The 115,343-nt window shown below is 65.0% G+C and carries 90 protein-coding genes, 2 rRNA genes and 2 pseudogenes (1 of these 94 running past the window's edge); 58 read left to right on the top strand and 36 right to left on the bottom strand.

Annotation, left to right across the window (positions count from 1 at the left end; translation table 11 throughout):
* The 4 genes and pseudogenes from NH14_RS00470 to NH14_RS00455 form a co-directional block, all read left to right on the top strand.
* Positions 1-916: the 3' portion of a phosphotransferase gene (locus NH14_RS00470; RefSeq protein WP_035530290.1), read on the top strand. Its footprint begins 167 nt before the window's first position; only the last 916 of its 1,083 coding nucleotides appear in the window; its start codon lies off the left edge, out of view; its stop codon occupies positions 914-916.
* Positions 909-1,679 (top strand): annotated as a pseudogene (locus tag NH14_RS00465) (aminotransferase class III-fold pyridoxal phosphate-dependent enzyme); the annotation flags it as partial. The gene NH14_RS00470 and the pseudogene NH14_RS00465, both read left to right, overlap by 8 nt.
* A gap of 223 nt (positions 1,680-1,902) precedes the next feature.
* Positions 1,903-2,949 carry an ABC transporter substrate-binding protein gene (locus NH14_RS00460; protein WP_035530133.1) on the top strand — a complete coding sequence of 349 codons (1,047 nt, stop codon included), beginning with the start codon at positions 1,903-1,905 and terminating at the stop codon, positions 2,947-2,949.
* Between the two features lie 223 nt (positions 2,950-3,172).
* Positions 3,173-3,382: a hypothetical protein gene (locus NH14_RS00455; RefSeq protein ID WP_152617209.1), complete on the top strand. Its 210-nt coding sequence runs from the start codon at positions 3,173-3,175 to the stop codon at positions 3,380-3,382.
* 65 nt (positions 3,383-3,447) lie between these two features.
* Here NH14_RS00455 and NH14_RS00450 read toward each other — a convergent pair whose 3' ends face one another.
* Entirely contained in the window at positions 3,448-3,666 is a 219-nt protein-coding gene (locus tag NH14_RS00450) for a hypothetical protein (RefSeq protein WP_407947110.1), read from the bottom strand.
* A gap of 288 nt (positions 3,667-3,954) precedes the next feature.
* Between NH14_RS00450 and NH14_RS00445 the strand changes: the two genes are divergently transcribed.
* Together NH14_RS00445 and NH14_RS00440 are read left to right on the top strand one after the other, a co-directional pair.
* On the top strand, positions 3,955-4,791 hold the full coding sequence (locus tag NH14_RS00445) for a fused MFS/spermidine synthase (RefSeq protein WP_035530294.1): 837 nt from the start codon (positions 3,955-3,957) through the stop codon (positions 4,789-4,791).
* Positions 4,792-4,820: 29 nt separating this feature from the next.
* Positions 4,821-5,582, top strand: a complete 762-nt coding sequence (locus tag NH14_RS00440) for a YoaK family protein (protein ID WP_035530135.1) — start codon at positions 4,821-4,823, stop codon at positions 5,580-5,582.
* Between the two features lie 13 nt (positions 5,583-5,595).
* Here the strand turns inward: NH14_RS00440 and NH14_RS00435 are convergent, their stop codons facing one another.
* On the bottom strand, positions 5,596-6,996 hold the full coding sequence (locus NH14_RS00435; RefSeq protein ID WP_035530137.1) for a GntP family permease: 1,401 nt from the start codon (positions 6,994-6,996) through the stop codon (positions 5,596-5,598).
* Between the two features lie 190 nt (positions 6,997-7,186).
* Between NH14_RS00435 and NH14_RS00430 the strand changes: the two genes are divergently transcribed.
* Positions 7,187-7,807: a BON domain-containing protein gene (locus NH14_RS00430; RefSeq protein ID WP_237179489.1), complete on the top strand. Its 621-nt coding sequence runs from the start codon at positions 7,187-7,189 to the stop codon at positions 7,805-7,807.
* 88 nt (positions 7,808-7,895) lie between these two features.
* Positions 7,896-8,174 carry a hypothetical protein gene (locus NH14_RS00425; RefSeq protein WP_035530139.1) on the top strand — a complete coding sequence of 93 codons (279 nt, stop codon included), beginning with the start codon at positions 7,896-7,898 and terminating at the stop codon, positions 8,172-8,174.
* 35 nt (positions 8,175-8,209) lie between these two features.
* Here NH14_RS00425 and NH14_RS33975 read toward each other — a convergent pair whose 3' ends face one another.
* Positions 8,210-9,442: a helix-turn-helix transcriptional regulator gene (locus NH14_RS33975; RefSeq protein ID WP_035530141.1), complete on the bottom strand. Its 1,233-nt coding sequence runs from the start codon at positions 9,440-9,442 to the stop codon at positions 8,210-8,212.
* Between the two features lie 429 nt (positions 9,443-9,871).
* On the opposite strand from NH14_RS33975, the gene NH14_RS00415 reads away from it, so the two are divergent.
* From NH14_RS00415 to NH14_RS00405, 3 genes are all read left to right on the top strand, one after another.
* Positions 9,872-10,099 carry a hypothetical protein gene (locus tag NH14_RS00415; RefSeq protein ID WP_035530143.1) on the top strand — a complete coding sequence of 76 codons (228 nt, stop codon included), beginning with the start codon at positions 9,872-9,874 and terminating at the stop codon, positions 10,097-10,099.
* Positions 10,100-10,243: 144 nt separating this feature from the next.
* Entirely contained in the window at positions 10,244-10,540 is a 297-nt protein-coding gene (locus NH14_RS00410) for an H-NS histone family protein (RefSeq protein WP_035530145.1), read from the top strand.
* 354 nt (positions 10,541-10,894) lie between these two features.
* Positions 10,895-12,496: a peptide chain release factor 3 gene (locus NH14_RS00405; RefSeq protein ID WP_035530147.1), complete on the top strand. Its 1,602-nt coding sequence runs from the start codon at positions 10,895-10,897 to the stop codon at positions 12,494-12,496.
* An 81-nt stretch (positions 12,497-12,577) separates the two neighbouring features.
* Here the strand turns inward: NH14_RS00405 and NH14_RS00400 are convergent, their stop codons facing one another.
* Positions 12,578-13,801, bottom strand: a complete 1,224-nt coding sequence (locus tag NH14_RS00400; protein WP_035530149.1) for a GGDEF domain-containing protein — start codon at positions 13,799-13,801, stop codon at positions 12,578-12,580.
* Between the two features lie 214 nt (positions 13,802-14,015).
* Between NH14_RS00400 and NH14_RS00395 the strand changes: the two genes are divergently transcribed.
* Complete coding sequence (locus tag NH14_RS00395) at positions 14,016-16,394, top strand: GNAT family N-acetyltransferase (RefSeq protein WP_035530151.1); 2,379 nt, start codon at positions 14,016-14,018, stop codon at positions 16,392-16,394.
* A 116-nt stretch (positions 16,395-16,510) separates the two neighbouring features.
* On the opposite strand, the gene NH14_RS00390 is transcribed toward NH14_RS00395, so the two are convergent.
* Positions 16,511-17,056, bottom strand: coding sequence for a hypothetical protein (locus NH14_RS00390; RefSeq protein ID WP_035530153.1), 546 nt, complete (start codon positions 17,054-17,056; stop codon positions 16,511-16,513).
* Between the two features lie 160 nt (positions 17,057-17,216).
* Here NH14_RS00390 and NH14_RS00385 point away from each other — a divergent pair, with 160 nt between their 5' ends.
* Positions 17,217-19,274 (top strand): O-linked N-acetylglucosamine transferase, SPINDLY family protein, encoded by a 2,058-nt coding sequence (locus NH14_RS00385; RefSeq protein WP_084225732.1) that lies wholly within the window; start codon positions 17,217-17,219, stop codon positions 19,272-19,274.
* An 18-nt stretch (positions 19,275-19,292) separates the two neighbouring features.
* Here NH14_RS00385 and NH14_RS00380 read toward each other — a convergent pair whose 3' ends face one another.
* On the bottom strand, positions 19,293-20,129 hold the full coding sequence (locus tag NH14_RS00380; protein WP_052148266.1) for an IclR family transcriptional regulator: 837 nt from the start codon (positions 20,127-20,129) through the stop codon (positions 19,293-19,295).
* Positions 20,130-20,315: 186 nt separating this feature from the next.
* On the opposite strand from NH14_RS00380, the gene NH14_RS00375 reads away from it, so the two are divergent.
* The 9 genes from NH14_RS00375 to NH14_RS00335 all read left to right on the top strand — a co-directional run bounded on the left by NH14_RS00375 (position 20,316) and on the right by NH14_RS00335 (position 29,412).
* A complete protein-coding gene (locus tag NH14_RS00375; RefSeq protein ID WP_084225734.1) occupies positions 20,316-21,395 on the top strand; it encodes a sugar ABC transporter substrate-binding protein in 1,080 nt (359 codons plus the stop codon).
* 44 nt (positions 21,396-21,439) lie between these two features.
* Positions 21,440-22,963 (top strand): sugar ABC transporter ATP-binding protein, encoded by a 1,524-nt coding sequence (locus NH14_RS00370; RefSeq protein ID WP_035530302.1) that lies wholly within the window; start codon positions 21,440-21,442, stop codon positions 22,961-22,963.
* Positions 22,953-24,017, top strand: coding sequence for an ABC transporter permease (locus tag NH14_RS00365; protein ID WP_035530154.1), 1,065 nt, complete (start codon positions 22,953-22,955; stop codon positions 24,015-24,017). Before NH14_RS00370 ends, NH14_RS00365 begins: the two co-directional genes overlap by 11 nt.
* A gap of 16 nt (positions 24,018-24,033) precedes the next feature.
* Positions 24,034-24,372: a UxaA family hydrolase gene (locus tag NH14_RS00360; protein ID WP_084225737.1), complete on the top strand. Its 339-nt coding sequence runs from the start codon at positions 24,034-24,036 to the stop codon at positions 24,370-24,372.
* A 14-nt stretch (positions 24,373-24,386) separates the two neighbouring features.
* Positions 24,387-25,700 (top strand): UxaA family hydrolase, encoded by a 1,314-nt coding sequence (locus NH14_RS00355; protein WP_052148283.1) that lies wholly within the window; start codon positions 24,387-24,389, stop codon positions 25,698-25,700.
* A 36-nt stretch (positions 25,701-25,736) separates the two neighbouring features.
* On the top strand, positions 25,737-26,798 hold the full coding sequence (locus NH14_RS00350; RefSeq protein WP_052148267.1) for an aldo/keto reductase: 1,062 nt from the start codon (positions 25,737-25,739) through the stop codon (positions 26,796-26,798).
* Between the two features lie 13 nt (positions 26,799-26,811).
* Positions 26,812-27,672, top strand: a complete 861-nt coding sequence (locus tag NH14_RS00345) for an amidohydrolase family protein (protein WP_035530309.1) — start codon at positions 26,812-26,814, stop codon at positions 27,670-27,672.
* 49 nt (positions 27,673-27,721) lie between these two features.
* Entirely contained in the window at positions 27,722-28,465 is a 744-nt protein-coding gene (locus tag NH14_RS00340) for an SDR family oxidoreductase (protein WP_035530156.1), read from the top strand.
* A 98-nt stretch (positions 28,466-28,563) separates the two neighbouring features.
* Complete coding sequence (locus tag NH14_RS00335) at positions 28,564-29,412, top strand: ureidoglycolate lyase (RefSeq protein WP_035530158.1); 849 nt, start codon at positions 28,564-28,566, stop codon at positions 29,410-29,412.
* An 86-nt stretch (positions 29,413-29,498) separates the two neighbouring features.
* Here NH14_RS00335 and NH14_RS00330 read toward each other — a convergent pair whose 3' ends face one another.
* Together NH14_RS00330 and NH14_RS00325 are read right to left on the bottom strand one after the other, a co-directional pair.
* Positions 29,499-29,936, bottom strand: coding sequence for a PaaI family thioesterase (locus NH14_RS00330; protein ID WP_035530160.1), 438 nt, complete (start codon positions 29,934-29,936; stop codon positions 29,499-29,501).
* Positions 29,937-30,098: 162 nt separating this feature from the next.
* A complete protein-coding gene (locus tag NH14_RS00325; RefSeq protein WP_035530162.1) occupies positions 30,099-31,184 on the bottom strand; it encodes an AGE family epimerase/isomerase in 1,086 nt (361 codons plus the stop codon).
* Between the two features lie 322 nt (positions 31,185-31,506).
* Between NH14_RS00325 and NH14_RS00320 the strand changes: the two genes are divergently transcribed.
* The 3 genes from NH14_RS00320 to NH14_RS00310 all read left to right on the top strand — a co-directional run bounded on the left by NH14_RS00320 (position 31,507) and on the right by NH14_RS00310 (position 33,395).
* Positions 31,507-31,668, top strand: coding sequence for a hypothetical protein (locus tag NH14_RS00320; protein WP_407947109.1), 162 nt, complete (start codon positions 31,507-31,509; stop codon positions 31,666-31,668).
* A gap of 218 nt (positions 31,669-31,886) precedes the next feature.
* Positions 31,887-33,002, top strand: a complete 1,116-nt coding sequence (locus NH14_RS00315; protein ID WP_035530165.1) for a hypothetical protein — start codon at positions 31,887-31,889, stop codon at positions 33,000-33,002.
* A gap of 237 nt (positions 33,003-33,239) precedes the next feature.
* Entirely contained in the window at positions 33,240-33,395 is a 156-nt protein-coding gene (locus NH14_RS00310; RefSeq protein ID WP_167556505.1) for a hypothetical protein, read from the top strand.
* Between the two features lie 697 nt (positions 33,396-34,092).
* On the opposite strand, the gene NH14_RS00305 is transcribed toward NH14_RS00310, so the two are convergent.
* The gene (locus NH14_RS00305; RefSeq protein WP_035530167.1) at positions 34,093-34,530 is read right to left on the bottom strand and encodes a hypothetical protein; all 438 of its coding nucleotides are present in this window, start codon (positions 34,528-34,530) and stop codon (positions 34,093-34,095) included.
* Between the two features lie 252 nt (positions 34,531-34,782).
* Between NH14_RS00305 and NH14_RS00300 the strand changes: the two genes are divergently transcribed.
* The 3 genes from NH14_RS00300 (at position 34,783) to NH14_RS00290 (ending at position 37,242) form a co-directional block, all read left to right on the top strand.
* Positions 34,783-35,700, top strand: coding sequence for a DUF72 domain-containing protein (locus NH14_RS00300; protein WP_035530170.1), 918 nt, complete (start codon positions 34,783-34,785; stop codon positions 35,698-35,700).
* Between the two features lie 468 nt (positions 35,701-36,168).
* Positions 36,169-36,783, top strand: a complete 615-nt coding sequence (locus NH14_RS00295; RefSeq protein ID WP_035530172.1) for a flavin reductase family protein — start codon at positions 36,169-36,171, stop codon at positions 36,781-36,783.
* A 159-nt stretch (positions 36,784-36,942) separates the two neighbouring features.
* The gene (locus tag NH14_RS00290; protein ID WP_035530174.1) at positions 36,943-37,242 is read left to right on the top strand and encodes a hypothetical protein; all 300 of its coding nucleotides are present in this window, start codon (positions 36,943-36,945) and stop codon (positions 37,240-37,242) included.
* A 12-nt stretch (positions 37,243-37,254) separates the two neighbouring features.
* Here the strand turns inward: NH14_RS00290 and NH14_RS00285 are convergent, their stop codons facing one another.
* The gene (locus NH14_RS00285) at positions 37,255-38,415 is read right to left on the bottom strand and encodes a porin (protein ID WP_052148284.1); all 1,161 of its coding nucleotides are present in this window, start codon (positions 38,413-38,415) and stop codon (positions 37,255-37,257) included.
* Positions 38,416-38,796: 381 nt separating this feature from the next.
* On the opposite strand from NH14_RS00285, the gene NH14_RS00280 reads away from it, so the two are divergent.
* On the top strand, positions 38,797-41,346 hold the full coding sequence (locus tag NH14_RS00280; RefSeq protein ID WP_052148285.1) for a penicillin-binding protein 1A: 2,550 nt from the start codon (positions 38,797-38,799) through the stop codon (positions 41,344-41,346).
* A gap of 15 nt (positions 41,347-41,361) precedes the next feature.
* On the opposite strand, the gene NH14_RS00275 is transcribed toward NH14_RS00280, so the two are convergent.
* Positions 41,362-41,691: a HypC/HybG/HupF family hydrogenase formation chaperone gene (locus tag NH14_RS00275; RefSeq protein WP_052148268.1), complete on the bottom strand. Its 330-nt coding sequence runs from the start codon at positions 41,689-41,691 to the stop codon at positions 41,362-41,364.
* A 494-nt stretch (positions 41,692-42,185) separates the two neighbouring features.
* On the opposite strand from NH14_RS00275, the gene NH14_RS00270 reads away from it, so the two are divergent.
* The 5 genes from NH14_RS00270 (at position 42,186) to NH14_RS00250 (ending at position 47,858) form a co-directional block, all read left to right on the top strand.
* Entirely contained in the window at positions 42,186-43,133 is a 948-nt protein-coding gene (locus NH14_RS00270) for a peptidylprolyl isomerase (RefSeq protein WP_052148269.1), read from the top strand.
* A gap of 214 nt (positions 43,134-43,347) precedes the next feature.
* The gene (locus tag NH14_RS00265; protein ID WP_035530176.1) at positions 43,348-44,028 is read left to right on the top strand and encodes a VIT1/CCC1 transporter family protein; all 681 of its coding nucleotides are present in this window, start codon (positions 43,348-43,350) and stop codon (positions 44,026-44,028) included.
* 60 nt (positions 44,029-44,088) lie between these two features.
* A complete protein-coding gene (locus tag NH14_RS00260; protein WP_035530178.1) occupies positions 44,089-45,753 on the top strand; it encodes a Na+/H+ antiporter in 1,665 nt (554 codons plus the stop codon).
* A gap of 97 nt (positions 45,754-45,850) precedes the next feature.
* The gene (locus NH14_RS00255; RefSeq protein ID WP_035530180.1) at positions 45,851-47,164 is read left to right on the top strand and encodes a DUF2254 domain-containing protein; all 1,314 of its coding nucleotides are present in this window, start codon (positions 45,851-45,853) and stop codon (positions 47,162-47,164) included.
* 16 nt (positions 47,165-47,180) lie between these two features.
* The gene (locus tag NH14_RS00250) at positions 47,181-47,858 is read left to right on the top strand and encodes a carbonic anhydrase (protein WP_035530182.1); all 678 of its coding nucleotides are present in this window, start codon (positions 47,181-47,183) and stop codon (positions 47,856-47,858) included.
* A 47-nt stretch (positions 47,859-47,905) separates the two neighbouring features.
* Here the strand turns inward: NH14_RS00250 and NH14_RS00245 are convergent, their stop codons facing one another.
* Entirely contained in the window at positions 47,906-48,817 is a 912-nt protein-coding gene (locus NH14_RS00245; protein ID WP_035530184.1) for a LysR family transcriptional regulator, read from the bottom strand.
* A gap of 136 nt (positions 48,818-48,953) precedes the next feature.
* Between NH14_RS00245 and metE the strand changes: the two genes are divergently transcribed.
* Positions 48,954-51,260: a 5-methyltetrahydropteroyltriglutamate--homocysteine S-methyltransferase gene (gene metE, locus NH14_RS00240; protein WP_035530186.1), complete on the top strand. Its 2,307-nt coding sequence runs from the start codon at positions 48,954-48,956 to the stop codon at positions 51,258-51,260.
* 50 nt (positions 51,261-51,310) lie between these two features.
* Here the strand turns inward: metE and NH14_RS00235 are convergent, their stop codons facing one another.
* Complete coding sequence (locus NH14_RS00235) at positions 51,311-53,704, bottom strand: heavy metal translocating P-type ATPase (RefSeq protein ID WP_035530320.1); 2,394 nt, start codon at positions 53,702-53,704, stop codon at positions 51,311-51,313.
* Positions 53,705-53,966: 262 nt separating this feature from the next.
* Between NH14_RS00235 and NH14_RS00230 the strand changes: the two genes are divergently transcribed.
* Positions 53,967-55,400: a DUF1254 domain-containing protein gene (locus NH14_RS00230; protein ID WP_035530188.1), complete on the top strand. Its 1,434-nt coding sequence runs from the start codon at positions 53,967-53,969 to the stop codon at positions 55,398-55,400.
* Positions 55,401-55,651: 251 nt separating this feature from the next.
* Positions 55,652-59,500: a DUF748 domain-containing protein gene (locus NH14_RS00225; protein WP_035530190.1), complete on the top strand. Its 3,849-nt coding sequence runs from the start codon at positions 55,652-55,654 to the stop codon at positions 59,498-59,500.
* Positions 59,501-59,544: 44 nt separating this feature from the next.
* Here NH14_RS00225 and pdxR read toward each other — a convergent pair whose 3' ends face one another.
* Entirely contained in the window at positions 59,545-61,065 is a 1,521-nt protein-coding gene (pdxR, locus tag NH14_RS00220) for a MocR-like pyridoxine biosynthesis transcription factor PdxR (protein WP_052148270.1), read from the bottom strand.
* A 168-nt stretch (positions 61,066-61,233) separates the two neighbouring features.
* Between pdxR and NH14_RS00215 the strand changes: the two genes are divergently transcribed.
* The 4 genes from NH14_RS00215 (at position 61,234) to NH14_RS00200 (ending at position 65,733) form a co-directional block, all read left to right on the top strand.
* On the top strand, positions 61,234-62,325 hold the full coding sequence (locus NH14_RS00215) for an ABC transporter ATP-binding protein (RefSeq protein WP_035530193.1): 1,092 nt from the start codon (positions 61,234-61,236) through the stop codon (positions 62,323-62,325).
* A gap of 76 nt (positions 62,326-62,401) precedes the next feature.
* The gene (locus NH14_RS00210; protein ID WP_035530196.1) at positions 62,402-63,445 is read left to right on the top strand and encodes an ABC transporter substrate-binding protein; all 1,044 of its coding nucleotides are present in this window, start codon (positions 62,402-62,404) and stop codon (positions 63,443-63,445) included.
* A 123-nt stretch (positions 63,446-63,568) separates the two neighbouring features.
* Positions 63,569-64,879 carry an ABC transporter permease gene (locus NH14_RS00205; protein WP_052148271.1) on the top strand — a complete coding sequence of 437 codons (1,311 nt, stop codon included), beginning with the start codon at positions 63,569-63,571 and terminating at the stop codon, positions 64,877-64,879.
* A 14-nt stretch (positions 64,880-64,893) separates the two neighbouring features.
* On the top strand, positions 64,894-65,733 hold the full coding sequence (locus NH14_RS00200; protein WP_035530199.1) for an ABC transporter permease: 840 nt from the start codon (positions 64,894-64,896) through the stop codon (positions 65,731-65,733).
* 14 nt (positions 65,734-65,747) lie between these two features.
* On the opposite strand, the gene NH14_RS00195 is transcribed toward NH14_RS00200, so the two are convergent.
* The 5 genes from NH14_RS00195 to NH14_RS00175 are packed head-to-tail and all read right to left on the bottom strand — an operon-like array spanning position 65,748 to position 71,163.
* Positions 65,748-67,244 carry an efflux transporter outer membrane subunit gene (locus NH14_RS00195; protein WP_176329266.1) on the bottom strand — a complete coding sequence of 499 codons (1,497 nt, stop codon included), beginning with the start codon at positions 67,242-67,244 and terminating at the stop codon, positions 65,748-65,750.
* 10 nt (positions 67,245-67,254) lie between these two features.
* Positions 67,255-68,400, bottom strand: coding sequence for an ABC transporter permease (locus NH14_RS00190; RefSeq protein WP_176329259.1), 1,146 nt, complete (start codon positions 68,398-68,400; stop codon positions 67,255-67,257).
* Positions 68,400-69,371 (bottom strand): ABC transporter ATP-binding protein, encoded by a 972-nt coding sequence (locus NH14_RS00185; protein WP_035530201.1) that lies wholly within the window; start codon positions 69,369-69,371, stop codon positions 68,400-68,402. Before NH14_RS00185 ends, NH14_RS00190 begins: the two co-directional genes overlap by 1 nt.
* Positions 69,368-70,369, bottom strand: coding sequence for an HlyD family secretion protein (locus NH14_RS00180; protein ID WP_084225745.1), 1,002 nt, complete (start codon positions 70,367-70,369; stop codon positions 69,368-69,370). Before NH14_RS00180 ends, NH14_RS00185 begins: the two co-directional genes overlap by 4 nt.
* Positions 70,366-71,163 (bottom strand): TetR/AcrR family transcriptional regulator, encoded by a 798-nt coding sequence (locus NH14_RS00175; protein WP_084225747.1) that lies wholly within the window; start codon positions 71,161-71,163, stop codon positions 70,366-70,368. Before NH14_RS00175 ends, NH14_RS00180 begins: the two co-directional genes overlap by 4 nt.
* Before the next feature lie 178 nt (positions 71,164-71,341).
* Here NH14_RS00175 and NH14_RS00170 point away from each other — a divergent pair, with 178 nt between their 5' ends.
* Positions 71,342-71,944: a response regulator transcription factor gene (locus tag NH14_RS00170; protein WP_035530203.1), complete on the top strand. Its 603-nt coding sequence runs from the start codon at positions 71,342-71,344 to the stop codon at positions 71,942-71,944.
* Between the two features lie 239 nt (positions 71,945-72,183).
* On the opposite strand, the gene NH14_RS00165 is transcribed toward NH14_RS00170, so the two are convergent.
* Both NH14_RS00165 and NH14_RS00160 read right to left on the bottom strand, forming a co-directional pair.
* A complete protein-coding gene (locus NH14_RS00165; RefSeq protein ID WP_035530206.1) occupies positions 72,184-72,495 on the bottom strand; it encodes a hypothetical protein in 312 nt (103 codons plus the stop codon).
* A 280-nt stretch (positions 72,496-72,775) separates the two neighbouring features.
* Entirely contained in the window at positions 72,776-74,419 is a 1,644-nt protein-coding gene (locus NH14_RS00160) for an acyl-CoA synthetase (protein WP_035530208.1), read from the bottom strand.
* Between the two features lie 245 nt (positions 74,420-74,664).
* Here NH14_RS00160 and NH14_RS00155 point away from each other — a divergent pair, with 245 nt between their 5' ends.
* A complete protein-coding gene (locus NH14_RS00155) occupies positions 74,665-75,387 on the top strand; it encodes a Crp/Fnr family transcriptional regulator (RefSeq protein WP_052148273.1) in 723 nt (240 codons plus the stop codon).
* Between the two features lie 33 nt (positions 75,388-75,420).
* On the opposite strand, the gene NH14_RS00150 is transcribed toward NH14_RS00155, so the two are convergent.
* Both NH14_RS00150 and NH14_RS00145 read right to left on the bottom strand, forming a co-directional pair.
* Positions 75,421-77,133, bottom strand: a complete 1,713-nt coding sequence (locus NH14_RS00150) for a peptidoglycan D,D-transpeptidase FtsI family protein (protein WP_035530210.1) — start codon at positions 77,131-77,133, stop codon at positions 75,421-75,423.
* Positions 77,134-77,264: 131 nt separating this feature from the next.
* On the bottom strand, positions 77,265-78,812 hold the full coding sequence (locus NH14_RS00145) for a methyl-accepting chemotaxis protein (protein ID WP_035530212.1): 1,548 nt from the start codon (positions 78,810-78,812) through the stop codon (positions 77,265-77,267).
* A gap of 392 nt (positions 78,813-79,204) precedes the next feature.
* Between NH14_RS00145 and aepX the strand changes: the two genes are divergently transcribed.
* From aepX to NH14_RS00130, 3 genes are read left to right on the top strand one after another with little or no spacing between them, the layout of a single operon-like run.
* A complete protein-coding gene (aepX, locus tag NH14_RS00140; RefSeq protein ID WP_052148274.1) occupies positions 79,205-80,938 on the top strand; it encodes a phosphoenolpyruvate mutase in 1,734 nt (577 codons plus the stop codon).
* Complete coding sequence (gene aepY / locus NH14_RS00135) at positions 80,935-82,143, top strand: phosphonopyruvate decarboxylase (protein WP_035530213.1); 1,209 nt, start codon at positions 80,935-80,937, stop codon at positions 82,141-82,143. The genes aepX and aepY overlap by 4 nt, the downstream gene beginning before the upstream one ends.
* 10 nt (positions 82,144-82,153) lie before the next feature.
* Positions 82,154-83,221 carry a 2-aminoethylphosphonate aminotransferase gene (locus NH14_RS00130; RefSeq protein ID WP_035530216.1) on the top strand — a complete coding sequence of 356 codons (1,068 nt, stop codon included), beginning with the start codon at positions 82,154-82,156 and terminating at the stop codon, positions 83,219-83,221.
* A gap of 10 nt (positions 83,222-83,231) precedes the next feature.
* On the opposite strand, the gene NH14_RS00125 is transcribed toward NH14_RS00130, so the two are convergent.
* From NH14_RS00125 to NH14_RS00090, 8 genes are all read right to left on the bottom strand, one after another.
* Positions 83,232-84,473, bottom strand: coding sequence for a PepSY-associated TM helix domain-containing protein (locus NH14_RS00125; RefSeq protein ID WP_035530217.1), 1,242 nt, complete (start codon positions 84,471-84,473; stop codon positions 83,232-83,234).
* 251 nt (positions 84,474-84,724) lie between these two features.
* A complete protein-coding gene (locus NH14_RS00120) occupies positions 84,725-84,874 on the bottom strand; it encodes a hypothetical protein (RefSeq protein WP_165976784.1) in 150 nt (49 codons plus the stop codon).
* A 133-nt stretch (positions 84,875-85,007) separates the two neighbouring features.
* Positions 85,008-85,595, bottom strand: a complete 588-nt coding sequence (locus tag NH14_RS00115) for a nucleotidyltransferase family protein (RefSeq protein ID WP_035530220.1) — start codon at positions 85,593-85,595, stop codon at positions 85,008-85,010.
* Between the two features lie 129 nt (positions 85,596-85,724).
* Positions 85,725-87,956 carry a xanthine dehydrogenase family protein molybdopterin-binding subunit gene (locus tag NH14_RS00110; protein WP_035530223.1) on the bottom strand — a complete coding sequence of 744 codons (2,232 nt, stop codon included), beginning with the start codon at positions 87,954-87,956 and terminating at the stop codon, positions 85,725-85,727.
* Positions 87,953-88,993: an FAD binding domain-containing protein gene (locus NH14_RS00105; protein WP_052148275.1), complete on the bottom strand. Its 1,041-nt coding sequence runs from the start codon at positions 88,991-88,993 to the stop codon at positions 87,953-87,955. The genes NH14_RS00110 and NH14_RS00105 overlap by 4 nt, the downstream gene beginning before the upstream one ends.
* A 17-nt stretch (positions 88,994-89,010) precedes the next feature.
* Entirely contained in the window at positions 89,011-89,715 is a 705-nt protein-coding gene (locus NH14_RS00100) for a (2Fe-2S)-binding protein (RefSeq protein WP_035530225.1), read from the bottom strand.
* Positions 89,716-90,105: 390 nt separating this feature from the next.
* A complete protein-coding gene (locus tag NH14_RS00095; RefSeq protein ID WP_035530228.1) occupies positions 90,106-91,758 on the bottom strand; it encodes an FAD-dependent oxidoreductase in 1,653 nt (550 codons plus the stop codon).
* A 249-nt stretch (positions 91,759-92,007) separates the two neighbouring features.
* Positions 92,008-93,300 (bottom strand): aspartate carbamoyltransferase, encoded by a 1,293-nt coding sequence (locus NH14_RS00090; protein ID WP_035530231.1) that lies wholly within the window; start codon positions 93,298-93,300, stop codon positions 92,008-92,010.
* 381 nt (positions 93,301-93,681) lie between these two features.
* On the opposite strand from NH14_RS00090, the gene NH14_RS00085 reads away from it, so the two are divergent.
* The 4 genes from NH14_RS00085 (at position 93,682) to dapA (ending at position 96,789) form a co-directional block, all read left to right on the top strand.
* A complete protein-coding gene (locus NH14_RS00085) occupies positions 93,682-94,716 on the top strand; it encodes a M23 family metallopeptidase (protein WP_084225759.1) in 1,035 nt (344 codons plus the stop codon).
* Positions 94,709-95,080 carry a hypothetical protein gene (locus NH14_RS00080; RefSeq protein ID WP_035530234.1) on the top strand — a complete coding sequence of 124 codons (372 nt, stop codon included), beginning with the start codon at positions 94,709-94,711 and terminating at the stop codon, positions 95,078-95,080. Before NH14_RS00085 ends, NH14_RS00080 begins: the two co-directional genes overlap by 8 nt.
* A 97-nt stretch (positions 95,081-95,177) precedes the next feature.
* Positions 95,178-95,633 (top strand): bactofilin family protein, encoded by a 456-nt coding sequence (locus NH14_RS00075; protein ID WP_035530237.1) that lies wholly within the window; start codon positions 95,178-95,180, stop codon positions 95,631-95,633.
* Between the two features lie 301 nt (positions 95,634-95,934).
* Positions 95,935-96,789: a 4-hydroxy-tetrahydrodipicolinate synthase gene (dapA, locus tag NH14_RS00070; protein WP_035530239.1), complete on the top strand. Its 855-nt coding sequence runs from the start codon at positions 95,935-95,937 to the stop codon at positions 96,787-96,789.
* A gap of 195 nt (positions 96,790-96,984) precedes the next feature.
* Here the strand turns inward: dapA and NH14_RS00065 are convergent.
* From NH14_RS00065 to NH14_RS33280, 5 genes and pseudogenes are all read right to left on the bottom strand, one after another.
* Positions 96,985-97,218: pseudogene (locus tag NH14_RS00065) on the bottom strand (DUF2866 domain-containing protein); the annotation flags it as partial.
* A 168-nt stretch (positions 97,219-97,386) separates the two neighbouring features.
* Positions 97,387-97,584, bottom strand: a complete 198-nt coding sequence (locus NH14_RS00060; RefSeq protein WP_035530241.1) for a DUF3562 domain-containing protein — start codon at positions 97,582-97,584, stop codon at positions 97,387-97,389.
* Between the two features lie 180 nt (positions 97,585-97,764).
* The gene (locus NH14_RS00055; RefSeq protein ID WP_035530243.1) at positions 97,765-98,826 is read right to left on the bottom strand and encodes an alkene reductase; all 1,062 of its coding nucleotides are present in this window, start codon (positions 98,824-98,826) and stop codon (positions 97,765-97,767) included.
* 69 nt (positions 98,827-98,895) lie between these two features.
* Entirely contained in the window at positions 98,896-99,219 is a 324-nt protein-coding gene (locus NH14_RS00050; protein ID WP_035530244.1) for an ArsR/SmtB family transcription factor, read from the bottom strand.
* Between the two features lie 170 nt (positions 99,220-99,389).
* A complete protein-coding gene (locus tag NH14_RS33280; RefSeq protein WP_237179488.1) occupies positions 99,390-99,914 on the bottom strand; it encodes a hypothetical protein in 525 nt (174 codons plus the stop codon).
* Positions 99,915-100,582: 668 nt separating this feature from the next.
* Between NH14_RS33280 and NH14_RS00040 the strand changes: the two genes are divergently transcribed.
* The 8 genes from NH14_RS00040 to NH14_RS00005 all read left to right on the top strand — a co-directional run bounded on the left by NH14_RS00040 (position 100,583) and on the right by NH14_RS00005 (position 115,320).
* Positions 100,583-102,922: a PgaA family protein gene (locus tag NH14_RS00040; protein ID WP_052148276.1), complete on the top strand. Its 2,340-nt coding sequence runs from the start codon at positions 100,583-100,585 to the stop codon at positions 102,920-102,922.
* Between the two features lie 26 nt (positions 102,923-102,948).
* Complete coding sequence (gene pgaB / locus NH14_RS00035) at positions 102,949-105,036, top strand: poly-beta-1,6-N-acetyl-D-glucosamine N-deacetylase PgaB (RefSeq protein WP_035530248.1); 2,088 nt, start codon at positions 102,949-102,951, stop codon at positions 105,034-105,036.
* Entirely contained in the window at positions 105,033-106,301 is a 1,269-nt protein-coding gene (gene pgaC / locus NH14_RS00030; protein WP_035530249.1) for a poly-beta-1,6-N-acetyl-D-glucosamine synthase, read from the top strand. Before pgaB ends, pgaC begins: the two co-directional genes overlap by 4 nt.
* On the top strand, positions 106,279-106,863 hold the full coding sequence (locus NH14_RS00025; protein ID WP_052148277.1) for a hypothetical protein: 585 nt from the start codon (positions 106,279-106,281) through the stop codon (positions 106,861-106,863). Before pgaC ends, NH14_RS00025 begins: the two co-directional genes overlap by 23 nt.
* A gap of 41 nt (positions 106,864-106,904) precedes the next feature.
* Positions 106,905-108,245 (top strand): hypothetical protein, encoded by a 1,341-nt coding sequence (locus tag NH14_RS00020; protein WP_152617213.1) that lies wholly within the window; start codon positions 106,905-106,907, stop codon positions 108,243-108,245.
* A gap of 11 nt (positions 108,246-108,256) precedes the next feature.
* Complete coding sequence (glmS, locus tag NH14_RS00015) at positions 108,257-110,074, top strand: glutamine--fructose-6-phosphate transaminase (isomerizing) (RefSeq protein ID WP_035530250.1); 1,818 nt, start codon at positions 108,257-108,259, stop codon at positions 110,072-110,074.
* 538 nt (positions 110,075-110,612) lie between these two features.
* Positions 110,613-112,145: ribosomal RNA gene (locus tag NH14_RS00010) — 16S ribosomal RNA — on the top strand.
* A 295-nt stretch (positions 112,146-112,440) separates the two neighbouring features.
* A 23S ribosomal RNA gene (locus NH14_RS00005) occupies positions 112,441-115,320 on the top strand.
* Together the 16S and 23S rRNA genes form the textbook arrangement of a ribosomal RNA operon.
* Positions 115,321-115,343: the final 23 nt, after the last annotated feature.

Genomic DNA, 115,343 nt, shown 5'->3' with positions numbered 1-115,343 from the left:
CGACGGCGCATCGTGGGTGCTCAAGATTTCGCACCCGGCCGAAGACCCTGACGTCACCGATTTCCAGACCCAGGTGCAACTGCGCCTCATGAACGCGCCCGGCGGGCTGCCCGTTCCGCATGTGCTGCCTGACCGCGCCGGGAATTACATCCACTGGCATCGCGCGCCAGGCGCGGAGCAACGCCAGGCCGTGCGCCTCAACACGTTCCTGCCCGGCGTGCCGCTCCACACGGTCGAGCGCTCGCGTGCGCAACGCCGCGCGCTCGGCAGCACGCTCGGCCAATTCGATCGGGCGCTGGTGGGCTTCACGCACGATCAGGCGAACCATCATCTGCTGTGGGACATGCAGCGTCTTGCACAACTGCGCCCGCTCATGCGCCATATCGACGGCGAGGCGCGCCGCGCGTTCGCCGGGCGCGCACTCGAGCGCTTCGAGTCGTGGACGGTGCCGCGCGTCGCGGGCCTGCGCCGCCAGGTGATACACAACGATCTCAATGCGCACAACGTGCTCGTCGATGCAGCGAATCCCGATGACGTGACCGGCATTCTCGATTTCGGCGATATGGTCGAAGCTCCGCTCGTCAACGATGTGGCGGTGGCCGCGGCCTATCAGCTTGCCGATGCGCCGAATCCGCTGACGCCGGCGCTCGATTTCATCGCCGCCTATCACGCCATCAATTCGCTGACCGATGCGGAGCAGCTGGTGCTGCCGGAACTGATCGTCGCGCGGCTGCTCGTGACCGTGCTGATCACGGGCTGGCGCGCGAAGCAGCATCCCGAGAACAGCGTTTATATCCTGCGCAATAACGCGCTCTCGTGGCAGGGGCTCGAACGTTTCGACGCGCTGGCCGAAGGCCAGGCCCAGGAGATTGTTTTCAACGCGCTCAAGCGGTCGAACGGGAGCATTCATGAGTAAAGACCAGGCCATGCTCAACGCCTTCAATCCCGATACGTCGCACGCGTTGAGCGATCACGGACGCGCGCTCGTCGAAAAGCGCACGCGCCTGCTCGGTCCCGCGTACCGCCTCTTCTATGAGGAGCCGCTGCATATCGTGCGCGGCGAGGGCGTGTGGCTCTACGACGAAGCGGGGCGCGCCTATCTGGACGCCTATAACAACGTTGCGTCGGTTGGTCATTGCCGTCCCGAGGTCGTTGCAGCGATCGCGCATCAGGCAGGCGTGCTCAATACGCATACGCGCTATCTCAACGAAGGAATCCTGAACTATGCGGAGCGGCTGCTCGCGACGTTTCCGCGCGAACTCTCGCAGGTGATGTTCGCGTGCACGGGCAGCGAAGCCAATGACCTCGCGCTGCGCGTCGCAAGGCGATATACGGGCGGCACCGGCATCATCGTGACCGAGCTGGCCTATCACGGCGTGACGGCCACGGTCGCGGAGATGTCGCCGTCGCTGGGCAGCGCCGTGCCGCTCGGGTCTCACGTGCGCACGGTGTTGCCACCCGACGGCTATCGCCGCGGGTGCGACGGTGAGGCCGACATCGGCGCGGCGTTCGCGCGCGACGTGCAGCGCGCGATCGACGACATGCTTCGGCACGGCGACAAACCCGCTGCGCTGATCGTCGATACGGTGTTCTCCAGCGATGGCGTGTTCACCGATCCGCCGGGCTTCCTGCGCGAAGCCGTCGAGATCGCGCGCCGCGCAGGCGCGCTCCCCGTCGCCGCGGTTCAGCTTCTGGGTGAGCATGTCGGTGAGGAGGACGGCGGGCATGAAGTGGTCTCATCGATCAGCGGCGGATGGCTATACAGCCTATAGCCATCCATTGCTATAGTCAAAGCAAAGTGGCGGTCGAAGCAGGTTGCGATGTTTGAGATCGTTGTGTTCACCACCACACGAAAAGAATGACCAGAAGAACGACCCGACAACTACACATAAAGGACCTGTCATGAATCGAGCATGCTTCACGCCGCGCCGGAGCGCGCTGGCGCTGATCCAGGCCGTTTGCGGCGCATCCGCGTCGGCAGGCGAACTGACTGTGGTGAACTTTGGCGGCGCAAACGGGGATGCGCAGAAGGCCGCCTTCAACCAGCCCTTTGAAAAAGACACCGGCACCAAGGTGACGGCGGTCGAGTACAACGGCGAGCAGGCCAAGATCAAGGCGATGGTCGACGCGAAGCATGTGGACTGGGACGTCGTCGATGTTGAATCGGGCGACGTCGGCCGCGGCTGCGACGACGGCCTGTATGAAAAGCTCGACTGGTCGAAGATCGCGAAGAAAGGCGATTTGATTCCCGAGGCGTATCAGCCGTGCGGCGCCGGCATCTTCGTGTGGTCCACCGCGCTCGCCTACAACGCGGACAAACTCAAGACCGCGCCCGCGGGCTGGGTGGACTTCTGGGACGTGAAGAAATTCCCGGGCAAGCGCGCCATGCGCAAAGGCGCGCGCTACAACCTCGAATTCGCGCTGATGGCCGACGGCGTGGCGCCCAAGGACGTCTACAAGGTGCTGGCCACGAAGGCGGGCCAGGATCGCGCGTTCAAGAAGCTCGACCAACTGAAGCCCAATATCCAGTGGTGGGAAGCGGGCGCGCAGCCGCCGCAATTCCTCGTGGCGGGCGATGTCGTGATGTCGACGGCGTTTAGCGGGCGCATCGATGCCGCGCAGCGCGAGGGCAAGAATCTCAAGGTCGTGTGGAACGGCAGCATTTACGACCTCGATTACTGGGCGATTCCGAAAGGCGTGAAGGACAAGGCGCTGGCGGAGCAGTTCATTGCTTACTCGCTCACGGCGAAACCCCAGACCGTGTACGCCCACCATATCGCCTACGGCCCGGTGAATCGCGCCGCGACGAGGGAACTGGAGCCGAAGATCCTCGCGAATCTGCCTAACTCGCCCAAGAACGGCAAGAACGCCGTGCTTCAGGACATCGCGTTCTGGACCGATCACGGCGACGAGCTCGAGCAGCGCTTCGCTGCGTGGGCTTCGAAGTAAGCTTAACCTGGCATTACCGCTGCGGCGCAGTTTCCGTCCACGCATGGACGGTTACCGCGCAGCGGCGGCGTAGCAACATGGCGGCGCGCGATGGCGGCGCGGTTCCGGGGCGAACCGTTTGCCAACTTTCCGCCAATGATCTTCTTCGTATCGATGGCCTCACGGCTCGCGCGCACGGTACGGCACCCGACGTGGTGACGGCGCCGCCGCACATGGGGAGATCATGAATCACACTTTCGTTGAAGCCGAATTACGGCACCTGGAGACGGTTTTCCGCTTGCAGCAGGTAACGCGGGTATTGCCGCTTGAATGGTGGCTCGCGCGAATTCAGCAAGTGAGCGCGTCCGCCATCATTGAGGATCACGTGCGCCGCGTGAAGCGGCTCGAGGAAGCGCTGCGCGTGATCGAGCGGGAAGAGGCGCTCACGCGTTGATTCAGGCCCTTCAAGCCCAGACCTTTCCGCTATCCCCCGCCACGCCCTGAAAGCGGCATCGGGAATTATTTCTGGCTTTTCAGGTAAGCCCGGCCGGCTGCCGTAATCGAAACACCTGAACGCCCGCCCGACGGGAAGGTAATGAAGCCGGCGCTGATCAATTCCCGCGAGACCGACCAGCCGAGCGCTGGCGCGTCTCTCCCATAGCGAACTTCAGAGAGGCGTTCCAGTGCCCATGCCGCGGACGCCGATACGGACGCGGAAGCGGGCTGGGGATCGGTCATATCGCAGTCGCTCATTGTTTTTCCCAAGGTCGGAGAGTGCCGTGGCGGCGCCGGGGCGATGTCGCCTTCGAAGCGCCGCCGCGCCACGTCGAGTCGCGGATCGTGCCGGATCCTTCCGCTCGTGGGGCCGATGAAAGGCGGCAGCCATGCGATTATAATCTATGGATAATGAAATGTGCATTGCATTATAATGTTACGGACGCCATCAGGCACCATCAGGCACCATCAGGCACCCGGGCGGATGCCGGCAGTTTCATGCGCGTATTTGACTACCAGGGTATATCGAGAATGGACGGCGACCAGACATCGAGTGATGCATGCCTCGAATTCCTTTCAACGCCGTTGAGCGACAGGCGGCCGTTTGTGCTGGAAACGCAGCACGCGATTTCGTTGCACTTCGATCACCTGGCCACCCAGAGCTGCATGTCGCTGCGGGCGCCGGACCGGCTCACGCTCGGCTACACGCGCACCATGATGGGCTTCCTGCTGCTGAAGCCCGACTCCCAGCGCATCTGCATGATCGGGCTGGGTGGGGGATCGTTGGCGAAGTACTGCTATCGGCACTTGTCTGCCGCCGATATCACCGTGGTCGAGATCAATCCCGAAGTCATATCGCTGCGCGACGTCTTCAGGATTCCGGCAGACGATGCGCGCTTCAGGGTGGTGTGCGCCGATGGCGCGGACTACGTCAGGAACGGGGGCGTTGCGAAGGACGTCATTCTGGTGGACGCATACATGGCTGGGGGAATTTCGAGCCAGTGCGCGGATATCGCGTTCTTCTCCGCGTGTCGCGAACGTCTGGCGGATAGCGGTGTTCTTGTCATCAACTTTACCGACGATGAACCGGCGCTGGCCATTTACGTCGATCTGATGAAGGCCGTGTTCGGTACCTCGTATGCGGTGGTTCGATGCGCGGACGACAGCAATTTTGTCGTTTTTGCATGGAAAAGCCGCTATCGCTTACCGTCCGTGCGCGTCCTGCTGGATCGCGCCATTTCATACGCGTGGGCGGATGACCTGAAGCTGTCCTCCATTGCCCGGCGCCTGAAACGCGGAGAGGACCTGGATTCCGGGCGATTGATCTGGCAGACACATGGCCACGCGCACTGGGAACTCGACGTTTGAGCCGCTCGCAATGATTGAGTGAAGATTCGATGCCTGCGCAGTACTTTCGAAGCCTGACGGGAAAACACCGCAGTGCGGCCGCGAACCGCCAACTCGGGTTTTCGCTCGCGTTCGTTGCTGGCGCAACCAATGCCGGCGGGTACCTTGCGGTCAAGCAGTACACCTCGCACATGAGCGGCATCGTGTCGGCGATCGCGGACCAGGCGGCGCTTGGCGACATCCGGCTCGTGCTCGCCGGTATTGGTGCACTGGCTTCGTTTCTTCTTGGGGCGGCGTGTTCGGCGGTGCTCGTCAACTGGGGGCGGCGGCGCGGTCTGCAAAGCCAGTACGTCCTTCCGCTACTGGTCGAAGCCGCGCTGCTGCTCCTGTTCGGCCTGCTCGGCAGTCATCTCGCGCTATGGGAAGCGTTTTTTGTTCCCGTAACGGTCATTCTGCTGTGCTTCATCATGGGCTTGCAGAACGCGATGATCACCAAGCTGTCGGGCGCGGAGATTCGCACGACGCACATGACGGGCATCGTTACCGACCTCGGTATCGAACTGGGCAAGCTGTTTTACTGGAACCGGTCGACGGCCGCCGCGGATGCCCATGCGGTCATCGCCAATCGCATGAAGCTGCGCATTCACGGCGCGATGCTCGCGTCGTTCTTCGTGGGCGGCCTGACCGGCGCCATCGGCTTCAAGCATGTGGGCTACGTATCGACCGTGCCGCTCGCCGGCGCGCTTGTCGCACTCACGGTTGTGCCGCTTGTCGACGACGCGCTGGCCTGGTTTTATCGGCTCGATCAATAGCCCGGCATCGCTATCAAACAAGCCCCGTTGCGTAATAAACCGCGATCACGAAAAACACAGCCATCGTCTTGATGACCGTGACCGCGAAAATGTCGCGATACGATTCGCGGTGCGTGAGCCCTGTCACTGCGAGCAGCGTGATCACCGCGCCATTGTGCGGCAGTGTGTCCATGCCGCCGCTGGCCATCGCCACCACGCGATGCAGCACGTCGAGTGGAATATTCGCGGCCTGCGCGCCCTTGATGAAGAGATCGGACATGGCTGCGAGCGCGATGCTCATGCCGCCCGAAGCCGAGCCGGTAATGCCGGCCAGCGAGCTCACCGAGACGGCAGCGTTCACGAGCGGATTAGGAATGCTCTTGAGCGCGTCGCTCACCACGATGAAGCCGGGCAGCGCCGCGATCACGCCGCCGAAGCCATACTCCGAAGCCGTATTGAGCGAAGCGAGCAGCGCGCCCGCGACCGCGGCCTTCGTCCCGTTGGCGAAACGCTCCTTCACGCGCGGGAACGCTGTGATGACAACGAACGCGATGCCGAGCAGCAGCGCGCCCTCGACCGACCAGATGCCCACCAGTTGCTTGACCGTCGTGGTTACGGGGGCGTGAATGCCGGGCAGCATGTCGGACGTGATCGTGTAGGTGTCGCCGTACCAGCCCGGAATCCAGCGCGTCAGAAAGAAGTTCGACACGCCCACGAGCACGAGCGGCGTGATCGCGAGCAGCGGGTTGGGCAGATGATCGGTCTGCACGCGGTCGGGCTCGTTCACGAGCGAGGTGCCGTAGCCTTCGCCCTTCGCCATCGCGCTGCGGCGGCGCCATTCCAGGTACGCGAGACCCACCACGATGATGAACAGCGAGCCGATGATGCCGAGCCAGGGCGCGGCCCACGCCGTGGTCTTGAAGAACGTGGTGGGGATGATGTTCTGGATCTGCGGCGTGCCGGGCAGCGAGTCCATCGTGAACGAGAACGCGCCCAGCGCGATGGCGCCTGGCATGAGGCGCTTGGGAATGTCGCTCTGGCGATAGAGCTCGGCGGCGAACGGGTACACCGCGAACACCACCACGAACAGCGATACGCCGCCGTAGGTGAGCAGCGCGCACACGGCCACGATCACGGCGTTCGCGCGCGAGCGGCCGATATAGCGAATCGCTGCGTGTACGATTGCCTCGGAGTAGCCTGATAGCTCGATCACCTTGCCGAACACCGCGCCCAGCAGGAACACGGGGAAGTAAAGCTTCACGAAGCCCACCATCTTCTCCATGAAGATGCCTGAGAACACGGGGGCGACGGCGGAGGAATCGGTGAACAGGACCGCGCCGAGGGCCGCCACCGGTGCGAAGAGGATCACGCTGTAGCCGCGGTAGGCGGCGAGCATGAGAAAGGCGAGGGCGGCTAGAACGATAACAAACGACATGACGTCTCCTGTGATCCATGCTTCGCGGTCGATCGCAGCCCATGTTTTACTGCGTTTTTATTGCATGGGCGGGTGCATGGTGCGTCGCAGCGATTGTACCGAAACACCCCGGTACGGCCTGGCAGACTGCGCGGTCCTGGTTTGACGCGAGCAGGGGTTCATCGCACGCGAGACCCGGAAGGAGATGAAGATGCGGGAAATCGAGGCAAGGCGGAAAGGGCGGCCACGCGATCGCGCGCAACGCAACGCATGGCCGGCCGCGTTCGCCGTGGTTATCGCGCAGATCGTTGCGCCGGCAATTGCGGCATCCGGCGAGGCATCCGGAGCGGCACACAGCGCGGTCACCGCAAGCGGAGCGAGCGCGCTGACCATCGATCCCGGCGAAATCCGGAACTGGTACAACGATCCGTTCTTCGCGCTTTCGAGTGCGCCTGGCGCGTGCCCGCAGCCGCTCGGCCCGCGCATGACGAAGGCCGAAGCCGACGACGACGCCCACTACCGCGTGGAGCGCGGCACCACCTGCTGGCTCGCGCACAAGTGCACGAAGCCGAATTCCTATCTCTACGATGCGGATATCGCCGCGGCGATTCGCGAGAAGTTCAAGGGCGCCGCGTCGCTCGATGGCACGAGCGTGTGGATCACGGTGCAGCGGCGTTTCGTCTACGCCGAAGGCTGCGCTCCGGCGGCCTTCGACCGGGCGGCGCTGGAGCGCGGCCTCGCGGCGATTCCCGACGTCGAGCAGGTGTTCGTGCGCCTGCGCGCCGATCCGCACGCGCGGCCTCCCTACAAGACCTTGCCACCGGCGCGGTGACACTTCGACCAGTCCGCGCGCCGCTCACGCGCCGTCCGGCATGGCACAATCGCAACGTCGAAAAACTAGAAGGCCTTCGGGGTATCCCATGATTCGTTCCGGTTCGTTGTTGTCCCGCGTTTGCAGGCTGTCGTCCACGGCGGGTGTCTGCGCATTGCTCGCTGCGCTGTCGGCGTGCAGCAGCGGTCCGCCGCTGTTCCTCTCGGATGGCCGTCCGACGATTCCGGTGCAGTGCGCCGCCGCGGGCGACCACGATTCGTGCAACCAGCAGGCTCGCCAGCGCTGCGGGGGCGCCAGCTACGACACCGTCGATACGTCCAGAAGCGGCGACATGTACACCCTCGTATTCGCTTGCATGGCGAAGTAACGGGCACTCGCGTTGCGCGCCGCCTCCGGGCGGTTTCAAGGATCTTCAGTCGCCCCAAGTGCCGCCCTCGAGCGGCCGTCCGCGTCGCCGCCGCGGCAGCGCGCGGGCAGGTTCATCAGCAGGCGCAGCAGGTCGGGCTGGCGCCGCGTGGCGGTCTTCAGGAAGATCGACTGTAGTTGCTTGCGCACCGTGTCGTACTGAACGTTCACCTGCGCGGCGATTTCCTTCGGCGTGAGCCCGTCCACCAGCAGATGCACGATCCGGCACTCGGCGGGCGAGAGCTCGAAGGCCGAGGCCAGCACCTGTTCGTCCACCTCCGGCGCCGAGCGCGGATGGTAGAACATGAGCGCCGCCATCGCGCGCATTCCAGTCATCTCGCCGGCCGTCACCACGTTGTAGAACGCATAGAGCACGTCCGGGCCGCCCCGCAGCGGTGCGGCGCGGCTGCGCTCGCCGTCCGCCGCACCGGCCGCGTCCACGATGCGCAACGCGCGAAAGCGCGCCGCCGCGGCCCGCGCGCCGCTCGCGCGGCTTTTCAGCCGCGCCTCGCTGATCGCGACGTCCTCCAGAAAGCGCGCCTGATAAGGCGCAGCGAACGCCAGCCGCTTGCCGCGCACGCGCACGAGCGAGGTGGCGCGCAGCAGCCGTTGCGCGGCTTCGTTGCTGTGCAGGACTTCGCCGCTCACGCTCACGAGCATTGCGGGCGGGCGTGCGTTACTGGTGAGCGCGTCGGCGTCGGGCAGCAGCCGGCGCACGCTCAGGTGCAGCGCGCGCACCAGATGCGGCGCCAGCCGCTCGAGCAGCGCGCGCTCGGCTGCCGGCAGCGCGACGTCCTGCGCGCTGCCCCGGCAGGCGATCATGGCCGTGAGCGCGCCGCTGTCGATCAGCTTGCAAAGGGAAACGAAGCCCCCGCCGGCCGCGAACAGGTCAGGCTCGAAAACCGGGAGGCCATCGCCAGTGTTGGGAGCCGAACCGCGGTGGGACCCGCAGTGCAGCCACTTTCCAGGCGGGAACGCGCGCAGCCATTCGAGGCGGGCATCGTCGCGATAAAGCGGGCGGATGAGTTCGAGCGGCTCCGTTTCCCGCACGCTAAAACCTTCGGCGCATGAAAAGAGTTCGTGCTGACGATCGAATACGCAAAGGTGAACCGAGGCCACGCCAATCGATTTTCTGAATTGCGCGCAAAAATCCTTCCATTCAGAAGGGTGCTCGATTGTTGCGTAAATCGCATGCAGCAGACGGTCGTGCTGAAAATCGCTCGAATTCACACCGTTCTCGTTATCGAAATCCTGGACGGCTCGCTGCCGCGAAAAATGCGGTGCGCATACTCCCTGCACAAATGAGGAATATACAGGCGCGATTGCCGCCGTTAATCTTCGAATCTTTCGATGGCTTACAGCCTTTAATGTGGATGAGGCGTCCGTTGTCTTCCGTGCGGTAGCCAACCGATGGGGCGCCCTGCCGATCTTATTCTCCGATGGTAAGACGCGTTGAAATCGCTGCGCCGTGAAAAGGCAGCGTCTGAAATGCGGCGCTAAAAAGAATAATTGAGGCAGAAAAATGAACGTGACGGCTTGCGATTAGAACGGCGGCATTGATGTAATGCAGCGGACCAGGCGCGTTTCGTTATTGGATATTGCGTACGCGGACGCCATGGCAGCGGCGTCTTTCAGAAGATGAGGTATTCCGGGGGGATCATGAATCATCATCAACTTGAAAACGACATCGAGCATCTCGAACAGGTCATCACGCGGCTTTCAGGCAACGATCGTATTCCGCTTTCCTACTGGCGCAACCGCATCGAATCGGTGTCGAACGAGAATCTGGTGCCGTCGCAGGCGCTGCGCGTGAAGCGCCTGGCGCAGGCATTGTTCGAGTTGGAGATGCGCGTAAAAGAGAGTTCGTCGCACGAAACGGTTCGCTAGGCCGATTTGTCGCCATTATGTGGCGCGGGTGTAAAGAATCGCAATAAATTGGCTCATGCCGACGAAAAAAGCCGGTAATTCGGCACTCTTTGACGCCGGAACGGTCACAATACGCTTGTGTGACTGAACTGGAGATCATTGTTCATGGCGAGCTACAAGCAACTGACTGCCCAACTCGAAAAGCTGCACAAGGAAGTCGCGGCCGCGCGCGAAAAGGAAGTTGAGCAGGCGATTGCCGATATCAAGGCAAAGATCGCGGAATACGACATCACAGCGGAAGAACTCGGTTTCTCGAGCCAGCGTCCTGCGAGCGCGCGCAAGAAGCCGCTGCCCGCGCGCTACAAGAACCCGAAGACCGGCGAGACCTGGAGCGGCCGTGGCCGCGCGCCCGGCTGGCTGGCTGGCGTAAAGAACCGCGACCGTTTTCTGATCAGCGAGTAAAACGGGGTTCAAGCAATGGGGTTCGAGCAGCGTCCAGGGCCGCCCCCGTAAAGCCTCACCTTTGCGCGGCGCACCGCCAGTCTGCTGTGCGCTCGCGCGGCGCCATCCCTCAAGGCGCTCCCGGCCACTCCCGTAAAATCTCACCTCAGGCGCGCCGCTGGCCGTGCTCCAGCGGGCGTGTCCGGTTCGCGTGCGTGGCGATCTCGCCGCTTGCCGCCGTTAACTTTAGTCGTGCGCGGTAATGCCGTGTATCATTCGTCCCCGGCGCCTTCCGCCGCGCACACCGGTTGGCCACACACGCAACTCCCGCCGCGCGGCTGGTTGCCCGATTTCATCAGCGATACCCCTCCATCCATGTCAGTAGCCGAACTCAGACGCCGCCGCACGTTCGCGGTCATTTCTCACCCGGACGCGGGCAAGACCACGCTCACCGAAAAGCTTCTGCTGTTCTCGGGCGCGATCCAGATCGCCGGTACCGTGAAGGGCAAGAAGAGCGGCCGTTTCGCGACGTCCGACTGGATGGAGATCGAAAAGCAGCGCGGCATTTCGGTCGCGAGCTCGGTCATGCAGTTCGAGTACGGCGACGCGGTCATCAATCTGCTCGACACGCCGGGCCACGAGGACTTCTCGGAAGACACCTACCGCGTGCTCACGGCGGTGGACGCGGCCGTGATGGTGATCGACGGCGCGAACGGCGTGGAAGCGCAAACGCTCAAGCTGCTCGAAGTCTGCCGCAGCCGCAAGACGCCGATTCTCACGTTCATCAACAAGCTCGACCGCGAAGTGCGCGAGCCGCTCGACCTGCTCGACGAAATCGAGCAGCACCTCGGCGTGTCCGCAGTGCCGTTCACCTGGCCCATCGGCATGGGCAAGGAATTTCAGGGCGTGTACGACATCCAGCGCGACCAGGTGCGGGTGTTCCGCGCGGGCGAGCAATCGCTGGGCGGCGCAGTGGAGACGCTGCAGAACATCGGCGACGAAGAAGGCGAGGCGCGCTTCGGTTACCACTGGAAGCGCACCAAGGAAGAAGTCGAGCTGATCACGGGCGCGACGCCCACCTTCGATCGCGACGCCTTCCTCGCGGGCGAGCAGTCGCCAGTGCTGTTCGGCTCGGCGATCAACAACTTCGGCGTGAAGGAGATTCTCGACGCGCTCGTCGATCTCGCGCCGCCGCCCTCGCCGCGCATGGCGGTGCAGCGCCCGGTGTCGCCCGAGGAACCCAAGTTCACGGGCGTGGTGTTCAAGGTGCAGGCCAACATGGACCTCGCGCACCGCGACCGCGTGGCGTTCATCCGCGTGTGCTCGGGGCGTTTCGAGCGCGGCATGCAGCTCAAGGTCACGCGCAACAACAAGACCTTCCGCGCGAACAACGTGGTGAGCTTTCTCTCGCAGCGCCGCGAGACCGTGGCCGAGGCCTACCCTGGCGACATCATCGGCATTCCTAATCACGGCACGCTGAGCCTCGGCGACACGCTCACCGAAGGCGAAGACCTGCAGTTCACGGGCCTGCCGTTCTTCGCGCCGGAAATTTTCCAGACCATCGAAGTGGTCGACCCGATGCGCGCGAAGCAACTGGGCGAAGCGCTCAAGCAGCTCGGCGAAGAGGGCGCGATCCAGGTGTTCCGTCCGCTGCACGGCGGCGCAACGATCCTGGGCGCCGTGGGCCAGCTGCAGTTCGAAGTGGTCTCGCATCGCCTTTCGGCGGAATACAAGGTGGACGTGCGCATCATGCCCGCGCGCTACCGCCTCTCGCGCTGGGTCACCTGCGACGACGCCAACGAGCTGCGCCGCTTCACCGATTCGTACGAGGCGCGCATGGCCTATGACGCATCGAACGCGCCCACCTATCTGGCTTCGCACGTCTCCGAAATCGAAGTCGCGCAAAAGGCGTGGCCGAAGATCGTGTTCAACGAGTTGCGCGAGCATTCGGGCGCGCCGTTCCGCAAGAACCTGTAAGTCTTGCCGTGGCCTCTCGCGGCCATGGATGCATCCCGGGCGGGCCGCTTCGTGCGGCCCGAATTTTTTGCGGCCCGACGGTCATGCGTTCTGGGAACGCTCGGCGCGCTGCGCCAACTCCAGCCGGTTGCCGCCGAGCGCCTTGGCGTCGTAGAGCGCCGCGTCGGCGACCGAAAGCAGGCCGGCAAGCGCGGCCGGCGCGTTGTGAGCATGCAAGCCCGCTTGCAAGCCTGGCTGCATGCGCGATTGCGGATCGCTCAGCGTGAGCCCGATGCTGACCGTCGCGCGTACGCCACTACCGTCGACGGTGTGTGCAGCCGTTTGCGCGAAACGCTGCACGATGCGCTCGCCGATCATCTGCGCCCGGTCGCTGTCGCGGCCCGCGAGCAAGGCCGCAAACTCCTCGCCGCCGATGCGCGCGAGCACCGCGTCCGGCCCCAACTCGCCGCGCGCGACGTTGGCGAAAGTCTTCAGCACGGCGTCGCCGGCCTGGTGGCCGTAGCGGTCGTTGATCGTCTTGAAGCGGTCGAGGTCGAACGCCAGCAGCGCCACGCGTTCGCGCGTTCCCGCGCGGCTCAACACGCGCGCGCCTTCCTCGAAGAACCAGCGGCGGTTGCCGAGCCGGGTCAGATAGTCCGTTTGGGATTCCTGCAGAAGCCGGCTGTGCGTTTCATCGCGCACGAGGCGCAGCAGCGTCATCGGCAGCACGACCGAATACAGCACGCCCTCGTACATCGTGATCTTGCTGACGAGCGGCAGCACGGCTTGCCCGTAGCGCGTCGCGAGCCACGGCAGCACGCATGCGCGAAACGCGTAGAGCACCGCGTGAATGCCCGTCACGATCACGGCGATACTGCGCGCCTGCGCCCATTCGAGGCCGTCGTTGCGCAGCAGTTCGCGCGTCGCCATGGCGGAGGCCAGTGAAATCGGAATCGCGCTGAAGTAGAGCCACATGGCGACCTGGCCGCGCGCGCCCGCAATGACCCACGCGAGCGCGAGCAGGGCGAGGATGACTGCGGAGGCCATGCGGTATTGCCGCCCGTTCATGACGGCGAGTCCATGCGCGACCCGCAGATAGCCGGTCACGATGACCAGATTGCTGATGGCGCCGCCCCACGCGCCGGGCAAGGCATGCCGCCAGATGGCGAGCGCGACGCCGACGCCGAGCGTGGCATAGCCGCCGGCAAGGATTTTCAGTTCCTTGCTGCGCGCCGGATGCGCGCGGTGCTCCCACAGCGTCATGCCGGCGCTGGCGAAAAGCGTTCCGATCGCGAGGAAATAAAGGGTAAAAAGATCGACTTGCATCGCGGGCGTTAGAGCTTGTCGTTGGCGTGCACACGCCCTGGGGTGCTGCGCCGGCAAATTGCGGCGGCGTCGGGCATTCTACGCCGAAAGCGCGCCTCGCGATGGCGGGTGTCGGCCGGATGTTCAGGTGGCGAAATCAGGTGGCTAAATGCGGGCAGCGCGGGAGCAGTTCGCCTATCCTGAGCGGATAGTGAACGCACAGCGAGGGGGACCAGTGACCGTACGCAATCTCGATGCGATATTCCAGCCGAAATCGGTAGCGGTGATCGGCGCTTCGCAGCGACCGGGCAGCATCGGCCAGATGGTGTGGCAGCGTCTCATCGAAGGCGGCTTCGCCGGCCCGCTCTGGGCCGTCAATCCGCGCCACGCGGGCGATGCGGACCGCTTCGACGGCAAGCCCGTGCTGGCCGACGCCGGCGACTTGCCCGCAGCGCCCACCATCGCGCTCATCTGCACGCGGCCCGCCACGTGGCCCGCGCTCGTGCATCGCCTCGGCGGCATGGGTACGCGCGCGGCCATCATCATCGGCGAAGTGCGCACCGAGGAAGACCGCGCCGACCTGCGCCACGCGCTCGCGGCGGCGCGCCCGCATCTGCTGCGCATTCTCGGCCCCGGCACGCTCGGCGCGCTCACGCCCGCGCTCAACGCGCAGCTCGGCGCGGCCGCCACGGTCGCGCGCACCGGCGGCGTGGCGTGGGTCTCGCAGTCCAACGCGCTCACCAATGCGGTGCTGCGCTGGGCCGGCCCGCGCGGGCTCGGTTTCTCGCACGTGGTGGCGCTCGGCGACGAAGCCGATGTCGATGTCGGCGACGTGCTCGACTATCTCGCGAGCGATCCGTCCACGCGCGCGATCCTGCTCGAAGTGGACAGCATCGGCGCGGCGCGCAAGTTCATGTCGGCGGCCCGGGCGGCGGCGCGCAACAAGCCGGTGCTCGCGCTGCGCAGCGGCCGCGACGATCCGGGCGACGCGCTCTACACGGCGGCGTTCCGGCGCGCGGGCATCGTGCGCGTGGATACGCTCGACGACCTGCTCGATGAAATCGAAACGCTGGGCGTGGGCCGCGTGGCCGCGAGCGACACGGCCACGCTCATCACGAGCGACCGCGGCGTGGCCACGCTCGCGCGCGACGCGTTCATGAAGGCCGGCGACACGCTCGCGCGCTGGAACGACGAAGCGCGCGCGGCGCTGGAATCCGCGCTGGAAGCGGCGCTGCCGCGCACCCAGGCCGGCAATCCGCTCGTGCTCGGCGACACCGCCAAACCGGAGCACTTCGGCCTCGCTCTGCAGGCGCTCGCTTCGCAGCGCTCGACCGGCACCGCGTTCGTCGTGCATGCGCCCACGCACAGCGCGCCGGTGGCCGAGGTCGCGCGCACGCTCATCGAAAACCAGCGCTTTGCGTATCGCGGCATGCTCGCGTGCTTCTTCGGCGGCGTGGACGACACCACGCGCGACGCGCTGCATGCGCACGGCATTCCCGTGCACACCACGCCGCGCCGGCTTGCGCGCGCGTTCGCGCGTCTCGTCGATTACCGGCTCGGGCGCGAGCTCCTGATGCAGACGCCCGAGAGCATGCCCGCGCAAGGCACGGCGGCCATCGAGGCCGCGCAGGGCGTGGCGCGCGCCGCGCTGGCGGCGGGGCGTGCCACGCTCGAAGGCGCTGAGGCGGCGCGGCTGCTGGGCGCGTTCGGGTTGCAGACGCTGGAAAGCGCGGAGCAGTCGTCGGCGGAGGCCGTCGTCGACGTAAGCGTGGAGTTTCGCGACGACGAAAACTTCGGCCCGGTGTTTCATTTCGTGGCGCCGTCGCCGGACGGCTTCTCGCCGCCGCTGCGCGTCTACAGCCTGCCGCCGCTGAATCCGGTACTTTCGCGCGACATCGTCGAGCAGTCGCCCTATGTGCGGCGTGCCGCGCCCGAGCCTGTGCTGGAGGTGCTGACCGGGATTTCGCAGGTGGTGTGCGAGGTGCGCGAGATCGTTGCGATGCAGTTGACGCTTCGCGTGCTGCCGCATGCGGCCGTGCTGGCCGCGCCGCGGCTCACGCTTGCGGAAAAGCGCAGCCGTTTCGCGATCATGCCGTATCCGCGCCGGCTCGAAGAGACGCTCGACTGGCACGGCCAGCGCCTGACAATCCGGCCGATCCGGCCCGAGGACGAGGAAATGCATCGCGCCTTCATCGACACGATGACGCCCGACGACTTGCGCCTGCGCTTTTTCTCGGCGGTGCGCAGCTTCGATCACACGCAACTCGCGCGCATGACGCAGATCGACTACGACCGCGAGATGGCGCTGATCGCGACCGTCGAAGGCGAGGACGGCAAGCCGCGCACGCTGGGCGTGGCGCGGGCCGTGGCCGACCCCGACAACGAGACCGCCGAGTTTGCCGTGGCTATCCAGTCCAATCTGAAGCGTGGCGGGCTTGGCCGCCTGCTGCTCACGCGCATGATCGAGTACGTGCGCTCGCGCGGCACGCATTGGCTGCTGGGCGAGGCGCTGCGCGAGAATGCGCCGATGATCGGGCTCGCGCGCGCGTGCGGCTTCACGGTGACGCCCACGGAGGACCCGGGCGTGGTGGGGTTCAGGATGCCGCTGGAGTGACGCGGTGTATTGCCGTGGCGTGCGCGGCGGCGAGGGATTGCGCGGCGTGAACAGGCCGCGCAGCAGCCGGGCAGCCGGGCGGTCGGGCCCCGGCCGCTGTCAGGTTGCGGCCGGAATCAGGCCGCGATTTTCGCGAGCGCGTCGTCCACTTGCGCGCGCGTGACCGAGAGCTCTTCGAGCCAGCCCGCCGCGTATTGCGCGCCGGTTTCCTTTTCCAGGCGCGCGATGGTCGCGGCGCAGCGCGCGGCGTCCTTCGGCGTGGCGATGAACGCCTTGACCGACTGGCCGCCCTGGAACGCCTCGAACAGCGGCGTGCGGATTTCCTCGGGCAGCGCGCGCGTGGTCCACTGATGCGTCTTGCCGTTGAAGGTCAGCGACGGCGGCAGCACGCGCTCCTTGCGCGTGGCCGGGATCAGACCGAAGTTGCGTGCGGCTTCGGCGATCTGCTCGGCCGTGAACAGTTCGTCGGGTGTGATCTCGAACTGCGCGATCGCGGTTTCGACAGTCTTCATCGCGTTCGCGCGGTCGTCGCGCTTTTGCTGCGCGCGCGCGACGATATCGCGCAGTTCGTCGGCTTCGTCGCTCGAAATCGTGAAGCTGGCCTGTTTCTGCTGAAGCTCGGAAAAACGCTGGAATTCTTGATCGGTCAGAAGTTTCGCCATGAGGTATGCATGCACGCCCGACGCGCGTGGCGCACGCCGGACGGTATTTTGAGAGGGCCGCCATTCTAACCGTTTTGGCCGCCGGGCTTCCACTTGCGATGCCGGATCCAGCGCGCGCGCAAGACGCCGCCACGCGCCACGGCAAACCAGGAACGCTCTGATGTTCCCACCCCATCACGCTTCCTACGATGGCGTGATGAAAATCTCCACACCGACTCCATCCTCTCGTTCGGACGCCTTGCTCAAGCGCGGCCTCGACCGTCTGAACGCCGAACAGCACTCGCTCGCCGAGACCCTTTTTCGCGAAATCCTGGCGCAGGATCCGCAGCACGCCGACGCATGGCATCAGCTTGGCGTGGCGCTCGCGCGCCAGGCGCGCTACGCCGAGGGCGAGCAGGCGATCCGAAAGGCGCTGGCGCTGCGCGAGAGCGGCGCGCTGCATCGCGACCTCGCGTGGACGCTGCTCTGGCAGGGGCGCGACACCGAGGCCATCAACGCATACTTCGCGGCCATCAATCTGGGCGTGCGCGAGGCGCGCCTGTTCAACAACGTGGGCAACCTGCTCAAGAAGCACAACGACATCGAGCATGCCGAAGCCGCGTATCGCGCGGCCATCGAGATCGATCCCGGTTATGCGTTCGCGCACGGCAACCTCGCGGTTCTGCAACAGGACGCGGGCCAATACGAGGCTGCCGAAGCGAGCTTCAGGCGCGCGCTCGAACTCGACCCGCAGTCGATGCACTTCTGGCAATCCTATGGCGGCTTGCTGGAGCGCCTCGACCGCCTGGAAGAGGCCGATGAAGCCTATTGCCGGGGCGGGCGCTGGGAGTCGGCGCAGTACGTGCGGCGGCGCGTGGCGCACTGGCGCGATCTGGACAAGATCGACCGGGCGACCCTGGAGATGATTGCCGCGGGCGCGGTGGAGCATCTCACGCCGTGGGGACTGCTGGGCATCCCGGCGCTCACGCCGGCGCTGCACCGCGAGGCCGGGCGGTCCTTCGCGCAGTCGCGCTGGCGCGGCGAGCTGGCCGCGCCGCCGCTCGTCGAGCGTGGCGCGGGGCTGGCCGACGCGCTGGCGGCCTTCGAGGCGGGCGCGCGCCTGCGCATCGGCTATCTTTCCGCCGACTTCCACGATCACGCCACGCTGCGTCTGCTCGCGGGCGTGCTCGAACTGCACGACGCCACGCGCTTCGACATTCATCTTTATTCTTATGGCGACGCCGCGCCCGATGCCGCGTGGCGCGAGCGGCTCGCGGCGCTGCCCGCCACGCTGCACGACATCGGCGCGCTGACCGACGCGCGGGCGGCCGCGAAGATCGCCACCGACGGCATTCATGTGCTCGTCGACCTGAAGGGCTATACGACCGGCACGCGGCTCGGCATCACGGCGCTGCGGCCCGCGCCCACCATCGCGAGCTGGCTCGGCTATCCGGGCTCGCTCGGCGCGCCGCGCCTCGCCGATTACGTGGTCGGCGACCCGGTGGTGACGCCGCCCGCCGCCGCGTCGTTCTATAGCGAGACGCTCGCGCTGATGCCGCATTGCTATCAGCCCAACGATCACCGTCGCCAATGCGGGCCGCGGCCCACGCGCGCCGCGGCGGGGCTGCCCGAGCGCGGCTTCGTGTTCTGCAGCTTCAATCAGACCTTCAAGCTCAATGCGTGGATGGCGTCGGTCTGGTGCCGCCTGCTCGCGGCGACGCCCGGCAGCGTGCTATGGCTGCTCGATCCCGGCAGCGAACGGGCGCGCACGAACTTGCACGCGTTTTTCGAAGAGAAAGGCGTGGAGCGCGCGCGCGTGATTTTTGCGCAGCGCCTGCCGCAGGAGGCGCATCTCGCGCGGCTGCAACTCGCGGACCTCGCGCTCGACACGCTGCCAACCGGCTCGCACACGACGGGCAGCGATGCGTTGTGGGCGGGCGTGCCGATGGTGTCGGCGCTGGGCACGCTGTTCGCGGGGCGCGTGGGCGCGAGCTTGCTGCATGCGGTCGGGCTCGAAGAGCTGGTTGCGCGCGACCTCGACGGTTATTTCCAGATCGCGCTCGCGCTCGCAAGCGATCCGGCCTGGCATGCGCAGATCCGCAAACGTCTAGCGGCGGCGAAAACCGATGCGCCGCTCTTCGATACGGCGCGCTTCACGCGCGATCTGGAGCGGCTCTTCGCGGCGATCGTGGCGCGCGAGGCGAAGGGCGGGGAAGGGGCGGTGGTGGTGGAGGGGTGAGCCCGGGGTGAGGCGCGATTAGCCCTCACCCTCCCGAAACATCGACAACGTCTGCACCGTCTCGCCCAGCATCCGCGTGGCCTCGTCGAGCGAGGGCGCGACGTATTCGTCGATGCGCTTGAGAAACGGGCAGGTGAGCGCCGCGATGGCCTGCCCCGACGGCCCGAGCACCGGAAACGTCACGTCCGTCACGCCGAATATCTGCTGGCTGTCCTTGCGCGAGAAACCCGCGCCGCGAATCTGCTCGCAGACCGCTTCGAGCGCGGCATGGTCGATGGCGACTTCGCCCTTCACCTTCGTATGTTCCGCGAGCATGTGCGCGCGCTGCTCCGCGCTCTGGTACGCGAGGATCGTGCGCCCCGAGCTCGTATCGACGAGACCCACGCGCGAGCCCAGCCGCACCGCAATGCCCCACGTGCCCGGGCCGTCCACCTGCGCGATCACGAGCAGGTTGCCGCGGTCGTATACGGCGAGGTGGCACGACTGCTCCGCGTCGTTGGCGAAGCGCTGCATGAGCGGCAGCGCCTCGGCAATCAGCCGCTCCATCGGCGGATGCCGGTGCGCGAGCGCAAACAGCTTGAGGCTCAGCGCGTAACGGTCGCCAGCCTCCGAGCGCATCACATATTGGCGCGCCACCAGCCGCTCCAGCATCCGGTAGATTTCGCTCGCGTTGCGCCCCAGCGCCTTGGTGATCTCCGCGCGCGTCAAGCCGCCGCGCTGCTCGGCGAGCAGTTCGAGAATGTCGAGCCCCTTATCCAGCGCGGGCGCGCGATAGCGGTCGCCGTCGTCTTTCTCGTCCGGCTCCGGCTCGCCAGGCAGCGCATCGGTTCGCGGTTTGCGTGGGTTCGTATTCATTTTTTACCCTTGTTTGTTATGCCGTCCCAGATCGTGAGCAGCCCAGGGAAATTCCGGACCTTTGCTGCATTGCACATTCCTTGACCTTGCATCGTGCGTATATGAATAATAGGTTCACTGGTGAACATATGCCAGCGGCGTGCTCTTGGATAGGTCAACAACGACAGAATGGACAAGGAGACAGACATGGCGTTCGCATCCGGGCTGATCGAGGCCCGCCGCTTCACTGAAACTCGCAAGGCGCGCGCGCTCGTGCGCACGACCGCGCGGACGTTGTACGCCGTGGCGGCCTGCGCCGCCGCGTTGGGCGCGCCCGCCTCGGCGCAGGCCGCCGAAGCCGGCACGGTGGGTCTCGGCCTGCCGCTGCTGACCTCGCCGTTCTGGCAGTCGTACAACAATTATCTGGGCACGTACGCGAAGCAGATGGGCGTCGATGTTCTCGCGCCCGTCAACTCGAACAACGACCCCGCGCAGCAGATTACCGACATGAACAACATGATCAATCTGGGCGCGAAGGGCATCGTGGTGGGGCCGATCGATTCGGCGGCCATCAGCCGCGCGCTCGCGAGCGCCGCGCAGAAGAACGTGAAGGTGGTGGCAGTGGACGTCGCGCCCACGCAAGGCGCCGTCGCCATGGTCGTGCGCGCCGACAATCGCGCTTACGGCGAGAAGGCGTGCAAGTACATCGGCGAACACGTGAAGTCAGGCAAGGTCGTGCAGATCATGGGCGACCTCGCTTCCGTGAACGGGCGCGACCGCTCGGAGGCGTTCCGCGCGTGCCTGAAGAACTACCCGAATCTGTCGCTGCTGGAGATTCCGGCGGGCTGGAAGGGAGATGTCGCAGCCAGTGCGCTCGACAGTCTGCTCACCGCGAATCCCGACCTGAAGGGCATCTACATGCAGGCGGGCGGCGTCTATCTCTCGCCCACGCTGCAAACGCTGCGCCGCAAGCAATTGCTGTTTCCCGCAGGCGATCCGAAGCATATCGTGATCGTCTCCAATGACGGCATTCCGCAGGAATACGAAGCAATCCGCAAGGGGGAAATCGACGCCACCGTTTCGCAACCCGCCGATCTCTATGCGAAGTACGGCCTTTACTACATCAAGGCCGCGCTGGATGGCAAGACCTTCAAGCCGGGCAAGACCGATCACGACAGCACGATCATCCAGTTGCAGTCTGGCATTCTCGAAGACCAGTTGCCGGCGCCGCTCGTGACGAAGCAGAACGTCGACGACAAGAACCTGTGGGGCAACACGATCAAATGAGCGATCCGATGAGCGATCGAACGAGCGGTCAGACGAGCGCCTCGATGAGCGGCGGTTCGAGCGTGCGGCCGCCAGTGGTGGAGGCGAGCGGCGTGACCAAGCGCTTCGGTTCGACGGCGGCGCTCGCGAACGTGAGCCTGCGCGTGATGGCGGGCGAGTCGCACGCGCTCGTGGGCCGCAACGGCGCGGGCAAGTCGACGCTCGTTTCGATCCTCACGGGCCTGCGCAAGCCCGACGAGGGCGCGGTGCGCTTCAACGGCGAACCCGCGCCGCCCATCGCCGACCGCGATGCATGGCGCGAGCGAGTTGCCTGCGTGTATCAGCACTCGACGATCATCCGCGATCTCACCGTGGCGGAGAACCTGTTCATCAATCGCCAGCCGCTCCGGCGCGGCGTGATCGACTGGACGACCATGCGCCGCGACGCGCGCGCGCTGCTCGATCATTGGCGCATCGACGTGCGCGAGGACGCGCGCGCGGGCGATCTCACGGTGGAAGCGCGCCAGCTTGTCGAGATTGCGCGCGCGCTGTCGTATGGCGCGCGCTTCATCATTCTCGACGAACCCACCGCGCAACTCGACGGCGAAGAGATCAAGCGGCTCTTTCGCCGTATCGACGAATTGCAGCGCGAGGGCGTGACGTTTCTCTTCATCTCGCACCATCTGCAGGAGGTGTACGAGATTTGCCAGGCGGTGACGGTGCTGCGCGACGCGCGTCACATTATCAGCGCGCCGGTGGCCGAGTTGCCGCGCGAGCGCCTGATCGAGGCGATGACGGGCGAGCACGGCGGTCTGAACGTGGCCGATGCGGCCGCGCGCCCGGCCTTGCCCGCCGACGCGAAGATCGCGCTCGACGTGCGCGCTATTTCGGGCGCCGATTACCGCGACGTGTCGTTCCAGGTGAAGCGCGGCGAAGTCGTGGGCATCACGGGCGCGACCAGCAGCGGACGCACGAGCGTGGGCGAAGCCGTTGCGGGGCTCGCCGGACAGCAGGCGGGCGAGATTCGCGTGAACGGCGCGCTTCTGAAGCCCGGCGACGTGCCGGCCGCGCTCGCGCAGGGCGTGGGCTGCGTGCCGAAGGACCGCCATCACGAAGGGCTCGTGCTCACGCAGTCGGTGGCCGAGAACGCGTCGATGACGATTGCCGGTCTGCTCGGGCGTCTCGGCTTCGCGTCGCCTGCGAAGAAGAACCAGGTCGGTCAGCGCATGATCGAGGCGCTCGGCATTGTTGCGCAGGGGCCGGAGCACGTGGTCTCGGGGCTCTCGGGCGGCAATCAGCAGAAGGTGGTGATGGCTCGCGCGCTCGCGAGCACGCCGCAAGTGCTGGTGCTGATCGACCCCACGGCCGGCGTGGACGTGAAATCGAAGGAGGCGCTGCTCTCGGTCGTGGACCGCGTGCGCGACGAAGGCAAGGCCGTGCTCGTGGTGTCGAGCGAACTCGACGATCTGCGCACCTGCGACCGCGTGCTCGTGATGTTTCGCGGCAGCGTGGTGGCGGAATTCGCGGCGGGCTGGCAGGACCACGAACTGATTGCATCGATTGAAGGGGTCGAACTTCATGAAGCATAGCGCTAATGGCGGGGCCACTGCGGGTGGTGTATTCGCGGCGGTGCAGTCCGATGCGGCTCAAGGCGCCGCGGCAGGGCGCGGCGCGCGCAGGCGCATCGAGTTCGCGCGCCTGCGCGAACTCGCGCTGGTGCCCGCGCTGTTGCTGCTCATCGTGATCGGCGGCTTCGTGAGCCCGAGCTTTCTCACGAAGGCGAATCTCATCAGCGTGCTGGGGGCTTCGGCGGCGCTCGCGCTCGTCGTGCTCGCCGAATCGCTGATCGTGCTCACGGGCAAGTTCGATCTCTCGCTCGAATCGACGGTGGGCATCGCGCCCGCCGTGGGGGCGATGCTCGTGATGCCGGCGGCATCGGCGGGCTTCGGAACGCAATGGCCTGCCTTGGCGGGACTCCTTGCGATCGTGGTGGTGGGCGCGCTGATCGGCTTCGTCAATGGCTTTCTGGTCGTGCGGCTGCGCCTGAATGCGTTCATCGTCACGCTGGCCATGCTCATCGTGCTGCGCGGCATGCTGGTGGGCGCAACCAAGGGCGGCACGCTGTTCGACATGCCCAACTCGTTCTTCGCGCTCGCCACCACCATCGTGCTCGGCTTGCCGCTTTCGGTCTGGCTCGCGGCCGCTGCCTTCGCTTTCGCCGCGTTCATGCTGCGCTATCACCGCGTGGGCCGCGCGCTCTATGCGATTGGCGGCAATCCCGACGCCGCGCGCGCCGCGGGCATCCGCGTGGAGCGCATCACGTGGGGCGTGTTCGTGCTCGGCAGCATCCTGGCCTCGGTGGGCGGGCTGATCGTGACCGGCTACGTGGGCGCGATCAACGCGAACCAGGGCAACGGCATGATCTTCACGGTATTCGCGGCGGCCGTGATTGGCGGCATTTCGCTCGACGGCGGCAAGGGCACCATGTTCGGCGCGCTTTCGGGCGTACTGTTGCTCGGTGTGGTGCAGAACCTGCTCACGCTCGCCCAGGTGCCGTCGTTCTGGATTCAGGCGATTTACGGCGCGATCATCCTCGGCTCGCTGATGGTGGCGCGGCTGGCGGGCGGCGAAGCACAAAACTGAACGGCGGAGGCGAGACTTGAGTTCTATCGTGAAGAGCGGTGTACCGCATACCGACGCGCGCTTGATCCTGCTCGCACCGGAGGACAACTGCCTGATCGCGGCGGCGCGTTTGCCCGCTGGCGAGACGCTGGAGATCGAGGGCGAGCGCGTGACGCTCGCGACGATGATCGATCTCGGGCACAAGCTGGCGCGCCGCGCGCTGGCGAAGAACGAGAAGGTGCTGCGCTATGGCGCGCCGATCGGCCATGTGACGGCGAACGTGGCGCGCGGCGAGCATCTGCACACGCACAACCTCGAAAGCGACTATCTGCCGACTTACACGCACGACACGGGCCACGAGTTCGTATCGCACTGATGCCGATGAATGCCATGACCGAAACCCAACTCAACGCCAAAGCAGGAAATACGGCCGAACCCGTGCTCGAAGGCTGGCTGCGCAGCGACGGACGCAAGGGTATCCGCAATGTGGTTGCGGTGGCGTATCTGGTCGAGTGCGCGCATCACGTGGCGCGCGAGATCGTCGCGCAGTTTCGCGAGCCGCTCGATGGATTCGACGATCCGGGCGCGCACGCCGAACCGCCCGTGCATCTGATCGGCTTTCCGGGCTGCTTCCCGAACCGCTACGCGGAAAAGATGATGACGCGGCTCACCACGCATCCGAACGTGGGCGCGGTGCTATTCGTCTCGCTCGGCTGCGAGAGCATGAACAAGCACTATCTCGTGGATCAGGTGCGCGCGAGCGGACGTCCCGTGGAGGTGCTCACGATTCAGGAAAAGGGCGGCACGCGCAGCACGATTCAATCCGGCGTGGACTGGGTGCGTGGAGCGCGCGCCCAACTCGCGCAGCAGCAGAAGGTGCCGATGCGGCTCGACGAACTCGTGGTGGGCACGATCTGCGGCGGCTCGGACAGCACGAGCGGCATTACCGCGAATCCGGCCGTGGGGCGCGCGTTCGATCATCTGGTAGCGGCGGGCGCGGCGTGCGTGTTCGAGGAAACCGGCGAGCTGGTGGGCTGCGAGTATCACATGAAGAACCGCGCCGCGCGCCCCGAACTGGGCGACGAGATCGTCGCTTCCGTGGCGAAGGCCGCGCGCTATTACTCGATTCTCGGGCACGGCTCGTTCGCCGTTGGCAACGCGGATGGCGGGCTCACCACCCAGGAGGAAAAGTCGCTGGGCGCGTATGCGAAGAGCGGCGCGTCGCCCATCGTGGGCATTGTTAAGCCGGGCGATGTGCCGCCCACGGGCGGGCTTTATCTGCTCGACGTGGTGCCCGACGGCGAGCCACGCTTCGGATTCCCGAATATCAGCGACAACGCGGAGATCGCGGAGCTGATCGCGTGCGGCGCGCATATCATCCTGTTCACGACGGGGCGCGGCTCCGTGGTGGGGTCGGCGCTTTCGCCCGTCGTCAAGATCTGCGCGAATCCGCAGACTTATCGCAATCTCTCGGGCGACATGGATGTCGACGCGGGCCGGATACTCGAAGGCCGCGGCACGCTCGACGAAGTGGGCCGCGAAGTGTTCGACGTTACGCTCGCGGTGTCGCGCGGGGCGCGCTCGAAGTCGGAGATGCTCGGCCATCAGGAGTTTATTCTCACGTACAAGACTTTCGAGCCGCTTGGCCCCGCGTGTCTGCCCGCGAGTGCGCGCGTGGCGGTGCCGGTGGTCGCTTCGCACTGACGCCGTTCCATTCACCCGATTGAGGAGGCACTTCGCATGGCGCAGGAGCCGCACCGGCATCATCAACGCGATCAGCACCACCGGCAGGTCGCGCAGTGCCGCCGCATCGGGCGCACCGCGCTCGAGGTGAGCGCATTGAGTCTTGGGACCGCGCCGCTTGGCGGCCTGTACCGCGATCTCACCGACGCAGAGGCGCAGGCCACCGTCGATGCCGCCTGGGATGCCGGCGTGCGCTTCTTCGACACCGCGCCGCACTATGGCCACACGAAGGCCGAGCATCGGCTCGGCGATGCGTTGCGGCGCTATCCGCGCGGCGAGTACGTGCTGTCGACCAAGGTGGGCCGCCGCTTCGTGCCGCGCACGCACCGCTACGACGGCAGCGAAGGCTGGCAGAATCCGCTTCCGTTCGAGGCCATTTACGACTACACGCGCGCAGGCATCCTGCGCTCGTTCGAGGACAGCCAGCAGCGGCTCGGCATCGTCGACATCGACATCCTGCTTGTGCACGACATCGGCCGCCTCACGCACGGCGAGCGCAACGCGCATTACTGGCGGCAACTGACTGAGGGCGGCGGGTTTCGCGCGCTCGACGAATTGCGCGCCTCGGGCGCGGTGAAGGCCGTCGGCCTCGGCGTGAACGAGCGCGAAGCGGTGCTCGACGCGATGCGCGAGTTCGACATCGATTGCGCGCTGCTGGCGGGCCGCTACACGCTGCTCGAACAGGGGCCGCTCGACGATCTGCTGCCCGCCTGCACCGAGCGCGGCGTGAGCATCTTGCTGGGCGGCGCGTTCAATTCGGGCATTCTCGCGCGCGGCCTCGCGGGCGAGCGCAAGTTCAATTACGGCGATGCGCCGCCCGAGGTGATCGAGCGCGTCGCGCGTATCGAAGCGGTTTGCCGCGCGCATGACGCGCCGCTCGCGGCGGCGGCGCTGCAGTTTCCCTACGCGCATCCGGCCGTGGCGACGGTGCTCACCGGCGCGCGCAGCGCGGCGGAATTGCGCGAGAACGTGGCGTCGTTCGAAACGAAGCTGCCGGCCGGGCTCTGGCGCGCGTTGCGCGACGAGGGCCTCGTCGATGCGCGCGCGCCGCTGCCTTGAAGGCGCCGATCTCATGACAAAGCCAACCGCAATCGCGCGCATCGACGCGCATCAGCACTACTGGGACCCCACGCGTGGCGACTACGGCTGGCTCACGCCCGCGCTGACCGCGCTCTATCGTCCCTTCGGCCCCGCCGATCTCGCGCCGCTGCGCGCGCGCTGCAGTGTTGCGCGCACGGTGCTCGTGCAGGCCGCGCCCACCGTCGACGAAACCTGGTATCTGCTCGATCTCGCGCGCCACGACGATTCGATCGCTGCCGTGGTGGGCTGGGTGCCGCTCGACGACCCGCTCGCGCCCGAGCTGATTGCCGAACTCGCACGCGAACCGAAGCTGCGCGCCGTGCGCCCGATGCTCCAGGACCTGCCCGACGACGACTGGATCGCGACCGCCGATACCGCGCGCGCCGTCGACGCCCTGATCGCGCACGACCTCGCATTCGATGCGCTGATCTTCACGCGCCACGCGCGCGCGCTCGAAACGTTTCTTGAGCGCCATCGCGCGCTGCGAGTGGTGATCGATCATGGCGCGAAGCCGCCCATCCGCGAGGGTGCGGAGGGCGCCCCGGGGTTCGATGCGTGGTCGCACGCCATCGCGCGCCTCGCGCGCTTTCCGCAGGTTTATTGCAAGGTGTCGGGTCTCGCGACCGAGGCCGCGCCCGGCTGGAGCGACGCCACGCTGGGCCCATGGGTCGAGCATCTGCTTGCGAGTTTCGGCGTGCATCGGCTCATGTGGGGCAGCGACTGGCCCGTGCTCAATCTCAACGGCGACTACGAACGTTGGCACGCGAGCGCCCAGCGCCTGTTCGCGCACCTTGACGAACGCGAGCGCGCCGCCGTATTCGGCGGCAATGCAGCTGCGTTTTATCGGCTCTAAATGCGGTTCTAAATAAGGCAAGCAAATTCGAATCAACAGGAGTGGGAAGATGGCACAAAGACTGGCCGGCAAGACGGCCTTGATCACCGCGGCGGGCCAGGGCATCGGCTACACCGCCGCCGAATGGTTCGCGCGCGAAGGCGCACGCGTGATCGCGACCGATATCCGCATCGACGCGCTCGCCGCCCTGCCGGTCGAGGCGCGCAAGCTCGACGTGCGCGACGGCGCGGCCATCGCGGCGCTCGCGCGGGAACTCGGTGCAATCGACGTACTGTTCAATTGCGCGGGCTTCGTGCACGCGGGCTCGATTCTCGAAGCGAGCGAGGAAGACTGGGACTTCGCGTTCGACCTCAACGTCAAGGCGATGTACCGGACCATCCGCGCCTTTTTGCCCGCGATGCTGGAAGCGGGCGGGGGCTCGATCATCAACATGTCATCGGCGGCATCTAGCGTGAAGGGCGTGCCCAACCGTTTCGTGTACGGCGCGTCCAAGGCGGCTGTGATAGGGTTGACCAAGGCCGTGGCCGCCGACTTCGTGACGCGCGGCATCCGCTGCAACGCGATTTGCCCCGGCACCGTGGCCTCGCCCTCGCTCGAAGAGCGCATTGCCGCGCAGGCGGTGGCGCAGCACACGAGCGTGGACGCCGCGCGCGCGGCTTTCGTCGCGCGGCAGCCGATGGGGCGCGTGGGCACGACCGACGAGATCGCGGCGCTCGCGCTCTATCTCGCATCGGACGAGTCGGCGTTCACGACCGGACAAACGCATGTGATCGACGGCGGGTGGTCTAACTAGTGAGCGTCTGGACCCATCCATGCGATGATTGCCGCCGGACGCACCGCACGTACCGCACGGTCGTGCGTATCGCATAAGACAGACAAGGAACAGAGACAATGAAATTGCTTCGCTATGGCCCCAAGGGTCACGAAAAGCCGGGCCTCCTCGATGCCGAGGGCCGTATCCGCGCGCTCTCGGGCGCCGTTGCCGACATCGCGGGGGATGTGCTTTCCGACGCGGGCCTCGCGCAACTGCGCACCATCGACCCGGAAACGCTGCCGCTCGTGGAGGGCAACCCGCGCCTCGGGGCCTGCGTGGGCCATATCGGCAAGATGGTGGCCATCGGCCTGAATTACGCCGATCACGCCGCCGAATCGGGCCTGCCAGTGCCGAGCGAGCCGGTGGTGTTCAACAAGTGGACGAGCTGCATCGTCGGACCGAACGACGACATCGAAATCCCGCGCGGCTCGAAGAAAACCGATTGGGAAGTCGAGCTGGGCGTGGTGATCGGCAAGCACGCGAAGAACGTGAGCGAGGCCGATGCGCTGAACTACGTGGCGGGCTACTGCGTGGTCAATGACGTGTCCGAGCGCGAGTGGCAGATCGAGCGCGGCGGCCAGTGGGACAAGGGCAAGGGTTTCGATACTTTCGGTCCGATCGGCCCATGGCTCGTCACGCGCGACGAGGTGGCCGATCCGCAGAATCTCTCGATGTGGCTCGAAGTGGACGGCCACCGCTACCAGAATGGCAGCACGCGCACGATGGTCTTCACGGTCGCGAAGCTGGTGTCGTATCTGTCGCAGTGCATGAGCCTGCAACCGGGCGACGTGATTACCACAGGCACGCCGCCGGGTGTGGGCATGGGCGTGAAGCCCGAACCGGTGTACCTGAAGCCGGGACAGACCGTGCGCCTCGGTGTGGAAGGGCTGGGCGTGCAGACGCAGAAGACGCGCGCGGCGGACTGAGCGCGTTTTTCTCCTGCCGCCGCAATGAACAAACGGCCCCGCAATGAATGCGCGGCCGTTTGGCTTTGTGCTTTTATCCCACCGCGTTATGCGGGCGCGTCGGGGGTGCCGCCGGTTTCTCCCATCCGGCTGACCGTGCCCTGCGCCAGCGCCACGAGCCGCTCGTCGCCGTTTTCCATCACGAACACGCTGCACTGGCAGGTGGCCTGCAGGCGTCCCGCGTGGACCACGCGCGCCCGCGCGACCAGCGTGCCGGACATCGCGGGCCGCAGGTAATTGATTTTGTACTCGCTCGTCACCACGCGCGGGCCGAGCGCCAGCGCGCCCGCGAACGTGAGGGCGTTGTCGGCGAGATAGCTGATTACCCCGCCGTGCACGAAACCGTGCTGCTGCTTGAGTTCGTCGCGCACGGGCAGCCGCAGCGTCAACTCGTTGGCCCCGACGCTCATTAGCTCGGTGCCGAGCAGCATGCTGAACGGTTGCGCATGAAGCGCGCCGCGCGCGCGATCCACCAGATCGGTCATCTTCGGATTCCTCAGGGGCCACGCCCGCGTAGTTTCCTAACCACTCTAGGAAGTGCCGTGCGGCGGCGCAAGGTGAATCGTCGGGCTGCGGTGCCTGAATTATTGTGAAAAATGACGGGAATCCCGCGCAGCCCGAGGAGGGCTGGCGGATTCCCCAGCGCGTCAGGGCAGCGCGCGGTACGCCGTTAACAGGTGATACGGCGTGGTCGAGGGCATGTCGGCGCGGGCGATTTCCCCGGCCGCGCCGCGGCACTCCACCCAGCCTTGCGGCGTGAGAAAGCGCTGCGCGAAATTGCCGATCTGCGCCTCTAACGTTGCGCGCACAACGGTATCGCCGTGCGTGGCGAGCGCGCGCAGATACTCGGTCTGCGCCCAGATGCGCTGCGTGGCGTCGATCACGCGGCCCTGCTCGTCGAGGGATGCCGCCACGGCGCCGGTGGCCGGGTCCACGCCGTGCTTCACGGCGAACGCGAACGCACGCGCGAGCGCGTCCTGAAGCCCCGACGCGCCGAGCCGTTGCGCGCCCGCCTGCTGCACGAGCCAGAACCACTCGAATTGATGCCCGGGTTCGAGCCGATTGTGCGGCGCGCCGAGCGGCAATTCGGCGATGCAGCCCGTGGGCGTGTGGAGGAAATTGCGCGCCACAGCTTCGGCGAGCGTGGTGATGGCCGCGTCGAAAGCGGCATCGCCGGTTGCCTCGCGCGCCACGAGCCACGCTTCGGTCAGATGCATCAGCGGATTTTGCAGCGGCCCGCTCGTGACGCTCGCAAACGACGCGTCGAGTGCGGCGTTGAGCAAGCCGTCGCGCGCCTTGAAACGGTCGACGATCAGCGCCGATGTTTCGCGCGCGGTGTCGAGCGCTTCCGGCACGCCAAGGCGCTGGCCGTATGCCGCGCACGCGAACACCACGAACGCGTGCGTGTAGAGATCTTTCGTCGTGTCGAGCGGCGCGCCCTGGGCATCGACGCTGTAGAGCCATCCGCCGTGCGTGCGATCGGCGAAGGTGTCGCACAGCGATGTGTAGAGCGTGTGCGCATGCGCGGCTTCGCCGGCCTGCGAGAACACGAAAAGCTGGCGGGCGCAGGCCATCGCCCGATAGCGCACGTCGGGCAGCGGCGTCGTGCCCGACGCGTCGAGCGCCTCGTGCGCGAGGCGCAGCGCCGCGTTGAAGCCAGGGCCGCGCCACAACGCGAGGATCGTGCGGTCGAAATGATCGCGCAGGCTTGCTGCGCCGGTGAGAGCGTTCATGAGTGACATGGGCGCATGGGCGCCGGCACGAGGAAAACGGGTGCATGCGATTGTACGCTGGGGTCAATCCATCTCTGTTATGCGGCCAGGATGCAAGCATGCGGCGGGGCGTTGCGATTGACGCAGCGCATGCCGGGCGGCGTCGGGGCGCCTGGGCGCGGCAATTCCGGCAACTGGATGGCCTGCGCAAGCGGCGCACATCCACGAAGGCAAGGAGAGCGAGAATGATGCTCGGTAACCGGGAACTCATTTCGCGGTTGGTGCTGGCCGCCGCGCTTGGCAGCGTGATCGGCTTCGAGCGCTGGGCACGTCCAGCCCACGTGTGAAGCAGTTCGTGGTGCAGCAGAGCGACGATTCGTCCGAACTCGACGAAGTGATGATCGTGCTGAGCCGCGTCTCGTCGATGGAGTACGAGGCGATCTGCACGGCATTGCGGCGTCTATCTGTCGTCAAGGAATTTCGCGAGGATGACGGACAAGGTTGATGCGTCATGCGTGGTTCGCATTCGGGGGGCTCTCAGGTCAAACGTTTGCCGCTAATATGCCTGACCAGCGGCGCGCGACTTTGGGGTTTCAAGGGCGCGCGCCCAAGGAGCGGAGCGCGGCGGTCACGCTGCGGCCAGGCGTGACCGACGTGCGACGCGAGTTCACCAGAAGCGAGTCTCATCGTCGATCCATGGCCGAACACGTAGAACACGCACCCTTGAATACCGGACGCGCCGCACGCAGCGCGTCGTCCCGGCGTCGCTCGCCGGCGCCTTCCGCCGATACCGACGCCGCACAGCCGGCGGATGCCCAGGCGGGCGCGCCGATGCTCGATCTTTTTGATAAGGAGACTGAGCCGGCGCTCGAACACGAAGCGGCTGGCGCGGCGTACGACAGTCAAGCTGCGCCGGCGCACGAGAAAGCGGCCGAGCCGACGGCGGACGCCGTAAGCGCCGACGGCAAGCCGAACGATTCGGGCGATCCGGTAACGGCCCGCGCGCAGGACGAGGCGCCGGAGCCCGCTGTCGCAGCCGGGACGGATGCGCCGGAGCCGCATGAGCCAGCAGGCACGCAAGCCTCGGCCGTTCCGGCATCCGATCTGACGGACACGCAGAGGCAGGGCGAGGCGATGGCGACCATCGTCGCTTTGGCGGCCACCCAGGCTGACGCTTCGCCGCAACCCGCAACGCCGGCTGCGCCGAAGCAGCCCGAACCATCGCCCGAACCATCGCCCGAACCCCTGGCCGGCGCGCTCGCGAGCGGCCATTCCTACGCGCCTACCAGCGCCACCGGCAACACGGCGCGCATGATTTCGGCGGTGCATGCCGCAGACGTTGGCCCGGTGGTTCACAGCCAGGCGCCCGAGCGCGCCACGGCGGCGCTCCCGGCCGAAATCGTCGCGGCGATTTCGGCGCAAACGGCGGCCCAGACGCGCAGAACAAAATGGATGTTGAGCGCCGCCGTTGCCGCGCTCGTGGTGACGGCGGGCGTGGCGATCGCCCAGACTCTGCTGCTCGCGAGCCTTTCGGCCGACGCGACCGCGCAGCAGCAACGTCTGGACGTGCTGATGCAGAACCAGCAGACCGCGCTCGACAACTTGGCGTCGCGCCTTGCCGCGTTGACCGCCGTCGCGCCCGCTGCGGCGGCAACGGCGCCGGCAACCGCACCGACGGGCGCAGCCCGGGAGCCGGAGAGCCCGACGCCGCCGCGCCGTCCCGAACGCACCGCCAAAACGCAGAAATCGACGGAAAAGACCGCCGCGCATACGGCAGGCAGCAAGTCGTCCAGGACGCACACGCAGTCGGCCACTCGCCAGGCAGCGGCAAAAAACTGACGCCGCTCTCACTCTGGCTTCCTCCCCCCTCTCCCCCGGGCCCCTCTCCCCAAGGGAGAGGGGAGATCTTGGGTTATCCATGCGTTGTGTTGATACAACGCAGGGCCGCCCGCCGCCACGCCGCGACACGACGCCGCAGATTTCTTGCTGCACCGCACTGGCGTTCAGCTAGGGAAAACCCTATAATCGACTCATTCCTAGGGAAAACCCTAGATTCATGTCTAACCGGGAGTCGCCATGAGCTTTATCCTTGCAATTCTTCAAAAGGTGAACGATCTCTTCGCGTCGCCGTACCTGCCGATGGATGCCGAATACTCGTATGCAGCGCGTCATCGCGAAGCAGAACGCATCCGCCGCTCGCACTACAAGCCGTTCCACCTGCCGCGCGACTAATTTCGCCGCAGTGCTGCCGGCGGGGTAGCGGCGCAGCCCATGCGCCGCTCGGGTATCGCCCCAGCAGTCGTGAGATCGAACAAAGCCGGTTCTCGCAAGAGAACCGGCTTTGTTGCGTCTGGACCTGCTATTGGCTTTATTTCTCAAGCAATGGGTTGTTCAACCGTTGCCCGTTCGGAATGGTTCGCGCAGGGAAGGCAGATCGTCCGTCTTTGTCCACCACCTCCATCCTCGCTTTCGGCTGAGGCGATCATCTCAGGGGTCTTCAGGAGCAGGTTTACATTTGGACCGGCGCTTGGCCGTACGCGGGAGACACGCTTGATCTGCGATGCCGCTTCATAAGCGACGCAAATGTGTTGGCATAGTGGAACGCGTGAGTGGTATTCCTGTATTGGGTTCATATGCCGGGCACATGCGGCAGGCACGCATGCATGGGGCGCTTTCCCTTTGGCGACAGGCACTTGCGTGAATCGCCCAGAGCTTGTCCACAGGGCTATGCACGAAATCTGTGGACAAACCCTGCCCGCAGCGCACAAGGCCCACAAACATACACTCTGTTTGAATTCAACAAGTTAGATGTCGGCGCAAGGTTTTCGTCCGGTTGTAGCATTCCGACGAAACGTGTGCTGTGTGGGCGCAGCTCGCGGCCCGACAGCAGACCGAAGTGGCGGATCACGTCAACGGACTCGTCCAGCCCTCACATGATGGAGCCGATCATCAGTTTGTCGGGGTTTTTCACCTGCTGTACGACTTGGGCCTTGCCAGCGGGCGACAGCTCCGCGATCGGTGTCGGCTCCACCACGAACGGTGCATCGGCGCTGTTCAGCAGCAGGTCCCGTATCCACGCGACGAGGACATCGGTCTTGTGCTTTGTGATGGACACGCCCAGATCGATGCCCGAGTCTGCCACGAGCTGAGCATCGCGCGGGTCGAGGATCGAGTGATATTGCCGGTACGAGTTCTGGAGCGTCTGTTCGACCGTGTGCCTGCCGATGCGGTCGGTGACACGCCACAGGCGCGCACACCGGTAACGGTCGAGAACGAGGTCGGCACGGGTACCCGTGCCGACTGGTCCATCGGGATCAATCTTCTCGCAGGTGCCACTAGCATCGTGTTGGCGATGTGGCTTCGCCACGAACGCAGCACTCGCTGGTGACGCGAAGCGGATTTATTGTCAAGTAGTCCATATTGTGCTATCTCCCGTGCCATTGTGTGCGGGAGAATCCCATGCGAATCCTGGTACTGCTATGGGGCATATGGGCGGGTGGCTGCAGCCTCGTGACGATCCGTAGAGTCTGTCGCAACACATTCCGGTCGCGTCACGATGCACCTGTCGCAAAATACCGGTGTCGCAGAGCTACGTGAGTTCTCCAATTGGGGGTGAATCATGCGGATCAAGGTCGGCACGGCATCGTGGACGGACAAGACGTTGATTGGGTCGAAGCGGTTCTATCCGCCAGGCTGTACGAGCGCCGAGGCGCGGCTGCGTTACTACGCCAGCCAGTTTCCGCTGGTCGAGGTCGATTCGAGCTACTACGCCATGCCGAGCAGGTCCAATTCGGCGCTATGGGCCGAACGCACGCCACCCGGTTTCACATTCAACATCAAAGCGTTCAGGCTCTTTACGGGTCATCAGACAGGGCGGGAGAGCTTTCCGAAAGATATGCAGTTCGCGCTGCCCGAGACCGGCAAAAAGAATCTGTACTATCGCGACGTGCCCCCGGACGTCCTTGATGAACTCTGGCGACGGTACTTTGAGGCCATCGAACCCCTGCGCGCGGCGGGCAAGCTGGGCGCCATCCTGTTCCAGTTCGCCCCGTGGCTGACTACGGCGCCCGCCGACGCGGCGCATGTCCAGCACTGTGCAGACCGTGCCCGCGATTACCTGACGGCCTTCGAATTCCGCAACAAGACCTGGTTTGACGAAAAAAACCGCGATTCAACGCTTGCGATGGAACGCGAGCGCGGCGTCGTGCATGTCGTCATGGACGCGCCCGAAGGTGTTTCCAACCGCGCGCACACGGTATGGGAAACCACGTCGCCGAAACTCGCGATTGTGCGACTCCACGGCCGCAACGCGGAAACATGGAACGTCAAGGGGGCGACAGCGGCCAGCGACCGGTTCAACTACGACTACCCGGACGACGAGCTGGGCGAACTCGCCACCCGCATTATCGAAATCGCCAGGCTCGTCGCCATCGTGCATGTGGTGTTCAACAACAACTATGAGGACCAGGGCCAGCGGAATGCGCGCAAGCTGATTGCCATTTTCGCGGGCATGGGTATCACGAGCGAGGCGGAGTAGGGGCAAGCGAACTGATGCACATTGGTGGTGCGAGCAACCGCCAGTTCGCCTATAACATGCTCGACCGTCTACGTTTCACCGACGCCAATCTGTCCTCCGCGACGCGGCGCAGCTGATGACGAACACTAAGGTGTCAGTCCGTTACACAATTTGCGGTCTGGATAGCCGTCATCGAACTCCAGGATGCCAGCAAGTCTGTTTTCGATCTGTTCCTGCTGGGTGTGGGGGAGCGCCAGTTTCCCCTCAGCGCAACGTGTGGTGAAACGCGGGGGAAATGGCTGTTTGGGGCCGCGCGGGGAACGGACCTTCCCCCGCGCATCGCCCGGAAAACCTTGTGCGCCAAGGGCTTAGGTCGGTTGGGCACGAGTTGTCCACGGACTTGCCAACAAAATCTGTGGATAAGCACCCATGCCACGTCAGCGCTTTCCCGTGCCATAGTGTGAGCCGCAATAACCTCCATCGCTCACCATGCCCGACACATACTTCTACGATCCCGCCAACGGCCACGGCCTGCCGCACGACCCGTTCAAGGCGATCGTCGCGCCGCGCCTGATCGGCTGGATCTCGAGCCGTTCCGCGCAAGGCGTGCTGAACCTCGCGCCGTACAGCTTCTTTGGCGCGTTCGCTACGTCGCCGGCAGTGATCGGTTTTTGCAGCGAAGGCCGAAAGGACAGCATCGCCAATATCGAGGCAACCGGCGAGTTCGTCTGGAATCTCGCGTCGCGTCCGCTGGCCGCGCAGATGAACCGGAGTTCCGCGCCCGTCGCCGCCGATGTCGACGAGTTCGCACTGGCGGGTCTCACGCCCGCATCGGGCCGCAACGTGGCGGTGCCGCACGTGGCCGAGGCGCCGGCCGCGCTCGAATGCAAGCTGTTGCAGATCGTGCGGCTCAATGCGCTCGATGGCTCGCCCATGAACAATTGGCTCGCGCTCGGCCAGGTCGTGGGCGTGCATATCCAGCAGCAGTATCTGAAGGATGGGTTGTTCGACACCCATGCCGCGCAGCCCATCATGCGCGCGGGCTATCGCGCGGACTACGCGCAGATCGGCGAGATGTTCCAGATGGTGCGGCCCAGCGCCTGATTGCATGCCGCTTCCGGCCGCGTGGCCGCTGCCGGCTTGCGCGCCGATAATGGCCCGCAAATCGGCTGCGAATGACTTGTACAGTGACCCGCGCAGCGACCCACGCAGCGACCCACCCAGCGACCCACCCAGCGCGCGGCGCGCGAGAGGAGGCAGTCCATGCAATCTCCAACCGGATCGGTCGTGGCGCTCAGCTCGGCCGCATCGACGATGTTTTCCATCGGCATGATCTTTCTTGGCTACTGGGGTCTGCATGAGCCAGTGCCATGGCGCTTAGGCGACCGCGTGATCATCGTGCTCGCGCTGGCGGGCTTCGCGTGTCTCGGCGGCGTGCCCTGGCTCGCCACCTCACCCGCGAAGCCCGGCGACGAGTCGCGTTTCCTGCTCGCGCGCCGCTGCTTCCTTATGGGCGCGTGCGCCGTCTGGATCGCGATCGCGCTGTCGCTCGTCCTCGGTTAGCGCCGCGCGTCGTCAGAAGCGCGCGCGCAGCCCCACGGTGCCCACCACCTGGTTCGCCGTCGACGAAGCGCCGCCCGCCGTGTTGATGAACGCCACGTAGTTGTGGCCGGTGGCGTGCTGGTACATCGCTTCGCCGTAGAGGTCGGTGCGCTTCGAGAGGCGATACACCACCTGCGCATTCACCTGTTGCCACTTCGGGTCGGTGCCCCAGGCCGTGCGGTCCACGTGGCCGTCGGTATAGGTATAGGCGAGGCCGAGGCTCCAGGCCGGGTTCAATTGATACTTGCCGTTCACTTCGTAGTTGTTGAAGCTCATGTCGCCGCCGTGCGAGCCGAATGCATTCGTGCCCGCATACTCGCTGCGCGTGAACACGAAGCCCGCCGTGGCCGGGCCGAAGCTGTAGTTCAGGCCGCCGCCGAAGGAGCGCAGCCGCTGTGCGCCGAGCGAGAAACCGCCCTTGCCGTTGGCCGCCGATTCGGCAAGATCCACCGCGCCCGGGCTGCTCGCGTTCGCGCCTTGCGTGCCGTTCATCTGCAGATAGCCGGCGGCCACGGAGAGCGGGCCGTTGTTGTAGCTCGCGCCGAAGCTGTAGGCGCGGTTGGCCGCGAAGTCGGGCTGGTTCGAGAACGCGTACAGTGCGCCGAACTTGAAGCCGCCATAGCTGTTGCTCGTGTACTTGACGGCGTTGCTGATGCGCAGCGAGTGGTTGAGGTTGTCGTTGTCGAACGGATGCGCGAAGCCAGTGTCGCCGAAGGTGCCCGCCGTGGCCGAGAGCGGCGCGACGAAGTCCACGAGCGAGTCGTACTGGCGGCCCAGCGTGAGCGTGCCGAACTGGTCGCTCGCGAGGCCCACGTAAGCCTGGCGGCCGAACATGCGGCCGTCCTGGCCGAGCTTGCCGTTCTGCACATTGAAACCGTTTTCGAGCACGAACACGGCGCGCATGCCGCCGCCGAGGTCCTCGCCGCCGCGCAGGCCGAAGCGGCTGCCGTTGATGTTGCCGCTGGTCGCCTGCCAGAGCGCGCCGCCCGCCTTGCCGCCCGAACCGGCCACGTTGTTGGTGTACATGATGCCGGCGTCGATCAGGCCGTAGAGCGTGACCGAGCTTTGCGCGTGCGCGACGCCGGGGGCGAGCGCGCCGGTGAGCAAGACGGCGCTGGTAACGGTGGTGGTCAATGCGGTGGCGAGCGGGGGGACGTTCTTTTTCACGTGTGAAGCTCCTGATACGGTGTTCTCGTAGCGTTTGGAAAAGGCCTGCCGCTGGCGAAGGCCGGCAAGCAGCGTCAGGAGTGTAGGGATCGGCGGCCGCCGGAAAATCGGTTGTGACTGGAGAAGATTCTTCCGCGCGCCGGAAGGAATTTTTCATCGTGGTGTCATGAAGCGCGGCAGTGGGGCTGCAGTGGAGCGGCGGTGGAGAGATTCGCGCGGCCACCGGCTCGATAAAAGCCACGCCCGGCACTTTTGGTACGATGCACGCTTTGCCAGCCGATCCTGAAGCCCCGCGTGAAGCGTTCCGTGTCGTTCATCCGCGCTCAAGCCGCGAAATGGTCCTCCCGCCTGCAGCCCCTCGCGTCGCGCCTTTGCGCGCTCGTGCGTCCGTGGCTCGGCAAGGGGCTACATCATCTGCGCCATCCCACCCGGCGCGGCATTCTCATCGCTATCGGCGCGCTGCCCGCGGCGCTCGTGCTCTACGTGATCGTGCTGATTCCGTTCACGCCCGGCATCGGCGACATCCGCAAGGCACGCGTGGATCAGCCCGCGCAGATTCTTTCCGCCGACGGCAAGCTGCTCGCCGAATTCAAGCCCTCGAACCGCGAGTGGGTGCCGCTTTCGCAGATCTCGCCGCACATGGTCGATGCGCTTGTTTCGACCGAGGACCATCGCTTTTACGAGCACCACGGCATCGACTTCAAGCGCACGGCGGGCGCGGCGCTGCATACGTTCTCGGGCGACCGCCAGGGCGGCTCGACCATCACGCAGCAGCTCGCGCGCAATCTCTACCCCGACGAGATCGGCCGCGCCCCCACGCTCACGCGCAAGATCAAGGAGGCGATCACCGCGTTCAAGATCGAGGCCGTCTATAGCAAGCCGCAGATTCTCGAAACGTATCTGAACACGGTGCCGTTCCTCTACAACGCGTTCGGCATCGAGATGGCGGCGCGCACGTACTTCGGCGTTTCCGCCGATCAACTGACCGTGCTGCAGGCCGCGACGCTCACCGGCATGCTCAAGGGCAACGCCTACTACAACCCGGTGATCAATCCCGAGCGCGCGCTCGCGCGGCGCAACACTGTGCTCGGCCAGATGGTGAAGTACGGAAAGCTCACCGACGCGCAGTACGCAACGCTCTCGAAGAAGCCGCTGCGTTTGGACTTCGAGCGGCAGACCGAGCCGCCCGGTCCCGCGCCGCATTTCGCGCAGCAGCTGCGCAAGTGGCTGATCGCGTGGGCCGACCGCAACGACTACAACATCTACTCCGATGGTCTGGTTGTGCGAACAACCATCGATTCGCGTCTGCAGGCGATGGCCACCGCCGCGCTCAAGCAGCACGCCAATCAGTTGCAGGGCAGCGCGAACGGCGCATGGAGCGGGCGCGACGGCTGCACCATGAGCAACGACCTGTTCAAGACCTTCATGCGCGAGACGTCCGATTACAAGAGCGCGCGCGATGGTGGCGCAAGCGACGAAGACGCCCTCAAGAAGCTCGCCGCCGACCGCACTTTCATGCGCGCGCTGTGCAAGGACAAGACCACGGTGCAGGCGGGCTTCCTCGCGATCGATCCGCGCAATGGGCAGATCAAGGCGTGGGTAGGCAGCCGCGATTTCGCCGGCGAGCCGTTCGATCACGTGCAGCAGGCGCGCCGCCAGCCGGGTTCGACGTTCAAGGCGTTCGTCTATGGCGCGGCGTTCGCGAACGGCGCCAGACCCACAGACACGATCGTCGATCAGGCCGTGGAAATGCCGCTCGAAGGCGGCGAGATCTGGCGTCCCAACGACGAAACTCCGCCCAGCAACAAGCCGATGTCGCTGCGCGACGCGCTCGCGTTCTCGCGCAACCGCATCACGGCGCAAGTGATGCAGGCAGTCGGCCCGGACAAGGTCGCGCGCCTCGCGCGCGCGATGGGCGTGCGTGACAGCGAGCTGAAGCCGGTGCCGTCGCTCGCGCTCGGCACGAGCCCGGTCACGTTGAAGGAGATGGTGTCGGCGTACAGCACCATCGCCAACGATGGCGAATACATGGAGCCGCGCATGGTCACCCGCATCGAGGACAGCAAGGGCGAAGTGCTCGCCGAATTCGCGAGCGCTTCGCCCGAGCGCGCGCTGTCGGCCTCGGCGGATCGCACGCTGCTCGACACGATGCGCGACGTCGTGAATCGCGGCACGGGCGCGAGCATCCGCACGCGCTTTGGCATTCGCGCCGACGTGGCCGGCAAGACCGGCACGACCCAGGACAACGCGGACGGCTGGTTCATCCTGATGGACCCGCAGCTCGTGGCGGGCGCATGGGTGGGCTTCGACGACGGGCGCGTCACGCTTCAGACCGAGGGCGCGCGCAGCGCCCTGCCGATCGTCGGCGACTTCTTCTCGCGTGCGTTCCGTGCGCGCATCGTCGATCCGCGCGCGCGCTTCGACACCGAAGTCCAGCCCGGCGCGTTCGAAACCTTCCGCGATCGGCTCAAGACGTGGATGGACGGCCTGTTCGCTTCGAAGACGCCCGCCGTTGCGCCGCGCGCGCCGGCTCATGCGCCGGCGACGCGAGCGGGCGGGCCCGTTGTCGCGCCGGCGTCTGAACCAGCCGAAGTGCCGCCTTCGAGCGGCGTCGCGCCAGCGGGCGCGGCAGCTGCGTCGGGGGCTTCGGCGGCTGCATCGGGCGCGTCGGCGGCTACCGTGCCGCCCGATATCGCGCGCATGTTCGGCCAACCGCCGGTGCTGGGCGCTTCCGGTAGCGGCGGCGCTTCGGTGGCGCAGCCCGCGCATCAGGAGCAGGCGCCCCAGCAGACGCCGCAAGAGCCGACGCTCGCGCCGACGCCCACGCCCGACGATTCCGCTGCCGGGAACGGCGCGGGCGCGCAATACACCCCGCCGACGCAGCCGCAGGGCAACTAACCGGGCGCGCGGCGCTTACCGTTCGCGAGCGCGCTCTCGAACGGAACGGTTAGCGCCGCCGTGCCGATTCACAGCCGCGAAGTAATGTGCGAGCCCCAGCGACGCATGTGCGCCGTCGAGCTCGCCACTGGCGATGGCTTCGAGCGCATCGAGCGCCACGTCGATGTCGCGGGCGCGTTCGGCGTCGATGACCGCGCGCGCCACGCCGCGAAACGCGAGCACCCAGGCGCCGGCCGGCAGCGAGCCGGTGCACGCGAGATCGATGGCGCAGGCGCCGTGGCGCGTCACGGCCTGGGCGGCCAGGCCCTCCGCGCAGACGATGCGGGCAGGCAGGCCGATCGGCATCGGCCGTTCGGCCTTCGATGGTTGCCGCGTGCGAGTGGCAGAGGCAGGGGAAAACGCGTGGGAACGAGTGAATCGGGTCATGGCAATCCTGAATACGGTGAATCTGCGGCTTGTCGGCCAGGAGCGACGGCGCACGGTAGCAGCGTCTCATTGCGCCGCCGCCATGCGGCAACTCGGCGATTGACTCCGCACAAGCCACCTTGGGCGCGGCCGGTTATCCCCAGTTTTCGTGGAAAGGGCTGTGGACAACCTGTCCGCATTTGCGCCAAGGCATTGATCTTGAAGCGAATTGTCGTGGCGGCCACGAAGCGGGCCGATTTTTGTGCTGAGTTGCGTCAAGGCCGGGTTTGAATATCCGCGATTTTGACAAGAATTGACGGTCTCCTGTCGAAACATCCGCTAGATTGCGGCGTTTCGGTTTTTTGGCTCAAGCAGGCGATAATGCGCGGCGGGCCAGCCGGCCTGACCCATTGGAGTGAATCGAGATGTCCCGCATGTCCCACCTGATTTGCACGCTGCGCAAGAGCACTTTCGTCCTGGTCGCGCTGGGCGCGGCGCTGCCGGGCCTCGTGCAGGCCCAGCCGCTCCCATCCGACGTCGTCGCGACACCTGCGCCGCCGCCGGCGCTTTCGCTCGCGCCCGCATCCGCGCCGGCGCCTGCATCGACTTCCCCGGGCGTGCCCGCCGGAGCGATCGCCGTGGTCAACGGCGTGGCGATTCCGCAGTCCGCGCTGGACAGCGCGGTGAGCACGGCGGTGAGCCGCGGCAACGACGTCGATACGCCCCAGTTGCGCGCGGCGCTCAAGCAGCAGTTGATCATCCGCGAAGTGGTGCGCCAGCAGGCGGCGCGCGCGCACTATGACCAGCGCCCCGAGGTGCTGCAGGCGAGCGACGCCCAGAAGGTGGACGTCGAGATCCAGTCCTGGCTGCAGGACAACGTGCATGTGCAGGAGCCGACCGAGCGCCAGATTCGGGCGCGCTACAACAGCGTGAACGCCGAACTCGGCAAATACGAGTACAAGCCGCAGTTCATCGTGCTGGCCGATCGGGCCGTGGCCATGAACGTGATTGCGCAGGTGAAGGCCGGCAAGCCGTTCGACGCGCTCGCGCGCCAGTTCAGCATCGTCCCCTCGAAGGAAAACGGCGGCGAAATGCCGTGGGTGAGCTTCAAGACGCCGGTGGTCGAGGGCAAGACGCGCGGCGTGCCGGTGGAAGTGGCGCGCGCGCTGGCGAAGCTGCCGGTGGGCGGTGTGGTGCAGCAGCCGCTGCAATCGGGCCAGGCGTGGGTGGTCGTCAGGCTCGAAGACAAGCGCGCCATGAGCGTGCCGTCGTTCGACACCGTGAAGGATGAGATCCGCCGCCAGATGATCGCGGAGTCCATGGATGCGGGCGCCGCGAAGCTCGTGAAGTCGCTGGTGCAGAGCGCGACCATCGTGCAGTAACGCCCCGCGCGGGCCGATCAAAAAAGCCGGACGGCGCATGACGCGACGTCCGGCTTTTTTGCATGGGGGCTTGCAAACATCTGCGCCGCTCGGGCGTACCCATCCGACAAAATAAGGGAACCAGACTGTCAGCGCTTTTCATATACTGCTCGTACCAGCAGCCCGAGTTGATAGCGATCGCGAAGTCTCGTTCCTTACCTTGAGCCGAGGCCCTATGAGCACGATTATGCCGGCAGGTCACGCCGAACCCGAACGGCGTCAACCGGTCCTCAACACGGTCGACCGGGTTTGCGAAATATGTTTTGGCCTGTTCATGGCGCTGACATTCGTCGGCGCCGTCAAGGCGGTGACCGCGGGCGCGGATGAAGGGCACAAGATGTTCTTCGCCGCGCTCGGATGCAATCTCGCGTGGGGTCTCGCCGACGCCGTGATGTACCTCGTGCGCACGCTCATCGATCGAGGGCAGCGCCTGAAACTGGCGCAGACCGTCAAGCGCGAGCAGGACCCGGCGGGCGCCGTACGGGCGTTGCGCGATGCATTGCCCGAGAAGCTTGCGCAATTCGTCGACGATGCCGACCTCGAACGCATCCGCGCGCGCTTCGCCGCCGTTCCGACGCTGCCGCCCCGGGCGAATTTTGTGCTGGACGATTTCGTCGGCGCGCTGGGCATCTTTATCCTCGTTGTTCTGGGAACATTTCCGGTCGCGGTGCCATTTCTCGTCGTCAAGGACGTGACAACGGCGCTCATCGCCTCGCGCGTGCTCACGTTCGCGATGCTTTTCATCGCCGGCGTTGCACTGGGGCGCTCGACCGGCGCAGGGGCGATGAAAGCCGGCCTCGCCATGGTCGCGCTTGGCATTCTGCTGACGATGGCCATCATCAAGCTGGGCGGTTGATCTTTCCCTCACCGGTCCGACTGTTCAAGCAGGTTCAAATTCTCAAGGTCGACGACGCCTATGGATATCGTTTTCACGGTCTTGATCCTGCTGTTCGCGGTCGCCGTCTCGGGCGTCGTAGTGCGGCTTCTGCACGGCGTGGTGCCGTTGCCGCTCGTCCAGATCGCCATCGGCGCCTTCCTTGCCTGGCCCGTGTTCGGTCTGTCCGTTACCTTCGATCCTCAACTGTTCCTGCTGCTCTTCATTCCTCCGCTGCTCTTCGCGGACGGCTGGCGCACGCCGAAACGCGAGTTCTTCATGCGGCGCCGTTCGATCCTGGCGCTCGCGTTCGGTCTCGTGTTCATGACGGTGCTCGTGGTCGGCTACTTCGTGCATGCGCTCGTGCCGGCCGTTTCGCTGCCCATTGCGTTCGCGCTCGCCGCAGTGCTGTCGCCGACCGACGCCGTCGCGCTGGCGGGCATTGCCGGCAAGAACCGCATTCCCGCGCAGCTGATGCACATTCTCGAAGGCGAAGCGCTGATGAACGACGCCTCCGGCCTCGTCGCGCTGAAGTTCGCGATCGCGGCCGCGCTGACCGGCGTGTTCTCGCTGCGCGAAGCGTCGATCAGCTTCCTGATCATCGCCGCCGGCGGCCTGGCGCTGGGCGCTGCGGTGAGCTGGTCGTTCGCCATCGTGATACGTCGCGTGCGCAACGTGGCGCGCGGGGGCGACCCGGCTTCCGGCGTGGTGCTGACGCTGCTGATCCCGTTCGCCGCCTATCTGTTCGCCGAACATTTCCATTGCTCGGGCATTCTCGCGGCGGTGGCCGCCGGGATGATGATGAACTACGTGACCCTCACCAGCGCCAGCTCGGTATCGACGCGCGTGAACGCGAACAGCACCTGGGCCATGGTCGAGTTCGTCTTCAACGGCATGGTGTTCATCCTGCTGGGGCTGCAGTTTCCGCACATCATCGGCGGGGCGCTGCTCGATGCTCACGAGACCGGCAATGGCGCCGTGTGGCGGCTGATCGGCTACGTGCTGGCAGTCACGCTCGCGCTCTATGCCATGCGCTTCGCCTGGGTCTGGCTGCTGCAATGGTTTGCCAGCCGTGGCGCCGCGAGGCACGGCGTGATCAACGCGGCACCGGGGCTGCGCACGGTGACGATCATGACGGTCGCTGGCGTGCGCGGCGCGCTGACGCTCGCCGGGGTGCTGTCGATTCCCGTTGCGTTGTCCAGCGGGGAGCCGCTGCCGGCACGCGACCTCGTGATCGTTATCGCTTCCGGTGTGATCCTGACGTCGCTGCTGGTGGCCGTGTTCGCGCTGCCGAAGTTGTTGCGCGGCGCGGGCCACGGACACGATGCGCATGCGGGCGAAGAGCAGCACGCGCGCAAGGTCGCCGCGCAAGCCGCAATGCGCGCTATCGACGACCTTCATCGAAGCGTCACCGCGGATACGGGCGAGTCGTCGACGGCGTTCGCCGCGGATGCGACCGCACGCGTGATGGGCCTGTATCGCCGCAGGCTTGCCACGCTCACCCGGGAAGGGAATTCCGCCGACGACATGCGCCGCGTGGAAGCGCTGGAAATGCAGATCAGCCTGGCGGCAATACGCGCCGAGCGCACTGCGCTGCTGGAGCTGCGCAACGCCCACGAGATCAATGACGAGACGTTGAGCAAGCTGATGCGGGAAGTCGATTTTTCGGAAACCGCGCTGACCGCGCGCGAACCTGCGGAGACGTGACCGCACGGCGCCTTCGTGGTCCGCGACCTGCTGTTCATGCCGATCGCGATGCTCGACCGATGCGCGCTGCAACGTGAATGCTCAGGGGAGAGCAGGCATGGGCTGGAATCGCCGGTACAGCTTGAAAAGCTACGTCAGGTCCTCGCTGTGGACCGTGCCTCTTATCGCGGTGGCGATCTACGCCGTGGTGAAGCCGCTGACCGAAATGGTGGGACGATGGATGATCCGGCAAGGCATCCTCGATCCGGAAACGGGGTTTTTCGGGCTGTCGATGACAGGAGCCCGCTCCTTGCTCGCCGATATCGTTTCCGCCGACCTCGCGTTTCTGGTGTTCACGTTCGGTTCGCTGCTCGTCGCCATTCAGGTGGCCGGCGGGCAATACACCCCGCGCATCATCGCCACGACGCTGCTGCGCGATAACATCATCCGCAGCATTTCGGGATTGTTCGTTTTCACCTTGCTGTTTGCCAATAGAACGGCGGGCTGGATGGGCGAGGAGCAGGTGCATCAGTTCCAGGTGTTCATCGCCGCACTATTTGGCTTCGCTTCCGTGGTCGCGTTTCTTTTCCTGATCGACTACGCCGCGAAATTCCTGCGCCCGGTGAGCCTTGTGGCTCGCATTGGGGAGCAAGGGCTCGCGGTTGTCGACAGCGTCTATCCCGCACCGTCCAGCGGTGTCGTGGCCGCGCCCGAGCGCGATGGCGCGCGCGCCGACCCCGATCGCATTGTGCGTTTGCAGGGCAGGTCCGGCATCGTGCTGGCGGTGAATCTGAAAATGCTCGTGGCCGAGGCGCGCCGCACCCGCACGATCATCGAAGTCGCGCCTCAGGTCGGCGACTTCGTCGCGGTCGACGAACCACTGTTTTATGTGTACGGGAAGGCTGGTGCAATCGATGACAGCAGGTTGCGCACGCTGGTCGCCTTCGGGACGGAGCGCACGATGGAGCAGGACCCCATGTTCGCATTCCGCATCCTGGTCGATATCGCGTTGAAGGCGCTGTCGGCGGCGATCAACGATCCGACCACGGCGGTCCTGGCAATCGACCAGTTGCACCGGCTATTGCGGCTGGTGGGAAAACGGTCGTTGCGCATCGAAGAAATTGTGGACCGCTCGGGGCAGGTGCGCGTGATCTTGCGCACGCCTAACTGGGAAGATTTCGTGCACATCAGTTTCCGCGAGATACGGCAGTGCGGCGCGGGCAGCATTCAGATTGCGCGGCGTCTGCGCGCGGCGATCGAAAACCTCATCCAGAGTTTGCCGGAGCATCGTCATGATGCGTTGTACGTCGAACTGGCATTGCTCGATCGCGCGATCCTGTCGAAGCAGGAGTTTCCGGAGGACGTGGCGCTGGCACGCATTCCCGACTCGCAAGGGCTCGGCGGTTCGGCGGCTTCGGTAGCAGGTCACTAGGGTCTGGAGACGAGCCATGCGCAAACTCATTCTGGGTATCGTCGAATTCCGCGAGAAAATGCTGCCCCACTACGCGGAGCAGTTCAACAAACTGGCGCTCGCGCAGACGCCCGATGCGCTTTTCGTCACGTGCTCCGATAGCCGGGTCGTGCCGGACCTGCTGGCCTCGACGCATCCGGGCGATCTGTTTACGATGCGCAACGTCGGCAATCTAATACCGCCGGCGACCACGGACGGCGTCTCGACCGGCGACCTTTCCGAGGCAAGCGCGATCGAGTATGCCGTGCTGGTGCTGAAAGTCGCGAATATCGTCGTGTGCGGGCATTCCGAGTGCGGCGCGATGAAATCCGTGTATTCGCGCAACGCCAAGGTGAAGTCGCCGAACCTCGATAAATGGCTGTGTCACGCCAACAATGCCGCGTTTCGCCTCGAACAGGAGGGGCCGCTCGATGGCAGGCTCAAACCGCACGATCAGTTGTCTCAACTGAACGTGCTCGTGCAGCTCGAGCATCTGATGACCTATCCGATCGTGCGCCAGCAGGTCACGGCCGGGGCGCTCGTATTGAGCGGCTGGTGGTTCGACATCGCGACGGGCGACATGTATGCCTATGAGCGCTCGAGCCGCTCATTCGAAGTCATCGACCGCGCCATGGCGGAACGGATGATTGCGCGCCTTGCCGCTCGTGCGCGCTGAAGCCGCGCGAAGCGCTTCTGCGTGAGGCTGGGGCGCCCGGCCCGCCCTCATCGGCCCCGCACGCGCGCGGCCTGCCAGTTCGACTCGCGCGCGAATTCGACGAATGAGCTCAGGTAGTCGACCACGGCGTCGCCTTCGCGCGTGCCGAGGAAAATCTGCTTGGCGATGCCCTGCTTGCCGAGCTTCACGATCGCGAGCGGCATGCGGTCCGCGTACTCCTCGGCAAGCCATCTCGGCAGCGCCGCCACGCCGCGCTGGCTCGCGACCATCTGCAGCATGATGTCGGTGGTCTCGATCGTCTTGTGCCGGCGCGGCACGATGCTGGCGGGACGCAGGAACTGGTTGTAGATGTCGAGGCGGTCGGTCTCCACGGGATAGGTGATGAGCGTTTCGTTGACCAGCTGTTCCGGCTTCACGTAGCGCTCGCGCGCCAGCCGATGATTGTCCGCGACCACCAGCACCTGCTCGTAGTCGAACACCGGCTCGAAGCGCAGCCCGGGACGGTTGAGCGGATCCGGCGTGACCAGCACGTCGACGTCGTAACCGATCAGCGCGCCGATGCCGCCAAACTGAAACCGCTGCTTCACATCGACGTCCACATCGGGCCAGCGCGCCAGATATGGTTGGACCACCTTGAGCAGCCATTGATAGCACGGCGCGCATTCCATGCCGATGCGCAGCGTGCCGCGCTCGCCCGCCGCGTATTGCTTCATGCGTTCTTCGGCGAGTTCGAATTGCGGCAGCAGCCGCTCCGCGAGCGACAGCAGATAGTGCCCGGCCTGGGTCAGCCGCAGACTGCGGCCTTCGCGGTCCCAGATCTGCGTACCGAGCTGCTGCTCGATTTTCTTGACCGTATGGCTCAGAGCCGACTGCGTGAGGAAAAGCGACTCCGCGGCTGCGGTGAGCGAGCCCTGGCGGGCGACTTCACGGACGATGACGAGGTGGACGCGCTCGAGCATGAGAAAGGATAACTGGACGAAAGATGAAAAAATCTAATGGATAAATGAAATAATGCCATTTTTCTTCATCGTCAGTAAGCCCTATCATCGCCCACTTCGGAAGCTTTTCCGCACTTTTCATCGGATGGCAGCGCACATGGTCACGACACACAACCTCGGCTTTCCGCGCATCGGCGCACAACGCGAGCTGAAATTCGGCCTGGAAAAATACTGGAAGGGCGAGTTTTCGCGCGACGAGCTGAAGGCGCTGGGCGCCGAATTGCGCGCGCGCCACTGGGCGGAGCAGCAGGCGCTCGACCTCGTGCCGGTCGGCGACTTCGCGTTCTACGACCAGGTGCTCGACATGAGCTTCACGCTCGGCAACCTGCCGGAGCGCGTGCAGGGCTTTCACGGCGACAAGCTCGACAACTACTTCCGCGTCGCGCGCGGCCGAACGGCCGCGGGCGCGCAAGAGCACGCGGGATGCTGCGGCGGCGTGGCCGCTGGCGAAATGACGAAGTGGTTCGACACCAACTACCACTACATCGTCCCCGAGTTCACGGCCGACACGAAGTTCAATCTCGACTTTTCGCGCCTCTCGGAGCAACTGCGCGAAGCGCGGGCGCAGGGCGTGAAGGCCAAGCCGGTCATCATCGGTCCGCTGACCTACCTGTGGCTGGGCAAGGCCAAGGACGGGGTTGGCAAACTCGCGGACAAGCTCGCGCTGCTGCCCCGCATCATGCCCGTGTACCGCGCGATGCTCGACTACTTCAAGGTGATGGAGGTCGAGTGGGTGCAGATCGACGAGCCCGTGCTCGCGACGGAACTCGATCCGGCGTGGCGCGAGGCGTTCGTGACGGCCTACGAGGGCTTCGAAGACCGCAGCGTCAAGCTGCTGCTCGCGACGTATTTCGGTCAACTACAGGAAAACCTCGACCTCGCATGCAAGCTTCCGGTGGACGGCCTGCATATCGACGCGATCAATGCCCGCGCCGAGGTCGCGCTGGCCGCGCAGAAGCTGCCCGCGCAGAGCGTGCTGTCGGTGGGCGCGATCAACGGCCGCAACATCTGGAAGACGGACCTGAACGCCGCGCTCGAATGGCTCGCGCCGCTTGCGCAGCAACTGGGCGACCGACTGTGGATTGCGCCGTCGTGCTCGCTGCTGCATGTGCCGGTCGATCTCGCGAGCGAGGAAAAGCTCGACGCCGAGATCCGCTCATGGCTCGCTTTCGCGCTGCAAAAGCTCGACGAAGTGAAGCTGCTGGCGACGGCGCTCAACGAAGGCCGCAGCGCCGTGGCCGCGGAGCTTGCCGCCAACGCCGCCGCAATCGACGCTCGCCGTCATTCGCCGCGCGTGAACAACCCGGCGGTGAAGGCCGCGATTGCCCGCATTGACGCGAACCTCGGCAATCGCCAGCACGCGTATGCCGAACGCGCCGCGAAGCAGGCCGCGCTGCTCGCGTTGCCCGCGTTCCCGACCACGACGATCGGCTCGTTTCCGCAGACCGGCGAAATCCGCCAGGCGCGCAGCCAGTACAAGAGCGGCGCGCTCGACGGCGCAGGCTATCGCGCCGCGATGCGCAAGGAGATCGAGCGCAGCGTGCGCGAGCAGGAGGTGCTGGGGCTCGACGTGCTCGTGCACGGCGAAGCCGAGCGCAACGACATGGTCGAATACTTCGGCGAGCAGCTCGACGGCTACGCGTTCAGCCAGTTCGGCTGGGTGCAGTCGTACGGCTCGCGCTGCGTGAAGCCGCCCATTCTGTTCGGCGACATCAGCCGCCCCAAGGCGATGACGGTCGAGTGGATCGCCTACGCGCAATCGCTCACGAACAAGCCGATGAAGGGCATGCTCACAGGCCCGGTGACGATCCTGAACTGGTCGTTCGTGCGCGACGACCAGCCGCGTTCGGTGTCGTGCTACCAGCTCGCGCTGGCGATTCGCGAAGAAGTGCTCGACCTCGAAAAGGCCGGCGTGCGCGTGATCCAGATCGACGAAGCCGCGTTGCGCGAAGGGCTGCCGCTGCGCCGCGCGCAATGGCCCGAATATCTGCGCTGGACGGTGGAATCGTTCCGCATCACGGCGAATGGCGTGGCCGACGAAACGCAGATCCACACGCATATGTGCTATTCGGAGTTCAACGACATCATCGCGTCGATCGCCGATATGGACGCCGACGTGATTACGATCGAGACCTCGCGCTCGGACATGGAGCTGCTCGACGCATTCGATAACTTCAGGTATCCGAATGAGATCGGCCCGGGTGTGTACGACATCCACTCGCCGAACATCCCGACGCAGGAGCACATCGTGCAACTGATGCAGAAGGCGGCCGAACGCATTCCGGCCCAGCGGCTGTGGGTGAATCCCGATTGTGGCCTGAAGACGCGTCAGTGGGCCGAAGTGATTCCCGCGCTGACCAACATGGTGGCGGCAGCCAGGGCGCTGCGCAGCCAGGCGCACTAAGCCGGCACAGGCATCAGCATCAGCGCCAGCACCTGGCCGCCGTGCGGCGTTTAGTCGGTCTCGCGGCGCTCGCGCCAGGTGCGCAGCAGCAGCGCGTTGGTCACGACGCTCACGCTCGAAAACGCCATGGCGGCGCCCGCGAGCATGGGATTCAGGAGCCCGAGCGCCGCGAGCGGAATCCCGATCAGGTTGTAGAAGAACGCCCAGAACAGGTTCTGCTGGATCTTGCGCCAGGTGCGCCGCGAGATATCGATGGCGGCGGCCACGAGCGCGGGGTCGCCGCGCATGAGCGTGACGCCCGCGGCCTGCATGGCGACGTCGGTGCCGGTGGCCATGGCGATGCCGATGTCGGCGGCGGCCAGCGCGGGCGCGTCGTTGATGCCGTCGCCCGCCATCGCGACCACCGCGCCCGTGCGGATCTTCAGATCGCGGATCGTGCTTGCCTTGTCGTCGGGCAGCACCTGCGCGTGAATCTCGTCGATGCCGAGCTGCGCCGCCACCGCGCGCGCGCTGCCCGCGTTGTCGCCGGTCACGAGCACGCTGCGGATGCCCATCGACTTCAGGCGTGCCACCGCTGCGCGCGCCGTGGGCTTCACCGTGTCGCCGAAGGCGAGCAGCGCGAGCACCGCGAGTGTCGAATGGGCTTGCCCGTCGCGCGGCGTCTGCGCAGGCGCGCCCGCGGATGCGCCCATCAGCCAGGACACCGTATTGCCTTCGGATTCGAGCACCTGGGCGCACGCCGCAAGCGCGGGCGGCACGGCGAGTTCGAGCTCCGAAACCCAGCGCGCGCTGCCGATCGCTAGATAGCGGCCGTTCACTTCGGCTTCCACGCCGCGTCCGGGCACCGCGCGCGCATGCGCGGCGGCGGGCAGCGTCACGTTCGAATCCCCCCCGGCACCCGCGGCTTCCGCGCTGAATGTCTTCACCACGGCCTTCGCGAGCGGATGGTCGCTGTGCTGTTGCACGGCGGCGGCGAGCATGAGCGCCTCGGCGCGCTCGATCTCGCCGGCCGTTTCGAACGCCGTGAGCGAGGGTTGGCCGAGCGTGAGCGTGCCGGTCTTGTCGAAGGCCACGATGCTCACGTCGTGCGCCGTTTCCAGCGCTTCGGCGTCCTTGATCAGCACGCCGTGGCGCGCGGCCACGCCGGTGCCGGCCATGATCGCGGCCGGGGTGGCGAGCCCGAGCGCGCAAGGGCAGGCGATCACGAGCACGGCCACCGCGTTGAGGATCGCGGTTTCGGCGCTCGCGCCCGCGAGCAGCCAGCCGCCCAGCGTGATCGCCGCAATCGCGAGGATCGCGGGCACGAATACGGCGCTCACGCGGTCGACGAGACGCTGGATCGGCGCCTTCTCGGCCTGGGCGCTTTCCACGAGGCGGATGATGCGCGCGAGCGTGGTTTCCGCGCCGATGGCGGTGGTGCGCACGGCCATCAGCCCTTCGCCGTTGATCGAGCCGGCCGTGAGACGGTCCTCGGGGGCCTTCGGCACGGGCAGGCTTTCGCCGGTGATGAGCGATTCGTCGACGTGGCTGCGGCCTTCGAGCACGACGCCGTCGGTCGGCACGCGCTCGCCCGGCCGCACCACGACCACGGCGCCCACGCGCACTTGCGCGAGCGGCACTTCGCGCTCCACGCCGTTTTCGCGGATGCGCGCGCGCTCGGGGCGCAGCGCGTTGAGTGCGCGGATGGCGTCCGTGGTCTGGCGCTTCGCGCGCGCTTCGAGCCACTTGCCGAAGCGCACCAGCGTAATGACGACCGCCGACGCCTCGAAGTACAGATGCGCTGCGTCGCCGGGGTGCGCGAGCATCGCGTAGACGCTCACGCCCCACGCCGCCGTGGTACCGAGCGCCACCAGCAGGTCCATGTTGCCGGCGCCCGCGCGCACGGCCTTCCAGGCGGCGCGGTAAAAGCGCGCGCCGAAGCCGAACTGGACGATGGAGGCGAGCACGAGCTGCACGGCGGCCGGCAGCATCCTGTGCCAGCCGAGCCAGTGGCCGAACATCGGCATGACGAGCGGCGCGGTGAGCGCGGCGGCGATCAGCACGTCGCGCAGTTCGCGGCGCGCGGCGGCGTCCGCTGCTGCGGCGCGCGATGAGCCAGCGCCGGTTGCGCCCGCGTCGGCTGCGGCGTGGATTTCGGTGGAACCGGCGGTTGCGGCGGCGGGCGCGTCATCGACGAGCGGCGTGGCCTCGTAGCCGGCCTTTTCCACGGCCGCCACGAGCTGAAGCGCAAGCGCCTCGGGTGTGTTCCCACCCGCTTCGGCATGAGTTTCGACGGTGGCCTTCTCGGTGGCGAGATTGACCGACGCGCGCGTGACGCCGGGCACCTTCGCGAGCGCCTTCTCGACGCGCATGGCGCACGAGGCGCAAGTCATGCCGCGGATTTCGAGCTCGGCGACACGGCGCCCGGCACGCTCGCCGGTTTCTGCAACGAGGGAATCGTTCATGGTGATGACGCGCAAACGCGATAAGTATTCAATGTTACGCAGTATCTACGTTCCCATCATGGGAAGGTCAAGGACAGCACTCGCGGCAAGGCAGAATTCCATCCGGCAGACTGGTCAGGGGCGGATACGGACGATACGATACGACTCGGCGGCATTGGCACCATGCTGCGCGCATCGGAATGCGGCCCGGGGGGCCGGCGCGCAGCGTCGGAAGCCGGTCGACGTCAATTCATGGACCGCCTGCTTCGCACATAATCAAGTAATGAAAAAAATACGCCGCACCATTCCTTTGTTTCGCGCCTGGGCCGCGCTGGCCGGTGTCGCCCTCATTGCCGGATGCGCGTCGGCGCCCCAGGGCGCCGGGTCGAAGGGCAATGGCTGGGTCAAGGACGAAGTGTCCGACTCCTATGTATTCGGTTATCCGCTCGTGCTGATGGACATCTCGCGCGAAGCCGCCACCGGCAACTCGCCCGGCCAGGCCGAGCCGAATACGCTGCGCCACGCGCAATCGCTGCCGCCGGTCGGCGCCACGACGCCGCCCGAACCCAATCTCGACACGCTGGCTTCCTCCGGCTGGCTCGACGTGAGCCGCGAGCCCGTGCTCGTTGCGCTGCCCGACACGCATGGCCGCTATGCGGATGCGCGCGCGGTCGACATGTGGACCAACGTGCTCTGGTCGACGGCGACGAAAGGCAATGAGCGCGTGAGCGGTCTGAAGGCGCAAACGATTGCGTTCGTGCACGCGGGCTGGAAGGGCGCGCTGCCCGCGCGTGCGAAGCGCGTGGACGTGACCACGCGCTACGTCTGGTTCGTCGCGCGCATCGAGACGCGTGGCGGCGGCGACCTCGCAGCCGCGCGCCGCGTGCAGCGCGGCATCCGCGTGGCGCCGCTCTCCGCATGGAACGGGAGCGGCAAGCGCGTCGCGCAGGCCGACCCGCAAACGGGCGCGGGCCTGGCCGGCGATCCCGTCGCGGCAGGCGCGCCTGCCGCGCAGATTGCGGCGCTCGACGCCAACGGGTTCTTCAGCCGCCTCGCGCTCGCGCTGGAGGACAACGCGCCGGCGCCCGACGACCCGCACGCGCTCAAGATTCTCGGCGACATCGGCGTGCATCCCGGCGATCCGGTGCAGCTGCCGTCCGGGACGAAGGATGCGGCCGGCGTGAGCACGGGTTTCGCCAACGGCCGCGCGCGCGTCGCCGCGCCGCCTTCGAATCTGCTCGCCGGCAACGGCTGGCTATGGGTGGGCGACGACGCGGGCCATTACGGCACCGACTACGCGCTGCGCGCCTACGCGGCTTACGCGTCGCCGGGCCTGCCCACGAGCCGCGACGAAGCGCGCGCCCGCGTGTCCCAGGACAGCGACGGCCACACGCTGAACGGTGCGAACCGCTACGTGATCCATTTCAGCGCGAAGCAGTTGCCGCCGGTGCGCGGCTTCTGGTCGATCACGGCTTATACGCCCGAGGGCGCGCTCGACAGCGACGCGTCCGTGCGCGTCGCGTTTGGCGACCGCAACGGCGCGCGGCGCAACCGCGATGGTTCGCTCGACGTGCTGGTGAGCGCGGAGCGGCCGCGCGGCGGCGCCAACTGGGTGCCGGTGCCCAAGGGCGACTTCCGCCTCGTGCTGCGCATGTACGCGCCGAAGCCCCAGGTCACGGACGGCTCCTGGCAGCCGCCGGCGGTCGAGCGCCAGTAAGCGGTTAGCGCAGCGATAGCAGCCATAACGGCGGTCACGCGCGCGCGGCAGCGCGGCGGACCGCCGTCCCCGCCACAGAGCAGCCGCGCCGGCGCGCGCCGCTGCCAGCCCCGCATCCTTCCGGCGTTTTGTCGACGCTCAATGTGTCATCGGGCCTATACTTTCGGCTGTCGGATTCCCCGGCATTCCATCCGGTTTTACTATCTTCACTAGCCGCGGCGAGCCTTTCGCCGCGTCATTGGCCAGCAAGCATGGCAAGCCTCAACAAAGCATCGCTGACGACTTCGTTGCAATCGGTGCGCGCCGTGGCGCGCGCTCCGCGCACACGGCGCATCTTCACCGGCATCGCGATCTTTCTCGTGGTGTTCGGCCTGCTCGGCTTTTTCGCCGCGCCGCCGCTGATCCGGCACATTGCCGAACAACAGTTGAGCAAGCAACTCGACCGGCCCGTTTCGATCGCGCGCATCGGCCTCAATCCTTACACGCTTCGGCTTGAAGCGGACCGCGTGCACATCGGCGAGCGCGGCGGCCAGGGCGACTTCTTCGATGTCGAAAAGCTCGTCGTGCAGGCGTCGTGGTCGTCGATCTTCCGCGCGGCGCCAATCGTCGACGAGGTGCGGCTCGATTCGCCGCGCGCGACCGTCGTGCGACTCGACGCGCAGCGCTTCAACTTCTCGGACCTCATCGAGAAGTTCTCGAAGCCTTCCGAAAACCCCAGCAGCAAGCCCGCGCAATTCGCGGTGTCGAACATCCACATCGAGAACGGCCAGATCACTTTCGACGATCGCCTGCTCAAAGAAAAGCATGTGATCGACCGCTGGTCGCTCGGCATTCCGTTCATCGCCACGCTGCCTTCGAAGACCGATATCTTTGTCCAGCCGATGCTGCGCGCGCGCATCGACGGCGACAGCACGCTCGCCATCGACGGCAGGACCAAGCCGTTCGCGGCGTCGCGCGAGTCCGAGGTCGAACTGCGTCTCGCCGATCTCGATCTGCCCAAGCTGCTCACCTATGCGCCCACCAAGCTGCCGGTGACGCTCAAGAGCGGCAAGCTCTCCACCAACCTCAAGCTCGCGTTCGTGATGTCGGGCGAGAAGCCCACGCTGCGCGTTTCCGGGACCACCGACCTCAACGATATCGACGCCACCGACAACGCCAACGCGCCGCTGTTCGGCGCGCGCAGCCTGCATGTGGCGGCAGCCTCGCTCGAGCCGTTCAGCAACGTCTATCGCTTCGATACGATCCGCATCGACGCGCCCAAGGCCTGGATCGCGCGCGACAAGGCGGGCGTGCTCAGCGTCGAGAAGCTGGCCGGCGCACCGGTGGCGAAGGCCGACGCGGCCACGGGCAATGCCACGGCGCAGTCTCCTGCGCAGTCTCCTGTAAAAGGCGAGCAGAAAGGCGCCGCGAGCGCGGTCGCGGCGGTCCCGCCCGCGGCGTCGGGCGCCCAGGCCGCGCCCGCGCCCAAGGCGCCGCCGCTCGACCTCTCGATTCGCCAGTTCGCGATCGTGGATGGCACCGTGCATGTGCACGACGAAGCGGCGTCGCGCCCGGTGGATCTGGATCTCGGCAACGTCGCCACGACGCTCGCGAACTTCTCGACCGTCGCGAAGGCGCCCGCCGACTACACACTCGCGTTTCGCGCGCCCGACGGCGGCACGGCGCAGGTCTCGGGCCGCCTCGGCCTCGCCGCGAAGAGCGCCGAGGCGAAAGTCGTCCTGCACAACGTGACGTTGCCGCAAGTGCAGCCGTATCTCGACGGCGTGAGCGCCGCGCAGATCCTCGACGGCAAGCTGAGCCTCGACTCGACCATCAAGGCCGACTGGGCGAAAGAGCCGGCCGCCGTGAAGGTGGATGCGAGCACGCTGGATCTGGAAGCGCTCAAGCTCGCTGCGCGCGGTTCGAAGGCGCCGCTCGTGGCGCTCGCGAAGGGCACGGTGCAGGTGAGCGCGGTCGATCTGGCGGCGCGCACCGCGCAGATTGCGTCGGTGAATACGAGCGGTCTCGCCGTCAACGTCGAGCGCAGGAAGGACGGCAAGATCGATCTGCTGGAGCTTGCGCAAGGCCGCCAGGCCGCGCCCGAGCGCACGGCGATTCGCGCGGCGCAGAAGTCGGTGAAGGAAGGCCCGGCGTGGCGCTACAAGATCGACGCGCTGAACGTGAGCGGCGGCTCGATTAACTTCACGGACAGCACGACGCCGCGCCCGGTCACGCTCGCCGTCGCGCCGCTCGATCTGAAGGTCCAGCAAATCAGCGACGACATGAAGCACGCGCTGCCCATCGACCTGAAGGCGACCGTCAACAAGAAAGGCACGCTCGCGCTCAACGGCGACTTGAACCCCACGCCGCTCACGGCGAAGTTCAAGATCGACGCGAACCGGCTCGACGCCGCCGCGTTCGAGCCGTACTTCGGCAGCCAGCTCAACGCGGTGATCGCGAGCGCGCTGCTCAACATGAACGGGCAGCTTGCCGTGGAGCAGGGCAAGGCGCTCAAGGCGAACTATCGCGGCGACGCGGCGCTCGTGGACGTGCGCATGCTCGACAAGGCGACCTCCGACCCGTTCGCGGGCTGGCGCTCGCTCGCGCTTTCGAACCTGAAGGCGAGCTACGACGACGCGCGCGGCACCGACGTGGACGCGAGCCGCGTGACCTTCAGCGGCTTCTACGGGCGCGTGCTGCTCGACGCGCAAGGCAAGCTCAATCTCAAGGACGTGGTGGCGCACGAGAGCGGCCAGGCGCAGTCGCTCACGCGCGACGCGAGCGGCCACGAACCGGTGCCGCTGTCGCCAGCGGCGGCCAGTGCGCCGGTTGCACCGGTTGCGCCGGTCGCGGCCGCTTCTGCGCCAGCATCGGCTTCCGCACCGGTCCCGGCGTCCGCTACGGTCACCGCCGCGCAGCCGCCCAGGCATCCGGTGCGCCTGCATTTCGGCGAACTCGTGCTGCAAAACGGCCGCGTGACCTACACCGACAACTTCATCAAGCCGAACTACAGCGCCAACCTCGTGCAGATCCAGGGCACGGTGGGCGCGTTCGGCACCGAGTCGACCACCTCCGCGCCCGTCGACGTGTCGGCCAAGCTCGCGGCGAACGGACCGATCGCCATCAAGGGCTCGGTGAATCCGCTCGTTGCGAAGCCCGAGCTCGACATCACCGCGAGCGCACACGACATCGAACTCACCAATCTCACGCCGTATTCGGCCAAGTACGCGGGCTATCCGATCACGAAGGGCAAGCTCAACGTCGACCTGCACTACCAGCTCGCGAACGACCAGCTCACGGCGAACAACCATCTGTTCATCGACCAGCTCACGTTCGGCGACCACGTCGAGAACGACACCGCCACCAAGCTGCCCGTGCGTCTGGCGATTTCGCTGCTCAAGAACCGGCGCGGCGAGATCGACGTGAACATTCCGGTGTCTGGCTCGCTCTCGAACCCGGAATTCAGCCTCGGCGGCCTGATCTGGCATGCGGTGCTCAATCTGATCGCGAAGGCCGTGACCGCGCCGTTCGCGCTGCTCGCGAATGCGTTCGGCGGCGGCGGGGAGGAGCTCGGCTACGTGGAGTTCGACGCCGGCTCAGACAAGCTTTCCGACGCCGACAACAAAAAACTCGACACGATCGCGAAGGCGCTCGACGACAAGCCGTCGATCAAGATCGACCTGATCGGCCGCGTCGACCCGGCCGTGGACACGCCCGCGCTGCGCGAGAAGTATGTGGACCGCCTCGTGCGCAGGCAGAAGGTGAAGGACACCGTGGGCAACGGCGAGAGCGTGGATATCTCGCAGGTGCAGGTCGATCCGAAGGAGTACGAGAAATACCTCACCAAGGCCTATAAGGATGCCGACTTCAAGAAGCCGCGCAACATGGTGGGCCTCACGAAGACACTGCCGGCCGACGACATGAAGCAGGCGCTCGCCGAGCACGCGCCCGTGGACGACGCCACGCTGCGCGACCTCGCGCAACGGCGCGCGCAGGCCGTGCAGCAGTACTTCGAAGGCAAGGTCGACTCGAGCCGCGTGTTCGTGGTGGCGCCCAAGCTCGACGCGACGGGCATCACCGACAAGGGCGCGACCACGCGCGTGGACTTCGGGCTCAAATGACGGCAACCATGCGGGACGTGTTTTCCATGCCCCGCATGCGCTTTTCACGCCGCTCGCTCGCGCGTGCGTGGCTTGCTCTTCGGGCCGAACGCATGTTCTTCGATCACGCGCGCGAGCGTGGCGAACGCCGGCGCGATATTCTCTTGCGCCACGCACGCATAACCTGTTAGCAATCCTTTGCGCTGCTGCTTGCCCAGGTAATACGACGCCAGCGGCCGCACGATCACTCCTGCTTCATACGAAGCCGCGGTTACCACGCGGTCGTCGCAATGATCGGGCAGGCCCAGCACGAAGTGCAGGCCCGCTTCGTCGCCCATGACGGGCAGCGCGTCGCCGAAGCGTTGCGTTACGGCATCGATCAGCAGTTGCCGCCGCTCGCCGTAGAGCGTGCGCATGCGGCGCACGTGCGAGGTGAGATAGCCGTCCATGATGAATTCGGCGAGCACGGCTTGCTGGATCAGCTGGCCTTCGCGATAGAGTTCGGACACCCCGGTGCGGAACACATCCACGAGCCGCTCGGGCACGACCATATAGCCCATGCGCAACCCCGGGAACAGCAGCTTGCCGAGGCTGCCCACGTAGATCACGCGGTCCGAGTCGTCGAGCCCCTGCAGCGAGGCGAGCGGACGGCTGCCGTAGCGGAACTCGCTGTCGTAGTCGTCCTCGATGATCCACACCTTGTGCTGGCGCGCGTATTCGAGCAGCGTGCGGCGGCGCGCGAGGCTCATCACCATGCCGAGCGGGTACTGGTGCGAGGGCGTGACGAGCGCGATGCGCGGCGGATGGCGCAGGTCCGATTCGCGCGGATTGAGCCCTTCGTTATCCACAGGAATCGGCGCGAGCTTGATGCCCGAGGCTTGCAGCACGCTGCGCGCGCCCCAGTAGCACGGCTCCTCCACCCAGGCGCGGTCGCCGATGTCGGCGAGCAGGCGCACTGCGAGATCAATCGACTGATGAATGCCGGTCGTGATGATGATCTGGTCGGGCGAGCAGCGCACCGAGCGCGCCACGCGCAAATAGTCGGAGAGCGCGCGGCGCAGGGGCCGATAGCCGCCGCCCGGCGCGTAGGTGAGAAGCTCGGGGTTCACCGATTTCCAGAGCCGCGATTGCAGGCGGCTCCAGGTGCGCGAGGGAAACTCGGCCACGTCCGGCACGCCGGGCATGAACGCGCCCCATTGCCGGGCCGAGACGCCGGCCTCGTCGATCAGACGCTGCCCGCGCATCGACATGTCGCCGCGCGGGTTGGGCTCGGGCACGGCGCGGGTCGTTGCGTCCGGGCGCGCGCCCACGGCGGCCGAGTCGGGGCGCGTGTCCGCGACATAGGTGCCGCTGCCGGTGCTCGAAAGCACGTAGCCTTCGGCGCTTAGCTGGTCGTAGACGTGCAGCACCGTATTGCGCGCGATGCCGAGGTCGCCCGCGAGCAGGCGCGAACTGGGCAGCTTCGTGCCGGGCGCCAGCTGGCCGGTCAGGATGGCCTGCTGCATCAGTTGCAGCAACTGGCGGTAGACTGGCTCCGCCGAGGCCTTGTCGAGTTGGGCTGCGAGCCAGTCGGACAGAATGACCATGGCAAAGTGGTTCCATCGATAATAATGAAATGGCTCCATTCAATAGAGCCGTGAGCGTCTATAGTAATCCAACGTCAGATTCGGCTAATTTTTTTCTGTGTGAGAATAAATTGAGCCGCGCCGGAAGTGCTGAAGCATGAACTCCGGTCGATATAGGAGACAAGGACGATGAAGACATCGGAGGCGATCGTCAGCTTTCGCGGCGTGCGCAAGACGTACGACGGCGAGACGCTGGTGGTCAAGCAACTCGATCTGGACATTTACCACGGCGAGTTTTTGACGCTGCTCGGGCCGTCCGGCTCCGGCAAAACCACCTGCCTGATGATGCTGGCGGGCTTCGAATTTCCCACTGGCGGCGAGATCCGCCTCGAAGGCAAGCTGCTCAACAACGTGCCGCCGCACAAGCGCGACATCGGCATGGTGTTTCAGAACTACGCGCTGTTTCCGCACATGACCGTCGAGCAGAACGTGGCGTATCCGCTCGGCGTGCGCAAGGTGCCCACGGCCGAGCGCGCCGCGCGCGTGAACGACGCGCTCAAGATGGTGCGCATGGAAGGCTTCGCCAAGCGCTATCCGGCCCAGCTCTCGGGCGGCCAGCAGCAGCGCATCGCGCTTGCCCGCGCACTGGTGTTTCAGCCGAAGCTCGTGCTCATGGACGAGCCGCTCGGCGCGCTCGACAAGCAACTTCGCGAACATATGCAGTACGAACTGAAATCGCTGCACGAAAAGCTCGGCGTCACGTTCGTCTACGTCACGCACGACCAGGGCGAGGCGCTCACGATGTCCGACCGCGTGGCGGTGTTCGACAAGGGCATCGTGCAGCAGCTCGATACCGTGGACCGCCTCTACGAATCGCCGTGCAACGAGTTCGTGGCGAACTTCATCGGCGACAGCAACCGGCTGCGCGGCAAGATCGCCGCGGTGGACGGCGAATTCTGCGAAATCCATCTCGCCGACGGCACGCGCCTGAAAGGCCGCAATGTCGCGGGCGCGCAGGCGGGCGCGGACGCAGTCGCGTGCATCCGGCCCGAGCGCATGAAGCTCGCGTCCCACGCTGGCGTCAACGGTGCGAACGCGCTCGCGGGCGAGGCGCGCAGCCTGATCTATTTCGGCGACCACGTGCGCATGCGCTGCGGCCTGCCTCATCAGGACGAGTGCTTCGTGAAGGTGCCGCTCGGCACCGAGGCGCTTGAAGCCTTCGCGCCCGGCCAGCCGGTCGCGCTCGAGTTCGCGCCGGAGCATTTGCGCATCTTCGCGTGATGCACTGAAGCACTGAAGCACCCACCGTAGCGCCGAAACGCGCGAGAACAAACCATCAGGAGAAGGGGACTACACCATGAAGCAAATCGGCAATTTGCGCGTTGCAGCGGCGGCGGCCGCGTTCGCACTCTCGTGTGGCGCGGCGCATGCCGCGGAACTCACGGTCGTGAACTTCGGCGGCGCGAACGGCGACGCACAGAAGGCGGCCTTCAACGGGCCATTCCAGACTGAGACCGGCAACAAGGTCACGGTGGTCGAGTACAACGGCGAGCAGGCCAAGGTCAAGGCCATGGTCGAAGCAAAGCACGTGAACTGGGACGTGGTTGAAGTGGAGACCGGCGACATCGCGCGCGGCTGCGACGAAGGCCTCTACGAGAAGCTCGACTGGTCGAAGCTCGGCAACAAGGCCGATTATCTGAAGGCGGCGGTGCAGCCGTGCGGCGCAGGCTTTTTCGTGTGGTCCACGGCGCTCGCCTATAACGCCGACAAGCTGAAGACGGCGCCCGCAAGCTGGGCCGACTTCTGGGACGTGAAGAAATTCCCGGGCAAGCGCGGCATGCGCAAGGGCGCGCGCTACAACATGGAATTCGCGCTGATGGCCGACGGCGTTGCGCCGCAGGACGTCTACAAGGTGCTCGCGACGAAGGCCGGCCAGGACCGCGCGTTCAAGAAGCTCGATGAGCTCAAGCCCAATATCCAGTGGTGGGAAGCGGGCGCGCAGCCGCCGCAGTTCCTCGTGGCGGGCGACGTGGTGATGTCGACGGCCTATAACGGCCGCATCGACGCTGCGCAGCGCGAAGGCAAGAACCTCAAGGTCGTGTGGAACGGCAGCATCTACGACCTCGATTACTGGGCGATTCCGAAGGGCTCGCCGAACAAGGCGCAGGCCATGCAGTACATCGCGTACACGCTTTCGTCGAAGCCGCAGCAGGACTACGCGAAGCACATCGCCTACGGCCCGGTGAACGCAGCGGCAATCAAGGCGCTCGACGAGAAGACGCTCGAAAACCTGCCGAATTCGCCGAAGAACGGCAAGACCGCGATCCAGGAGAACCTCACGTTCTGGACCGATCACGGCGACGAGCTCGAGCAGCGCTTCGGCTCGTGGGCCGCGAAGTAAGCCGCGACGATGCGATAACGGAGGAAGGCCGCATGCGCCGTCCCTTGCACGGGGCGGCACATGCGGTATGGCGCCTCGGAGCGAGTGCTTCCGGGGCGACCGCAGGAGACTGAGTTGACATCCATGACAACCGCGAAACATGCAGCCGAAAATCGAGGCAACAGCGCAAGCAGCAGCGCAGCAGACGCAAGCGAGCCGGTTGCGCGCCTGAAGCGCGAACTGCGCCTCGCGCAGGCCAAAAAGCGCACGATGGCGCTCTTGCTGATTGCGCCGCTGGCGATCTTTTTGCTGCTGATTTTCGTCGTGCCGATCGCGGCGCTGCTCACGCGCGCCGTACAGAATCCCGAGGTGGCGACCGCGCTGCCGCATACCGTTGCGGCGCTGAGCGGCTGGGACCGCAAGAGCGCACCGCCCGACGCGGCCTATGCGGCACTCGCGCAAGACCTCACGGCCGTGCAGGACGGCGACGCCATGGGCGCGCTCGCACGCCGCCTGAACGTGGAGATCGCGGGTTACCGCTCGCTCGTGGCGAAGACGGCACGAGCGATGCCGCTCGCCGACGACGACGGCCATCCGCTCAAGCTGACGCCCGCGCAAACGCGCGCCAAAATCGTCGAGCTCGACGACCGCTGGAGCGACGTGACGTACTGGCAGGCCATCGCGAAGAACAGTGGCCGCTACTCGCCGTTTTATCTGCTCGCCTCGCTCGATCACAAGCAGGACGCGTTCGGCAGCATCGTTTCCGCCGAACCCGACCAGCAGATCTATCTCGCAGTGTTCGGCCGCACCTTCGTGATCAGCGTGTTCGTGACGCTGTTCACGCTAGCGCTCGGCTATCCGCTCGCGTACTGGATTTCGACGCTGCCGGAGCGCCGCGCCAATCTCGTGATGATCCTTGTGCTGATTCCGTTCTGGACGTCGATTCTCGTGCGCGTGGCCGCGTGGATCGTCATTCTTCAGAGCGAAGGACTGGTCAACAAGGCGCTGATCGGCACGGGCATCATTTCCACGCCGCTCACGCTGCTCTTCAATCGCGTCGGTGTGTACATCTCCATGACGCACATTCTGCTGCCGTTCATGGTGCTGCCGCTCTATAGCGTGATGAAGTCGATCCCGCCGACTTACCAGCGCGCGGCCGTCTCGCTCGGCAGCCATCCGTTCGCGGCATTCTGGCGCGTGTACGTGCCGCAGACGTATCCGGGCATCGGCGCGGGCGTGCTGCTCGTCTTCATCCTCTCGATCGGCTACTACATCACGCCCGCGCTGCTCGGCGGCCCCGCCGACCAGATGGTGAGCTACTACGTGGCGTACTTCACGAACGTGTCGATCAACTGGGGCATGGCATGCTCGCTCGGCGCGCTCCTGCTCGCGGCGACCACCGTGCTGTACTTCGTCTACGGGCGCTTCACGCGCACGCAACTGAGCCTCGGCTAACGGAGGCCATCGACATGAAATTCGCCAAACCTCTGTTTGCGCCGCATACCTCGGCCATCGAACGCGTGTGGTACTTCACGCTGCGCGGGCTCGCCGTGCTCACGTTGCTCTATCTGATCCTGCCCGTGCTTGCGATCGTGCCGCTGTCGTTTTCGTCGAGCACATTTCTGGTCTACCCGATTCCGGGCTGGTCGTTGCGCTGGTATCAGAACCTCGTGATGTCCGACGAGTGGCGCATGGCCGCGAAGAACAGCTTCATTGTCGGGCCGGCGGCGACGCTGGTGGCGACGGTGCTCGGCACGCTTGCGGCCATCGGCATCACGAAGGCGGACTTTCGCGGCAAGGCAGTGCTGATGGCCGTGCTCATCTCGCCGATGATCGTGCCCGTGGTGGTGGTGGGCGTGGGCATGTATTTGTTCTTCGCACCGCTCGGTCTCGCCAATACCTATCTGGGCCTGATTCTCGCGCATGCGTCGCTGGGCGTGCCGTTCGTGGTGACCACGGTAGCGGCCACGTTGCAGGGCTTCAACTACAACCTCGTGCGCGCGAGTCTCTCGCTCGGCGCGAATCCGGTCGCGACGTTCTTCCGCATCACGCTGCCCGTGATCGCGCCCGGCGTGATTTCGGGCGCGCTGTTCGCGTTCGCGACGTCATTCGACGAGGTGGTGGTGACGCTGTTCCTTGCGGGCGCCGATCAGACGACGCTGCCGCGCCAGATGTTCACGGGCATTCGCGAGAACATCAGCCCGACGATCGCTGCGCTCGCAACGATATTGATCGTGTTCTCGACCAGCCTGTTGCTGGCGCTCGAATGGCTGCGCGGCAGGAATGCGGCGCGCGCGGTGAAGGTTTGAAATGCAAGGCGGCGCTAGCGCGCCGCCGCTTCATCGGGCAGCGCCGCGCCGCCCAATGCCTGATAGAGCGCTGCGGTATCCGTGAGCCGCGTGGCCTGCGCACGCGTGCGGTCGAGCGCGGTTTGCAGCGCCTGGCGTTGCGCATCGATCAGATCGAACTCGCTCACACCGCCCGCGGCATAGCGATCGTGGGCGATGGCGGCGCTGGCCTGCGCTTCGTGCGCGGCGTCGTCGCGGGTCTGCAATTCCAGCGCGTCGTCCTGCAATGCGTGCAGCGTATCGGCGACTTGCTGGAGCGCTTGCAGCACTGTCTGCTTGTAATCAGCAAACGCGGCCTCATACGCGGCTTCTGACGCGCGCCGCTTCGCGCGCAACTCGCCGCCATGAAAGATCGGCTGCGTGAGGCCTAGCCCCACGTTCCAGATGTTGAGTCCCGTTATCACGTCCTCGATGCGCGTGCGCTCAGAGCCTATGCCCGCCGAGATCGAGATCTGCGGAAACAGATTGGCCGTCGCCACGCCCACGTTTGCGCTCGCCTGATGCAGTAAAGCTTCGGACGCGCGAATGTCGGGGCGCTCGCGCGCGAGCGTGGATGGCAACGTGAGCGCGAGCGTATCGGGCAGCGGCAACGCGTCGAGCGTGAGCGCGTCGAGTTGCGGCGCAAAGGCCGAACTCGATGGCTCCACGCCCAGCAGGATCGCGAGCAGATGATCGGTCTGGGCCAATTGCGTGGTGAGCGGCGCGAGCGTGGCGCGCGTTTGCGCGAGCAGCGTGCGCTGGCTATGCACGTCGAGCCGCGCGACGCCGCCTGCCGCGAGCCGTGCCTCCATGATCGACAATTGCCGCGTTTGCGCGGCAATCAATCGTTGCGTGAGGTCGATCTCACTACGCAGCGCGGCCCGGCGGATTGCCGTGGCGACCACGTTGCCGGCCACGGTAAGCTGTGCCGCTTCAAGTTCGTATTCCTGATAATTGACTTGTGCGAGCGTGGCTTCGAGCGCGCGGCGGTTCGCCCCGAACAGGTCGAACACATACGAGACGCTGACCGAGGCGTTGTAAAGCGTAAACGGCGCCGGATTCGGCACTTGGGTGATGCCGAAGGCGGCCAGGTCGATCTTCTGGCGCGTGCCGGAGAGCTTCAGGTCGACGGACGGAAAGAGCACCGCGCCCGCTTGCGCGTTGTAGTTCTCGCGCGCCTGGACGAGCTTCGCGCGCGCGGAATCGAGTGTCGGGCTGGCGTGCAGCGCTTCGTCCACGAGACTGTCGAGCGCGGGGTTGCCGAATTGCTTCCACCAGGCGCGCGGCGCATGTTCGGTTGCTGCGAAAGTTTGCGCGGCGCCGCCGGGTCCGGAAGCGCTGGCCGTGCCGGCGGGCAGCGGCGTGCGCGTGTAGTCGGGCCCCTGCGGTGCGGCGGGCGAGTGAAAGTCCGGGCCGACGGTGCAGCCCGCGAGCGCTGTAGCCAACAGCAGTGACAAGAGTGGCGACAAGAGCGTTGACGTATGGCGTTTCATCATCGCGCCCCTAGTCCAGCGTGCGCCGGTAGAAGCGCACCGCGATCGTCATCACGACGGCCGCGAACACGGCGAGCGGCCACACGGAAGGCCACAAGTCGGCCCAGCCGTTGCCTTTGAGCAGGATGCCGCGCACGAGCCGGTTGAAGTAGGTGAGCGGCAGCAGGTTGCCGATCCATTGCGCCCAGCGCGGCATGCCCGCGAACGGAAACATGAAGCCCGAAAGCAGCAGGTTCGGCAGGAAGTAGAACACGGCGAGCTGCATGGACTGCAACTGGTTCTGCGCGAGCGACGAGAGCGTGATGCCCACCGTGAGATTCGCGGCGATGAACAGCAGCGCCGAAAGATAGAGCGCCACGAGTCCGCCTTCGAACGGCACGTCGAATACGAAGCGCGCAGCGACCACGATGATGGTCGCCTGCACGAGGCCAATCGCCACGTACGGGACGATCTTGCCCGTCATGACCTCGATGGGCAGCACGGGCATCGCGAGCAGGTTTTCCATCGTGCCCCGTTCGCGTTCGCGCGTGATGGCGAGCCCGGTCATCATCACCATCGTCAGCGTGAGGATCACGCCCATGAGGCCCGGCACGACGTTGTACTGCGTGATGCCCTCGGGGTTGTAGAGGCGATGGATCTGCACGTCGAAGGCGGCGGGCGCGCCGTTCAGGTGCGCGAGCGGGCCGGTCAGGTCTTTGGCGGCCACGGGGGCGATGAGACCGGGCAGCGCGGCCAGCGCGGTGGTGATGGCGGTGGGATCGGTGGCGTCCGCTTCCACCAGCAGCGAGGGCCGCTCGCCGCGCAGCAAGCGCCGCGAAAAGTCCACGGGAATGCTCAGCACGAACTGCACGTTGCCGCGCGCGAGCGCGTGCCGCGCAGAGGCCTCGTCGGGCAGCGTCTCGATCACGTCGAAGTAGGCCGAATTCTTCATGCCCGCCACGAAGCTGCGCGAGAAAGGGCTGTCTTCGGCCACGACGATGGCGGTGGGCAGGTGCTTCGGATCGGTGTTGATCGCGTAGCCGAACAGCGTGAGCTGCATGATCGGCAAGCCGACGATCATCGCGAAGGTCACGCGGTCGCGCTTGAGCTGCAGGAACTCCTTGAGCACGATGCTCCACCAGCGCGACACGGAAAACCCGAGGTTCAGCTTCAGCATCAGGCCTTGCCCCCGTAGTTGTCGCGTGTCTGGCTCATCAGATGGATGAAGACGTCCTCGAGTCCCGTGTCTATTCGTTGCGCGTGCAACGATGAGTCGGCGGCCACGCGTTCGACCGAGGTCGCGAGCGCCGCGTGGTCGCGGCCACTCGCGTGCAGCACGGAGCCGAATACCACCGTTTGATCGACGCCCGGCATGGCGCGCAATTGGGTGGAGAGCGCGGTGAGCTGATCGCCGTGAATCGCCCATGTTTCGAGGTCTTGTGCGGCGATTACTTCGGCGGCCGTGCCTTGCGCGAGCAGCTTGCCCCACGCGATGTAGGCGAGCTTGTGGCAGCGCTCGGCTTCGTCCATGTAGTGCGTGCTCACGAGCACGGAGATGCCGCGCGCGGCGAGCCGGTGCAGCTCTTCCCAGAAGTCGCGCCGCGCATTGGGATCGACGCCCGCCGTGGGTTCGTCGAGCAGCAGCAGCCGCGGTTCGTGCAGCATGCAGGCGGCCAGCGCGAGACGCTGCTTCCAGCCGCCCGAGAGCGCGCCCGTGAGCTGGTTCGCGCGGCTTTCGAGGCCCAGCGATTCGAGCGCGCGGTCGACGCATTCGCGCCGCCGCGGCATGCGGTAGATGCGCGCGACAAAGTCGAGATTCTCGCGGATCGTCAGATCGTCCCAGTACGAGAAGCGCTGCGTCATGTAGCCCACGCGCCGCTTGATCTCTTCGCTCTCGCGCACGATGTCGTAGCCGAGGCAGGTGCCCGAGCCCGAATCGGGCGTGAGCAGGCCGCACATGAGGCGGATCGAGGTGGTCTTGCCGCTGCCGTTGGGCCCGAGAAAGCCGAAGATCTCGCCGGGCGCGACGCGCAGCGAGACGTCGTTGACCACGTGCTTGTCGCCGAAATGCTTGTTGAGATTGCGCACGTCGATGGCGTAGCGCGGCTCGTTGCCCGTGTCGGCGCCCGTTGCGCGGGTTGTGCTCATTGCAGCCGCACCTCCACCGGCTGACCCGGATGGAGCTTCGCGGCGTCTTGCATGACCGGATGCGCCTCGACCATGAACACGAGCTTCGCGCGTTGCTCGTTGCTGTAGATGACGGGCGGCGTGTACTCGGCGGCGTTCGAGACCCAGGTGATGGTGGCGGGCACTTCGGCCGCGCAGCCGTCGCAATGCACGAGAATCTTGCGCCCCGGCGCGAGCGATCCCACCACGGTTTCGGGCACGAAAAAGCGCAGCTTGACGTTTTGCGGCGGCAGCATCTGCACGACCGGGCTGCCGGCCTGCACCCATTCCCCAACGCGATAAAGCGTGTCGTAGACCAGCCCCGCAGCCGGCGCGGCCACGCGCTTCTGATCGAGCTTCCACTGCGCCTGGGTGAGCGTGGCCTGCGCCGCCTCGACATCGGCGGCCTGCGCCGCGATCTGCGCCACGCGCCCGGGCAGGTTCGCGACGCGCACCTGATTCTGCAACTCGCGCACCTGCGCGGCGCTCGATGCGGCCTGCGCGCGCGAGTCATCGAGCTGCGCCTGCGAGATGCCGCCTGCGCGCCACTGCGCCTCGTCGCGCGCGAGCTGGAGCGCCGCCTTGCGCGCGGTGGCCTCGGACTGCGCGAGCTGCGCTTCGGTCACGCGCACCTCGGGCGGACGCTTGCCGGTTTGCAGGTCGTCGAGCTGGGCCTGCGCGGCGGCGAGACGGTGGCGCGCTTCGTCGCGCGCGGCGGTTTCGTCGACGGCTTCGAGCGCGAACACGGGCGCCGAGGCAGCGACGGTCTGGCCGCGCTGCACGCCGAGCTTCGCGAGCGTGCCCGATTGCGACGACGCGAGATAGACGTATTCGCCTTCGACGTAGCCTTGCCAGACCGGCGCTTCGTGGCGCGAGCATGCGCCGAGCGCGGCGAGGCCAACGAAGCACGCGAGGGTCGCGCGCAGTGGCAGGGCGTTGCGGCGCTTGGCGGCGCGTGAACGTTCAATCGGCCCGCTCATGACGCACTCCCGGTGGCATTTTTAGGCGCACCCACAGCCGCACCCACAGCCGCATCCACAGCCGCATCCACAGCCGCATCCACAGCCGCACCCGCAGGCCCGCTCGCGGGCACCCGCATGGCGCCTGCAAGCAACGCGGTGACATGGCGGCGCAGCGCCTCGCGCTCGACCTTCGGCAGGCCGCGCGTGCTTTGCCAGAGCCTCGAGGTCGCGAGCGGCAGCATGACGAGCGCGAGGATCGACATGAACAGCAGCGGCGCTTCCAGCGCCGGGTTCACGGTGCCCTCGCGCTGCGCGGAACCGATATGCATGACGAATCGTTGCAGTTGTTCGATGGGCAGGCGCTTGAGCATGCGCTCGCGCAGCAGGCCGCCTTCGTTGACGATTTCGCGCAGCCATAGCGGCGGCAGCCACGGCAAGCGTTCGGTGACTTCGAAGAGCCTGGCGACGAGTTCCTGCACGAGCGCGTGCGGGTCGGCGGCGACTTCGCTGTCCGCGCTGCCCCACACATAAGCGATGGAGCGCGCGATGCGCTCTTCGACCACGGCGTCGAGCAGTTTTTCGCGATTGGTGAAGTAGTAGTGGACCATGGCCGACGTGACGCCCGCCGCGGCAGCGATTTGCGCCATGGTCGTGGCGGCGATGCCCTGTTCGGCGAAGAGCTGCGTTGCGCAGGCCAGCAGCCGCTCGCGCACGTCGAGATCGGCGTCGGCGCGGCGACGCCCGCGGGGCTTGCGGGTTTCGGCCGCGACAGGCGAAGGAGGCGAGGCGGGCATAACGCGATGTGGATTCATTGATCCAGTCTAATTCACGCGTTAGTTAGATTCAAATACGTGCGACGCCGATTAACGATTGTCAGCCGGTCGGCGTCCTTTCAGACCTTTCCTATACACAAAGGCGGGGTGGTCGTTCAGGCTGTCATTCTCGTGCCGAAAGGTGCATCCGATCACGCCTCTAAATATGGAAGAAAAAATGAAGCGCATCGTGGTTATCGACGATCACCCCATCGTTCTCAAGATGCTTGCAAACGTTTTGCATGCCGAATATGAACTGGTGGGCGAATGCAGCGATGGGGAAGAAGGGTTGCGCATCGTGCAGGAATTGCAGCCCGATCTCGTCATCCTCGATCTCGAATTGCCAAAGCTGGACGGGCTGTCGGTCATTCGCGCCATTCGCGCACGGCAATCCGCCACGCGCGTTCTGGTGCTTTCCGCGAAGCCCGAGCAGGTGATGGCGAATCACACGCGCATCGCGGGCGCGAACGGTTACGTGAGCAAGAGCCGTGGCGTGGAAGAGTTGTGCGGCGTGGTGAAGGCGGTGCTGCTCGGGTACGACTGCTTCCCGGCGGGCAGTTGTGGCGGCGGCCGCGACGTGGCGCTCAACGGGCTCTCGCCGCGCGAAGTGGAAGTGCTGCAATATCTCGCGCGCGGCATGAGCAACAAGGGCGTGGCGGCGCGGCTCGGGCTTTCCGACAAGACGGTCAGCACCTACAAGACGCGCGTGCTCGACAAGCTCGGTGTTTCGTCACTGGCGGCGCTGATCGAATTCGCCACCTTGAACAAGCTTATCGATTGAAGCCGGCGTAAAAAAGCCCCAGCCGCGAACGGCCGGGGGAATGAGAATACACCATGCGCTCCGGGGAACGAAACGCTCCATAACGTTACCTTCCTGCTGCGTGCGAAGCAACGAGCGCACTTTACGCATCGTTACTGCCGCCAGGCTTTCGGCACAATTCCGAATAATTTAATTCGCATATCGAATTAACGCGCAAGGAATGTAGCGAGGAGCGGAGGTGCGGTTCCGCGTCGATCAAATCAGTAGCGCGGTGGCGGGGGCGGGCGATGTTCGTCGTAACGCATGTCGTGACGGTCGCCGTGCCAGCCCGGAGGGCCCGGATCGTGCGGATGATGATGCATCCACTCGTCACGTTCCCAATAGCGGTGGCCGTCCCAGTAACGGTTATCGTGCCAGCCGATCGACACGTGTACGTCCACCGGCACCATACGTGGTTCGCCATAGTGCGGCGCGTATTGGGCAAAGGCGCTCGATGCGCCCATCAGTGCACCGCCTGCGAGCAGCGCGGCGGCGAGAATGCGGGCGGGGGTTTTCCGGCTTGTCGTATTCATTGCATTCCTCCTCTTCGGGTACGTCGTCATGCACACATTGCGTTGCATTCGACGTGAAACCCAGCTTATCGGGGACAAGGCGATGAATACGTGAGCACTTGTAATGTTTCATTTCGAGCGGTCTGCCGCACGAAAATTGCGCGCTTTATAGTCGGCCCTTGATGCGTAATGGATTACCGTTCGTTTCTGACGAATTGCCGAAGCAACTTAACGGATCCGGTTGTCAAGAGCCGTAACATAAGCGGGGCGGCGGGCGCCCGGACCCGCCGGCTATTTTGGATTATTTCTTCATATCGATCGCGCTTTTCGACCCCACCTGCGCGCGCAATTCGTATTTCTGGATCTTGCCCGTTGCGGTGCGCGGCAACTCGCCGAACTTCACGACGCGAGGCACCTTGTAAGCCGCGAGAAAGAGCCGGCAATGCGCGATGATCTCCTCGACCGTTGCGCTCGCACCTTCCCGCAATTCGACAAATGCACACGGCACTTCACCCCACTTCGCGTCGGGCATCGCCACGACCGCCGCGAGCGCGACCGCGGGATGGCGATACAGCGTGTCTTCCACCTCGATGCTCGAAATGTTCTCGCCGCCCGAGATGATGATGTCCTTGCTGCGGTCGGTGATGCGTACATAGCCGTCGGGGCTCATTACGCCGAGATCGCCGGTATGGAACCACCCGCCGCGAAACGCCTCTTCCGTCGCCCGCTCGTTCTTCAGATAGCCCTTCATGCAGATGTTGCCGCGAAACATGATTTCGCCGAGCGTTTCGCCGTCGTTCGGCACGGGCTCCATCGTCTCGGGGTTGCGCACGCTGATGCCGCTTTGCAGGTGATAGCGCACGCCCTGGCGCGCGGCGAGCCGCGCCTGTTCGTCTTCGGGCAGCGTTTTCCAGCCGTCCTGCGTCGCGCACACCGAAGCCGGACCGTAGACCTCGGTGAGCCCGTACACGTGCGTGAGTTCGATGCCGATGGTCTTCATCTTCGCGATCACGGCGGGTGCGGGCGGCGCGCCCGCCACCATCGTGCGCACCGTGTGAGCGATGCCCTCGCGGTATTCGGCGGGTGCGTCGGCGAGCGCGCCCTGCACGATGGGCGCGCCGCAATAGTGCGTGACACCTTCGGTGCGGATCAAATCGAACACGAGCTTCGCGTCGAACTTGCGCAGGCACACGTTCACGCCCGCGCGCGCCGCCACGGTCCACGCGAAGCACCAGCCGTTGCAATGAAAGAGCGGCAGCGTCCACAAATACACCGCGTGCTTGGGCATATCCCATTCGAGGATATTGCTCACCGCATTCAGATACGCGCCGCGATGGTGATAGACCACGCCCTTCGGGTCGCCGGTCGTGCCCGAGGTGTAGTTCAGCGCGATGGCGTCCCACTCGTTCGCGGGCAGTTGCCAGGCGAACTCGGGGTCGCCTTGTTCGAGAAAGGCTTCATAGTCGATGCCGCGCGGAAAATGCTCGGGGTCCGCGGGCGCGACATCGGCCACGGTAATGATCTTCAGCGCCGGAAATTCGAGTGCCGCGCGTTGCGCGAGCGTCGCGAACTCGGTGTCGACGATGAGCACCTTCGCCTCGCCATGGCGCAGCATGAACAGCATGGTCGCGACGTCGAGCCGCGTATTGAGCGTATTGAGCACGGCGCCCGCCATCGGTACGCCGAAGTGCGCTTCGACCATGGCGGGGATGTTGGGGAGCAGCACCGCGACGGTGTCGCCGCGCGCGACACCCGACCGTTCGAGCGCGCTCGCGAGACGCCGCGTGCGCGCATAGGTCTCGCGCCAGTTGCGGCGCACGTTGCCGTGGACCATGGCGAGACGCTCGCCATAAACCTCGGCGGCGCGCGCAATGAAGTCGATGGGCGTGAGCGGGACGTAATTGGCTTCGCGTTGCGCGAGCCCTTCCTCGTACGGGTGCGACATGGTGCTGTCTCCTGATTCGATCCATACAGGCCCCGGGGTGCGGGCCTGTTTCCGGGTTATCGGCTGGTTTATCGGTATGATTCGCGCTACCGTAGCAGGACGGTGCGAGGGAGTCTGTCGCCGGCGCGACAGAGCGTGTCTTCCCCGCGCCACGGATGACCGACCTCCAGGTAATTCAGATAAGCGCGATGACGCAGCCCATTATCCCCCCGGATCCTGTTCCTCCTAAGGACCCGCTTGCCACGATGGCCACAGTGGCCACGGGCCGGATCGACGCGCGCAATGCGGCGCAACTCGCGGCGCTGTTCGAGCGCTGCGCATGGTTTCGCACGCTCGCGCCCGAGCACCGCGCATGGGTGCTCGAAACCTCGCATGCGCAGGCGTGGGCCGCGGGCGCGATCGTGGCCGCGCGCGACGCGCCTTCCGCTTACTGGCTGGGCGTGAGCAGCGGGCTCGTGAAGCTCGCCATCTTCAATGCGTCGGGGCGCGGCTGCACCTTCTCGGGCGTGCCGCATGGCGGCTGGTTCGGCGAGGGCAGCGTGATCAAGCGCGAGCCGCGCAAGTACGACGTGATCGCGCTGCAGCCCTCGCTTGTGATGGCGGTGCCGGCGGACACGTTTCATCGGCTCATGGACAGCAGCCTGCCGTTCAACCGCTTCGTGATTCATCAGTTGAACAATCGCATGGGCGAGTTCATCGCGCTGATCCAGAATAGCCGGCTGCTCGACGTCGATGCGCGCGTGGCGCAGGCGCTCGCGCAGATGTTCAACCCCGACCTGTATCCGGAAACGGGCCACGCGCTCGAGATTTCGCAGGAAGAGATCGGCATGCTCGCGGGGGCGTCGCGGCAGCGCGTCAATCAGGCGTTGCAGACGCTCGAGCGCGAAGGGCTCGTCACGCTTTCGTATAACCGCGTGGATGTGGTGGATCTCGGCGCGTTGCGCGCGTTTGGGCGCGATCAGATTTGAGTGGCGGCGCGCGTTAGCCTCGCCGCAACCCGCTCACGCGTCCGGCGGAACGCCGAGCAATTGCAGCGAGCCCTGCATGACGCCCGAGAACACCGGCCCCGCCACCGTGCCGCCGTAGAACGAGCCGCCGGCGGGGTCGTCGATCATCACCGCGACGACCACGCGCGGCGCGCTCATCGGCGCCATGCCGACGAACAGCGCGCGATAGCGGTTCTTCGCGTAACCCGCGCCGATCTGCTTGCGCGCGGTGCCGGTTTTGCCGCCGATCCGGTAGCCCTCGACGTTCGCCGCGCGGCCGGTGCCGCCTTCGCTCGTGGCCATTTCCAGCATCTTGCGCATCGACGCCGCCGTGGCCGGTGTCGTCACCGCGCGCGGCGCCGCGCCCGGCGAGCGCGGCTCTCCGCTTAGCAGCTTCGCGGGGTACATCGTGCCGTCGCCGGCAAACGCGGTGTAGACCTGCGCGATCTGCAAGAGGGAAGTCGAGAGGCCGTAGCCGTAAGCCATGGTCGCCTGCTCGATAGGTCGCCAGCGCGCCCAGGGCCGCACGCGGCCCGCGGCGGCGCCGGGGAACGTCACATCGGGCCGCATGCCGAGGCCGTAGTCCTGATACTTGTTCCAGATGGTTTGCGCGGGCAGGTTCAGCGCCATCTTCGTGAGCGCGATGTTGCTCGACATCTGGATCGCTTGCGCCACCGTGATGCGGCCATGGTTCGAGGTGTCGTGGATCACGGCCGGGCCGATGCGATACGTACCCGGAGAAGTGTCGATGATCGTGTTCGCGTTGACCTTGTGCAGGTCCATCGAAAGCGCCGCGACGAGCGGCTTGATGGTCGAGCCCGGCTCGAAGGTGTCGATCACGGCGCGGTTGCGCAACTGACGCCCCGTGAGGCGCGCGCGATTGTTGGGATCGAACGACGGCCAGTTGGCCAGCGCGAGAATCTCGCCGTTCTGCGCGTCGAGCACCACGACACTGCCGGCTTCCGCGTGATGCTTCGCGACGGCCGCCTTCAACTGCGTATAGGCGAGCTGCTGGATGCGGCGGTCGACGGTGAGCTGCACCGTATCGCCGTTCTTCGGCAGCACGCGCTCGCTCGGCTCCGAAACCACGCGGCCTAGCCGGTCGCGGATCACCTCGCGCTGGCCGGGCGTGCCGCGCAGGCGCGCGTTGGCCGCGAGCTCGACGCCTTCCTGGCCCTGGTCCTCGATGTCGGTGAAGCCCACCACGTGCGCCGCGGATTCGCCTTCGGGGTAAAAGCGCTTCGAGTCGGCGATCAGCGTGATGCCGCCGGTGGCCATTTCGTCGATATGAGCGGCGGTTTCGGCGTCGACCTGGCGCTTGAGCAGCACGAACGAGCGCTCGCGCGGCAGGCGCCGGCGTAGTTCCGCGAGTGGCATGGCGAGCAGCTTCGCGAGCGGCGCGTAGGCGGCTTCGTCGAGCAGCTTGGGATTGGCCCAGATCTCGAAAGTTTCGAGGCTCACGGCGAGCAGCGCGCCGTGGCGGTCGACAATGCGCCCGCGCATGGCGTCGAGTTCGAGCGTGCGCTGATAGCGCTTTTGCCCCTGCTTCACGTAGAAGTCGTGGTTGACGATCTGGACCCAGAGCGCGCGGCCGGCGAGCGCGGCAAAGGCCGCGAACAGGACGAACACGATGAACTTCGAGCGCCATGCGGGCAGTTTCGGCGACAGCATCGGATGGCGGGTCGCCGTGGCGTGCGGGTCGCGCGGCGGTTTCCTGGAGCGGATCATCGGGGCGGGAGCGGGGATTTATCGATGCATTATTGTAATCTCGATGTAATTGAATTGAAATTTGCGCTGCCGTGACGCAGCAGCGGGATGACCGGGCGCAGGGAAATGGGTGGATAGGCTCGTGTTTTTCCTCACCCCGCCACCGGCAGCCTGAAACTCGCAATCGACTCGCGCAGCCCCGTCACCTGGTCCTTGAGCGAATGCGCCGCCGCAGCAGCTTGCTCAACCAGCGCCGCATTCTGCTGCGTTACCTGATCCATTTCACCCACGGCGCGGTTCACCTGCTCGATGCCCGCGCTCTGCTCGCGCGACGCGTGGCTGATTTCCTCGAGTATCTCGTGCACGCGCCGCACCGACTGCACGATCTCGTTCATCGTCGAGCCCGCGCTGGTCACGAGTTGCTGTCCTTCGGCCACCGTGCCCGTCGATTTTTCGATCAGCGCCTTGATCTCCTTGGCCGCCGCCGCCGAACGCTGCGCGAGGCTGCGCACTTCCGCCGCGACTACGGCGAAGCCGCGTCCCTGTTCGCCCGCGCGCGCGGCTTCCACCGCCGCGTTCAACGCGAGAATGTTGGTTTGAAACGCAATACCGTCGATCACGCCGATGATGTCGCCAATCTGCTGCGAGTTCGTGGTGATGTCGCCCATCGTGCGCACCACGTCGCCGACGACCGCGCTGCCGCGCGTGGCGACTTCGGCGGCCTGGCTCGCGAGCGTGGCGGCGTGCTGTGCGCTGTCCGCGTTCTGGCGCACGTTGGCGGTCATCTGGTCCATGCTCGAGGCGGTTTGCACGAGCGCCGCGGCTTGCTCCTCGGTGCGCTGCGAAAGATCGGTGTTGCCGGCGGCAATCTCGTTGGCGCCCACGTTGATGTTCTCAGCGCCGCCGCGCACGCGCGAAACGGTTTGCACGAGCGCGCCCTGCATGGTTGCGAGCGCACGCATCAGGCTTTTCGCGTTGCCGCCCTGAACCTGAACGTGCGAGGTGAGATCGCCATGGGCGATGCGGTTGGCCGTTTCGACAGCGACTTCGAGTTCGCCGCCGATGCTGCTGCGAACGCTGCGCACCACGAGCACCATCACGGTCGTGGCGGCGGCGCCGAGCACGAAGGTCGCGAGCAGCCAGCGCAGGAGGTTCGTGTAGAACGCGGTGCGCACGTCGTCCATGTACATGCCGGTCACGATCACCCAGTCCCACGGCGCGAAACGGTAGGCGTAGCTCAGCTTCGGCACGGGCTCGGTCTGGCCGGGCTTGGACCACAAATAGTCGATGAAGCCGCCGTCCGGTTGGCTCGCGGTCTGCGAAAGCTCGACGAAAAGGTGTTTGCCCGAGGGGTCGCTGAAGCCGGTGAGCGTCTTGCCGACGAGCTCGGGCTTGATCGGGTGCATCAGCATCACCGACTGCGAGTTGTTGATGCTCAGGTAGCCGTCCGTCCCGTAGCGGATGGCAGCGAGCGCGGCGAGCGCCTGCTTTTGCGCGTCGGCTTCGGTGAGAACATTCTGCTGCGAAAGTGTGTAGTAATGCTTGGCAATACTGGTGGCTTCCTGCACGAGCGTGACGAGCTGTGCGCGCCGTTCACGGATCATGTCGTCGCGGCTTTGCCACGCGCCGAAGGCGACGATGAGGAGCAGGCCGATCCAGAGGATCGCGATCATCGAGCGGAGTTTCTGGTTGAGAGTCATCTTCTGATTGGTCGGTCGAGGGCTGCGTTGTTGCTGCACTGGGGCGGCAATTGCGGCAAAGGGGGCAACGCCCGCCTGTGATAACGGCGCGCGCACGCCGGCGCACGAGTCAGGATGAACCCTGTGCACAGCAGCGGTTGGCGCAAAAATGCGCAGAAAGCGCCCTTTAAAGCCACAAATTTCACTGTAATTCCATGATTTGCCACTTCCTGCTGTAATTGAAGGCGGATACGAATCATTTCCGATATAGTCGCGGCTTCGGCCCCATGCCGCCGCCGTGGACCATCGGCGGCGCGACGCATGTTTCGCGGCCCCAAACCGATTTCCCAACGACGCGACGCGCGCGGCGCAGCCACGGCTGCTGACGCGGCGTCGTCCCATGGAGCGACACGATGAACGCACGCGAACCCGCCACGTTTTCCGCTGCGGTTCCCCCCGCTGCCTCCACATCGCGCAGCGCACGGCTGCGCCACATGCTGGTGAGCAACGAACTCGAATTCCTGATGGAAGCGCACAACGGCTTGTCCGCGCGGATCGCGCGCGAGGCGGGTTTCAAGGCGATCTGGGGCTCGGGTTTATCGATTTCGGCGCAGTTCGGCGTGCGCGACAACAATGAAGCGAGCTGGACCCAGGTGGTCGACAACCTCGAATTCATGGCCGACGCGAGCGATCTGCCCATCCTGCTAGACGGCGACACCGGCTACGGCAACTTCAACAATGTGCGCCGTCTCGTGCGCAAACTCGAGCAGCGCGGCATTGCGGGTGTGTGCATCGAGGACAAGCAGTTTCCGAAGACCAATAGCTTCATCAAGGGCGAAGCGCAGCCGCTTGCCGACATGGATGAGTTCTGCGGCAAGATCAAGGCCGGCAAGGATTCGCAGCTCGACGAGAACTTCTCGATCGTGGCGCGCGTGGAAGCGTTGATCGCGGGCTGGGGCATGGACGAGGCGCTCAAGCGCGCCGAGGCCTATCGCCTCGCGGGCGCGGATGCGATTCTCATCCACAGCAAGCTCTCGAAGCCCGATGAGATTCTCACGTTCGCGCGCGAGTGGGCGGGCCGGGGTCCGCTCGTGATCGTGCCCACCAAGTACTACAGCACGCCCACCGACGTGTTCCGCAAGGCCGGCATCAGCGTCGTGATCTGGGCGAACCATCTCGTGCGCGCTTCGGCTTCGGCCATGCAAGCCGTTGCGAAGACGATTCACGAGACGCAGACGCTCGTGGATGTGGAGGACCGCATCGCGTCCGTCAACGAAATCTTCCGTCTTCAGGATGCCGATGAATATTCGGAAGCGGAAAACCGCTACCTGAGCGCATCGCGCACGGCGGGATCGGCGATCGTGCTGGCGGCGAGCCGGGGCTCGGGCCTCGACGCCTTCACCGAAGACAAGCCCAAGGTCATGCTGCCCGTGGCGGGCAAGCCGCTGCTGCGCTGGCTCGTTGACGCGTTCAAGAAGCAGTCGGTAAACGACATCACGGTGGTGGGCGGCTATCGCGCCGACGCCATCGACACTGCGGGCGTGAAGCTTGTGCGCAACGAACGCTATGGCCAGACCAACGAGCTCGCCTCGCTCGCGTGTGCAATCGACACGCTCAAGAACGACACGGTGATCTCGTATGGCGACCTGCTGTTCCGCAGCTACATCCTGCGCGATCTCGTGGAAAGCGAGGCGGACTTCAGCGTGGTGGTCGATTCGTCGCCGGAGTCGGAGAGCAGCAGCACGCGCGACTTCGCGTGGTGTTCGTCGGGAGATGATAGGGGGCTGTTCGGCAACAAGGTGCTGCTTGCGCGCATCGCGAGTGAGCCGGCCGCGAATGGCGAGACGCCGCATGGGCGCTGGATCGGCCTCATGAACGTGCGCGGCGCGGGCCGCGAGAAGCTTGCGAAAAAGCTCGCGCAACTGCAAACGCGCGCCGACTTCGACACGCTCGACATGCCCGCGCTCCTCAATGCGCTGATCGCGGACGGCGAGCAGGTCGAGGTGCAATACGTGCGCGGCCACTGGCGCGGCGTGAACGATCTCGAGGATTTCCGCCGCGCGGGGGATTTCGCGCAGGGCGTTGTTGTTCAGGGCGTCGCTACGCCGGGCGTCGCTACGCAGTCGAAGTCGGAGGGCAAGGCATGATCGAAGCTGCACAGTTTGTGGAAGCGGCGCGCTCGCGCGGCTTCGAATGGTACGCGGGCGTGCCGTGCTCGTTCCTCACGCCGTTCATCAATTACGTGCTGCAGGACGAGTCGCTTCATTACGTGTCGGCGGCGAACGAGGGCGATGCTGTCGCGCTGATCGCGGGCGTGGCGCTCGCGGGTAAGCGCGGCATCTCGATGATGCAGAATTCCGGGCTCGGCAACGCCGTGAGCCCGCTGACTTCGCTCACGTGGACCTTCCGTCTGCCGCAATTGCTGATCGTGACGTGGCGCGGCCAGCCTGGCGTTTCCGACGAGCCGCAGCACGCGCTGATGGGCCCCGTCACGCCGCAGATGCTCGATACGATGGAGATTCCGTGGGAGCTGTTCCCTACGGAAGCGGAAGCCATCGGCCCGGCGCTCGATCGCGCGCTCAGGCATATGGACGAGACGGGCCGCCCGTATGCGCTCGTGATGCAAAAGGGCAGCGTGGCGCCGTTCGAACTCAAGGGTAGCGGCGCAATGCCCGAGAAGCACGCGCTGCCCGTCGCCCAATCGAAATGGACGCAGCGGACTCCTGATCAATTGCCCACGCGTCAGCAGGCGCTCGAACGCGTGATCGCGGCTACGCCCGCGCAATCGTCGGTGGTGGTGGCATCGACGGGTTTCTGCGGCCGCGAACTCTACGCACTCGACGATCGCGCCAACCAGCTTTATATGGTCGGCTCGATGGGCTGCGTCACGCCGTTCGCGCTCGGGCTTGCGCTCGCGCGCCCGGACCTGAACGTGGTGGCGCTCGACGGCGACGGCGCGGCGCTCATGCGCATGGGCGCTTTCGCGACGCTTGGCGCTTACGGCCCGTCGAACCTCACGCATGTGCTGCTCGACAATGGCGCACACGATTCAACAGGCGGCCAGGCGACGGTTTCGCCGCAAGTGTCGTTCGCGGGCGTGGCGGCGGCGTGCGGTTACGCCGATGCCGTGGAGAGCGACGACCTCGCGGTGCTCGACGCCGTGCTCGCTGGCGCGAACGGTGCGGCGGACGGCCCGGGGGTGAACGGCACCCGCTTCGTACGCCTGACTATCCGTCGCGGCACGCCCGATGGGTTGCCGCGTCCGACCATCACGCCGCCCGAGGTGAAGGCGCGTCTCATGCGCCACATCGGCGCGCCCGCTCAAGCAGCGGAACTTGCCGTTGAACGATAAGGAGTTGCCGATGCTGTTGCTCAATCCCGGTCCCGTCACGCTTACTGAGCGCGTGCGCCGCAGCCTGCTGCAAGAAGACCTCTGCCACCGCGAAAGCGAATTTTTCGACATTCAGGAAGAGGCGCGCGCGCGCCTCGTGGGCGTCTACGATCTGGACCCTGCGCAGTGGCAGGCCGTGCTCATGACCGGCTCCGGCACAGCCGCGGTCGAGAGCATGATTGCCTCGCTCGTGCCCGCCAACGGCAAGCTGCTGATCGTCGAGAACGGTGTGTACGGCGAGCGCATCACGCAGATCGCCGCGCAGTACCAGATCGCGCACGAAGTGGTGAAGCACGAATGGATGCCGGCGCCCGATCTCGCGCGCATTTGCGCGGCACTCGACGCTGACCGTGCGATCACGCATGTCGCGATCATCCACCACGAGACCACCACGGGCCGGCTGAACGATCTGCGCGCGCTGGGCGAGGCGTGCCGCGCGCGCGGCGTGCAGATGCTCGTGGACGGCGTGAGCAGCTTCGGCGCCGAAGCCATCGATTTCGCCGACACGAGCATTGCCGCCGTAGCCGCGACCGCGAACAAGTGCCTGCACGGCGTGCCGGGCGCGGCCTTCGTTGTGGTGCGCCGCGCGGCGCTCGCGAATGCATCGAGCCGCACGTACTATCTCGACCTCAAGCGCCTCGCCACGCTCCAGGATCAGCGCAATACGCCGTTCACGCCCTCCGTGCATGCGTATTACGCGCTCGTGGAAGCGCTGCGCGAACTCGCTGATGAAGGCGGCTGGCACGCGCGTCATGCGCGTTACGCGGCGCTTTCGGAGCAGGTGCGCGCGGGTCTTGCGGCGCGCGGGATGGCAAGCGTGTTGCCGAAGGATGAGTCCTCGGTGGTGTTGCGTGCGTTCCGCCTGCCGGCCGGCGTCGACTATCCGACGCTGCACGACGCGCTCAAGGCGCGCGGCTTCGTGATTTATGCGGGGCAGGGCGGTTTGTCGAAGGAACTGTTCCGCATCTCGACGATGGGCGACATTCACGCCGCCGATGTTGAGCGATTGCTGGCGGCGTTCGACGCAGTCGCGAAGTAGCCGTCGCGATTCAGACGCGCGCCTCACCCGCCGCGCGTTCTCCCGCGCGCACCGCCGTATCTCTCGCGGGCTTGCTTGGGCTCTTGCGGCGCGCCCGCGCCTTCTTCAGCCAGATCAGCACGCCCGTCACGCTGAGCATCGCGACGGCCACGCCCATGAAGCTCATTGCGATACGCCCCGGCAATCCGGCGATCCGTCCCGAGTGCAGCGGAAACTGCGCCTGGATGAAGAGGTCGCCGGCGCTGCCGCGTCCGGGGATTTGCCGCGCGATCACCTCGCCGGTGCGTGCATTCATGACGAGCCAGGGATTGCCGAGGCCGGCGTCGCCGTGATCGTTGCCCGCCGCGAAGTAGCCCACGCCGTACGCGCCGAGCGCCGGCATCGCGAACAGGCCGCCCGGCGGCGCGGCAATGCCTTCCAGGCGGCCCAGCGCGGGCGCCACGGCGGCGATGCGCGCCCGTGCCGAGGCGATTTCGGCGGGCGTGAGCAGAGGGCCGGGCGCGGCTGTGCGGAACGGGTCCGGCGCGAGCGTCGAGAACATCGACACCACAGGGCGCACGACCTGCGTGCCCAGATTCATCGAGATCGATGTGAGCGCAACCATTATCAGCAGGCCCCAGAGCCAGACGCCGCCCGAGCGGTGCAGGTCGAAGGTGAACGCATAGCCGCCGCGCTTCACGCGAAAGGCGAATGATTTGCGCCAGCTCTTGAGGTTCGGAAAGGCGAGCACGATGGCGATGAAGCCGTCCAGCAGCCAGACCATGCCCGCGACGCCCATCGTCCAGACGCCGAAGTCGACGCCCATCCTGGTCGGCAGGAACAGCGTGTAGTGCAGCTGATAGAGGAACGGGACCAGATTCAGGCGCGATAGCGAGGGCGCACCCCACATGCGGCGGCCTTGCTCCGCGCCGGTGACCGGGTCTATCGCGACCTGGTTGTAGCCGAGCGCGAAGGGCTCGCCGGTCTTCGGGTCGATGCGCGGTTCCACGCGCACGACGAACGTGTGGCCGGGCTCGACCGAGAGCGGCATGTAGCTGATCTGCGCGCGCGGGTCGGCGGCTTCCACGCGCTGGGCGAGCGTGAGCGCGGGCAGCGGCGCGCCGGGCGTATCGGCGCGATAGAACGATGGATTGAGCGCCGCATCGAGTTCGTGGTCCCAGGCGATCACGGCGCCCGTGAGGCCGGCGAGAAACAGGAACGCCGCCGTGCCGAGGCCGAACCAGCGATGCAGGCGGACCAGCAGGGCTCTCATGCGGGCGCGCCGGGGAGGGCGCGGTGAACGCAACGTGTGTGGCGGTCAACGCGCGCGGACGCGGTCTGGAAGGCGGTCACGATGGTTTGGTGGAATCCGGTTGAGTGAGTGTTTATTGCAAATAAGAATCGTTCGCATTCTATAAAGAAGCGCACGCGAACGCAAGCTTCGCGAAAGCAGGAAGAAGCGGAGGTGGGCAGAAAAAACGTTCGGCGGCGTGTGCCGGGCGGCCAGCGCGTGGCGGCGTCTCGCTACACCGGATCCTTGTTCGGCGGGCCGTCCGGACGTTGCGGCTCCTCGCCGTGATGTCCCGGCGGCGGCGGTGTGAGCGGATCGCGCTCGGGGTCGCGCGTGGGATCGGCGAGCGGGTCGGGCAGCGGATTGGTGTGCGAGCAGATCATCGCGGGTACCTCGTGCGCAGGCGTGGCCGATCGGGCACGACGTGTGGATGGTTCTTATAGCCTAGGCGATCGGCGCGTCTCGTGCGAGGTTTCGCATGCACGCGCCAGGCAGCGCGCGGGAGACGGCAAGCGGCTACAGCCCATTCAGATCGGCGGGGGTATCGACGTCGCGCAGGATGCCGGGGTCGTCCACGTCGATGCGGGTGAGCGCGGGCGAATTCAGCAGCGCACGCGCGCCGGTGTCGCCGTCGAGCGCGTGCAAGGCCTCACGATGCGCGAGCCCGAATCCAACCGGATGGCCGCGTTGTCCGTGATAAAAGGGCGCGACGAGCGGTTTGCCCGCATCGATTTCGCGCGCGACGGCCTCGATGGTCGCGGGCGCGATGCGCGGCATGTCCGCGAGCGCCACGATCCAGCCTTCTCCTTCGGCGTCCGCCTTGATAGCCGCGGCGAGGCTCGCGCCCATTCCTCTCACGGCGGCGGCGGCGAACACCACGTCGCAGCCGGCGTCGTTCAAGACGTGGGCGAGCGCTTCCGCGCCGGGGCGCACCACGGCAATCACCTTTGGCGTGACCATCAAGAGCCGGTGCGCGGCCTCGTGAGCCACGCTGAAGCCGTTGGGCAGCGGCGCGAGGAGCTTGTTGCGCAAACCGTCGGGATCGAAGCGCGATCCGGTGCCGGCGGCGAGCAGTACGCCAGTGGCGAGCGATGCATAGGCCATGGGGAGAGCCGCGCGAGAGGGGGACGCGTCGATTGTGCGGTGCAACTGCGCGCGAGGCAACCCCGGAAGACGCGCAACGCACGGCGCGTTCCGTGGTCACGCGCCTGTCATGCAATCGTCACGCGCGGGTTACGCGAATGCGTGACGCGGCAGCATCACCTTGTCGAGCGTGATCGGCAGATCGCGCACGCGCACGCCCGTTGCGTGATACACCGCGTTGGCGATCGCGGCGGGCACGCCGGTGATGCCAATCTCGCCGATGCCGCGCACGCCGAGGCGATTGAAGCGCAAGTCCGGCGCGCCCACGAACAGCACGTCCAGATCGCCGATGTCGGCGTTCACGGGCACGTGGTAGTCGGCGAGATTGCCATTGGCGAAGCGTCCCATGCGCGGGTCGAGCATCGCGTCTTCATGCAGCGCCGTACTCACGCCCCAGACCATGCCGCCCATCAACTGGCTGCGCGCCGTCTTCTCGTTGAGCACCTGCCCCACGTCGTAAGCGCCGACGATGCGCGCAACGCGTAGCGTGCCGAGTTCGGCGTCCACGTGCACCTCGGCGAAGACCGCGCCGAACGAGTGGAACGCGTATTGCTGCCGCTCCGCGCCCGGTTTCTCCGTGGCTTGCGCCTCGATCGGCTTGCCGCCCGCACGCGCGATGATGGCGGCGGCCGGGTCGCGGCGCGCAGGGTCGCTGGCCGACACGACCCAGCCGTCAGCGACCGTGACGTCTCCGGGAGCCGCGCCGTGGACCGGCGAAGCGGGATCCGCAATCGCGAGCGCGATCAGCTTGTTGCGCGCGGCGCGTGCCGCCGCCTGCACGGCGGGCGAGACGCTCGCCGCCGATTGCGAGCCGCCCGAGACCGGCGCGCGAGGCAGCGTCGAGTCGCCGAGTGCGAAGCGGATTCGGTCGGGCGGAAAGCCGAGCGCATCGGCGGCCACCTGGGTCATCACGGTATAGGTGCCGGTGCCGATGTCCTGTGTGCCGGAGGCAACCATCGCGGTGCCGTCGGGCAGGATGCGCGCGATGGCCGCCGCTTCGCTGCGGTTGGCCGGATAGGTCGCGCCCGCCATGCCCATGCCGATCAGCGTGTTGCCCTCGCGCATCGCGCGTGGCGCGTTCACGCGGCGCGACCAGCCGAAGCGCTGCGCGCCCGCCGTATAGCATTCGCGCAGCGCCTTCGACGACCATGGTTTGCCGTCCTGCGGCTCCGCTTCGGCGTAGTTTTTCAGGCGCAGCGCGATGGGGTCCATCTTCAGGCGCCACGCCAGCTCGTCCATCGCGGATTCGAGCGCGAACGAGCCGGTGGCTTCGCCGGGCGCGCGCGTGAAGGTGGGCGTGCCGACGTTGAGCGGCACGACGCGGTGGCTCGTGCTCAGGTTCGGGCACGCGTACATCATGCGCGTGACGAGCCCCGACATCTCGGTCCAGTCCTCGAACGCCGAAGTGTGCGAGAGCGTGTCGTGGCGCACGCCGGTGAGCGTGCCGTCCGCGCGCGCGGCAATCGAGAGGTGCTGCTCCGTGTGCGGCCGCGAGCCCACCAGCCCGAACATCTGCGGCCTTGTGACGGCAAGGCGCACGGGGCGGCCGGTTTGCTTCGCGGCCATCGCGCACAGGCTCACGTGAGACCATGAGGATCCCTTACAACCGAAGCCGCCGCCGATGAATGGCGAGATCACGCGGATGTTGTCCGCCGGGATGCCGAATACGGCGGCCACCGCGGCGCGATCGTTCGTCACGCCCTGGGTCGCGTCGTAGAGCGTGAGTTCGGGGCCGTCCCAGCGCGCCATCGTCGCGTGCGGTTCCATCGGATTGTGGAACTGCGTGGGCGTGCTGTAGACCGCGGCGATGTGCAGTGCGCCTTCGTGCATGCCCGCTTCCACATTGCCACGCTGCGAATCGACCGGACGCCCAGGCATCGCGGCCGGTGCGTGCGCTTGCGCTTTCGCGCGCGCGAAGTCGAGCGTCGCCGGCGTGGCGGCGTAGGTCACGCTTACGTGCTGCGCGGCGTCGGCGGCGTGTTCGAGCGTATCCGCCACCACGACCGCGACGGGCTCGTTGCTGTAGCGCACGACGTTGTCCTGCAACAGCGTGAGGCGCCGCACTGCGGGCGGCGAAATGGGCGGGCGTCCCGCGTTCGGCAGGCGCATTGCGTTCTGCCAGGTCATCACGAGCAGCACGCCCGGCATGGCCCGTGCGCGGGTCGTGTCGATCGACGCGATCGTGCCGCTCGCCACCGTGCTCGTCACGAGCACCGCGTGCGCGAGACGCGCCTCGGGAAAATCCGCCGCATAGTTCGCGCCGCCTGTGACTTTGAGCATGCCGTCGATGCGGTCGACCGGCTGTCCGATTAGCTTGTTCATGCGCGTTCTCCCGTGCCGCTTGTGCCGTTTATGCCGCTTATGTGCGTCACCGGACTGCCCGCAGCCAGCATCGTGGCGCGCACGATCGCGCGCTGCGCGAGCTCGACCTTGAACGTATTGCCGGAGAGCGGCTGCGCTTGCGCCAGTTCCGCGGCGGCGGCGCTGCGCAACGTGGCCGCGTCTAGCGTGTGCCCCGCGAGGTGCTGCTCGGCGCGGCTCGCGCGCCAGGGCTTGTGCGCGACGCCGCCTAGCGCGATGCGCGCAGCGCGCACGCGCTGGCCATCGAGCTGCAACGCCACCGCCGCGGAAACGAGCGCGAACGCATAGCTCGCACGGTCGCGCAGCTTCAGGTAGTGCGTGTGATCGCTGAACGCGGGCGGCGGCAAGTCCACCGACGTGATCAGCTCGCCGGGCGCGAGCGTCGTGTCCTGATCGGGGCGATCGGCGGGCAGCCGGTGAAACTGCGCGATCGGAATCGCGCGTGCGCTGCGCGGGCCGCGCACCTGCACAGTGGCGTCGAGTGCCGCGAGCGCCACGCTCATATCGGACGGATTCACAGCCACGCATTGCGCGCTCGCGCCGAGAATTGCGTGCATGCGATTGAAACCCTCGCGCGCGGCGCAGCCGCTGCCGGGCGCGCGCTTGTTGCATTGCGCGAACGCGGTGTCGTAGAAGTATGCGCAACGCGTGCGCTGCATGAGATTGCCGCCCACGGTGGCCATGTTGCGCAGTTGCGGCGACGCGCCCGCGAGCAAGGCCTGCGTGAGCAGCGGGTAGCGCGTGCGCACGAGCGCGTGGTTCGCAGCGTCGCTATTGCGCACGAGCGCGCCGATGCGCAGGCCGCCATCGGGCAAGGTCTCGATGTTCCCGAGCGCGGCAATGCGCGTGATGTCGATGAGCTTGAGCGGATGCGCGACGCCGCCTTTCATGAGGTCGAGCAGATTCGTGCCGCCGCCGATAAAGGCCGCGCCCGGCTGCTGGGCGGCGGCAATGGCGGCGTCGATGTCGTCGGCGCGCTGCAAGGAGAACGCGTCCATGGCCGTGCTCCTTTCTTTCAGGCGCTGGCCGCGTGCGCGTCGCGCACGGCGGCCACGATGTTGGCATAGGCGCCGCAGCGGCAGAGGTTGCCGCTCATGCGCTCGCGAATCTCGGCGTCGCTCAGTTGCGTGGGCGGCGTGCCCACGTCGGCGGTCGCGGCACTGGCTGCGCCGGCTGCGAATTCCGTGAGGCAGGCCGTGGCCGAGCACACCTGGCCGGGCGTGCAGTAGCCGCATTGCAGCGCGTCGCGTTCGATGAAGGCGCGTTGCACGGCGCTGGGCGCATCCGCGCTTGCGAGGCCCTCGACCGTGGTGATGCGCTGGCCCTCGTGCATCACGGCGAGCGTGAGGCAACTGTTGATGCGGCGGCCTTCCACGAGCACCGTGCAAGCGCCGCACTGGCCGCGGTCGCAGCCTTTCTTCGTGCCGGTGAGACCGGCGTAGTCGCGCAGCGCGTCGAGCAGCGTCACGCGCGGTTCGATATGAAGCACGTACTCGCGGCCGTTGATGTCGAGCTTGACCGGCTGGGTGGGCGCGAGCGAGGGCGGTGGCTTGGCGGCATCGGCGGAGGGCGGCGCGTTCTGCGCATGCAGATGAGGCACGCTGCCCAGCGCGGCGGCAGCGGCGGCCGATTGCAGGAAGCGGCGGCGCGTGACGTCGGCGGGAGCAGGGGACGCGTCGTCGCAGTCGCGCGACGTGTCGAGGGGGCGTTCGTTGGACATGGCGTTCGACAGACTCCATAACGAAGGCAAGACGAAAAGCGTGCGACGCAGGGTGCGAAACGCAGCAGAAACGCAAGTCGCATGGTCGCGCAGGCTTGCGTGGCGCGGTCGTCACAATGCAGCAAATCCGATGCCGCGCCTGCTCGGGAAGATGGCCCTTGCCGCTGCGATCAGAACTGCACGTTGCGCTTGTCAAAGGGGAAAGTAAAGCGCTTGAACGCGCGTTTTACGGGACAAAGTGCTTGCTGTCGCAACGCTGTCGCGAAGCTGGCATGAGGCCGTCGCAAAGCTGGCGTGACGGACAGAATGGCGCTGCCGTGTGTTCGGTGTGTTCGGTGTGGTCCGTGCGGGCCGGCTGCGAACGCGAGCGGCGCCTTTCAACAGGCCGCGCTATTCGCGCACTTCATCGAGGTAGCGATGCACGAAGGCAATTGCCATGCTGCCCTCGCCAACGGCAGAGGCCACGCGCTTGACCGGGCTCAGGCGCACGTCGCCGCAGGCGAAGATGCCGGGCACACTCGATTCGAGCAGCCAGGGATCGCGCCGGTGCGACCAGCGTCCCGCTTTCACGATGTCGTCGCCGGTCAGCACGTAGCCGCGCTTGTCGCAGGCGACCTCGGGCGGCAGCCAGTCCGTTTGCGCGTCGGCGCCGATGAAGACGAACAGGCCGCCGCACTCGCGCTGGCTCACGCTCGCGTTCTTCGTATTGAGCATGTCGATGCCGGTAAGATGCGTGTCTCCGTGCACGCCGACTACTTCGGTGTTCAACTCGACGCAGACGTTCGATTGTGCGGCGATCTGTTCGACGAGATAGCGCGACATTTTCTTTTCGAGCGAGTCGCCGCGCAAGACCAGCGTGACGCTGCGCGCATGGCTCGCGAAATATAGCGCGGCCTGGCCCGATGAATTGCCGCCGCCTATCAGATACACGTCGAGCCCGTGCGTACCGCTTGCCTCGCTGCGCGCCGCGCCGTAATAGATGCCCTTGCCGATGAAGCGGTCGAAGCCTTCGATCTCGAGGCGCCGCCATGCGACACCTGTTGCCAGGATCACGGTGCGCGCACGCACCACGTCGCCGCCGTCGAGATGGACAGCGTGCGCGGCCGTATCGATGCGCGCGACGGCGCGCGTGACCAGGATCTCGGCGCCCAGCCGCCTCGCCTGCTGCAAGGCCCGGCTCGCCAGTTCGTCGCCGGAAATGCCGCCGGGAAAGCCGAGATAATTTTCGATGCGCGACGAGGTGCCGGCCTGTCCACCGGGCGCTTCGCGCTCGACCACAATGGTACGCAGTCCTTCAGATGCGCCATAGACGGCCGCAGCGAGCCCGGCCGGCCCGCCGCCGATAATGAGCGTGTCGTATTCGTCGAGTTTCGGCTGGGTCTGCAAGCCAAGCCGCTCCGCGACCTCGCGCGTGGCGGGGCGCGCGAGCAGCGTTCCATCGGCGAGACGCAAGCTCGGGCACGCGTGATCCTCGGGACAGGGGCCATCCCAGCGGCTTTTGAGTTCCGGCGCGTCGGGCGTGAGCCACTCGCAACTGATCTGGTTGCGAGCGAGAAACTGCCGCAGGTTCGCGCAGGCGGGGTCCCAGCGCGCGCCGACCATGGTCACGCGCGTTTTCGGCGGCTCGGAGGAGAGCCCCTGCAAACCGCCGATGCGTTCGCGCGCGAGCGCGCCCATGCGTATGGCGACGTCGGGCGAGGCGGCGGCAAGCGAGTAGTAGTGCTGAGCATCCACGCGCATGACGCGCGAGGGCTCGGCTGCGCGATAGGCGCCAGGAAACGGCGAGCTGAGTGCGAGCGGCACTTCGCCGAAGATCGTGCCAGGCACGCGCCAGCCGAGGGTGCGCTCGACGCCGTCGAACAGCTTGACCACCTCCATCTTGCCGGACAGCACGGCATAGAGCGCACGCTCGCCGCCTTCGTGCACGGCGTATTCGCCGGGGCTCAGATGCAAATCCGCGGAGGTCTGTGCGAGGCGTTCGAGTTCGGTGTCGGGCAGCGAGGAGAAGAGGGGGATCGCACGAATTTCGTCTATGGTCAGCATGGCATCGCCAATGAGCGGGCAAGCAGGAAACGACGAAGGGAGTTCGACGCGTCATGGCGCCCGCATCTTGCGGCGCGGGCGTTTCATGCAGTATAGGCGGCGCTCCGGCTGGCGTTGGCCGGATCAATCGACTGAGGAATCGCCCTCGCCAGAAAAGCGCATCGCCCCGCAAGCGCGATATGCGCGTGCGGGCCGATTGTCGATGAACGGTCAGCGGGGCGCGCATTCACGCGGCGCCCCTCGCGTGTCTCAGTCGATGCCGTGAAACACGGCGTCGTCCGGGCCGAGGTAGGCAGGCGGACGCCACACGGCATCGCGCATCGAGTGCTGCACGAGGTTCTCGACGCCCAGCAGTACCGCGAAGATCGCCATGCGCACCGGAATGCCGTTGTCGGTCTGGCGGAAGATCGCGAGGCGCGGGTCGTGGTTCAGGTCGGTCGAGAGATCGTTCGCGCCCGGGCGGCTGTCGCGCGGCAGCGGGTGCATCACGAGCGTCTCGGGGCTGCAGCACTCGTCCATCAGCGCCTGGTTGATCTGGAATTCGGGCGTGTAGCCTTCGAACGATTCGTCGGCGAAGCGCTCCTTCTGGATGCGCGTGGCATACACCACGTCCGCGCCGCGCAGACCGGCGCGCAGGTCGTGCGTCTGCTCGACGACGTGGCCGTTGGTCGAGATCTTGTCGACGATGTACGCGGGCATTTCGAGCTGCTGCGGCGAGATCAGCGTGAACTTGATGCCGCGATAGAGCGCGAGCAGCTTCACGAGCGAGTGCACGGTGCGGCCGTACTTGAGATCGCCCACCAGCGCGATATGCGCGCCATCGACGATCTTGCCGAGGCGCGAGAATTCGCGCTGGATCGTGTAGAGGTCGAGCAGCGCCTGGCTCGGGTGCTCGCCGGGGCCGTCGCCGCCGTTGATCACGGGAATGTTCACGGCGCGCGCGAATTCGGCCACCGAGCCTTGATCAGGATGCCGAATCACCATCGCATCCACGTAGCCGGCCATCACGCGGCTGGTGTCGTAGATCGATTCTCCCTTGGCCATCGACGAAAACGTGAAGCCCGTGGTGTCGCACACCGAGCCGCCCAGCCGGCAGAACGCGGCGCCGAAGCTCACGCGGGTGCGAGTGCTGGCCTCGAAGAACAGGTTGCCGAGCACCGCGCCTTCGAGCACGCGTGAGATTTTCCGGCGGCGCGCGATGGGCTGCATGATGTCGGCCACGCGGAAGAGGGCTTCCACAGAGTCGCGCGAGAACTGGTCGACCGACAGCAGTTGCGGCTTGCCTTCGAACTCCATCTGGCTCGCCAGCGAGCGCGACTCTACGCTTTGCGTATAGATTTCGCGCGGCTCGCCGCTGCCCACGATTTCCGAGACAAAACGCTCGACGATCTCGGGCATGGCGCGCGATTCCTGCGACTCTTCCGGCAGCAGCCATGTGTCGAGCGCCCGGCGCGACACGCCGATGCGGCTCGCGAAGGCGTCGCGGGTCATGTTCAGACGCCGCATGGCGTCGCGGAGGAAGGCTTGTTGCGGAACGCTCATGGCTGGCACCTGTGATGTCTGGTTGATGTACGCGGTGCGTATATTAGTGTGGCAGCGCGAGAAGTCAAGGCCTTTCGTGCGGCACAGGAGCGGGACTGGATGCGGCAACGTAGCGCAGCGCCTTGGCGAATACGCTGTCGAGGGCGCTGGGTATGCCGCAGTGCAGCAGATTCCCGGGCTGACAGGCTCTTCTGATTGCGCTTTTCCCCGAGCGTCCCCTTTATCGGGATGGGCATTTTTGAGGCGCCACCATAATCGCGGTTTCGATTTTGGATGGGCCGGCGCATGTCGGCTTCCGCAACCTGAGATGTACGCATTGTTCTGTACCCTGGTGTCGTGCGCCGCGCGCCTGCGCGCGAAGCGGCAGCGCCGGAGCGCGCCATGAAGATGCCGTGGTCCAGCTCGGTCGACGAGCTTTCCAGCGGCGAAACCCGTTTCGTCACGCACCGCGCCGCGCGCCGCACGGCGGTGGCCGCTGCGTGCGCGGCGGCGGTCATCACGCTGGCTGGCGGCGTGGCCATCGGCCGTTATAGCGGCACGGGTTCCGCACCCGCGAGCGCGGCAGGCGAGGCCACGCACCATTACGTAGTGGGCGAGATCGGCCGCATGAACGCCTCGATCGCGCTGCTCGATCCTCGCATCGAGCGTCTGGTCTCGCGGATTGCCGAATTGCGCCAGTTCGACCAGCGTTTGCGCGCGCAAACGCCGCGCGGCGCCGCGGCGGCGCCTGCCGTGCCCTCCACGCGCTCCGGCGACGATGACGGCGGCGAGGGCGGTCCCGCGCTTGCGCCACGGCGCTGCGTCGAGGCGTCCGCCGCGCGCGCCAACGTCCACGCCATCAACGGCGAGGTCGACTGCATGGCCGCCACGCTCACTGCGCTCGAGCGGTCCGCGGCGGAGCACGAGGCCGCATGGGATGCGTTCCCCGGCCGCCGCCCGACCGAAGCGGGCCGGCCCGGCTCGCCGTTCGGCAACCGCCTCGATCCGTTCACGCAGCGCCTGAGCTTTCATCCGGGGCTCGATATCGTCGCGCCCACGGGCACGCCGATTCTCGCCGCCGCTGGAGGCCGCGTGATTTTCGCGGGCGTGAAGTCGGGCTATGGCAATGCGGTGGAGATCGATCACGGCAACGGTTTCGTGACGCGTTATGGCCATGCGTCGAAGATCGGCGTGCGGGTGGGGCAGATCGTGCTGCCGCGCGAGCATATCGCCGACGTTGGCTCGACCGGGCGCTCGACGGGCCCGCATCTGCACTTCGAAGTGATCGTGAAGGGCGTGCAGGTCGATCCCGACGACTATCTCGCGCTGTTTGGCGCCTATCGGGCGGAAAGCGGGGCGGAAAGCGGGGCGGAAAGCGGGGCGGAAAGCGGGGCGGAAAGCGCCGGCGCAAACGGAACTGCAAGAGGCCATGGCTGACGCACGAGGTTCCGCGCGCCAGCGCCGCCCGCATCGCGATACGCAGCGCGAATTCGAGTTGCAGCCGGTGCGTTCGCGCGCATGGCGCTGGGGCGTGGCGCTCGCGTGGACCGCTGCTGCGGCGTCGGCTGGCGCGGGGCTTGCCGCGTGGGTGTTGCATGCCGGTGACGCCGGGCAGTGCCCCGCCGTGGCGCCCGATGTGCTGCAAACGCGGCTCTCGAATGCGGAACTCGCGCTGGAGCAGGAACGCGCCGCGCGCTCGGCCTTGCAGAAAGCAGCGGACGCGGCGCAGGCCGAGACCACGAAGCTACAAGCCGAACTGGTGTTCCTGCGCAACCACGGCGCGCGCTCGAACGCGCGCTAAAGCTTGTGGCCGATTTACGCCGCCCCAATTCGCGTCTCTAGCCGGCCTCGACAAGACCATCTGGAATCCACCGTAATCAACCGCAACGGTACGACTCATGTTCAACAAGAAGAAACCTCAGCCGGGCATTGCCCAAACCAAGCTCGCGACGCTGATCGCCGAGGATGTCCACGTCACCGGCAATCTGGAATTCACCGAAGGGCTGCGGCTCGACGGCAAGGTGAGCGGCAATGTGACGAGCAAGGCGGGCGCGCAGACGCTGCTCGTGCTGAGCGAGCGCAGCGCCGTGCAGGGCAATGTGCATGGCTACGACATCGTGGTCAACGGGCGCATCGTGGGCGACGTGATCGCCGATCATTTCGTCGAATTGCAGTCGAATGCGCACGTGGTCGGCAACATCTACTACCAGCAATTGCGGATGGATTGCGGCGCGAGCGTGGACGGCAAGCTCACCAGGCGCGACCCGGGCGAGGCGCCGAGCCTGCTGCCCGACGCGTCGGTTACGTCGGCTTCGTCGGTTTCGTCGGTTACCGACGTCGAGGTGCTCGACTGAGCGCCAGGGCGCGCGCGATTTCCAGTACACTCCCCGACATGCCACGTCAGCCGAGTCCCTTCGTCACGCCATTTGCCGTCGCCGCTTCGCGCGCGATGCTGGCGCGCGCGCTGGCCTCGTGCGCGTGCGTGAAAGCCAAAGCCAAAAAACAGCCGCTCATCTGACCGGAGCATGCTGTTCCGTCGGATGGTGCGATGGAACGGCCTGCCGGCGGCGCCCCGCCTCTTCCTCCCTCCTGGCTTGCCCGACTCCCGCGTACGGTTCGACGGACCTTTCACACGGTCACGTACAAGGGAAAATCATGTCTTCGTTTTCGGGTATCTGGATTCCGCTCGTCACGCCGTTCCATCGCGGCGCGGTCGATCATGAGGCGCTCGATGCGCTCGTGCGCCACTACGCGCAAGCGGGCGTAACGGGCTTCGTCGCGCTCGGCACGACCGGCGAGCCTGCCGCGCTCGAGGAGCGCGAGCAGGACGCCGTGCTCGCCACCGTGCTCGCGGGCGCGGGCGGTATGCCGGTGGTCGCAGGCGTGAGCGGCAATCATACGCAGTCGGTGTGCGAGCGGATTGCCGCGCTCAACGAGATGCCTGTTGCAGGCGTGCTGGCGGCTGCGCCGTATTACATTCGCCCGTCGCAGGCCGGCGTGGCCGGCCACTTCGCGGCGCTGGCCGATGCGAGCCGCAAGCCCGTGATCGTCTATGACATTCCCGCGCGCACGGGCGTGCAACTCGAATTGCCGACGCTGCTCGACCTCGCGGGCCATGCGCGCATCGTCGCGGTGAAGGATTGCGGCGGCTCGCTTGCGAAGACGCTCGCGCTGATTCTCGACGGCCGCCTGCAGGTGCTGTGCGGCGAGGACATCGAGATGTTCGGCGCGCTGTGCGCGGGCGCGAGCGGCGCGATTGCGGCATCGGCGCATCTGTTGCCGGAGCGTTTTGTGGCGATGGAGCGCACGTTGCGCGAGGGGCGTCTCGCCGATGCGCGCGCGCTCTGGCACGCACTCGTACCACTCGTGCGCGCGGCGTTCGCGGAGCCGAATCCGGGGCCGGTGAAGGCGGCGCTCGCGCGGCGCGGGTTCATTCGCAATGAGCTGCGCGCGCCGATGACTTGCGCGAGCGCCGCGCTGGAAGAAGCGTTGGGAAAGATGGTGGCGTAAACGGCGGAACAACCGCGCGCCGAATATCGCGCGGTGAAATTTGCCGCGCGAAGATGGGCGCGTCCTGGAGTATGGGACGTGCGCGAGCCTTTAGCCCGCGATATGCGCGCTTGCGCCTGCGTTCGCGCGGCTGCGCGAGCGGCGCCGCGTGCGCGGGCGATCGGTGTCCACCGTCTCGCCGTTGAGCAGGATTCGGCGTCCGGGCACGTGCTCCGCCACGAGACGCGCAATATCGAGCGCCGAACTTTCGGCGGGCACGACCTGGCGGCGCGCGTCGTCGTCGAGCAGCGTGGTCCATTCGACGAGCCGATACGCGCGGCCCCACGGATTCTGCAGCGGCGTGGAAACGCGGCACGACGCGATGCGGTTAGTCGAGCTGTCGCGCAGCAGGGACTGCAAGTGCATCAGCACGTCGTCGTTATCAACCATGACCTCGCTCCTCCTCGGCTAACTGCGCGGTTAACGGCGCAAAAAAACGCCGCCGATGCTCCGGCGGCTCAACAGGGGTGAGCGTATGTTTGCAGCGAAGAATTAAACCAGACTTAAGAGCCGCGTCCGGGGCATGGGCGCGGCGCACCAACGGGGTGCGTGCAGTCATCAGTGCGGCTTGGTGCTGTTTTGCTGCAGCGTCGCGCGAACCTTGCGCGCCGCGAAGAGCGGCAGATAGTCGTGGATGCGTGCGTCGGCGCGATAGGTGTCGAGTGCGTCGGCGTAGATGCGGGCTACGGTTTCCTCAGGCGTATTGGTCTCTTCGGCGATACTGTGGACGATTTTCTCGGCGTCGACTTGAAGCATGGAGGTTCTCCAGTCTGCGGATGAGCCGGGTGGGCGGAGTTCGAATTCAAGAACAAACTCACGCACCGCGCCAATTGAATCGGCCTATCGGAATCGCGGGAAAAAATACCGGAGAACATCGTTCGTTCAGACGAATGACGAAGGGGCGGCCCCCTGGCCGCCCGTGTATCCACCTGTGGCTCAGGCCACGCTTTCCAGCGACGGATAGTCCGTGTAGCCGGTTTCGCCGCGCGCGTAATAGGTCGACGGATTCGGCGCGTTGAGCGGCGCGTTCAATGCAAAACGGCGCGGCAGATCCGGGTTCGCAATGAAGAGCTGGCCCCAGGCGACGGCATCGGCTTCGCCGTCGGCGAGCACGCGTTGCGCCGACTCCAGCGTGAACTTCTCGTTGGCAATGTACGGGCCGCCGAATTCAGCCTTCAATTGCGGACCGAGACGGTTTTCGCCGAGCGACTCGCGTGCGAACAGGAACGCGATCTTGCGCTTGCCGAGTTCGCGCGCCACGTAGCCAAAGGTGGCGGCGGGGTTGGAGTCGCCCATGGTGTGCGCGTCGCCGCGCGGCGCGATATGCACGCCCACACGATTGGCGCCCCACACGCCGATGCAGGCGTCGGTGACTTCGAACAGCAGGCGCGCGCGATTTTCAATCGAACCGCCGTAGGCGTCGGTGCGTTGATTCGTGCTGTCCTGCAGGAACTGATCGAGCAGATAGCCATTGGCGCCGTGAATCTCGACGCCGTCGAAGCCCGCGGCTTTCGCGTTGATCGCACCCTGGCGGAACGCGGCGACGACGGCGGGGATTTCGTCGGTGGCGAGCGCGCGCGGCGTGACATACGCGCGCTGCGGACGCACGAGGCTCACGTGGCCTTGCGCCGCAATCGCGCTTGGCGCGACGGGCAGTTCACCGTCGAGAAAGAGCGGATCCGAGATGCGGCCCACGTGCCATAGCTGCAGGAAGATGCGCCCGCCCGCGGCATGCACGGCTTCGGTCACGATCTTCCAGCCTTCGACCTGTTCTTGCGACCAGATGCCCGGTGTTTCTGCGTAGCCCACGCCTTGCGGCGTGACCGAGGTTGCCTCGCTGATGATGAGGCCGGCCGTTGCGCGTTCCGCGTAGTACCGCGCCATCAGCGCATTGGGCATGCGCGCAGCGCCTGCACGCTGGCGCGTGAGCGGCGCCATGATGACGCGATTGGGCAGCGTGAGATCGCCTATCTGGATGGGGTCGAAAAGCGTTGCCATATGTTCACCTTGTTGCGGGCATGGCCCGCTGCGTTGAAGCCTTGAATAAAAAGAAGCCGATGCTTGCGCTCACAACTGTTTGTTCGCGTGGGCGAGAAATGCCTCAATGACCGCTTCGTTGCGCTTGAAAAACACCCACTGGCCCACGCGCTTCGACGTAACGAGCCCGGCTTTTTGCAAAGCCGCCAGATGCGCCGATACGGTGGACTGTGACAGTGCACAGTACGCGTCGATCTGGCCCGCACAAACGCCGTGTTCGAACGGGAGTTCCTGGCCGGCGAAATGCATCTTCGGCTCGCGCAGGCACGCGAGAATCTCGCGCCGCACGGGGTTGGCCAGCGCTTTGTAGATGGCGTCGAGGTCGAGCTTTGGGGGCGGTTGAGATTTCTTCATTGCGCTTGCATCGTCAGTGTGCGAATCATATATCGCATTTTAACGATATGGGCGATGACACCGATTTCAATAGGGGTATCAGAAGGCGCCGAACAAAAGTCGCGGTGTAAATTGGTGTATGGCGTGCCCGGCGCGCTGGCTGGGCACCGCTTTTCAAGCCCGGCTGACACCTACCACTTGATCTGTGCGTTCATGGTGCCGGTCTGGACGATTTCGAATTTCATCTCGCCGCGGTAGGTCCCTTCGACGCGGTACTCCGCATCCGGCACGGAAAAGAGGCAATGCGGACCCGCTGCGACGAATTCCATCAGCACGCGGCCATGCCGTCTTACCTTGACCGAAACCTCGTTCAAGGGCGAATTGCCCGACGAAACAAACGAGACGCCAAGATTGAACGGATGCTGTGGATCTGGCGATGTCACATGTCCGTCAATGTTCATATTTCCGCAGACGTAGTAGAGCATTTGCTGCGGCGCGGCTGGCGCTGTCGTGCGAGCAGGCGCCGCGGTGGAGGAGGGCGGAGCGGTTGGCGCCGCGGGAGCTGATTGAGTCGGCGCAGCCATTGGCGCAGTGGGCTCCGAATATTGTGCTCCTACGGGTCTTGCGATCTGTGCCCAGGCAGATGTCGCATACGCACCGGCGATGAGCAGCACGCACGTGGGCACAAGCTGACCTGGTTGCTTCAGGGTCCCCATGATTGCCTCCCTCTTTTGATGTGCAATTAGCATAGGAACCGCGAGGGCGAAATGCAACCGTTCACGGTTCGTCAGTAATTTCTTCCGCGCTTGCGGGCATGAGAAAAAAATCCCTTACCTGCAGAAGAATAGTTGCGTTAACTAAATGAAGATGAGCCTGCAGTTGTAACTGGTTGAAACGTGCCGATGTCTTACGCATAAGCGTGACCTAGAGTGTTGTCATGCGTTGCACGAGGTCCGTAGCAATTGAAGTGCGCGCAAGTACCACACGTATGTGAAACACGAATCATCTCTACAGCGCTTCGGTGCTCCTGACCGCCTTTTCAGGCAATGACAAGGACGCCGTAGCCGGCTGTTCCAGATCTGCCGTTCAACGAGCGCATTGAGGCTTCGATAGCCCAAGGTGCTGACGAACTCTTCGGTGCTGCAAACCGGAGAGCAGACCGGCCGTTGCTGGAACCGGACTCAAAACTGATTGAGTCCGCAATAAATATCGGTTTTATCGATCGGATATTCGTACACAGAAAGCGGTACGGCAATTGCGATAGCCGCGTGCCTGGTAGTCAACGACAACGTACAGAAGGGGGCGTAAGAAAATGGACAAGAACAAGCGTTTGTACACGTCGCCTCGCCGGCGCCCACTTTGTGCATGTGCGCCGGCAGCGGTCATGCTTTTGTCAGCTTACGCGGTGCTTGAAAGCAAGAACGGCTTTGCGCAGGAAACTGACGCTGCAAAGCCAGTCGTTTTCATGGTCGCCCTTGCGGACAACACCGCGAGCAGCGATCCGGTTGCGCACGCTGTGATGAACGAGGCCTCGGGGAGCACCGTCTATGCTGTCATGGCGTCGACGGACGTACCACAAAACACCGTGAGCGACGTCACGGGCGTGCCGGTGACGTCGCCCCCCGAGCCTGTTCCTTCGGCGGTGCCCGTCGCAACGGTGGCCCAGGCGCCGCAGGGCGAACCGTTGGCTGCTCCGCCGCCTGCTCCCGCGCCCACGATTACTCCCGCGCCCGCGCCGCAAGCACCGGGAAGCAATCCCACGCAGCCGGCGCCGGAAATGGCGCCTGCCCCTGTCACGCCGCAAATGCAGTTGCCTACCACCGGCAATGGTCCGCAGCCTGGCGAAGATTTGCGTCATCAGGTGTTCGGTCTTGCAACGAGTGGCGGGGCGAACCGCGCGCTCGACGAAGCCAAAAAACATCCCGATATATTTTCGCCGGTCGATCTCGCTGAGATAGAAGAACTCGCCATCCGGCAGGAGGTGCGTGGCGGCCGCTCGAAGGTTCGCGCGATGACTGGCGCGGACCGCTTCGATGCGCTAGATGCCGCTATTCGTCATGCGGAAGAATTCGACAAGCGTCTGCCGAATACGCCCGAGTACGCGCAAGTGCGTGCGTCGCTTGCAGGCGATCGCACCGTTGCGTATGCCTCGCGCGGGCGGATGGAAGATGCCGTTGCCGTGTTCGAGACCATTCCGCAGAACTCCGAGGTGTCGGCTGAAGCGCTCGCGTCAGTGGGCGACGCGTACTCCTATCTACAGCAGCCGGCGAAGTCGGAAGTGGTTTATCGGCGCGCCATCGAAGAAACAAGTGCGAAGCCTACCGATGCGGCAACGCTCGGCTACCAGTATGGTACGCACACACGTCTGATCGATCTGCGTGAAGGTCTGTTCTATTCGCTCACTGATCAGAACAAATACACGCAGGCACACCAGGTGCTCGACGATATTCATGGTGCGCTTCCGCCGACTGACACGATGCGCCCGGGTGATCCCGCGACCGACGATTATCTGCGCTATTACCGTTTGCTCGCGCAGTACCAGATTTACATTGGTCAGACGAACCAGGGCATGGCCGGACTGCAGAGGCTCCAGGAGCAGGTGCCGTTCAGCGCGGAAGTGCGCGACGCGCAGGCGGACGCGGTGCTCGGCATGGGACATACGCGGCGTGCGCGCGACATGTATGTTGCCACGCTGACCGATCACCCGGACAACATCGAGGCGCTGGCTGGCCTCGGCCGCACATCGCTTGCGCTGGAGGACTTTTCGAACGCGCATCGGATCAACTCGACGTTCGATGACACGTTCCCGGAGAACGGCTCCGTGCGCGCTTTCCAGCGCGACTATAAAGCGTATCGCGCGCCGGTGCTGAGGGTCGACGTCAGTGGTGAACACGGCGCATCGGCGCTGGCGGACAGCCAGATCAGCATCGACACGACCTTGTATTCGCCGCCGATCTTCGACAACTGGCGTGTATTTGCTCATACGTTCTACGGTCATGCGGTGACGGACATCGGCAATGTCAACCGGATTCGCAACGGCGTTGGCGGCGACTATCGCAGCGGTTCATTGAATGTGACAGGCGAAGTCACGCGTTCCACGGGCGTCGACGGACGCACCGGCGGCAACGGCGAAATCTCCTATGCATTCAACGATTATTTATCGGTTAGCGCAGGCGTCGACAGTGACAGCAACTCCCTGCCCTTTAAGGCGTACCTAAACCATATTTGGGGGAAGACTGCGCAGGCGAGTATTAATTTCAACGATGGCGACCGGCGTTCGGCATCGTTGTCCTACGCTGCGTCGCGCTATAGCGACTCGAACTTTAATCAGGAGATTGCGTTGAGCGGAACGCAGCGCGTATTTACAGCCGCGAATCAACTGGTGAATGTTTCACTGAATCTCAGCACCGGGAGCAACACCATCCGGAACGCAGCATATTACGCGCCTTCGCGCGATTACACCGCCGAAGTGGTCGCCATGCATCAATGGGCCATCTGGCGCAGCGGCGAGAAGTCCCTCGTGCAGCGCTTTTATCTGATCGGCGGCGCGTATAACGAGCGCGGCTATGGCACGAGTGCGGAGATGGGGGCGCGCATCGAGCACAACTGGACGTTCAGTCACGACGTGACACTCAGGTACGGTCTTGGCGTGCTCAGCCACGAGTACGACGGCAAGCGCGAGTTCTCGGAGCTCGCCTATGCCACGCTCACGGTGCCATTCTGACTTTGAAATCTGGGAGGGGGCGCGCGATGCAATCTCGTCGACGTTTCATTTGTAGCTGTCTGGGCGCGATGGCAGGCTGTTCGCTATTTCCATCGCTCGCGCCCGCCAAGCTGATCGACATTCTCCCGCCGGCCGACCCCGCCGATGGCAAGACCTTTCGCGTGATCTGCTTTCACGACGTGCGCGACAACCTGCGTGCCCAGTTCACCGCGAACAACGTGATCGATCCGTTCGCCGTCGACACGGGCACGTTGACCTCGATTTTTTCGTGGCTCGATACGAACCACTACAGCCCGGTCACCTTCGGTGCGATCGTGGCATCGCGCAACGGTGGCAAGCCGCTGCCGCCGCGCTCGGTGCTGCTGACTTTCGACGACGGTTTCAAGAGCCATCATGACAAGGTGTTGCCGCTGCTCAGGCAGTTCAAATATCCCGCTGTCATGGGGATCGTGACCTCGTGGATCGATACTCCGGAAAGCGCGGGGATTCGGCTTTCGGACACCGTCGTCGTGCCGCGCAACACGTTCATGTCATGGGACGACGTGCGCAATGTGGCAGCGTCGGGGCTTGTCGAATTGGCGTGCCATACGCACGACCTGCATCACGGCGCGCTCGCGAATCCACAAGGCAATGAATTGCCGGCGGCCACTTCGCATCTGTACCTGAGGGACCAGCAGCGCTACGAGACGGACGCCGAATTCGAGGCGCGTGTGCGCGGCGACCTGGGCAATTGCATGCGTCAGGTGAAGCAGCAGACCGGCGTGTCGATTCGAGCAATGGTGTGGCCTTACGGGGCGCAGAACCTCACCGTGCGCAATGTGTCTTCGCGCCTTGGCATGCCTACGCAATTCACGCTCGAGTCCGGTCCGAATACCCCCGACATTCCGCTCGATCGCCTGCGCCGCATTCTTGCGACCTACGACATCGACGTCGGCGACTTCGAGCGTTCGGTGCGCGAGCCTGCGCAAAATCGCGGCCAGATCAATCCGGTGGAGCGAGCCGTCGTGGTGTCGCTCGACGATGTCTACGATCCTTCGCCCGACATGCAGGAAAAGAAACTCGGCATCCTGATCGAGCGGATGTATCGAATGAAGCCCAGTTCGGTGTATCTGCAGGCCTATTCGGACCCATCGCGCTCGGGACTTGCGCGGGCGCTGTACTTTCCGAACCGGCACTTGCCGATGCGCTCCGATTTGTTCTGCCGTGCGGCGTGGCAACTGAACACGCGCGCGAATGTGGAAGTTTATGCGTGGATGCCGGTGCTCGCATTCGCGGTGCCGGATAACCTCAACGGACGCGTCGAGTTCGTCACGGCGGCCCCGGGCAGCACCTTGCCGGCCGGCGCCTCGGGCGTGCGAAGGCTGAGTCCTTTCGATCCGGCTGCGCGCGAGTACGTGCGCGAACTTTATGAGGACCTCGGAAAGTACTCCGCATTCAACGGCGTGCTGTTCGGCGAGGATGCGACGCTCAGCGATTTTGAGGACGATGGGCGGCACGCACGCCAAACCTACGCCAGCTGGAATTTGCCAGCGGGTGTCGAACGGATTCGCGCCAATCCCGAGGCGATGAAGCGCTGGAGCGCCCAGAAAACCCGCTATTTGCTGGACTTCACGAAGGAGCTTCGGCAGATCGTGCTCGACAGCCAGAACAGCGATGAAGTGCTGACCGTGCGCACGATCTTCCCCGACGCCGTGCTCGATCCCAGCAACGAGACGCGTTATGCGCAAAGCTATCCGGCCTTCGTGAGCGCATACGACTTCGTCGGGCTGCTGGCCATGCCGTCACGCCAGGGCATCACTTCCGTGGAAAGCTGGCTCGACAAGCTCGGCCGGGTGGTGCGGGCCGCACCCGATGGGCCGCGCCGGACGGTCTTTCTGCTCGAAGCAACCGATTCACGCACGGGCGAGAGCGTGCCGGGCACGCGCCTTGTTGATCAAATGCATCATCTACGCGAGGTGGGAATGGTCAGCTACGGGTATTACCCCGATAACTTCCAGCGCGACTTGCCGAGTGCGGTTGCGTTACGCGACGTCATATCGACGCGTCAGCGTCTCGATCCTGCGTCGATCAATGCGTTGCTCAAGGGCACTCCGGGCGGAGGAATGCAGCGATGATGCATATCGTGATCAACCGGCTGCAGGACTTTATTTTCTTCTACCCGTTTTTCATGTCGTATCTGTGGATGATCGGGGGAACGGTCCATTACCTCGCGCTGGAGCACGGACGGTCGCGCTCGACCGCCGCGTTGAGAATGTCGGGGATGCCTAAGGTGGCGGTCATTGTGCCGTGCTTCAACGAAGAGATGAATGCGCGCCGCGTGTTTCGTCATCTGGCGACGCTCAATTATCCTAACTATGAAATCATTGCGGTAAACGACGGCAGCCGCGACCGCACCGGCGAGGTCCTGAATCAGCTTGCCACCGAAATCCCGCATCTGACCGTGATCCACCACTCCAAGAACGAGGGTAAGGCGATTGGCTTGACCACGGCTGCGGCGATCACCAACGCGCCCTACCTCATGTGCATAGACGGCGACTCGCTGCTTGGTGAAGACGCGATCGAATGGATGCTCGAGCACTTCATTTCCGATCAGAACGTGGGCGCGGTGACGGGCAATCCGCGCATTCGCACGCGCACGTCGCTGCTCGGGCGCATGCAGGTGGGCGAGTTTTCGTCGATCGTCGGGCTGATCAAGCGCACGCAGCAGGTCTACGGGCGCATCTTCACGGTGTCTGGCGTGATCACGATGTTTCGCAAGAGCGCGCTCGCCGATGTCGGCTACTGGAGCTCCGACATGCTGACCGAAGATATCGACATCAGCTGGAAGTTGCAGTGCAACGACTGGCGCGTTGCCTACGAGCCGCATGCGCTTAGCTGGATTCTCATGCCGGAGACGGTCAAGGGACTCTATAAGCAGCGCTTGCGGTGGGCCAAGGGCGGGATTCAGGTTTTGTTCCGATATGCGGGAAGGCTTCTGTTCGGGCCGCGCGTGATGATGTGGCCGCTCTTCATCGAATACGCGCTCGGCATCGCGTGGGCCTATTCGATGGCGTTCATTTTGCTGCTTGCGCTTCTCAATGCGGTTTACAAGCTGCCGCCGGACTGGCACGTGTCGCTGCTGCCGCACTGGCACGGCATGCTGCTGGTGGCGACCTGCGTGCTTCAGATCATCGTCGGCTGCGTGATCGACCGGCGCTATGACGAGAAACTGCTGCTCTACGTGATGGACACCGTCTGGTATCCGCTTGCGTTCTGGTTGATCAACATGGTCACCACTGTCGTCGCGCTGCCGGTCATCGCCTTCGGGCGCCGCGGTAAGCGTGCAGTCTGGACTAGCCCCGATCGAGGTATTCAACATGAACAACACGCCCGTCATTGATCTCTCCCTTCACGCCCCGCAGCAGATCATCTCGGACCAGGGCATCGCGCGCGGCATCGTGCTGCTGCTGTGGTTCAGGCTGCTGCGGCCGGCTTGCGTCGGCTCGATGTGGGCGGGCATCACGATCTATGCATACCGGTATCTGTTGCCGTTCGAACAGGGCGATCTCTCCTGGCCCGAACTGGTATCGTATTTCGCGGCCATTGGCGCCATCGCTTCAGTCTTGACGATGTGGATGATTCTCGCGCGCGTGGCGCACCCGTTTGCTTCGAAGTCGCGTACGCAGCGTCTGCTGCGCCGCAAGGCCGGGCTGACGGTCGAACCGGGGCCGTTTGCCGGTGCAGCCTCTCGCGAATTGAATGCGGTGGCGCGGGTATTCGTGGCTTCGCACGATGCCAATGGACTCATTGCAGCGCTGCGTGTGCTGTCCGTGACTGGGCCGGCCACGAACGGCGCAATCGGCGCGGGGGAGCGCCAACCCAACAGCGGCGCATACGGTCATGCGAAGCCGCCGGTGTATTCGCCGCCGGTCTCACCTTCGCGCAGGACGCCGCGGCAGTGAGTCGATGGCCCGCGCCATTCGAGAGCATTTCAGGGCACTCCATGGATCGCACTATCGCGCGTGCTGGGCGCGGCTTCTCTCGCTGTCGCCGTTTTGGCTGGCTGACGGCGCTTGGGCTCGCCTTCCTGGTTGCGGCGTACCCGGCGTCTGGCGATAGTGACGGCGCCGGCGCACAGACTGTCAGTGCGCGGCGGGCGCCGGCCGGAGCGGTTGTTGCGGTGCCTGCGCCGGGCGTGGGCGACGAGCGGCGCTTCATGCACGGCATCGGCTGGGCCAGCAACACGGACGACAAGCGCTGGGTCTTCTTCAGCAGTTCGGGGTTTCCGCCGCGCGGTGCGAATCGTGATGGCAGCTGGCCTCACGATGTTTACGTCGGCGAATGGTCGCCGGGGCATGCGCACCTTTCCAACATTCATATTTTTATCAGCCGGCCGGAAGCTCAGGAGCCCGTATCGATTGCGCAAAACACGCAGGGCGACATCTTTGTCAGCTTCGAGGACGGCTGGAATACGCCAAACGAAGTCAGTCAGCGCTATGGCGTTTATCGTTCGAACCTTGCGCCCATCAAGCCCTATCCGAACGATGTCGAGTCGGGCGGCCATTCCGGTCACGTCGCCGCCGTGGGCGAGCGCTTTGTCGTGTTCTATTCGGAAGACTGGATAAACGGCGGCGGCGTCGACAATCTGGGCACCGGCAACGGCGTCTATGTGAAGGTCTATAACGGCTCGGGCAAGCTGCTTCGGCACGAGAACGTGGCGGCGCATGTGCGCGAGTGGTGGCCCATGATCGCGGGTTCGCCAACGCGGGCACTGCTCGTATGGCAGAAATACCTTCCTGGCAAGCTCGTCGCAAATCTGGAGTTTGCTGTGTACGACCCGGTGAACGGCAAACTCGTGCGGCCCGATGAGGGCGTCGACGTTTTTCGCGTGCAGTACTACACCTATGCCGCAGCGTGGGTGCCGGATGTGAATCGCTTCATTGTTGAAGCGACGCTGGAGAACGGACGCTCATCGATGTTGCTGATCGACGAAGCGGGACACGTCACGGCGAAACTCGAATGCCTGCCCGCCTCGGTGCGCGAATCGAGCATTACGGTGAACGGCGACGTTGCTTATGTGCCCACCAGCGATGGCCGCTTGATGGCGCTTGCGTTGACCGGCGAATCGATCGACTTGCGCGGCGTTATGCGTGCGCCGTTTGCTTGGGGCAACACGGGAGCGATCGGTATTCCGTACGGTCCCGGAACGATTCATTTTGTTTCGCTTTCGCCGGTTGGCTTGCGTGAAGCGGACTTTAACGTGCGCAACGAAGTGGCGCCTTCCGCATCGGATCGCTGCCGCCCCGAAGGAGCGCACACGCAATCAAATGTGTCGAATGACTAAAGGAGGCGATCATGTGCGGAATCGTTGCGGGCGTGTCCCAGCGCAACATCGTTCCTTCATTGCTGGAAGGCTTGAAGCGGCTCGAATACCGAGGGTATGACTCATGTGGCGTGGCGGTGCTCCAGCGCGGCCAGGCGCGCCGGGTGCGCACGCTTTCGCGCGTATGCACGCTGGAGGCCGATGCGCGCGCGATCGATCTCGATGGCGCGACGGGCATCGCGCACACACGCTGGGCGACGCACGGCATGCCGGTGATCGACAATGCACATCCCATCTTTTCCGGCGAGCAGATTGCGGTCGTGCACAACGGCATCGTCGAGAATCATGAGCAGTTGCGCCAGGCGCTGCGAGAAAAGGGCTATGAGTTCACGAGTCAAACCGATACCGAAGTGATCGCGCACCTCGTTCACGAACACTATCGCGGTGACATTCTTGCTGCGGTACGCGATGCCACACGGTTGCTGCAAGGCGCGTATGCGATCGCCGTGATGTGCCGTGACGAGCCCGGTCGGGTGATCGGCGCGCGGCAGGGGTCGCCGCTCGTGGTCGGCATCGGGGCGGACGGGGTATTTCTCGCCTCGGACACATTCGCGCTTGCGGGCTGCGCCGAACGATTCATTTATCTCGAGGAAGGCGATCTTGTCGATATCGAAGGCACGGACGTCAAGATTATCGACAAGGCAGGGCAAGCGGTTGCGCGCCGCGAGATTGCTTTTGTACGCCACGCGTCGGATGCGGAACTGGGCGCTTATCGTCACTTCATGCAGAAGGAAATCTTCGAGCAACCGGTGGCGGTCGCACGTACGATCGCGACGGTCAACGATCGCGAATCGCATCAGGCGTGCATGCCGGATCCGGAGGATCTGGCCGACGTGACGAACGTGCTGCTGCTCGGCTGTGGCACTAGCCATTACGCGGCGCTGACTGCTTGCGGCTGGTTCGAGCGTTTTGCCAATGTCGCTGCGCGAGCGGAGATATCCAGCGAATATCGCTATCGTGACTATGTTTCGCCGGGCAATACGCTCGTGGTCGCGGTTTCGCAATCGGGGGAGACAGCCGATACGCTCGCGGCGCTGCACTATGCGCAGTCGAAGGGCGAGCAGAGAACGCTGGCGATCTGCAATGTCGCGGCAAGCGCGATGGTCAGGCAGTGCCGTTGGGCGTTCATCACGGAGGCCGGTCCCGAGGTGGGCGTGGCTTCGACCAAGGCTTTCACGACTCAACTCGTTGCGCTGTTCCTGCTTGCAGTCCAGATGGGAAAACAGCGCGGACATGTAAGCGAGAGCGAAGCCGCGAACTACCTGCGCCAGCTCGCTGCGCTGCCGGACGCGATGCGCAATGTGCTGGCGCGCGAGCCGGAAATCATGGCTTGGGCCGAAGCGCTTTATCAATCCGATCACGCGCTGTTCCTCGGGCGCGGTACGCATTATCCAATTGCATTGGAGGGCGCACTCAAGCTCAAGGAGATTTCCTATATACACGCGGAAGGCTATCCCGCCGGCGAGCTCAAGCATGGACCGCTCGCACTCGTGACGGACGCGATGCCCGTGGTCGTGACCGCGCCCAACGACACGCTGCTGCACAAACTTAAATCGAATATGGAGGAGGTGCGGGCGCGAGGCGGACGCCTTTTCGTGCTGGCCGATTCGGATACGGGTTTAACGGCGGAGTCGGGCCTGCGCCTGATTCACATGCCGGCCTGGTTCGGTGCGCTTTCGCCGGTGCTTCATGTGGTGGCGCTGCAATTGCTCGCGTATCACGTGGCGTGCTTGCGTGGAACCGATATTGACAAGCCGCGCAATCTTGCCAAGTCGGTGACGGTGGAGTAACGCTTCGCTCTGGGGGCCGGACGGGGCCCAAATGGGCCCCAAAAATTTTTCGAAAAGACGCTTGACGGCCTCGGGAATGACCCGCATAATTCGCCTCCTTCGCTGATCGCTGCGAACGAAAACGAAGCGATTAAGACGAATTGCTCTTTAAAAATTTACAGCCGATAAGTGTGGGCGCTTGATGGGTTTCGTGACCTGGTGATTCTTTCGGGAATGGCCGGGAGTAGCGAAAGTATCAAGAGTCTCACACAAAAGTAAGTCAGGTTTTTGAATTTGATTCAGAACCTGTCAGCTTTGAGTGAGCGACCGGTTCGAAAGAACCGAAAACAGTAACAGGTATTGAACTGAAGAGTTTGATCCTGGCTCAGATTGAACGCTGGCGGCATGCCTTACACATGCAAGTCGAACGGCAGCACGGGTGCTTGCACCTGGTGGCGAGTGGCGAACGGGTGAGTAATACATCGGAACATGTCCAGTAGTGGGGGATAGCCCGGCGAAAGCCGGATTAATACCGCATCCGAAAACAGTAACAGGTATTGAACTGAAGAGTTTGATCCTGGCTCAGATTGAACGCTGGCGGCATGCCTTACACATGCAAGTCGAACGGCAGCACGGGTGCTTGCACCTGGTGGCGAGTGGCGAACGGGTGAGTAATACATCGGAACATGTCCAGTAGTGGGGGATAGCCCGGCGAAAGCCGGATTAATACCGCATACGATCTTAGGATGAAAGCGGGGGACCTTCGGGCCTCGCGCTATTGGGGTGGCCGATGGCGGATTAGGTAGTTGGTGGGGTAAAGGCCTACCAAGCCGACGATCCGTAGCTGGTCTGAGAGGACGACCAGCCACACTGGGACTGAGACACGGCCCAGACTCCTACGGGAGGCAGCAGTGGGGAATTTTGGACAATGGGGGAAACCCTGATCCAGCAATGCCGCGTGTGTGAAGAAGGCCTTCGGGTTGTAAAGCACTTTTGTCCGGAAAGAAATCCTTTGGGCTAATACCCCGGGGGGATGACGGTACCGGAAGAATAAGCACCGGCTAACTACGTGCCAGCAGCCGCGGTAATACGTAGGGTGCAAGCGTTAATCGGAATTACTGGGCGTAAAGCGTGCGCAGGCGGTGATGCAAGACCGATGTGAAATCCCCGGGCTTAACCTGGGAACTGCATTGGTGACTGCATCGCTGGAGTATGGCAGAGGGGGGTAGAATTCCACGTGTAGCAGTGAAATGCGTAGAGATGTGGAGGAATACCGATGGCGAAGGCAGCCCCCTGGGCCAATACTGACGCTCATGCACGAAAGCGTGGGGAGCAAACAGGATTAGATACCCTGGTAGTCCACGCCCTAAACGATGTCAACTGGTTGTCGGGCCTTCATTGGCTTGGTAACGTAGCTAACGCGTGAAGTTGACCGCCTGGGGAGTACGGTCGCAAGATTAAAACTCAAAGGAATTGACGGGGACCCGCACAAGCGGTGGATGATGTGGATTAATTCGATGCAACGCGAAAAACCTTACCTACCCTTGACATGTACGGAATCCTGCTGAGAGGCGGGAGTGCCCGAAAGGGAGCCGTAACACAGGTGCTGCATGGCTGTCGTCAGCTCGTGTCGTGAGATGTTGGGTTAAGTCCCGCAACGAGCGCAACCCTTGTCCCCAGTTGCTACGCAAGAGCACTCCGGGGAGACTGCCGGTGACAAACCGGAGGAAGGTGGGGATGACGTCAAGTCCTCATGGCCCTTATGGGTAGGGCTTCACACGTCATACAATGGTCGGAACAGAGGGTTGCGAAGCCGCGAGGTGGAGCCAATCCCAGAAAACCGATCGTAGTCCGGATCGCAGTCTGCAACTCGACTGCGTGAAGCTGGAATCGCTAGTAATCGCGGATCAGCATGCCGCGGTGAATACGTTCCCGGGTCTTGTACACACCGCCCGTCACACCATGGGAGTGGGTTTTGCCAGAAGTGGCTAGTCTAACCGCAAGGAGGACGGTCACCACGGCAGGATTCATGACTGGGGTGAAGTCGTAACAAGGTAGCCGTATCGGAAGGTGCGGCTGGATCACCTCCTTTCCAGAGCTTTGAGCGAACATCGTTTCAAAGTGCTCACACTTTTCGGCTGTTTCGAATAGCAATACGAAAATCGTATTGTCTGTCGTTCTTTAACAATCAGGAAGAAGTAGTAAAGAGATTCATCTGAAACACACTTAGAGATGGGTGTGGAGTAGGTGAATCAGGGTTGTGATTGTATCGATGTATTTTTTAAGTTCCTCGAAAGAGGGCTTTGGAATACGGCACAACGCGAAAACTCAACCTGTAGCGAGTGAGTCCGGGAGTGAGCAATCACCGCGAGACACACCCGTTATAGGGTCAAGCGAACAAGTGCATGTGGTGGATGCCTTGGCGATCACAGGCGATGAAGGACGCGGTAGCCTGCGAAAAGCTCCGGGGAGCTGGCAAACAAGCTTTGATCCGGAGATGTCCGAATGGGGAAACCCACTCCGAATGGAGTATCCGTGACTGAATACATAGGTCACGTGAAGCGAACGCGGCGAACTGAAACATCTAAGTAGCCGCAGGAAAAGAAATCAACCGAGATTCCCAGAGTAGTGGCGAGCGAAATGGGATCAGCCTGCATTCTTTATCTTCGTTGTTAGCTGAACGCTCTGGAAAGTGCGGCCATAGTGGGTGATAGCCCCGTAGGCGAAAACAGCGAGGAAGAACTAGGTATGCGACAAGTAGGGCGGGACACGTGAAATCCTGTCTGAAGATGGGGGGACCATCCTCCAAGGCTAAATACTCGTGATCGACCGATAGTGAACCAGTACCGTGAGGGAAAGGCGAAAAGAACCCCGGGAGGGGAGTGAAACAGATCCTGAAACCGCATGCATACAAACAGTCGGAGCCTCGCAAGGGGTGACGGCGTACCTTTTGTATAATGGGTCAGCGACTTACATTCAGTGGCAAGCTTAACCGAATAGGGCAGGCGTAGCGAAAGCGAGTCCGAACAGGGCGTCCAGTCGCTGGGTGTAGACCCGAAACCAGGTGATCTATCCATGGCCAGGTTGAAGGCACGGTAACACGTGCTGGAGGACCGAACCCACTAACGTTGAAAAGTTAGGGGATGAGCTGTGGATAGGGGTGAAAGGCTAAACAAACCTGGAAATAGCTGGTTCTCTCCGAAAACTATTTAGGTAGTGCCTCGTGTATCACCTTCGGGGGTAGAGCACTGTCATGGTTGATGGGTCCATTGCGGATTACGTCGCCATAGCAAACTCCGAATACCGAAGAGTGCAATCACGGGAGACAGACATCGGGTGCTAACGTCCGGTGTCAAGAGGGAAACAACCCAGACCGCCAGCTAAGGTCCCCAAATATGGCTAAGTGGGAAACGAAGTGGGAAGGCTAAAACAGTCAGGAGGTTGGCTTAGAAGCAGCCACCCTTTAAAGAAAGCGTAATAGCTCACTGATCGAGTCGTCCTGCGCGGAAGATGTAACGGGGCTAAGCCATATACCGAAGCTGCGGATGCACATTTATGTGCATGGTAGGAGAGCGTTCTGTAAGCCTGCGAAGGTGCACCGGAAGGTGTGCTGGAGGTATCAGAAGTGCGAATGCTGACATGAGTAGCGATAAAGGGGGTGAAAGGCCCCCTCGCCGTAAGCCCAAGGTTTCCTACGCAACGTTCATCGGCGTAGGGTGAGTCGGCCCCTAAGGCGAGGCAGAAATGCGTAGCTGATGGGAAGCAGGTCAATATTCCTGCACCATTGTTGAATGCGATGGGGGGACGGATCGCGGAAGGTTGTCCGGGTGTTGGAAGTCCCGGTCCTTGCATTGGAGAAGGCGCTTTGGCAAATCCGGGCGCGGGATTCAAGGGTGCGAGGCCATGCTCTTCGGAGCAGAAGCAACTGGAAGTGGTTCCAAGAAAAGCCTCTAAGCTTCAGTTCAACAGTGACCGTACCGCAAACCGACACAGGTGGGCGAGATGAGTATTCTAAGGCGCTTGAGAGAACTCGGGAGAAGGAACTCGGCAAATTGGTACCGTAACTTCGGGATAAGGTACGCCCTTGTAGCTTGACTGGCCTGCGCCAGGAGGGTGAAGGGGTTGCAATAAACTGGTGGCTGCGACTGTTTAATAAAAACACAGCACTCTGCAAACACGAAAGTGGACGTATAGGGTGTGACGCCTGCCCGGTGCCGGAAGATTAAATGATGGGGTGCAAGCTCTTGATTGAAGTCCCGGTAAACGGCGGCCGTAACTATAACGGTCCTAAGGTAGCGAAATTCCTTGTCGGGTAAGTTCCGACCTGCACGAATGGCGTAACGATGGCCACACTGTCTCCTCCCGAGACTCAGCGAAGTTGAAGTGTTTGTGATGATGCAATCTCCCCGCGGCTAGACGGAAAGACCCCATGAACCTTTACTGTAGCTTTGCATTGGACTTTGAACCGGTTTGTGTAGGATAGGTGGGAGGCTGTGAAGCGGGAACGCTAGTTTCCGTGGAGCCGTCCTTGAAATACCACCCTGATCTGTTTGAGGTTCTAACCTTGGCCCGTGATCCGGGTCGGGGACAGTGCATGGTAGGCAGTTTGACTGGGGCGGTCTCCTCCCAAAGTGTAACGGAGGAGTACGAAGGTACGCTAGGTACGGTCGGAAATCGTGCTGATAGTGCAATGGCATAAGCGTGCTTGACTGCGAGACTGACAAGTCGAGCAGGTGCGAAAGCAGGTCATAGTGATCCGGTGGTTCTGTATGGAAGGGCCATCGCTCAACGGATAAAAGGTACTCTGGGGATAACAGGCTGATACCGCCCAAGAGTTCATATCGACGGCGGTGTTTGGCACCTCGATGTCGGCTCATCTCATCCTGGGGCTGTAGCCGGTCCCAAGGGTATGGCTGTTCGCCATTTAAAGAGGTACGTGAGCTGGGTTTAAAACGTCGTGAGACAGTTTGGTCCCTATCTGCCGTGGGCGCTGGAAGTTTGAGGGGGCCTGCTCCTAGTACGAGAGGACCGGAGTGGACGAACCTCTGGTGTACCGGTTGTCACGCCAGTGGCATTGCCGGGTAGCTATGTTCGGAAGAGATAACCGCTGAAAGCATCTAAGCGGGAAACTCGCCTCAAGATGAGACTTCCCCGGGGACTTGATCCCCTTGAAGGGTCGTTCGAGACCAGGACGTTGATAGGTCAGGTGTGGAAGCGCAGTAATGCGTTAAGCTAACTGATACTAATTGCCCGTAAGGCTTGATCCTATAACAGGTGTGCCTCCGCCCGA

The organism is Paraburkholderia sacchari, assembly GCF_000785435.2.
GTDB lineage: Bacteria > Pseudomonadota > Gammaproteobacteria > Burkholderiales > Burkholderiaceae > Paraburkholderia > Paraburkholderia sacchari.
Note: the sequence above shows the minus strand (reverse complement) of the source record. Positions and strands in the feature narration are given on the sequence as shown.

Excerpts from the sequence above, each read along its gene's own strand:
- NH14_RS00155 (WP_052148273.1), top strand. The coding sequence starts at position 74,665 with ATGGCCACAGTGGCCACGGGCCGGATCGACGCGCGCAATGCGGCGCAA.
- NH14_RS00440 (WP_035530135.1), top strand. The coding sequence starts at position 4,821 with ATGCCTGCGCAGTACTTTCGAAGCCTGACGGGAAAACACCGCAGTGCG.
- NH14_RS00150 (WP_035530210.1), bottom strand. The coding sequence starts at position 77,133 with ATGATCCGCTCCAGGAAACCGCCGCGCGACCCGCACGCCACGGCGACC.
- NH14_RS00375 (WP_084225734.1), top strand. The coding sequence starts at position 20,316 with ATGGCGTTCGCATCCGGGCTGATCGAGGCCCGCCGCTTCACTGAAACT.
- NH14_RS00355 (WP_052148283.1), top strand. The coding sequence starts at position 24,387 with ATGACCGAAACCCAACTCAACGCCAAAGCAGGAAATACGGCCGAACCC.
- NH14_RS00055 (WP_035530243.1), bottom strand. The coding sequence starts at position 98,826 with ATGGCAACGCTTTTCGACCCCATCCAGATAGGCGATCTCACGCTGCCC.
- NH14_RS00310 (WP_167556505.1), top strand. The coding sequence starts at position 33,240 with ATGAGCTTTATCCTTGCAATTCTTCAAAAGGTGAACGATCTCTTCGCG.
- aepY (WP_035530213.1), top strand. The coding sequence starts at position 80,935 with ATGATCGAAGCTGCACAGTTTGTGGAAGCGGCGCGCTCGCGCGGCTTC.
- NH14_RS00130 (WP_035530216.1), top strand. The coding sequence starts at position 82,154 with ATGCTGTTGCTCAATCCCGGTCCCGTCACGCTTACTGAGCGCGTGCGC.
- NH14_RS00080 (WP_035530234.1), top strand. The coding sequence starts at position 94,709 with ATGGCTGACGCACGAGGTTCCGCGCGCCAGCGCCGCCCGCATCGCGAT.
- NH14_RS00175 (WP_084225747.1), bottom strand. The coding sequence starts at position 71,163 with ATGAATCCACATCGCGTTATGCCCGCCTCGCCTCCTTCGCCTGTCGCG.
- NH14_RS00245 (WP_035530184.1), bottom strand. The coding sequence starts at position 48,817 with ATGCTCGAGCGCGTCCACCTCGTCATCGTCCGTGAAGTCGCCCGCCAG.
- NH14_RS00295 (WP_035530172.1), top strand. The coding sequence starts at position 36,169 with ATGCCCGACACATACTTCTACGATCCCGCCAACGGCCACGGCCTGCCG.
- NH14_RS00325 (WP_035530162.1), bottom strand. The coding sequence starts at position 31,184 with ATGAACGCTCTCACCGGCGCAGCAAGCCTGCGCGATCATTTCGACCGC.
- aepX (WP_052148274.1), top strand. The coding sequence starts at position 79,205 with ATGAACGCACGCGAACCCGCCACGTTTTCCGCTGCGGTTCCCCCCGCT.
- NH14_RS00145 (WP_035530212.1), bottom strand. The coding sequence starts at position 78,812 with ATGACTCTCAACCAGAAACTCCGCTCGATGATCGCGATCCTCTGGATC.
- NH14_RS00060 (WP_035530241.1), bottom strand. The coding sequence starts at position 97,584 with ATGCTTCAAGTCGACGCCGAGAAAATCGTCCACAGTATCGCCGAAGAG.
- metE (WP_035530186.1), top strand. The coding sequence starts at position 48,954 with ATGGTCACGACACACAACCTCGGCTTTCCGCGCATCGGCGCACAACGC.
- NH14_RS00085 (WP_084225759.1), top strand. The coding sequence starts at position 93,682 with ATGAAGATGCCGTGGTCCAGCTCGGTCGACGAGCTTTCCAGCGGCGAA.
- NH14_RS00415 (WP_035530143.1), top strand. The coding sequence starts at position 9,872 with ATGAATCATCATCAACTTGAAAACGACATCGAGCATCTCGAACAGGTC.
- NH14_RS00410 (WP_035530145.1), top strand. The coding sequence starts at position 10,244 with ATGGCGAGCTACAAGCAACTGACTGCCCAACTCGAAAAGCTGCACAAG.
- NH14_RS00275 (WP_052148268.1), bottom strand. The coding sequence starts at position 41,691 with ATGCCGATCGGCCTGCCTGCCCGCATCGTCTGCGCGGAGGGCCTGGCC.
- NH14_RS00100 (WP_035530225.1), bottom strand. The coding sequence starts at position 89,715 with ATGTCCAACGAACGCCCCCTCGACACGTCGCGCGACTGCGACGACGCG.
- NH14_RS00165 (WP_035530206.1), bottom strand. The coding sequence starts at position 72,495 with ATGAATACGACAAGCCGGAAAACCCCCGCCCGCATTCTCGCCGCCGCG.
- NH14_RS00225 (WP_035530190.1), top strand. The coding sequence starts at position 55,652 with ATGGCAAGCCTCAACAAAGCATCGCTGACGACTTCGTTGCAATCGGTG.
- NH14_RS00460 (WP_035530133.1), top strand. The coding sequence starts at position 1,903 with ATGAATCGAGCATGCTTCACGCCGCGCCGGAGCGCGCTGGCGCTGATC.
- NH14_RS00020 (WP_152617213.1), top strand. The coding sequence starts at position 106,905 with ATGGATCGCACTATCGCGCGTGCTGGGCGCGGCTTCTCTCGCTGTCGC.
- NH14_RS00180 (WP_084225745.1), bottom strand. The coding sequence starts at position 70,369 with ATGAGCGGGCCGATTGAACGTTCACGCGCCGCCAAGCGCCGCAACGCC.
- NH14_RS00450 (WP_407947110.1), bottom strand. The coding sequence starts at position 3,666 with ATGACCGATCCCCAGCCCGCTTCCGCGTCCGTATCGGCGTCCGCGGCA.
- NH14_RS00270 (WP_052148269.1), top strand. The coding sequence starts at position 42,186 with ATGTCCCACCTGATTTGCACGCTGCGCAAGAGCACTTTCGTCCTGGTC.
- NH14_RS00365 (WP_035530154.1), top strand. The coding sequence starts at position 22,953 with ATGAAGCATAGCGCTAATGGCGGGGCCACTGCGGGTGGTGTATTCGCG.
- NH14_RS00160 (WP_035530208.1), bottom strand. The coding sequence starts at position 74,419 with ATGTCGCACCCGTACGAGGAAGGGCTCGCGCAACGCGAAGCCAATTAC.
- NH14_RS00265 (WP_035530176.1), top strand. The coding sequence starts at position 43,348 with ATGAGCACGATTATGCCGGCAGGTCACGCCGAACCCGAACGGCGTCAA.
- NH14_RS00350 (WP_052148267.1), top strand. The coding sequence starts at position 25,737 with ATGGCGCAGGAGCCGCACCGGCATCATCAACGCGATCAGCACCACCGG.
- NH14_RS00095 (WP_035530228.1), bottom strand. The coding sequence starts at position 91,758 with ATGCTGACCATAGACGAAATTCGTGCGATCCCCCTCTTCTCCTCGCTG.
- NH14_RS00105 (WP_052148275.1), bottom strand. The coding sequence starts at position 88,993 with ATGGACGCGTTCTCCTTGCAGCGCGCCGACGACATCGACGCCGCCATT.
- NH14_RS00040 (WP_052148276.1), top strand. The coding sequence starts at position 100,583 with ATGCTTTTGTCAGCTTACGCGGTGCTTGAAAGCAAGAACGGCTTTGCG.
- NH14_RS00345 (WP_035530309.1), top strand. The coding sequence starts at position 26,812 with ATGACAAAGCCAACCGCAATCGCGCGCATCGACGCGCATCAGCACTAC.
- pgaB (WP_035530248.1), top strand. The coding sequence starts at position 102,949 with ATGCAATCTCGTCGACGTTTCATTTGTAGCTGTCTGGGCGCGATGGCA.
- NH14_RS00230 (WP_035530188.1), top strand. The coding sequence starts at position 53,967 with ATGAAAAAAATACGCCGCACCATTCCTTTGTTTCGCGCCTGGGCCGCG.
- NH14_RS00340 (WP_035530156.1), top strand. The coding sequence starts at position 27,722 with ATGGCACAAAGACTGGCCGGCAAGACGGCCTTGATCACCGCGGCGGGC.
- NH14_RS00200 (WP_035530199.1), top strand. The coding sequence starts at position 64,894 with ATGAAATTCGCCAAACCTCTGTTTGCGCCGCATACCTCGGCCATCGAA.
- dapA (WP_035530239.1), top strand. The coding sequence starts at position 95,935 with ATGTCTTCGTTTTCGGGTATCTGGATTCCGCTCGTCACGCCGTTCCAT.
- NH14_RS00430 (WP_237179489.1), top strand. The coding sequence starts at position 7,187 with ATGCGGGAAATCGAGGCAAGGCGGAAAGGGCGGCCACGCGATCGCGCG.
- NH14_RS00210 (WP_035530196.1), top strand. The coding sequence starts at position 62,402 with ATGAAGCAAATCGGCAATTTGCGCGTTGCAGCGGCGGCGGCCGCGTTC.
- NH14_RS00380 (WP_052148266.1), bottom strand. The coding sequence starts at position 20,129 with ATGAATACGAACCCACGCAAACCGCGAACCGATGCGCTGCCTGGCGAG.
- NH14_RS00370 (WP_035530302.1), top strand. The coding sequence starts at position 21,440 with ATGAGCGGCGGTTCGAGCGTGCGGCCGCCAGTGGTGGAGGCGAGCGGC.
- NH14_RS00425 (WP_035530139.1), top strand. The coding sequence starts at position 7,896 with ATGATTCGTTCCGGTTCGTTGTTGTCCCGCGTTTGCAGGCTGTCGTCC.
- NH14_RS00050 (WP_035530244.1), bottom strand. The coding sequence starts at position 99,219 with ATGAAGAAATCTCAACCGCCCCCAAAGCTCGACCTCGACGCCATCTAC.
- NH14_RS00120 (WP_165976784.1), bottom strand. The coding sequence starts at position 84,874 with ATGATCTGCTCGCACACCAATCCGCTGCCCGACCCGCTCGCCGATCCC.
- NH14_RS00195 (WP_176329266.1), bottom strand. The coding sequence starts at position 67,244 with ATGAAACGCCATACGTCAACGCTCTTGTCGCCACTCTTGTCACTGCTG.
- NH14_RS33280 (WP_237179488.1), bottom strand. The coding sequence starts at position 99,914 with ATGGGGACCCTGAAGCAACCAGGTCAGCTTGTGCCCACGTGCGTGCTG.
- NH14_RS00090 (WP_035530231.1), bottom strand. The coding sequence starts at position 93,300 with ATGAGCGTTCCGCAACAAGCCTTCCTCCGCGACGCCATGCGGCGTCTG.
- NH14_RS00405 (WP_035530147.1), top strand. The coding sequence starts at position 10,895 with ATGTCAGTAGCCGAACTCAGACGCCGCCGCACGTTCGCGGTCATTTCT.
- NH14_RS00330 (WP_035530160.1), bottom strand. The coding sequence starts at position 29,936 with ATGACCGATCTGGTGGATCGCGCGCGCGGCGCGCTTCATGCGCAACCG.
- NH14_RS00335 (WP_035530158.1), top strand. The coding sequence starts at position 28,564 with ATGAAATTGCTTCGCTATGGCCCCAAGGGTCACGAAAAGCCGGGCCTC.
- NH14_RS00385 (WP_084225732.1), top strand. The coding sequence starts at position 17,217 with ATGTTCCCACCCCATCACGCTTCCTACGATGGCGTGATGAAAATCTCC.
- NH14_RS00025 (WP_052148277.1), top strand. The coding sequence starts at position 106,279 with ATGAACAACACGCCCGTCATTGATCTCTCCCTTCACGCCCCGCAGCAG.
- NH14_RS00115 (WP_035530220.1), bottom strand. The coding sequence starts at position 85,595 with ATGGCCTATGCATCGCTCGCCACTGGCGTACTGCTCGCCGCCGGCACC.
- NH14_RS00110 (WP_035530223.1), bottom strand. The coding sequence starts at position 87,956 with ATGAACAAGCTAATCGGACAGCCGGTCGACCGCATCGACGGCATGCTC.
- pgaC (WP_035530249.1), top strand. The coding sequence starts at position 105,033 with ATGATGCATATCGTGATCAACCGGCTGCAGGACTTTATTTTCTTCTAC.
- NH14_RS00075 (WP_035530237.1), top strand. The coding sequence starts at position 95,178 with ATGTTCAACAAGAAGAAACCTCAGCCGGGCATTGCCCAAACCAAGCTC.
- pdxR (WP_052148270.1), bottom strand. The coding sequence starts at position 61,065 with ATGGTCATTCTGTCCGACTGGCTCGCAGCCCAACTCGACAAGGCCTCG.
- NH14_RS00205 (WP_052148271.1), top strand. The coding sequence starts at position 63,569 with ATGACAACCGCGAAACATGCAGCCGAAAATCGAGGCAACAGCGCAAGC.
- NH14_RS00190 (WP_176329259.1), bottom strand. The coding sequence starts at position 68,400 with ATGCTGAAGCTGAACCTCGGGTTTTCCGTGTCGCGCTGGTGGAGCATC.
- NH14_RS00235 (WP_035530320.1), bottom strand. The coding sequence starts at position 53,704 with ATGAACGATTCCCTCGTTGCAGAAACCGGCGAGCGTGCCGGGCGCCGT.
- NH14_RS00445 (WP_035530294.1), top strand. The coding sequence starts at position 3,955 with ATGGACGGCGACCAGACATCGAGTGATGCATGCCTCGAATTCCTTTCA.
- NH14_RS00170 (WP_035530203.1), top strand. The coding sequence starts at position 71,342 with ATGAAGCGCATCGTGGTTATCGACGATCACCCCATCGTTCTCAAGATG.
- NH14_RS00300 (WP_035530170.1), top strand. The coding sequence starts at position 34,783 with ATGCGGATCAAGGTCGGCACGGCATCGTGGACGGACAAGACGTTGATT.
- NH14_RS00290 (WP_035530174.1), top strand. The coding sequence starts at position 36,943 with ATGCAATCTCCAACCGGATCGGTCGTGGCGCTCAGCTCGGCCGCATCG.
- NH14_RS00400 (WP_035530149.1), bottom strand. The coding sequence starts at position 13,801 with ATGCAAGTCGATCTTTTTACCCTTTATTTCCTCGCGATCGGAACGCTT.
- NH14_RS00435 (WP_035530137.1), bottom strand. The coding sequence starts at position 6,996 with ATGTCGTTTGTTATCGTTCTAGCCGCCCTCGCCTTTCTCATGCTCGCC.
- NH14_RS00125 (WP_035530217.1), bottom strand. The coding sequence starts at position 84,473 with ATGAGAGCCCTGCTGGTCCGCCTGCATCGCTGGTTCGGCCTCGGCACG.
- glmS (WP_035530250.1), top strand. The coding sequence starts at position 108,257 with ATGTGCGGAATCGTTGCGGGCGTGTCCCAGCGCAACATCGTTCCTTCA.
- NH14_RS00455 (WP_152617209.1), top strand. The coding sequence starts at position 3,173 with ATGAATCACACTTTCGTTGAAGCCGAATTACGGCACCTGGAGACGGTT.
- NH14_RS00250 (WP_035530182.1), top strand. The coding sequence starts at position 47,181 with ATGCGCAAACTCATTCTGGGTATCGTCGAATTCCGCGAGAAAATGCTG.
- NH14_RS00260 (WP_035530178.1), top strand. The coding sequence starts at position 44,089 with ATGGATATCGTTTTCACGGTCTTGATCCTGCTGTTCGCGGTCGCCGTC.
- NH14_RS00255 (WP_035530180.1), top strand. The coding sequence starts at position 45,851 with ATGGGCTGGAATCGCCGGTACAGCTTGAAAAGCTACGTCAGGTCCTCG.
- NH14_RS00185 (WP_035530201.1), bottom strand. The coding sequence starts at position 69,371 with ATGAGCACAACCCGCGCAACGGGCGCCGACACGGGCAACGAGCCGCGC.
- NH14_RS00390 (WP_035530153.1), bottom strand. The coding sequence starts at position 17,056 with ATGGCGAAACTTCTGACCGATCAAGAATTCCAGCGTTTTTCCGAGCTT.
- NH14_RS00215 (WP_035530193.1), top strand. The coding sequence starts at position 61,234 with ATGAAGACATCGGAGGCGATCGTCAGCTTTCGCGGCGTGCGCAAGACG.